This is a genomic window from Cytobacillus praedii (assembly GCF_001439605.1).
GTDB classification, from domain to species: Bacteria; Bacillota; Bacilli; order Bacillales; family Cytobacillaceae; genus Cytobacillus; species Cytobacillus praedii.
Genome location: NZ_LMBX01000010.1, coordinates 57672 through 154148 on the forward strand (window position 1 = coordinate 57672; position 96477 = coordinate 154148).

Here is a 96477-nt window from a genome sequence, read left to right on the forward strand (position 1 = left end):
AACAGGCAAATTTCTTACATACAACGAGGGAAGAACTAATTGGAATCGAGTCGGTTATTACCTTTGAGGAAGAGCACTCACATGCGACCTCACACCGCTGCTACGTAGATGAATCGATTTTAAATAATGATCGTGAAATCATTCTTGTTGATGATGAGATGACAACAGGAAAAACAAATATTAATATTATTCGTTCCATTCATGCTAAGTTCCCAAGAAAGATGTACACAGTTGTCTCGATTTTGGATTGGCGCACTGAAGAACATTTGCAACTGTATAAAAAGCTTGAGCAGGAGCTGGAAATTACCATTCATTCTGTTAGCTTGCTAAAAGGGAATATCCAAATATCAGGTTCTCCAGAGTTTGAAGGGAAATTAACTGATGAAACAGAACCTGTACGCCATACGTCCGCAGTATCTACAATTAATTTAAAAGATCAATTTTCTAAAGAGTTTCCTTCAATTTATTATTCCTCTATTTCTCAAGAGGGGGATGTAAGGAATATTCCTTTCTCAGCAGAAACTGGACGATTTGGTTTAAGTGCCGCATCAAATAGGGGGATCAACCAGTCGTTAAAGGAAATTGGACAATTTTTATCAACACTTCGAACGGGAAGAAACGTGCTTTGCCTTGGGACTGGTGAATTTATGTATGTCCCGATGAAACTGGCTTCCTATATGGGAGAAGGAGTCAGCTACCAATCAACTACACGAAGTCCGATATATATTAAAAATCATGAACAGTATGGGGCGAAATACGGCCTCACCTTTCCAAACCCCGAAGATGGGGGAATAAAACAGTTTGTCTATAATATTCCGCCAAATAAATACGATCAGTTGTTTATATTTTTTGAGAGATCCGTTTCAATGGATAAGCTGCAGCCAATGCTTCATGAGCTGATGAAAGCAAATATTCCTGAAATAAAAGTAGTTTTCTTTAATGGGAGTTGTATGTCAGATGAATGAAATGTTAGACAAAAAATGTCAGTTTGGTTCATATCATGAGAATGATGTTGTTTTTTTATTAAAGGACTTAAGCAGTTATGAGTTGGAGGGCCCCACTGAGCATCGAGAGAAAAATATTCAGTCAGGACAGCATTATAGTGAGTCGTTACCTATTGAGTACCAGCCGCCAGAACATTACATGCAGGTTTTCTGGGAAACGCTAGAAGAGTACAAGAAAAAGGTAGCTTTATGTACGGGGATCGTTGCTGAGCAACTTTTTCGCCAAAAAGGAAAAAATACAGTTCTAGTATCTTTAGCACGTGCAGGGACTCCGATAGGCATTCTTATTAAACGATATATTCTATCAAAATATCAAGCGGATCTTCCGCATTACAGCATCTCGATTATCCGGGATAAAGGAATTGATGAAAATGCAATTCATCATATTTTAAAAAAACATCCTGATAAACAAATACAATTTATCGATGGCTGGACTGGAAAAGGAGCAATATCAATTGAATTAACGAAAGCATGCAATGCATTTAAGGAGAAGTATGGGATTGTTCTTGATGATACACTCGCTGTGTTGGCTGACCCAGGACAATGCACTAGTCTATATGGGACAAGAGAGGATTTTCTTATCCCGAGTGCGTGCTTAAATTCTACTGTTTCGGGATTAGTCAGCAGAACAGTTTTAAATGATCAATTGATCGGACCAGAGGATTTTCATGGAGCAAAATATTATGGAAACTTGGTAGATGCAGATGTTTCCAATGAATATATTGATATTGTTTCAAAGGAGTTTCCATCGATTCAGCAAGAGGCATTTCAAGCGTTCGAAAGGTTAGAAAACGATCAAAATGGGGCTGCGTTTAAAGGAATGGATGAAGTGGTAGGAATGTCAAAAGAATTTGATATTGGTTCCACCCATTTTATCAAGCCGGGGGTTGGAGAAACTACAAGAGTGTTGCTCCGTAGAATCCCTTGGAAAATATTAATGAAAGATCCTGACAGTCCATATGTTCGGCACATTTTGCTGCTTGCTAAAGAGAGAAATGTAGAGGTCGTCCATTATCCAAACATGAGCTATACTTGCTGTGGACTAATAAAAAAGGTAAGTGATAGTCAATGATGATGTTTGCTTCTGATTTAGACCGTACCCTAATCTATTCCAATCGGGCACTTGCTGATTTTAAGCAGCATACGGTACGTGATCTGCTTGCTGTTGAGCTAAAAAGCTCACAAGAAGTAGCCTTTATGACAAGCAGAGCATACAGTTTATTAAAGGAACTAGCTTCTTCACTTTTATTTATTCCTGTTACAACGAGAACATATGAACAATATAAAAGGGTGTTTATTTTTTCCGAGTCTTTTCCCTTAAAATATGCAGTCACTTCAAATGGAGCAGCGATTTATTATAAGGGGCATCCTCTTCAGGAATGGAGAGATTCTGTTCAAAAGCGACTGGAAAATGAATGTATCCCTTTTCAAAAAATGAATGAAGAAATGAACGGTCTTGCGATAAATGGCACATTGAAAAAGGTAGAAAATCTTTTCTTTTATTATATTCTAGAGGAGCCATTAGCTTTTGAAACAAAGAATGATATTCAAAAAATAGCAGACACGAGCGGATGGAGAATTTCTATCCAGGGCAGAAAGCTCTATTTAATGCCGAAACCAGTTTGTAAAGGGGAAGCGGTTAAGTTTATTAAAGAAAGGGAAGGGATCCATACCGTTTTTGGAGCGGGTGATTCCATTCTAGATAATGATTTTTTGAAAATATGTGATTACGCTTTTGTTCCTTCCCATGGTGAATTAAAAAACGAGGAGATTCATCAATCCAATTATTTATTTACTGATTACCAAGGAATTATGGCAGGAGAAGAAATCTTACATAGAATTTCGACCACTGTAACAGAAAAAATTATTTAATTTTGTGGTTCTCTCATCCACCTTCTTAAAAAGAAATGCAGACTTGCTCCAAAAATGTAGGAACTTATAAAGATGATACATGCCCCAAGGAATGAGAAATGCAGGGATAATGTGAGTAGGGTTATTAACAATGACCAAAAAATCAAATCTATGAAAATAAAAATGTCAGAACTCAAAACATCCTCAACCAATTTTGTATCCAATTCATGTGCAGGGTATTTTGCCCTTCTGTAAAGAAACCTCATAGCTGCTCACCTTCTAATCATAGTACTCAACTATATGCATGGACAAGTTGAAAGGTGAAAGGATAAAACGAAAGATAATGTGCATATTTAGGTGAAGCTGCCGGAAATTGAATGATTTTTTATTATATTTGGAGGAATCGTTTTAGAATTCAATGGCACGTATGGTATCATGGTAATAAGTTTACAATTTATTGTTAACTCCATTCCTATTTGGAGTTAGATTTTAGTAGTCTTTATTATTCTTATTACAGTCTTTCGCTCATAGAGGGAAGGGATATAAAATGAACGAAACATATAGTCAAATGAAATCTCATTTATTGCCGATTTCTATAGAGAATTGGCTGCCTACGTTGAAAAAAGACACAAAGGAAAGGCCGCAATTTTCAATTGAACAAAAAACGATCCAATTTGGCCAAGTGGTTGCTCGTTTTTTGGGTGTTCCATTAGATGAGGATGAGTACTACAACAAGCTGTACGATTTCATTCATACGGAGCAGGCGGGACTTACTTTGCTTAGTGAGGATACCCTTGATAAAACGATTGATAATCAGCAATTTCAATCCATCCAAAAGGTATTGAATATTAATCGGGAACAGAATTTATCGATAAATCGATTTGTTGCTTTCCTTGATGGAGAACAGCTTTTACTTAAATCAGCCATTCCTTCTTTGCATAGAAAAACAAGAGAAGCGATGATTGCCGTTCTCGATCTATTTTCTTCACAAGAGCCAGATGGATTAAAGAATCATGAATTAAGGCGAGTCCTTGTTGATATCATTAAATGGACCATTAACCATCTTGGGGCGGATTGGGATAAGGTGAACCCTGAAAAGTCAATGCCAAAATTTTTATGGTATGGGAATTCGAATAAAAGCCAGCACTATTTTCTATACTATTTATTCCAAATGGGATGTGACATCATTGTGTTCTCTCCGTCTGGAGAGGACATCATAATTGGAGGTCATACAGAATTAGAGAATGCGTTTATTCACAACTATCCCGAGCAAAAACAGCCTGAGCCATTCCCAACTGAAAAAAGCAGGCGTTCATCTACCGTCGCTTATCGTGCATCAAGAGAAATTGAATCCATATTAAACCATGAGGGATCCGGGTTTTATAAGCCATGGCAGCTTCGTGAGTACACCCCGTTATCAGTAACTTTGAAAACGACCTATGATGAATTATTTCTTTTAATTAAGGAAAAAGCAATGGTACGGCCAAACTTTGAGGTAAAGAATGGGCAAGTGAAAATTCCTGCTATTTTTGCGAAGGTGCAGGGAGTTAGCAAGAACCGAAAAGAATATTGGGATCGATTACAGATGATAAGCCAAATGGAACATAGCCTGCTTATTCAAAGGTTTCCATTTACGAATAATGTTAACAATGATTTCCGATTTCATTATCGGAATGCACTCGGAAATGATGGCTTACTTGATACGAAAAAAATGGTGGCAGCTCATTATTGGAAGTATCGGCAATTGCCAACTGGTCTTCAGAACGGGATAGCAACGGCCATCCGTAATATATGTGCGAGACCATACATTAAACCGGTCTACCATGAGGATATAGAGGAGCTAAAAGCATTCCTTTTTACTCAAGGAATGCAAATCCCTGTCAGTATTCTGCAGCTTCTTCAAAAGTTTGATTATTCACAGGACGTACCAAAGCTAGTCTTATATAATAATGAGTTAAATGGCACAATGACGCGAACAGACGCTGCATTGCTGTTGTTACTTAATCAATTTGGCATTGATATTGTCTTGTATAATCCTCCTGGTCATAATGATTTAGAAAATTTTATTGAAGAAGGAATCTATGATGTTCATTGGCTAGAGGATGTAGTATTTGAACAGGAATTTAAAGAACCATCTTTAATAAATAGAGTAAAGGGCATTTTCAAAAATTTAAGAGGAGATTGAATCAATGAATCAAATGCAGCCAACAAATCTTGATCTTACATTAACGAAACCAACAGAAGATAAGTTGACGGAAACTACAGCTTCAGAAATCAAGCTGGCTCTGCGTCAAGATCCAGAAGTTCAAAACCTTGCACGTTCGATCGATGAACGAGATCAAATCCAAATTCTCGAATTTGGTAAAGAGCCGGCAACACAAATATCTCGTTTTTCCGATCAAATTTTAGGCAATATGCGTGCAACAAAGGTCGAAGATTCAGGTGAATTATTGAAGCAGCTTGGTCGTATTATGGATAAGTTTGATAAGAAGGATTTTGAAAAGAGCTCAGGCGGATTATTCGGAAAGCTGTTCAAAAAAGGTGAAAAGCTCATTGATAAGCTTTTTGGAAAATATCAAACGATGGGACATGAAATTGATAAGGTATATATAGAAATTTCTAAATATCAAAACGAGATGGTTGAATCAACAACCATGCTAGACCAAATGTATGAGCAAAACTACCAATATTATCTAGCACTTGAAAAATATGCAGTAGCGGGTCAGATGAAGGCAGATGACCTTAAAGCCAATCAGCTTCCCCAGCTGGAATCACGTGCAGCTGCTGGCGATCAGATGGCATCGATGCAGCTGGATACACTTAGAAATGGCATAGAATTACTAGAACAGCGTGTATATGATCTAGAAATGGCGAAAATGGTTTCCTTACAAACCGCACCACAAATACGCCTGTTACAAAGAGGAAACACGAAGCTTATTGGGAAAATTAATTCTGCTTTTGTAACGACGATTCCGATCTTCAAAAATGGAATTATTCAAGCGGTTGCAGCAAAAAGACAAAAGCTTGTTGCTGACTCGATGAATGAGCTTGACCGAAGAACGAATGAAATGCTGCTGCGCAATGCACAAAATATCTCTACCCAAAGTGCTGATATTGCAAGACTTGCAGGGAGTCCAAGCATCAAGATTGAAACCATTGAAGAGTCTTGGAACATCATTATTAAAGGAATGCAGGAAACAAAAGCAATTGAAGAAGAGAATAAGCGCATGCGTGAAGAGGGTACTAAAAGACTAGAGCAGCTTCAAGATAATTTCAAAAAAATTAAGCTGCAAGGGTAATAGGCAATTGGCTATTTGCCAATTGTTTACATAAAAACACAAAAAAATTATGAGGTGAAAATGATGGCAATTAACTTACAAAAAGGGCAGCGTGTTGATCTTACAAAAGGAAATCCAGGTCTTTCAAAAATTATGGTAGGTTTAGGCTGGGATCCAGTTCAAAACCGTGGCGGTGGCGGTCTTCTTGGCTCACTATTCGGCGGAGGCGGAGGCGGTGCCAATATCGATTGTGATGCGTCCGTTATTATGCTTGGTGAGAATGGGAAAATCAGAAGCAACAGTGATGTTATTTACTTCGGAAACTTAAAGAGCAGTGATGGCAGTGTCCAGCACACGGGAGATAATTTAACTGGAGATGGAGACGGGGACGATGAGCAAGTCTTAGTTGATTTAAGCCGTGTACCTTCACAAGTTCATAAGCTTGTGTTTGTAGTTAATATTTATGATTGTGTGAAAAGAAAGCAGCATTTCGGAATGATTCAAAATGCGTTCATCCGGATTGTGAATTCAGCTAACAATCAGGAAATTATCCATTTTAATTTAACAGATGATTACAGTGGACAAACTTGCCTAGTTGTAGGTGAAATTTACCGTCATGGAAATGAATGGAAGTTTGCGGCAGTGGGAACTGGAACGTCAGCACCAGGCTTGGGAGATGTTGTCCGTTCATTCGCTTAATCAATTGAATTATACTTTTGCAGGGACCAGACTATATTGTCTGTGTCCCTTTTTTTAGATATCATTGGGTTTCCTCCTATATTCTTCTAGCTAACAACTGCTCTATTAGATTATTTCACATGATATAATAATAGTATTCCTTTCAATAGGTATTGACCTCAAAGAATGATAGAAGGTGTACTCCCAATGCGAAAAATGTCCCTTTTTCTATTTATACTGATTATTTCTCTAACATTAATGGGCAGTTCTCAAGCAGCGATGGGCGGCATCCAGCTAAAAGATTATCCCAGTCACTCGACCTTAAAAAAGTCGATTGTGCTTAATTCCTCTTCCGTTCTAGGAAGTATCATTCTTTTGCCAACTGATCCTTTTGATGAGCGTGAAGCGGCGCAAATTATTTCGAGAATAGATAATTTGCCATTTTCCTTATTATCAAAAGTAGGGGAAGAAAATATTAAACTTAAATTATTTATTGGAAGATTAACAGATAATCCAACAGCTGCCCATCTCGATGGTATGATTCCAAGAGGGTATAAGGGCAGAACAACGTGGGACGACGTACCTGGTATTGGAGGGTCCAAAACAGTTTTAGTGAAAATTGGATTCAGTGACAAGGGCAGAGGACATAGCTCTGTAAATTTAGAGCTTCATGAGCTGGCTCATTCCATTGATCGCTACGTTTATGATGGAATGCGTAATAACCAGAAATTTCTAGCAGTTTGGAAGAAGGAAAAACCGTTACTATTTCCGGCGAAGGATTATTTTTTAACCTATCCTGAAGAATATTTTGCGGAAACCTTTGCGATGTATTACCTCGGAGGAGATTCCAGGAGCTTGCTGAAGGAGAAAGCACCTGAGACATATCGTTTTATGAAAAGTTTAAAATAGCGGAAAGTATTTTTTTACCCCACCTAATTTGATACAATTAAAAAAATGCGAAAATAAAAGGTTGTGTTGTAATGAAACAATATTTAGAGCTTTGCAAGCATGTTCTTGAAAATGGAGTAAAAAAGGAAGATCGAACAGGAACGGGGACGATTAGCACATTTGGTTATCAAATGCGATTCAATCTAGCAGAAGGGTTTCCGCTAATGACAACCAAAAAGCTGCATTTGCGATCAATCATTTATGAATTGCTTTGGTTTTTAAATGGGGATACAAATGTGAAATTTCTTCAAGATAATGGAGTAAGAATCTGGAATGAATGGGCAGATGAAAATGGAGAGCTCGGTCCTGTATATGGCCATCAGTGGCGTTCATGGACTGGGGCAGATGGGAATACCATTGATCAGATTAGCGAACTTATTCAGCAAATAAAAACGAATCCTGATTCTAGACGGATGATTGTTAATGCGTGGAATGTTGGAGATCTTGATAAAATGGCTTTGCCGCCATGCCACTGTATGTTTCAATTTTACGTAGCAGATGGGAAGCTATCGTGCCAGCTCTATCAGCGGTCAGCTGATGTTTTTCTTGGCGTGCCTTTTAATATTGCTTCTTATGCCTTGCTTACACTTATGATTGCACAGGTGTGTGATTTAGAGCCTGGAGAATTTATTCATACATTTGGTGATACACATATTTATTTAAACCATCTCGAACAAATTGAGCTGCAGTTAAGCCGTGAGCCGCGAGCTCTTCCAAAATTGAGACTCAATCCAGAAGTGAAGGATCTTTACGGATTTCAGTTTAATGACTTTGTTCTTGAGGAATATGATCCACATCCACATATTAAAGGAGTGGTAAGTGTATGATTTCACTCATGTGGGCAATGGACAATAATCATGTTATTGGTTATAATAATCAGCTTCCTTGGCATCTTCCAGAGGATTTAAAGTTTTTTAAGAGTACAACATTGGGGCATCCAATTGCGATGGGAAGAAAAACTTGGGATTCCATTGGACGCCCGCTGCCTGGAAGAGAAAACATCGTAATCACGCGCAATCCTGAATTCTTATGTGAAGGATGCACTGTTTTGAACTCGGTCGAAGCACTTCTTGAGTATAGCCGGCAAAAAGCCGATGAAATTTTTGTGATTGGCGGAGCGGAAATTTTTAAACTCATTTTACCAGATGCGGACAAGCTTTATTTAACTCGCATTTATGATGAGTTTAAAGGAGATACATTTTTTCCTGAGCTAAATATGGAGGAATGGTCTTTGCTTTCTCGTGAACAGGGCATAAAAGACGAGAAAAACCCTTATGATTATGAATTTATGATTTATAAAAGAAAATAATGTGTTGAAGCTGCTCGCATGTGAGCAGCTTTTTTTATTATATAAGTCTAGCATCTATCCCATTCCCTTCGAAGTCACAAGAAGAGTCTTATGCTTGCCAGATGTGAAAACAAAGGGAAGTACCTTGAGCCAACTTCGCAGGAACAATCCCTTTTTCATATTTCCAATGGTGCAGTCAATTTTCTTTTGATTCTAGTTAAAATAGCCTATCTATTATATAATGATAAAATGCAGATAGATTGGGAGGAACAGCATGATTCGATTAATCGCATTTGTAGTTTATATGGCCGGCTATTTAGTGTATAGCTTGCCGTCCCTAGCAAAAATGAAAAGGCTACATCCTGAAATGCCGGTTTCTGAAAGGGATCGACTCATTCATCAATTGCCTATGAAATGGTCAAGCACAATTATGAAAATTACAGGTTCAACGGTGGAGGTAAAGGGAAAGGAATTTTTGCCTAAAGGACCAGTTGTATTTGTTTGCAATCATGAAGGTGATTTTGACATACCAGTTTTACTGGCTTTTATTGATAAGCCATTTGGGTTTATTTCAAAGGTAGAAGTGAAAAAGGCACCAATTATCTCATCATGGATGGAAGTAATGAATTGTGTATTTATCGATCGCAAAGATCGTAGAAGCGCGGTACAATCTATTCGGGATGGGGTGGATAAATTAAAGAACGGGCATTCCATTGTTATTTTTCCTGAGGGTACAAGAAGCAAGGGCGGACCTATTGGAGAATTCAAAGCCGGGGGTTTACGATTGGCGAAGGATGCTGGGGTTCCGATTGTTCCAATTGGAATAAAGGGCACCGCCGATATTTTTGAGAAAAATAACAGGCTTGTTCGTCCGGCGAAAGTTCAAATTAATATTTGTCAGCCAATTGACCCACAATCTATTCGTGAAAAAGACATGAAGGAAATTGCTTCAGAAGTAAGAAATATAATTATTACTAGCTTCAGGAAAGATAATAAGGCTTCGTAACAATCAGGGTTATGAAAGTGCGAAAACTGTTTGCCATAGTTTTGAGGTCAGTCACTTATTATGTAAAAGGTAATAGTACTCTGATGCAGTTACTATTTCTGGAAATGTAAACACAAAATGAATTAGTTATTAAATCTTTTCCTAAATATCAACTTTATTTAATATGGTTTATAACAAAAAATGGGGTATGAAACTATTTCAGTTTCATACCCTTTTGCTGTTTTGCCTACATATAGGATAAAGTTATACGTTTATCTAATAATCTTAGTACGTAGGATTAATTAAATAGTCTGTTAATGCATTCACCATGACTTGAAACTCATTCGGATCACAAAATTCCTCAGGAGAAAAATTACTTTTTATCCAAAGGATTAATTCATGTGGAGTGTTGAAAAATTCCCCACTTGAATCACTTTTACGAACCATATACCGCCCATTATCCTCATCTAATGTCACTTCCACCGGCAGTGCACAGTCAAGACTGCATAATGAAAACTCCACTCTTCCACCTCCCGATAAATTTTAGGAATCTGTTTTTCTTAGCTTTCGATTAGTATATGTAAAAATCCTTCTTTTCTATTCGGTAAAATATCGGAAAAGTAAAAATTTTTAAATTATATGATTGAAATCAAAAACTCACATGGTATAATGAACAAATTAATATCGGAAGAGAAATGAGGGTGACAGATGAAACAGAAGGTGATGAAGAAAAAATGGGTGCAGTTAGAGGAGATTTTGATTGCATACCAGCAATTAAAGGATATTGTTGCCCATACCCCGCTTCAAAAAAATGAACGCCTTTCAGAAAAATATAGCTGTAATATTTATTTGAAAAGAGAAGATTTACAACATGTACGATCATTCAAGCTTAGAGGAGCATACTATTCAGTTAAATCATTGAAGGATGATGAGGTTAAGAATGGGGTCGTATGTGCAAGTGCAGGCAATCATGCTCAAGGAGTCGCCTACGCTTGCCGCCATTTAGGCGTCTACGGAAAAATCTTTATGCCAGCAACTACACCTAAACAAAAGGTATTTCAAGTTGAAATGTTTGGAAGGCAATATGTCGATATTATTCTTGTAGGAGATACGTTTGATGATTCCTATGAACAGGCAATGAAATGTGCAGAGGAAGAACAGCGTGCATTTATCCACCCATTTGACGATGAAAAAGTAATTGCGGGACAAGGAACAGTAGCTGTTGAGTTTCTAAATGATTGCGAGGAGCCTATTGACTATGTTTTTGCAAGCATTGGAGGCGGAGGACTAGTCGCAGGAATTAGTACATATATTAAAAGCATTTCCCCAAATACGAAAATTATTGGAGTTGAACCAGCTGGAGCACCATCTATGTTCACTTCTTTACAAAATAGGTCAGTCACTTCATTAGAAAAGATTGATAAATTTGTAGATGGGGCTGCAGTGAAGTGTGTAGGTTCAAAAACTTTTGATATCTGTTCTGACTTAGTGGATGATATTTTGCTTGTTCCTGAAGGAAAGGTTTGCACAACGATTTTAGAACTTTACAATGAGCATGCAATCGTTGCTGAACCAGCAGGGGCGCTGCCAATTTCCGCATTGGATTTGTATAAAGAGGCAATTAAAGGGAAAAATATAGTGTGTATCGTAAGCGGTGGGAATAATGATATTGAACGGATGCAGGAAATGAAGGAACGGTCTTTATTGCATGAAGGTTTGCTGCGCTATTTTATTGTGAATTTTCCTCAGCGGGCAGGGGCATTGAGAGAATTTCTTGATGAAGTGCTTGGGATATCAGATGATATCATTCGTTTTGAATATACGAAAAAAAATAATAAAGAGAATGGTCCTGCATTAGTGGGCATTGAACTGAAGAATAAGGAGGATTATAGCAGCTTAATTGAGCGAATGGATAAAAAGGGGTTTGCTTATAAGGAGATAAATAAAGACAGTAACCTTTTCCATTTGCTTATATAGGTGGATTAGGAGTAATATAGAACATGTAGGAATGTTGTCCATAAATGGCCAGTATAGGAATGGGTCTTGAAAAGAAATATAAAACGGTCAAGATAGAAATGAAAAAAGTCACATATTCAAAAATTAGGTTTTTAATGTGAACTAAATATGAACTTTTTTATACTTTTCCCACAAGCTGCGCTAAAACCACTATAATGATACTAGAATGACTAGTAAGCACTTTAAGGAGGATGTTTTATGTTATCAAACATCGGTATTCCTGGATTAATATTAATTCTTGTTTTAGCATTAATTATTTTTGGTCCAAAAAAATTACCCGAAATAGGTCGTGCATTTGGGCAGACATTAAGAGAATTTAAAAAGTCCACGCGTGAATTAACAAGTGATGTCATGGAAGAATTTGAAGAGGACGATAAGAAAAAAACGGTTAAATAAGGTGCGAGATTTAATATCTTGCCCTTTTTTTATCGTATTTTTCATCGTCTTATAAGATTTTCACTTCAAATTAGCAGGAGAAAAATATGTCAGATAAAGAATTGAATTTAGTTGATCATTTAGATGAATTAAGGAAAAGGCTCATAATTACAGTTGGTGCTTTTTTAGTTTTTTTTGTAGTTGGCTTCATGTATGTAAAAGATATATATCAATGGTTTGTTCGAGATCTAGATGTAAAATTAATTGTTCTGGGTCCAAGTGATATTGTTTGGGTTTATTTTATGATTGCATCTGTCATAGCAATTGCGGGGACCATTCCGATTTTAGCTTTGCAAATTTGGTTATTTGTCAAGCCAGCATTAAAACCGATTGAACGGAAAATTTCTTTATCATATGTTCCGGCTCTTTTTATTTTATTTATCATTGGACTTTGTTTCGGCTATTTTGTTATTTTTCCAACCGTCTTAGGTTTTCTAGTTGAATTAGGCGGTCAAATGCTAGAGACTAATTTTACAGCAGATAAATATTTCCGATTTATCATGCATATGACAATTCCATTTGGGATTCTTTTTGAATTGCCAGTAGTGATTATGTTTTTAACATCACTTGGTGTAATTAATCCATATGCGCTCCAAAAGATTAGAAAATATGCATATTTTATTTTAATTGTTATTTCAATAGTTATTTCTCCGCCAGATTTTATGTCAGATATTCTTGTTGCCATTCCATTGCTGTTCTTGTATGAAATTAGTATTAATTTATCAAAAATTGTTTATAAGCGTAAGCTGAAAAAAGAAAAGGAATGGGAAGAAAGCAGCGAATATGAAACGCTGGATGAGAACTAAAAAAAATTTTTGGCTCCCCATAAATAGACAGCTTTTGTAGGGAAGTTAGGGTATAATATAGTCAAACGGGTGAAAAAGAGGATTGATATTTTGCTATTCAAAAGCCTAGAGTTCAAAAATGCTGTTGGACAGAAGGTAAAGATCACAGAAATTCCTGTATTGAACAAAAATAGCCCTGATTATTTCATGATTCAAGTCCGTTTGCAAGCCTTTATACAATCAATAAATGGGGTTCAAAAAGAGGATGCGATATACTCTTATCGGGAGTATTTAAAGAGAGTCTTAAAGTGGCCTGATTATCAGAAATTATTTAATGCTCCAGAACTAAAAAATAATGCATAATTTTTCAGTATCGGCAGGTTTTGCCGATACTTTTTTTATCCGTAAATAAAAAGGTCTGAGCACATTGCTCAGACCCATTAACCTGGAAATGGAGTTGGTGTAGGTTCTGCGTAGCCTTCTTTGTAAGTATCATCTATATATTGGCGAATTTCTTTAATAGATTTACCTTCATTTAACATATTAATACTCTTTGCGGCTGTATCTAGGCAGGTTCCACACCGAGTCCCATGATCGTCCCATACAACTTCCCCATTTTCTTTGTTTTCATTAATAAAGCAATCATAATTATCTATATGGGCTGCTGAATCACCACATCCACAATAACAAGGAATATTCTCTAAAAGTTCTTGGTATTCACCAACAGCATTATAAACCATTTGAATTTGTTCATGCTGATTATCTAGAAATTTTGGCAGCTCTGAAAGGGAGGCTGTTTTTTCTCGTAAATCGCCATTTTCTGCATGATAAGAATGCTTGTCTTTATTCTTATCTGCTATTGCTTCTTCTTCTGTCGATGAACAGGCTGATAACAAAATGAATATGGCTGTAAAAGAAATAAAATATGCGAATATATTTTTTTTCATATAACTATCACCTATTTTCTCTTTATTATTCGCGTTAATTCAATCATAGCATAATCAAAGACACGGATTTTAAAAAAACAGCCCTATTCTCTCTTGAAAAACACAAGTGTGCTTAAATCGTAAAATTTTGTGTTTTTAGAGGATTTATGTAAAGGTCTGTCGAATGGAAGATTTATAAAGTGGAAAAAGGACTCGGTGAACGAATAATGAAGGAACAAATAAACAACTTGCCTTTATTCAGAAAAATTTTGTTATTCTCCTTTTTTGTAAGCTTAATTCTAGTAGTTGCAACAGCTGGAATTAGTTTATTGCTTCAAACGAAGCAAATGGAAAAGCAGCTCCGTTTTCGCGTTGTTGAAATGTCAGCTTTATGGGGAACGATTATTGATATCGAAGACATTAAAAAAGTAATTACGGAAAGAAACCGGGAGTATCCTTCTTTTCAATCCTTAATGCATAGCTTATCAATTGTGAATGAAAATGCCCCATATACAAACGCTGTTTTACTTGAGCCGAAGGTTTCTGCTAATGATGAGGTATTTGTACTAGTTAGCTCTGAAGACTTCGAAAAAAAAGGTGTGAAGTCACTTTCCTTCTTGAAGGTTGATGGAACATATGTAGAAACATTTAATGAAGCCATGCGTAAAGATAAGATTGTATCTAGTCCATTGTATCAAGATGAATTAGGTTTTTGGATTACTTCATTTGTCCCAATTTCAGATCATAATGGCAAACTTACTGCTATTTTAGCTATGGATATTAATGCTGCTATCTTAAGTGAATATCAAAAGAATATTACCCTTTACCTAATAGGAATTTTTGTTGTTATATTATTTCTTTATTATTTCGTATTGAAAAGAGGACTAAGAAAGTTCCTAAATCCTGTGAATGAAATCATCTCTGGGTTTAATGAAGTTAGTAAAGGAAACTTTGAGGTGAAATTAAAAACGTCTGACCAGTCAGATTTAGGGATATTGGTCGAACGTTTTAATGCAATGACAAACCAATTGTCACAACTTTTTGAGCGTTTATCGGCAACGACTGAACAATTTGGAACAGGAAATAAAAACATTGCTCCATTGCATAGGTTTGAAGAGGCCATTGATGAAATGGAACAAATTTTGCAAAGAACAAAAATTCAGCGTGAGCTTCAGCGAGCAGAAAAAATGAATGCGATAGGACAGCTTGCAGCATCTGTTGCCCATGAAATTAGAAATCCAATGACTGTTGTGAAAGGCTTTCTGCAAATATTCTTGGCGAAAGAGCAGATGAGTGATGAGGAACGCATGTATATAAGACTGATGATTGAAGAAATGCATCGAGCAGAAACAATTATCAATGACTATTTATCCTTAGCAAAGCCAGATATTGAACATATGGAGCTGGTGGATGCGGGTGAATTTGCTTCGAGGGTAATGGATTTAATGAACTCATATGCGATGATGTCGAAGAATATTTCGATTGAGATAAATTTAAACCATGGCGTATACATAAAGAGCAATCCAAGTGAATTAAGGCAAGTTCTCATAAATATTTTGAAAAATGGCATTGAAGCGATGAAAGATGGAGGAAATCTGAATCTTTCTGTTTATAAAGAAAATGGATATGGTGTATTTAAAATTAGTGACACCGGAATAGGGATGTCAAACATAGAATTAGAAAGATTAGGCACTCCCTTTTATTCATTAAAGGAAAAGGGTACAGGTATTGGCATGATGGTATGCTACCAGATTATTGACAGAATGAAAGGGAAGATAGAGGTAGAAAGTGAAGTTGGGATAGGGACCACATTTAACATATTTATCCCATTAGCTGAAGAATAAAGTATTGAAAATATTGCCATTTCTTCCTCCCTCCTGAATATGTTTATGTATAGGAGGTGGATGGGGTGAAAGCGAAAAATGTCCTTCTATTCAGTGATTTTGGGATAGATGATATTGTTGCGGTAATATTTACTCTGTTTTCTGAAGAAATAAACGTGGTTGGCATTGTAGCTGATTATGGGAATGTTTCAAGGAAAGATGCTTTAAGAAACGCGGCCTTTCTGCAGGATGTCACAGGAGTAACGACGATTCCAACGTTTGGTGGAGCAGTACTCCCTCTGACAGGAGAAAGACCAGTCTACTATCCAGAGGTGCATGGATTCGAAGGTCTTGGACCAATTAATCCTCAAATGGAAGTGAATCCAGATTTATTCGAGAACTTTAATGAAATTGTTCCATTGATTGAAGAGTATGAAAACAATTTGATAATTGTTAATATAGGCAGATTGTCTTCATTAGCCACTGCATTTATTTTGTACCCAAATCTAATGAAGAAAATTACTGATTTCTATATTATGGGAGGAGCATTTAACTTTCCGGGAAATGTAACTCCGGTAGCAGAGGCAAATTTTTATGGAGATCCTTATGCTGCGAAAATACTAATTAATGAGGCACCAAAAAAGCTTCATATCATCCCGTTGAATGTGACAATGTCTGCGATTATTACACCATCTATTATAAATACCCTTCATCAGCATTATGAAAAGACACAGAACAAAACGGGATTGATTGTAAAACCAATGGTAGATTATTATTATGAATTTTATCAAAAAACAAATCCAGGTATAAGCGGGAGCCCATTACATGATGTATTTACTTTATGGGCTTTATTTGATGAGTCAGATGTTGTCTATCAGGAAGCCCCTGTTCAAGTGGTAGTTGATCAAGGAATTGCTTTCGGGCAAAGCGTTGGCGATTTCAGAAAAGCTCCTGATTTAGAATCGAAAGATTATAAAATTCATAAGGTTGCTGTAAATTATAATTATCGTTCCTTTATTAAAGCATTCTTTGATATTATGAAAAATCATAATGGCAATTTGGCATAAAGTTAGTTCACAAGTTTGTCACCGATTTTTCTTTCTTCTTTCGTATACGTCTGCTAAAATAGGTTCGTATATGGATAGGAGCGGATACGAATAATGAAAATGCGATTATTGATAATTATAAGTGTACTAACTGTTATTCTTCTTTCGGCATGTAGCAATGGAGAATTAAAGGATGCTAGAAACTGGCCAGTTCCGGATTTTACTTTCACAGATCAAAACAATAAATCTTTTGGATTATCTGATCTAAAGGACAAGGTTTGGATTGCAGATTTTATTTATACTGCTTGTCCAGATATTTGTCAGCCAATGACTTTTAATATGAGTAAATTACAAGAAATGGCAAAGAAAGAGAAAATCGATAATATTGAATTTGTTTCCTTCAGTGTAGATCCTACTGTTGATAAACCAGAAGTATTAGCTGAGTATAGCAAATTATTTAATGCAGATTTAAAAAAATGGCATTTTCTAACTGGATATGAACAAAAAGAAATCGAAGCATTCGCGATGGAACATTTCAAAACAATCGTACAAAAGCCTGCAAATGATGACTATGTCATTCATCAATCATACTTTTATCTAGTAAATAAAGAAGGTAAAATTCAAAAGTTATATAGCGGGGATAAAGAAGTTCCATTTGAAGAAATTATTGATGATATCAAAACATTACAATAGACCTTATGGATAGGTCTATTTTTTTTGAAACGATCTAAGTTAATATTTTACATCCAGATGAAACAGGTTTGGAACGTTATGTAATTCATTTATCGTGTTATAATATCAATACTAAGTATCAAATAGCCCTTCAGCTAGATGCTTCATTTTCAATAAAAGCCGGGTGATAACATGAAAAAAATCGTTCCATTTATTCTTCTAAGCATACTGTTTTTAGCTTCATGCAATCCGCATTCAATTATAAAGGAAAAGTTAAATCAGCATAAAGAAGTAGGGTTAATGATCAAGGAGAAGGTACCAGAAGAGTTTATTCCTCAGGATGTTAAAATTGTTTCTGTTGGTGATTCATTAACACAAGGTGTTGGAGATAGTACGAAACGAGGCGGCTATGTGCCGTATCTTAAGGAGCTGCTTGAAAAAGATAAGTCGATAAATAATGCTTTATTTAATAATTTCGGCATTAAAGGAAATCGCTCGGATCAGCTCTTAAAAAAGCTTGCTTCAAACGAGGTAAGAGATGCTGTGAAAGATGCTGATTATGTCATTGTAACAATAGGGGGCAATGATGTAATGAAGGTTGTAAGGGAAAATTTCTCAAGTTTGAATCTTAAAGCGTTTACTCAGCAAAGAAAAGTATACGAAAAAAATTTGAAGGAAGTATTAACTGCAATTCGCAAGGATAATCCGAATAGCAAAGTGATATTAGTTGGTTTGTATAATCCATTCTTTAAATGGTTTGCGGATATACAGGAAATTAATGAAATTATTGGTGAATGGAATCAAGTAAGTCAAGATGTATTAATGAAATATCCGAATACTTATTTTGTTGAGATTGCAGATCTTTTTTATGATGAAGGAGAAAATCTTCTTCACACAGATTATTTCCACCCAAATGATCAAGGATATAAATTAATTGCCAATCGAATTTTTGAAAAAATAAATGAAGAAGTACTCGAAAAGGCTTCAACTGAAAACAAGGAGAATGGATATTGAAGGGTCAGAAATGGAAAATGCTATTTTTTCTTTTGCTAAGTATTATTGTTATATTTATACTGGTCATTTTCATATTACTGAAAACACCAGCAACAGAGGAAAAGTATATAGCAGAAAATTTAAACACGGACGATTATGTTCCTTTTAAAATTCAGACAGATAAACAAGATTTAAACAAAGTAATCAATCATTATCTCCAAAAAGAAGGATTGACAGGAGCAATTGATTATAAAGTGATATTAAATGATGAAGTTGAATTATATGGATTGATTCCGGTATTTAGTCAAGATATCCAGCTAAAGCTTACGTTTGAACCACAGGTTTTAGATAATGGAGACATTGTTCTGCAGCAGAAGTCTATATCTGTAGGCAAACTTCAATTACCGGTTTCGTATGTTTTAAAGTTTATTGGCGACAAATATAAACTTCCAAAAGGGGTAACCATTCACCCGAATGAAGAAAAAATATATGTTTCACTGCAAAAAATGAAACTAAAGAGTGATCTCAAAGTAAAGGTTGATGAATTCAATTTAAAGAATGATAATATACGGTTCACTTTATTAGTACCGGTAAAGGAGTAAAAAGGCGTGACAGCAGTCATGCCTTTTTTAACCTTCAAGCATTATGGCTTCAAGCTCAGGTCCGTCAGCAACTGACCCTAATAATAAGATAGAATATACTTTGTTCGGTTCTAAACGAACATGTGGAATGGGTAATACAACGTTTTTGGACCCAGCGATTCGTGCTTCAAGATCAACTGTCATTGGTGAAAGTCCTAGATAGCTAGTGAATTTCCGGTAGGCGATATTAGGAAAAATCACATCTCTGTCTTTAACCGCAATATCGAATGCAGGTGCATCATCTGCTAGATGGATGAACCTTACTTTTGTTTCCCCGTAAGGAACGTGAAGCTCGTCTTCCAATGCAAGCCACTTTAAATTTTTTCCATGCCCGCTGAATAAGAAAGAATAGTTTTTTCCTTGTCCCACGTTGATCTTTCTGCTTAATACGGTTGAAACCATATTTCCAGCTGGATAGATATCCACTTGATATTTTCCAGCTGGAAGAGTAAGGTAGGTACTTGCTTCTTTAAACGGGAAATCCTTTATGACCCTTGAACCATTTACATAAATATCAACATTTGATGCATCATTAGAGCCATGAATGAACCGTATCTTTGCAGGGAGAACTGGACCGTTTTGTGGTGGATTCATTTGTGTGCGCATGGATTGAACTGCCAATGTCATATATTTTAGGTGCTTTTGATAATAAGCGATGTGCCTTGCTGGGTCTATATATTTATAATAGTTGGCTAATAGATCGTATAGCCCTGCTTTTTGAAAGTGATTATTTTGATTTCTATTTAGAGACATACCCCTCGCTCCTATCTAGATCGTATACTTTAGTAACATATGCAAAACGATATAGGTTGGTGTCACGTGTTTGGACTTCATAATTAAAATATAGTTTTGTAAAATTTCTGCAAAATAACAAAAAATTAGCTTTACTTATGGATGTAAATTCCATATAATAAAGATAAATCAACGGAAGGTGGGTGAAGTGTAATGGAAAAATTATTAATTGTTTGTACGTTAATTGTAGTTGACACTTGCACAGCCCAAATCCATTCTGTTTGATAGTTGTAGAATTTTGTTTATCTTTCTATGCTTATTAAACCATGGGCTGTGTTGCCTATGGTTTTTTTGTTGTACGTAAATTAAATAGCATGGAGGAACATTCATTGAAATTACAAACATTTGGTTTTAACGATTATTTTGAAAATGAGTTTGAACAATATAAAGAAGCGGGCTATGAGGTAGGACGGGTCGCTCTTGAGCATAAAAGAATGTATCGTGTTTGGACAGAAGAAGAAGAGCTTTTATGTGAAGTGTCTGGTAAATTCTCCTTTGTAGCAGCATCAAGAGATGATTATCCTGCGGTGGGAGATTGGGTTGTTCTGAAAACGAGGGCAGGAGAAAATCGTGCAACGATTCATGCGGTTCTGCCTAGAAAAAGCAAGTTTTCAAGAAAAGCAGCTGGAATTAATACGGAAGAGCAAATTGTTGCTGCGAATGTGGATACAATCTTTCTAGTTAATTCACTAAATGATGACTTAAACTTAAGACGGATAGAAAGATATTTGCTGCTATCCTGGGAAAGCGGGGCTAACCCTGTAATTGTCTTAACGAAAGCTGATTTATGCAATGATTTAGAAGAAAAGCTTGCTGCAGTCGAAGCAATTGCAATGGGGGTTCCGGTCGTATCTGTCAGTGTGGTTGAAGAGAGAGGTCTTGAAGATATTCAGCCATATTTGATACCGGGAAAAACAATCGCACTCCTTGGTTCATCTGGTGTGGGAAAGTCTACTTTAACAAACTGCCTATTAGGCGATGAAAAACAAAAGGTACAAACGATTCGTGAAGGGGACGATAAGGGCAGACATACAACCACCCATAGAGAACTGATTTTGCTGCCACAGGGAACAGTATTGATTGATACGCCTGGGATGCGGGAGCTGCAGCTTTGGGACAGTGAGAACGGTTTGGCTGAAAGCTTTACAGATATTGAGTCTATGGCAGACGAATGTAAATTTCGAGATTGCACACATGAGAATGAACCAGGCTGTGCGGTCATTCACTCAATCGAAAATGGCCTATTGGATCAAAATCGCTTAACTAGTTATAAAAAGCTTCAAAAAGAATTAGCCTATCTTGAAAGAAAGCAGGATAAACGTGCGCAGTCTGAAGAGAAAAAACGCTGGAAAAGCATCAGCAGCGGCTTGAAGCAGAAGTATAAAAAAGTATAATGATAAACACAATGCCTCTTCCATAAGAAGAGGTTATTTTTATATTAAAAACTAGTGGTCTGCTCACTAGTATATAAACTTTTCCAGATTATTTGGGCAAATACCCGTACAGGTCAAGCACCTATAACATAATTTAATATGGAAAATGCCCTATAACTTATGAGGAGTGAATAGTATGCAATATGGATATGGTTGCGGTTATGATCCGTGTTTTTCAGGATACGGTTATCCAGTAGCTGGTGCTTATGGAGGGAATTGCTGCGGATTTTCAGGTGGCTTTGCATTGATTGTTGTGTTGTTTATTCTTTTAATTATCATCGGTGCAAGCTGCTTTGGTGCTTGGTAAATAAACATTTCGAACTGTCTCCTTATAAGAGACAGTTTTTTAAATTTTAGGAGCTGAATATTGATTATAGTATCCGCTGTACAGAAAAATGCGTGGGACTCTATTGAAAAGGGGTGTTTAGAGCGAAAATCAGCAACAAAAATTTAAACTTAGGATACATAATAAAATAGAATAATAGAATTTCATATTCTCTAAGAAAGAATTAGACAATCCTTTCATATACTTAATTAGCTGAAAAAAGTTAAGGACTTGCTTTAAGCTGGATGGAGGGAGATTATGACGCAAACAAATTTAATTAAGCCGATGCTGGAAACGATTTATCCCGTCATTGATTATGGAAAAGGGGTTTACTTGTACGACAAAACTGGAAAAGAATATTTGGATGCATCATCAGGAGCGATTACCGCAAATATTGGTCATGGAGTGGAGGAGATTATTGAGGCCATGCATGAACAAGCGAAGCGGGTTTCTTTTGTCTACCGCTCACAGTTTACGAGTGATGCTGCAGAAAATTTAGCAAGAAAGATTGCAGAGTTATCAGTTGGTGATTTAAATTGGAGCTTTTTTGTGAATAGTGGTTCAGAAGCGACAGAAACGGCAATGAAAATCGCGATTCAATATTGGCAGGAAAAAGGCATATACACAAAAAACAAAGTCCTTTCACGATGGATGAGTTATCACGGCATCACTCTTGGAGCTCTCTCGATGTCAGGACACACAGGAAGAAGAGCTAGATTCATCCCGCTTCTTGAAGACTTTCCTGTTATACATCCGCCTTACTGTTATAGATGCCCTTATAATCGTGAGGCTCCTGAATGCGGATATGTTTGTGCACAAGAGCTTGATACGGTGATAAAACGTATCGGTGCAGAACAAATCGCCGCATTTATTGCAGAACCAATTATTGGTGCTTCTGGCGGAGCAATCACACCTCCAAAAGATTACTATAAGGTGATCAAAGAAATTTGCGAGAAAAACAACATTCTTTTCATCGCTGATGAAGTGATGACTGGGTTTGGTCGGACTGGCCCAATGCTGGCATGTGAACACTGGGACATAAAGCCAGATATCGTCGCACTTGGAAAAGGAATGGGTGCCGGGTATGCGCCGATTGCTGCTGCATTAGTTAGCGATCGAATTATGGAGCCTATTTTACAAGGATCGAAGGTTGTTATGAGTGGCCACACATTAAGTGCAAATCCTCAAAGCTGTGCTGTATCCTTAGCAGTCTTGGAATATTTGGATAAAAACGAAATTATGAAAGAGATTGACGAAAAAAGCACATATATATTTAAAAAACTATATGAGCTTCAGAAGATGTTTCCAGTCATCGGGGATATTCGTGGAAAAGGATTGATGATTGGTCTGGAATTTGTGGAAAATCAAAAGGATAAAACGCCTTTTCCCCGCTCATTTCTTTTCACGCAAAAGCTTATTGGTCAAGCAGAAAAATGCGGGCTAATCGTCTATCCGGCAGGTTCGGGGATAGATGGAGTGAATGGGGATGCAGTCTTAATTGCCCCGCCTCTAACGATAACGATTCCCGAAATTGATGAATTAGTAAAACGCCTGCATGAAACACTCCGATTATTCACAGCAATCTATTTAATAATCGAGGATGATGCTTAATGGAAAACTCCTATAATAAAATCATCACAATTGAACGAGCAATGGAGAACTTTCAAGATGGAATGACCATTATTTTTGGCGGATTTGGAGGCATTGGATCCCCTCCAACGATTATTGATGGCATACTTGATAAAGAAGTAAAAGAATTAACGCTAATTGGAAATGACACAGGATTCCCTCACATCGGCATCGGCAAGATTGTAAGTGAAGGAAGAGCGGCAAAAATTATTGCTTCCCACATCGGTTCAAACCCTGTTGCTGGTCAGTTAATGACCGAAGGCAAACTGGAAGTTGAATTTTCACCACAAGGAATTTTAGCTGAAAGAATTCGTGCAGGTGGAGTAGGATTGGGAGCGATTTTATCAGATATCGGAATGGATAATGAAATGGTTGCTGATGGAAAACAAAGGGTGATAGTGGAAGGAAAGGAATACTTAGTTGAAACCGCATTAAAGGGTGACGTTTCCATAATTTATGCCAAAAAAGCAGATCCATACGGTAACTTAATTTATGACAAAAGCGCTCGAAATACAAATCCTTTAGTCGCAATGGCTGGGAATATCACGATTGCCGAGGTAGAGGAAATTGTACCGCTAGGAAGCTTAGAACCTCATGAAATTACAACCCCAGGTGTGTTTGTTGATTATATTGTTCCTTCAAAAGGGGTGAATTGGACATGGGCTTGGGAATAGATGTCCGAAATCGGATCGCCAAAAGAGCAGCCGAGGAAATCAAGAACGGGATGGTAGTGAATTTAGGGATTGGCATTCCTTCTCTTGTACCTAATCATTTACCGGATCATGTCAATGTTATGTTTCATGCGGAAAATGGTATCACGGGGATGGGACCAAGCCCGAAAAAGGGAGAAGAGGATGAAAATCTATGCAATGCTGGAGGATTTCCTGTAACAGTGGTGGCGGGAGCTTCTTATTGTGATAGTGCAATTTCCTTTGGGATGATTCGCAGAGGCAGAGTGGATATGACGATCCTTGGTTCTTTAGAAGTTAGCGAAAATGGTGATCTTGCCAATTGGATCGTTCCAGGAAAAAAAGTGCCGGGAATGGGCGGAGCTATGGAGCTTGCTCAAAAAGCAAAAAAAGTCATTGTGTTAATGAATCATGTAGATAAGCATGGGAAACCAAAGATTGTGAAAGAATGCTCTCTGCCACTAACCTCAGCGAGATGTGTGGATTTAATAATCACGGAAATGGGTGTATTTGTGGTAACGAATGATGGCTTACATTTAAAAGAAATATTTCCACCATATTCATTTCAAGAGATTAAAACAAATACAGGCTGTAGTTTTCAATGGTAGGCATGTTTCTAAAGGGTGAAAAAGGGAGTGTTGTCATGCAGGCAGAAAAGAAAATAAAAGAGTGGCTCGGTGTAAATCGCCCAAAAGGAATACGCTTTCTTCAGCGGCTTGTACAAGAAGGAAGTACAAGGGGAAATGAAAGCAAAGCACAGGCAATTATCATAGAAAAATGCCGAAAGCTGGGCCTTTCATTAGATATTTGGGAAATAGGAGAGGATGTGCTGCTAAAGCATCCTGTTTTTTGTACGGATCGAACAGATTTCACGGGAAATCCAAATGTTGTCGGGATATTAAAAGGAACTGGCGGCGGGCGCTCCATCCTATTAAATGGGCATATTGATGTTGTGCCAGAAGGGGATAGGAAGGATTGGCAGCATGATCCTTTCAGCGGCTTGCTGGAGGATGGAAAATTATATGGCAGAGGTTCAACAGATATGAAAGGAGGAACCGTTTCTCTTATTCTTGCAATGGAAGCGATCATTCAATCTGGGATTCAATTAAAAGGTGATGTTATCTTTCAAAGTGTTATAGAGGAAGAGAGCGGAGGGGCAGGGACCTTAGCAGCCGTATTAAGAGGCTATACAGCGGATGGGGCAATTATCCCCGAGCCGACAAATATGAAGCTCTTTCCAAAGCAGCAAGGCTCGATGTGGTTTCGAATTACAGTGAAAGGGCGCTCGGCACATGGCGGGACGCGTTACGAAGGAATCAATGCCATTGAAAAAGCGATGCTTGTAATAATGAAGCTGCAAGAGCTTGAAGAGAAGCGAAATATGAGGATCACCGAACCTCTGTATCAAAATACGCCAATTCCGGTTCCTATTAACATAGGGAAAATTTATAGCGGGGAATGGCCTTCATCTGTGCCTGATCTAGCAATTATCGAAGGAAGGATCGGGGTTGCACCGAACGAGGAAATGAAGGATGTAGAAAAAGAATTGGAAAACTGCCTGCTAGAACTAGCACAAACAGATGCATGGCTAAGTAAGAGTCTGCCGAAAGTTGAATGGTTTGGCGGAAGATGGCTGCCTGGAAATCTAGATTCAAATCATCCACTGATGGAAACATTAACAACTTGCTTTGAAAAAGTTAAAGATACAAGACCAATCATTGAAGCATCACCATGGGGAACTGATGGGGGAATACTATCACGGGTTGGTGATACTCCAGTTGTCGTATTCGGACCTGGTGTGACAGAGGTCGCCCATGATGCAAATGAATATATTTCAATTAATGATGTGTTTGAAGCAGCCGAAATCATCGCCTTAGCTATACTAGATTGGTGTGAAATAGATTCCTAGTTTATGGTAGTATAAAATTAGTTACCGTTAATGCAAACGTATCATAATGCCTGGCCAAACTTGGCTGGGCTTTTTGAAAATAAGGAGGAGGTAAGAGTGAATACACAATTAATATTCAATGAAGATTCCGCGGCAGAAATATATATAGATGTTTTTAATAAACGTCTCCGTGTGGACGACATAAGGGGAAATATTGATAAAGCAATTGAAAAAGCTGAAGAATTAGTACAAGCTTATCAAGCAGAAAAACTAATTGTTAAAGGAAGACAAGAGCAGTACGAAAAGCTAGTTGAGCACGGGTTTCAATGTGAGGCAGTGATTGATGGCTATTTTCTTGGTTCCAACTTGGTATTCTTTTGTAAATACTACACGATTAAGAGAAGGACAAGCCAACAATGGATCCAAGAGGATCAAATTATTAAACAAGTTCTTGCACTCGAAGGACAGAAGCAAACAACACCTCCAGCCGAATACAAAATTAAAAAATGCAGTTATGATGATGCAGATGCTCTCGCACTCCTCTACGGAAACGTGTTTCAAATCTACCCGACTCCGCTGTATGATCCGCAATATATAAGAAGAACGCTTGATGAAGGAACGATCTATTATAGCTTCCAAACTAATGGAGTAATAGTTAGTGCTGCCTCTGCTGAAGTAAACTCCTTTTACAAAAATGCTGAACTTACGGATTGTGCTACACTGCCTGAACATAGAAAACATGGATTAATGAAAATTTTATTAGAAAAGCTTGAAGAAGAGCTAAGGTTGGCTAACATTTATTGTGCATATTCAATCGCTAGGTCGCTTTCCTTCGGGATGAACGCAGCTCTGCATCAGTTAAGTTATTCCTATAGAGGTCGATTAATGAATAATTGCTATATCTTTGACAAGCTAGAGGACATGAATGTATGGGTGAAGGACCTTTCGAAAGGATAGGGGGAGATTGAAATCACTGAAATGAAAGTGAATTCAAGTGAAGTACTTTCAGCAATATTAAAGGCAATTGATGAAGGAATTCATGTTGTAGATTTACATGGGAATACCATTTACTATAATGAGATTGCAGCAAAACATGATGGAATGACAGTAAAAGAAGTATTGGGAAGGCCCTTATTATCCGTATTTCCATCCTTATCTGAACAAACGAGCACCTTATTAAAGGTCATGAGGACAAGTAAACCGATATATAATCAAACCCAAGTCTATGTCAATGTTCATGGGGAGCAGATTGAGACAATAAATACTACCCTGCCCATTCGGGTTGATGGAGAAATTGCAGGTGCAGTTGAAATTGCAAAAGATTACTCGCGAATAAAAAATCTTTCTGAGAGTTTACTAGATTTACAGAAAAAAATGAATGGGCAAACAAATAAAAGAAGGAAAAATCCGAGTGGAACACAGTATACACTGGATAGTTTGTTAACTGTAAATTCGGAACTAATGGAAGTAAAAAAAGAAGCAAAGAAGCTTGCAAAGTCCGATTCACCGATTATGGTTTTTGGGGAAAGCGGGTGCGGGAAGGAACTATTGGTTCAAGGGATCCATCATGCTTCATTACGGCCGAACGGTCCATTTATTGCACAAAATTGTGCGGCCATTCCAGAATCCTTATTAGAAAGTATTTTATTTGGGACTTCTAAAGGAAGCTACACAGGGGCCGTTGAACGCCCTGGCTTATTTGAACTTGCTGATGGAGGAACGCTTTTTCTTGATGAGATTCATATGATGCCAATTGAATTGCAGGCTAAGCTGCTTAGAGTGCTTGAAGATGGGCATGTCAGAAGGATTGGCAGCACAGAAAGCAGCTTCGTGAATGTCCGAATTATTGCAGCAATGAACATTCACCCGAAAAAGGCACTTGAAATGCAGCAAATTCGAGCGGATCTTTTTTATCGCCTGAATGTCCTTACTTTCAAACTTCTTCCGCTACGAGAAAGAAAGGAGGATCTGAGCTTTTTAACTAATCATTTTGTACAAGTATTTAATGGGGTATTTAAGAAAAGAATTAAGGGGGCAAACAGGGAACTAATATCCCTTTTTCATACTTACAGCTGGCCAGGAAATGTTAGAGAGCTCAAACATACAATTGAATATATGATGAATGTATGTGAACAAGAGTTTCTTACTGAAAACGATCTTCCTGTTATGTTAAAGCAGCATTTTCAATCAACAGCAGGGAAAACTAGCAGTTATAAGAGTTTATCCCTGAGAACAAATTTGCTGAAGCTTGAAATGGACCTTATTTCTGATGCGTTGAGACAAACGGACGGAAATATCAAACAAGCAGCTAAAATCCTCGATATTCCAAGGCAAACATTACAATATAAAATTCAGAAACTGCAAATTGAATAGGACACAAAGGGTGAGCCTTTCTGGAAAGGTTTCATCCTTTTTCTTTCCTTATCGCTCATGAACTTCAATCAATCTGCTTAGCTTTATTTTATGAATTAAAATATTTCCTTCAGCTGTAAATTTAATTACGCCTTGTTTCCTTAAATCATTTAAATACCGATTAATCGTTTCTCTAGTTGATCCAATTAGGCTTGCTAATTCACGATTGGAAAAATGGTTCTGAATCAAAATCCAATCATTATTAAGTTCGTGCCCGTATTGGTCACGGAGCCTTATTAATAATAATATGACTTGTTCGCAGAGCGGATAGAGCATTTTTTCTTCTAATCGCGATTGTAAATCAATCATTTTATCCTCCATTATATTTATTAATTTTTCGCTGATAATAGGATTTTTGTTAATGAATCGTTTAAATGGCTGTAAAGAAATGGCAAGAGCAGCTGTAGTTTTCATCGCTTCTGCATAGGCAGGATAAGTTTGCGGCCGGAAAAATCCAATATGCGGAAACATTTCCCCTTCACAAGCGATATTTACAATTTGTTCATTTCCTCTATGATCCATCCGATAAAGCTTAACCTGTCCCTCCAACAAAAAATAAATATGTTCAATTGGTTCAAACTGTGCAAATAATTGCGTTTTTCTTGTGAACGTTTTGCATTGTGTATCAATTGAAATTTCTTCGAGCTGATAGCTATGTAAGTCTTTGAAAATTTGAAATCCCTTTAATTGATTCAAGATATCTGCTGTGGCTGCCAACAAAATCACTCCTGTTTGAATTGGTAAAATATTAAAAATATGTGATTGCAATCACATGTAATGAGAAATATTATCAATTACAATTATACACATATTAGCTAATATTGATAATCATTTTCAATTAAAAAGGTGATGATAGAAATAAAAAGACAAAAATTAATAGATTTTAAGAAATTGAAGGAATTGTATGAAGGGATCATGTTATGAATCAGATAAATGAGCAAGTAGAAACAAACAGAAAACATGTTCTGCAAAAGAGAAGAATGCTCTACATTATTTGTTTTTTACTAGTTATTGCTTCCATTTTGTACGGTCTTGGAACAGGATCGGTTCAGCTTTCGATTAATGAGATTTGGGCTGGATTAACAGAGAAGAATCAAACGTTAGAACACCAAATCGTATGGAATTTACGTCTTCCAAGGATATTAACCGGGATGCTAGTAGGTATGTGCCTTGCTGTTGCTGGAGGTTTGCTGCAAGGAATTATGAGAAATCCTCTTGCAGATCCAGGAATTATTGGAATTTCCTCAGGTGCAGGACTAGTTGCTATTATTACCATGCTTATTTTTCCCCAGTATACAAGCTTATTGCCTTTTGGGGCATTTCTTGGTGCTTTCATTGCTGCGGCATTTGTATATTTGCTTGCTTGGGATGGGGGAGTTTCACCATTAAAGCTTATATTAGCGGGTGTTGCAATCAATACATTGTTGGGAGCTATTACATCTGCAATTATGATTATTTACAGTGATAAGGTTCAAGCTGTTCTCCCATGGCTAATGGGTGGATTAAGCGAAAGAAGCTGGCCTCATTTTTGGACGATATTCCCATATGCTTCAATCGGATTGATTCTCTCTTTATTTGCAGCCAGAACAGCAAATATTTTACGGCTTGGAGACGATACAGCCAAACTATTAGGTCATCATGTTGAAAAAAGCCGCTTCTTATTAATCCTCCTGAGTACTTTTCTTGCGGGTGCAGCTGTCAGTGTTGCGGGCTTGCTCGGCTTTGTAGGGCTTGTCGTTCCGCATATCATCCGAATCCTTATTGGCGATGATTATCGTTACCTACTGCCAATATCCGCATTATTTGGAGGAATGCTCGTTGTTTTTGCAGATACAGCTGCACGAAGCTGGTTTGATCCCATTGAATTGCCTGTAGGAATTTTATTAGCTAGTGTAGGCGGACCATTCTTTTTATATCTATTAAAAAAAGGAAGCATTATTGGAAAAAGATAAATGAGACTATGGAGAAAAGATGAGGGATATAGAAGATGTTAAATAGAAAAGGCTTTATTTTATTTGCAATACTGATAATTTTATTACTAACTGTTTCTGGATGCGGAAAGAACGAAGCATCATCAAAGGAAAAGTCCAATGAGGAACAGGTATCTGAAGAGAAGCAGGAGGTTTCAAAAGAGGAAAAAGCAGAACAATCAACTTCTATTACTGTTACGGATCTTGCAGACAATGAAGTGAAATTTGAAGAAGCTCCGAAGCGAATCATTGCATTTAGTTCAGGGGATATGGAAACGATTTATGCCTTGGGAGGAGAGGTTGTTGGCCGGCCAACTATTGAAGGAGATCTCCAAGTAGAGGAAGCAAAGGATGTGCCAGAAATCGGTTCCACAAACAGCATTAATATTGAAAAGGTCGCTGAGCTTAGCCCTGATTTAGTTATTGCACATAAACAATTAAATGCAAAGGATATTCCTGCACTAAAGCAACTAGGAATTAATGTCTTATTAACTGGTGCACAATCAATTGATGAAATTAATCAATCAATTGAAATGCTAGGAATGGTGATGGATAAAGAGGAAGAAGCAACGAAATTAATGACAGAAATCAATACGAAAATAGCAGAATTTAAAGATTTAAATGACGAAAAGCTTCGCTCAATGATCATATTTGGTGTTCCAGGCAACTGGATGGTGGCATTGCCAAATTCATTATCAGGCAATTTCCTAGAAGCCATTGGCGGCTATAACATTGCAAAGGATTATCCGAAATTAGAAAAATTCCCTCAATATGCACAGTTAAATATTGAACGGATTATTGAAGCCGATCCAGAAGCCATTTTCTTAATTACACCAGGCTCTGCTGAAGCAGCAAAGGTTAGCTTTATAAAGGAAATAGAAAAAAATCCATCATGGAAAAATGTGTATGCTGTTAAAAATGAACATTTTGTATTATTGCCAAATCACTTATTTGGATCGAATCCAGGGCCGCGTGTTATTGAATCATTGGATTACTTAAACAAAGAACTTCAGAAGATTTTGCAGGAAAAATAAAGGAGGATTTTGATGCCAATTTCATTTGCAGCAGAGCATGTCAGCTATAAGCAGTCATCAACTTTTTCCATTCATAATTTATCTTTACACGTTCAATCAGAAAAAATTACGAGCATTATCGGTCCGAATGGGTCAGGTAAATCAACATTGCTGCGAATAATGACGAATCTGATTCATCCAAACGAGGGCTATGTTTCAATTGATGGAAAAAAAGTTTCTATCATTCATTCACGTGAACTGGCGAAAACCATTACGATGCTTACGCAAACTCAGAATAATGAACTTGAATTAACCGTTAGGGATCTTGTTTCACACGGCAGGCTCCCACACCGTAAATGGTATGAAAATTTATCACAAAAAGATGAGGAAATGATTAATTGGGCCATTTATATTACTAATCTTACTCATTTACAGCATCAATCACTTAAAAGACTTTCTGGCGGTGAGCGGCAGCGTGCTTGGATTGCTATGGCTGTCGTTCAATCTCCAAAGATTCTCTTGCTCGATGAGCCAACAACCTATTTAGATATTGCACACCAGCTAGAAATTATGGACCTAGTAAAGTATTTAAATAAAGAATTGCATATGACAATTATGATGGTGCTTCATGATATTAATCAAGCATCTAAATATAGTGATCACATTGTTGTCATGAAAAATGGTGAAATTTATACATCAGGAAAACCAATAGAAGTAATTAATCAAAATCTATTTAGAACCGTTTTTTCAATAGATGCAAAAATAAGTGATGAAGACGGTGCTCCTTTTTTTACACCAAAAAGCCTAATAAATAGAAAGTAGTACATGGTTTACAAATTACAAGGAGGATAAAAATGGTTCAACATAAATTGTATCCTTTAACAGCAATTGTTGGTCAGGATAATATGAAGCTAGCATTAATCTTAAATGTAATTAATCCATCTCTTGGCGGAGTGTTAATTCGCGGGGAAAAAGGGACAGCGAAATCTACCGCGGTCAGGGCACTAGCAGAAATTATTCCTTCCTGGGCGATGAATGAAGAGTATGTATCTGCATCATTAAAGGTCATTGATTTGCCAATTAGTGCTACAGAGGATCGGGTAGTGGGAACAATAGATGTGGAATATGCCATTAAAACAGGTGAAAAGAAATTCGAACCTGGCATTCTAGCCGAAGCACATAATCAGATTTTGTACGTCGATGAAGTTAATCTTCTAGAGGATCACATTGTTGATGTCCTTTTAGATGCTGCAGCTATGGGAGTCAATGTGATTGAACGTGAAGGAATTTCACATTCCCACCCAGCCAAATTTATTTTGGTAGGAACAATGAATCCGGAGGAAGGTGATTTAAGACCACAGCTCCTTGACCGATTTGCCTTATCAGTAGAGGTTTATGGGGAGAAGGAACTGAGTAAGCGAATGGAGGTTATTCAGCGAAGATTACAATTTGAAGATAACCCTGATGTATTTATTGAACGGTTTAATGATGATCAGCACAACTTAAGAAATTCGATTTTATCTGCAAGAGACATACTTAAAGATGTAGTTGTTTCTGATCAGCTGATTGAAATGGCTGTGAAAATCGCAATTATGAATGAAGTGGAAGGGCATCGATGTGATATAACGATGATAAAGACGGCGATCACCATTGCTGCATTTGAAAATCGAACAAAAGTTAATGTTGAGGATATTTCAAGAGCAGCAACCCTTGTTGTGCCACATCGCTTAAAAAGAAAGCCTTTTGAAAAACGAACATTTGATACAGCTATTATTGAATCGGTAATAAATAGTTATCAAGTGCTGCAATAGAGGTGTCAAAAATGAATGGGAAATGGTCGTACCCCTTTACAGCAATATATGGACAGGAGAAAGCTAAAAAGGCCATTCTCCTTGCCTTAATAAACCCAAAAATAGGCGGTGTATTGCTTGCAGGTGATAAAGGGACTGCTAAATCTACTTTAGTCAGAGGAATTTTGCCCTTGCTAGAAGAGTCAGCCTCATTAATTGAGCTTCCGCTAAATGCAACGAAAGAGCAGATTCTCGGCGGAATAAATTTTGAACATGTATTAAAGACTGGAAAAAGAAAAGTCCAGCACGGGTTATTGGCTAGAGCCCATGGGAAAATCTTATACATAGATGAAGTCAACCTTTTATCTAATGGTGTGGCAAATATACTAATGAATGTGAAAGAAACGAAAAAAATCAAGATTGAAAGTGAAGGAATCTCATTTGATTATTATTCTGATTTCTTGTTAATTGGAACGATGAATCCAGAGGAAGGGATGCTTTCATCAAAATTCTTGGATCGGTTTGGTTTGTATGTACATGTTAAGGGAGAAACAGATATTCAGCTAAGAAAGAAAATTATTGAGAGCAGATTGGCATATGAACGTGATAAAGAAGGCTTTTGTAAGCAGCAACAGCGGCAGCTTGCTGATCTGCAAAACCACATCCAGCAGGCTAAGAGATTACTTGCGAAGCTCTCCGTGCAAGAAGAAATAGAGAGGTTTGCAGCTGAAATCACCTTACAAGCATGCTGTGAAGGGCATCGTGCCGACTTGCTTCTTATTGAAACAGCTAAGGCAATGGCCGCTCTCAATCAAGAAAAAACATTATCTATAGTGCATATACAGGAGGCAGCCGAATTTGTGCTTCCACACCGTATTCGTGATGTAAATAATCAGCAGCAAAAAGAATCAAGTAAAGATGAGTCTTTTCAAACTGAAATAGAGAATAATCAGACAGAGATGGAGAGTATAAAGGAACCGTTTCACGCAGAACAGATAAATAAGAATGGGGAATTTGAACAAGAAAGCATTATAAAGGAAAGTGTGGAAGCGCCACATGAATTAATTGATTTGTCTCTTATCGAGCCTTTTGTGCAAAAAAGCTCAATAAGAAAAGAAGGCAATGGAAAAAGGACACGTACAATAACGTCAAAAAAAATCGGCCGCTATATTAAAAGCAAGCTTCCAATAGGGAAGCCATCCGACATCGCTTTTGATGCCACAATAAGAGTAGCAGCAAGATATCAAAAAGTAAGGAAATCGAATGGCAATTTTATTGTCATTCATTCTTCAGATCTTCGGCAAAAGGTGAGGGAAAAGCGTACAGGAAATTTGATATTATTTTTAGTCGATGCAAGCGGTTCCATGGGTGTAAAAAAACGGATGAGCATCGTAAAATCAGCGATATTATCTTTACTGCAAGAGGCGTATCAAAAAAGAGACAAAGTTGGGTTAATTACCTTTTCAAATGATGAAAGCAAGGTTCTGCTTGAACCGACTAGAAGTATTGAGCTTGCAAATAAAGAATTAGCTGAAATTCCGACGGGCGGAAATACCCCTTTAGCATTAGGACTTGAAACGGCCTTGAATAAAATAAGGTTGATCAATTATAAAGAACCTGATTATGCACCGTTTCTAGTTTTAATCACTGATGGTCGTGCTAATTCAATGAAATCAGCTGATAATCAATGGAAGGCTGCAATAACAATATGTGATGAGATTCAGTCTCAAAAGATAAAAAGCATGGTTATTGATACAGAAACAGGATTTATCCAACTGGGACTTGCCAAAGAATTAGCAAAGGAATTAGGCGCATCGTATTGCAAAATGGAAGATATTCGTTCAGACAGTATTGTGAAAGCAATTACTTCTAGTTGAGGAGGAAGAATGATGCATATTACTTTCATCACATCGGCAACTGCTATATTGGCAGATTCTGCAACAGCCTATCGAAAATTTAATACGAACTATCCGAACGTTTTAACAATGAGTTTATTCGATGCAAAAGGCTCTGTTGAAAATCATGAGAAAAGTCGTATATTAATAGAGGCAATTAAGAAATCTGACTTGATTATTGTTGATTTACGACTCTGTCCAGAAGAGTGGGTAGCGGTTATTGCTGAATATCTGCAATATGCACGTCCTGATGCAGAAAAGATATACTTCTCGATTCAGGATGAACTGATGAAAAGTCAATTTAAATTAGGAGATTTAACTGGTGAGGACGTGTTCCAGGTACTTGTCAGCAATGGAAAGCCAGCATCTTTATTTGTCTTAGATAATGAGGATAAGATAAATGAATACACTTCAAAGTTGCCTGAAGAAAAGAGGGCCAATTTTCTTCAGCTTGCGACGATTGTAGAATATTGGATGTATGCAAATGAGGAATATGTAAATCAGCTGATTATATTTCTTGCTAGAGAATATGGAGAAGTGGATATACATTATTTACCAATTCCGTATAAACCACTTATTAAAGATGACCTTTATATTTATGATGATAAACGAAAAAAGGTATATGATTCATTAATTGAATATGAAAAAGAATTTCCATTTGATCAAGAAAAACCGTTTATAGGTGTTTTGTTTTTAGGCTATCATTTTCGTGCGAGCAATGTGAAATGTGTTCAGCAAATTATTGAGAGAATTAAGCCAATGGCAAATATCATCCCGATTCTAGCACCTGGTGTAGCTAGTATTGATGTTAATCGTTTTCGGAATTTGCTAGTCAATGAAAGCACTAAGGTGAATGTACTGCTGAATTTTGTGCCATTTCGTATTGGTGCTGGTCCTATGGGAGGGAATTCGAATGAGGTTGTCCCTTTTTTAGAGGAGTTAGATGTGCCGATTTTTCACCCATTTTTTATCACAAGAAGAACAGTTGAAAAATGGAAGAAATCCATTCAAGGAATAGATTCATCTGAATATTTAACATCTGTCATGCTGCCCGAATTAGATGGCTCTATTGGAACATTTCCGGTTGGGGCACTTGAGGATGTGAATGATGATCAAACCTTTGAATTTAATCGTCAAGAACTTGTCTTAATTGAAGAACGAGTCCAGAGTCTTTTAAAGCGGGTGGAGAAAACTTTAGCGTTACAGAAGAAAGAAAATCGGGACAAAAAGGTTGCGATTATTTGCTATAATTATCCTCCAGGTGAGGACAGTCTATTTTCTGCTTCCTATATTGATACATTTGCTTCTGTCATAAATATCCTAAAATTATTGCGAACAGAAGGATATTCAGTACCGGAAGTAACGAAAGAACAGCTGATGGATCAATTCTCTGCTGGAAAGCTAGTCAATTCAGGGAAATGGGGATCAGAGAAAACTTTCAGTGGTTTCCTGCGATATCAATCAGCTGCATATGAAAGCTATATGGGAGAGAAGAAAATTTATAAAGAGCTGACCCATGACTGGGGACATACTCCGGGGACGATCATGGCAGACGGATCAGATTTTCTTATACCTGGCATGATACTAGGCAATGTATTTATAGGATTACAACCTGCTAGAAGTTCTGATGACAAACTAGCAAATACGTATCATGACAAGTCATTAAATCCCCATCATCAATATGCTGCTTTCTATTGCTGGTTAAAGGATGTCTTTCAGGCAGATGCTATGGTCCATGTTGGAACGCACGGTACACTTGAATTCTTAAAGGGAAAGGAAGTTGCCGTATCCGGTGATTGTGTTCCTGATGAGTTAATTGGGGATGTCCCTCATGTATACATCTATTATATTGGAAATCCATCAGAGGCAATGATTGCTAAACGGCGTACACATGCTGTCTTAGTAAGCTATCAAACTCCCCCCTTTGTGACTAGTGATTTATATGGGGAATATGTAGAGCTTGAGGAGCTTCTAGCTAACTATTCTGAAGCAGAAAAGCTGGACCCGAAGCGATGTGCCAACTTAAATACGGAAATTATGAAGAAAATTCATGCTCTTCATTTCACAGCAACTACTATTCATGATATTGAAATCGAATTATATCACATGAAACGATCGCTCATCCCTAAAGGGCTGCATATCTTTGGCAAAGGCTATAATGATGAAGAGGCAAGAAATTATATGAAGCATGTTCTTCGGTATGACCGTGGATCGTTAAAATCAATCAAAAGAATTATTTCAGAGGATAATGGAAAGGATTACAGCAAGATACTAGAGGATTGTTTGCAAGAAGAAATGGAACAGCTAGATGAAGTGGAGAACCAAATTGTTAATCAATTTATTGAAACATGCTATTTTGATAATTGTTTACTTGCATCGGAGGAATCCCGCAAAAACTGCTATGAATCACTGAAATTTGGTTTTCATGCCTATGTGAATAGTATGAAAACATATGAGGAGAAAGGTTTGCTTCAAGCATTATCAGGGCGATACCTTCCAGTAAAATTAGCCGGGGATATCGTGAAAAATCCAGAGATTCTTCCATCTGGGCATAATCTATACCAATTCGATCCACGTCTAATCCCTGAAAAAACAGCTGCTGAAAGAGGGAAAATCATTGCAGAAAATACAATCGCTCAATATTACGAGGAATTCGGCAACTATCCAGCTTCAACAGGAATTGTTCTCTGGGGATTTGAAACCTCCCGCACACAAGGTGAAACCATTGGGCAAATTTTGCACTATTTAGGTGTCCGTGTACAGCCATCAAAGGGAAGCTTTAAACCAAACTATGAAATTATTCCGATTAAGGAGCTTGGAAGACCAAGAATAGATGTTGTCATTCATATGACTGGCTTTTTCCGAGACATTTTCCCAAATGTAATAGAGGACTTAAGCGACTTATTTTTAAAGATAGCTAGATTAGATGAATCTGAAAATGATAATTATTTAAAAGCAAATACGAATCGGATATTTGAACAGTTAAGTAATCAAGGTTATGAAGAAAAGGAAGTTTTTCATTTGGCAGTTGCTAGAATATTTGGCCCATCCGAAGGGGCTTATAGTACCAGGGTAACAAGCCTTATTGGGGAAAGAAATTGGCAAGAGGAAGCGGATTTGGCTAAAGGCTATGTAGAAGACGTTCAATATGTATATGGAATTGGCTCTCGCGGCAAACCATCCTCACAACTGTTAAAGCTTCATCTGCAAGCAGTTGATCTAGTGTCACAAATTAGAAGTAATTTAGAGCTTGAAGTAGTTGATCTTGACCATTACTATGAATATTTTGGCGGTTTTTCAAAGGCGATTGAGGTTGAAAGAGGAAGGAAGACACCAGTCTATATTTCTGATACAACAGGAGAATTGGTCCAAACTGAAGATGTGAAAAAATCCATTGAGCGGGGTGTACGAACAAGAGTATTAAATCCGAAATGGATTGATGGTTTACTTGCCCATGAACAGCACGGTACTCAACAAATCCTCGAAAGATTTGAAAACCTGATTGGATTAGCTGCGACAACGAATAAGGTGGATAGCTGGATTTTTAGTGAGTTGAATTCTACATATATTGCCGATGAGAAACGTAGAGAAGAGCTAATGAGGAATAATCGCTTTGCACTCCATAGCATGATGGAAAGATTGCTAGAAAGTCAGACACGAGGCTATTGGGAAGCAACTGAAGATGAGCTTCAGCAGCTGAAAGAAGCCTATTTACAGCTAGAGGGTTCGATAGAAGAAAAGGTGTAAATATTACTGCGCTTAATAACCGGCAGGGTAATGACAATTTTCTGGCATCTTTGTTTAAGCTATAAAAGAATATCTATAACGCTGTACTAAGGAAAGAGTGCCGATAAATCGGCACTCTTTCCTATTTTTTCCTTGATCTTTAATAAAATAAATGGTGGTGAAAAAATTTTATAACTATCACATAGAACGGCTGAAGCATACTTTATAATGATTATTCTGAATATTGGCACGGAAATTGCATGGTAGATATAAAGAGAATTTATAGGAGGAATTTAGATGAAATCATTCTTATACAAGCCTAGCCGTTATTGGAACGATATTGAATTATGGAAAGATGTGACTGAAGAACAATGGAATGATTGGCTATGGCAGCTGACGAATACCATTCGTACTATTGATGATTTAAAGAAAGTGATTAATCTTACACCTGAAGAAGAGGAAGGTGTGCGGATATCCACGAAAACAATTCCATTAAATATTACTCCGTATTATGCTTCACTTATGAATCCAGATGATCCGCGATGTCCGATCAGAATGCAGTCAGTCCCTATTTCAAAAGAAATATATAAGACAAAATATGATCTCGAAGATCCGCTTCATGAAGACGAAGATTCGCCTGTTCCTGGACTTACTCATCGTTACCCAGACCGCGTGTTATTTCTTGTTACTAACCAATGCTCCATGTACTGCCGTTATTGTACGAGAAGAAGATTTTCTGGCCAGATTGGCATGGGGGTTCCAAAGAAGCAGCTTGATGGAGCAATCGATTATATTAGAAATACTCCTGAAGTTAGAGATGTACTCATTTCCGGCGGAGATGGTCTATTAATCAATGACAATATATTAGAATATATCCTAAAAAATCTAAGAGAAATCGATCATGTTGAAATTATTCGCATTGGAACGAGAGCACCAGTTGTATTTCCGCAAAGAATTACGGATAACCTTTGCAGTATTTTAAAAAAATATCATCCCATTTGGCTGAACACACATTTCAACACTTCGATTGAAATTACCGAGGAATCGAAAAAAGCATGTGAGATGCTGGCAAATGCGGGCGTTCCAGTTGGAAACCAGTCAGTCATCCTTGCGGGCATTAATGACAGTGTTCCAATTATGAAAAGGCTCATGCATGACCTAGTGAAAATTAGAGTGCGCCCGTATTATATTTACCAATGTGATCTATCTGAAGGGATTGGCCATTTCCGTGCTCCTGTGTCAAAAGGGCTGGAAATTATTGAAGGACTCCGTGGGCATACATCAGGATATGCGGTGCCGACATTTGTTGTAGATGCTCCTGGAGGAGGAGGGAAAATTTCGCTTCAGCCAAATTATTTGATCTCCCAAAGTGCTAATAAAGTGGTTCTGCGAAACTTTGAAGGGGTCATTACCACCTATCCGGAGCCAGAAAACTATATTCCAGGAAGAGCTGAAGGGTATTTCAAGGAAGTATACCCTGATATGGATGAGAAGAAATCTAATGTCGGCATTGCAGCTTTAATGAATGATGAAAAATTCAATCTTGTGCCTGAAGACTTGGCACGACTTAATCGAAGAGAGCAATATGAGCATGACCCAACACATGCAACATTAAAAAATAAACGTGAAAAACGTGATGAACTAAAAGAAAAGAAATTCATCGCACAGCAGCAAAAGGATAAAAAACACGATCAAGAAGAAAAAGCTGTTACGAGCGAGTAGGGGGCAATAAACATGAGTGATCAATGTGCATGGTGTGAGAGTAGGAATATTACTAAGGGAACAGATAATGTTTATTGGGAGCTTCCTGACGGCACGAGAGCAATTAAAATAAGTGATGTCCCATCTACCATTTGTCATGATTGTCAAATGATTTATCAATCGGATTTACTAATAAGAGAAATTGAAGATCAATTATTTTTAATTAATACGAAGGAAATCGGACCGGAAACAAGCTTTACGAACTTAATGGCTCAGCCTAGGCTGCTAAAAAGAAACTATTTTGATTTCACGTCTTAAACTAGTCAAGGACATATTTCACAATTTATTCGATTTTTCCTGAAAAATCCAATCCTTCTCCCTTTATAATAAATTTTAGTACCAATTCCATTCATTGATAGCATGTTAGGAATATTCTTTTTTCAGAATTTGAATTTGGGGGATTTGGAATGAAAATTGTTTTAATGATTATGCTTGCTGCTGGGATGTTTGTATTGTTTTTCTGCGGCTATTTTACAGGTGTAATAAAAGAAAAACTCGGGAAAAATTGGCTGCTTGCTGTTCCCATTTCCATTTCATTATTAATGTTTAATATCATTTGGGCGATTACGGAATTAGCAAAAGCTGATCGCTGGCAATAGAAATAAAATAGAAGATTCAATGAAAAAGCAATCCAAATCTGGGTTGCTTTTTTCTATGATTATAAAATGACAAATCATATTAAACATAAATGTTCCTATATGCGTATCCTTAAAGACAGGACAAATGGTAGGGCAGTGGCGGCATAAACTGGCAATATTCGTTTTATATTGTCAGATAACAGGGAAAATGCAGAAATCATTTCTTTTTTCATCAATAATGTTGAATTAGAACAGAATGCAAAGAAAACGCTTACAAAGTATGCTAGTTATAAGCGTTACAACATGAAAAAGGGGGTGAATAAATAGCGATGCTAGTTACTTCAAAAAAGTTATTTGAAATTGCTTTAAATAAACGTTTTGCCATTCCCGCTACAAATTTCGTTGATCAGAACACATTGCGTGCATATATATCGGTTGCAGAAAATAAGGAGTTCCCACTCATTGTTTCATTTGCTCAAGCACATCATGAGGTTATGTGTTTAGAAGAAGCTGCTTTACTCGGAAAATTTTATGCAGATAAAGCGAAAGTTCCAATTGTTCTTCATTTAGATCATGGTCAGGAAATCGAATTTGTAAAACAAGCGGTAGATTTGGGATTTACTTCTGTCATGTTCGATGCATCAAAAGATACGCTAGAAGATAATATTGCGAAGACAAAAGAGATTATTGCATATGCCCGGCAAAAAGGAGTTGTTGTGGAAGCGGAGATTGGTCACGTTGGTTCTGGAGAAAACTATGAAAATTTAGAGCAGACGGAGTCACTATTAACAACTGTAAATGATGCAAGGGAGTTTTATAAAAAAACTTTAGTAGATTCATTAGCAATTTCAATTGGGACGGCTCATGGTAATTATGCAGGAACACCAAAAATTAATTTCGAAAGACTCCATGAAATTTCTCAAATAGTCCCTATTCCGCTTGTATTACACGGTGGATCTTCATCTGGGGATTCGAATCTTCGTCGATGTGCTTTAAGCAATATTGTAAAAATAAATGTGTTTACTGATTTAATGAATGCAGCTGTTCGTGATTTAAAGTGTGATCAAAACTACTTTGATATTCAACAACAGTTACGCTCCGGTATAGAAGCATGTCTTGCACATTACTATTCAGTATTTAATACGCAAACAATCCGCATCTAATCGAAAAAGGAGGTAGTTCCAGACGGTGAATAACGAGAACATACAAGCACCTTTTTTTGTTATTAATCCGAAGACTTTCTTAATTGGGAATGAGTTGCTAGATTTGGCAAGATATGCGAACAGTTTAGCAAAACAATATCATGTAACTCTCCTTTTTACTGCTCCGCATCCCGAATTAGGAAACATCGTAAGGGAGTGTCCGAACCTTATTGTTACTGCTCAACATATGGACAGTATCTTACCTGGTGATTCTATGGGACATATTTCAGCGCATTCATTAGTATATGTAGGAGTACAAGCTGTAGTATTAAATCACGCTGACCATCCTATGACCTTAACGGCCATTGCAAAAGCAATTGAACGAGCAAAAGAAGTAGGATTACTAACAATAGTTTGTGCAGATTCGGTACCTGAAGCACAAGCAATCGCCATGCTGGGCCCAAATGTTATCTTGGCAGAACCAACAGAACTCATAGGTCATAATCAAAAAAGTGATCGGCTCTATGTAACATCAACAATTGAAAAAATTAAAAAAGTGAATCCGGATATATTAGTCGAACAAGGAGCTGGAATCCGTTCTGAAAATGATGTAACAGAATTCCTGGAGCTAGGGGCTGATGGGGTAGGTGTGACAAGTGGAATTGTGAAAGCAAATAAACCAAAAGAAATGATGGAAAAAATGATCCAGGCAGTTGCTAGCTTTCAAGAAAAAAGGAAGTGATTAAATGTGGTTTATTCAGGAAAACTGACGCTTTCTTCATATGGAGGGCGGGTTACTTATCATGAAATAACTCAACAAGTACGAGATATGGTTGGAAAAAGTAGCATCAAAGATGGAATTTGTGTTGTCGCATCTCCTCACACAACCTGTTCCATTATTTTTGAAGAATTCTCTTATGATCAAAATTTTTATGGCTATGAATATTTGCAAGTAGATTTAAACAATCTTTTAGAAAAGTTCATACCAAGATGCACAACAGAAGGGCAATACTTTCATCCAGGTCCGAAACACATTCAAGTTGGATTAGAAGACTTTAAAGGAAAGATTAGTCCAGAAGCTTATACGATGTTAAATACTGATGCACATTTAAAGAGCACATTATTAGGAACAAGTGAAACATTTATTATTGAGAATGGGGAATTGCAATTAGGTCTTGTAGGCTACATCTATTTTATCGATTGGGATCAAATTCGACCTAGAGATCGAACTTGCCATATAAAAATCATTGGAGAGTAAGTTTATGTTCGGATCGTTCGGAAAATTTGACTTCAAAATCACAAAGTAATTCAGAAAGTTGAAATCGAAGACTTTTATGATACAAGGATGTGTCAATATTGTTTGATATTACATCGCGTCAAGCAAAATTACTCGATTTTCTTTCAAAAACAGAAGAGTATTTACCGGCGAAACAGTATGCAGATTATTTGAATGTTTCAGAGAGAACTATTTTTAATGATTTGGATAAATTAGAGATATTTTGTAAGAAATATAATCTAGTTATAGATAAAAAGCAGAATCAAGGAATTAAGCTGATTGGGGATACCTCCTCATCTAACGGATTTATTCAAAAAGTAATTACGAATCATAAGGCTAAGGAACGGGATGCTCTTTCATCTTTGGAACGACAAATTCTAATCGCTAAGTGGCTGTTAATTAATAGTCAAACTGTAACTTACCAATCTCTCTCATTGGATCTGTACATCAGTTCGAGTTCAATAATTAAAGACATCAACCGCATTCGCAGTTTTATGGATGAGGAGCTGCAGCTTGTTTCGAATGCAAAAGGTACTAGGGTAAATGGTAATGAGATTGCCATCCAAAGGACCATTAAACGATTTGCTTACTATTTGATTGAGAAAGAGCTGAATAATAATTCCCTATCAACATTTGCACATATTCTTGAACCTCTGTTTGATAAAAAGATCATAAAAGCTGTATATGACGCGGTTATTGAATTTCTATCTGTGATGGAGAATAGTATTTCAGAACAATATATAAAGTCTCTATTTATTTCTATATTGATATTAACCGAGCGCTCTTACCGTGGTTTTCATTTAACCAAACTTCCTGAAATACAGTTGGAGGGTGCAGAATATTTAACAAACTATCCATTAGCAATTGAAATGTGCAGTAAAATCTCTTCTGAACTGCAATTTGAATTTACTGAACTGGAGCATCACTTTCTCAGTAATCAATTATTTGCCCATCGGATTCAAGTGAAAATTAATAATAAGCAAGTTGAAAAGTTAATTTCAGAAGATATCAAGGACATGATTAGAGGTGTAAGTAGAGCAATTGAAATTGACTTAAAAGAAGATGATCGGTTATTTGATTCTCTCATCTATCATGTTTTTCCAATGATCTATCGATTAAAATCAGCTATTAACGTATATAATCCGTTGCTGAATGAAATAAAGAATAATTATGGTGTGCTTTTTCGAATTATTTGGTATTCGATGGAAAAACTTGAAAAGAAATATGATATCAAATTAACAGATGATGACGTCGCTTTTATTACGATTCATTTTCAAGTCGCAATTGAACGGAAAAATCAAATGTCGCAAATATTAGTTGTTTGTCAATCTGGTCTTGTAACCTCAGACTTAATTATTCACCGCATAAAAAATTTATTGCCATCTAATATTCAATTTAGACTAATCGCAAAACCTCTTCTAAAAAGCGAAGACTTATCTAAGGTTGATTTTATTATTTCATCTGTTCAACTGGAAGAACAAACATGTCCGGTTGTATATGTCTCACCTTTAGTGAGGGATTCTGACTTGAAAAAGATTTATGCTTATTATTTAAAATATTCCTCAAAAAATAGAAAACAAGAAGATGTTGTATTAACTCCTCATCTAATCTCCAAATATATTAATAGTCGCTATATGTTCATTAATGAAGAGGTAAAGTCGAAAGAAGACTGTTTAAACAAAATGATTCAAAGGCTTGAAGAAGATCAAATAGTGAAATCCTCATTTAAACAGTCGGTGTATGAACGAGAAAGATTAGGAAATACGATTGTTCAAGGATGGGCAGCCATTCCTCATGCAATGTCAACGATGGCAAATGAGACAAAGATTTCCATAATGACGACGAAGCAGCCGATTAACTGGAATAATGAAACTTACGTGTCATTTGTTATTTTACTTGCAGTAGCTGAGGAAGATCTTAATCAAGTTCGTTGTTTACTAACCCATCTATATAAAATAATTATTAATTCAGATCGACTTGAAAGTGGTCAGTCGTTTAAGGCCATGACTATACCTGAGGATTTAATAGCAATTTTACTATGTAAAGATAAAATTCAATAAATCTCTCTCGAATATTGGAGGAAGCAGCATGTATGTGGAAGAGAACTTAGTTTTCTATAATCAGCGATTCGAAACTCAGAGCCAGCTCTTTGATTTTATAGCTGATGAATTAGAAGAGAAAAATTATGTCACTGAACAGTTTAGGGAAGCAATTAAAATACGCGAACATAACTTTCCTACTGGTTTACAATTGCAGAATTTGAATGTAGCGCTTGTGCATACAGATGTCGAATATTCAAAAACAGAAAAGCTTGTCATTATTAAGCTTGAAAAACCGATAACGTTTAAAAATATTGAAACATTAAAACCATTGGAAGTGGATTTTATTATTGGTCTTATATTAAAAGATAGCCATAAGCACTTAGAGGTTTTACAAAGGGTTAGCCGTTTATTACAAAATGAGGATATTATTCAAGAAATTAGGCAGGCATCTTCACATGTTGAATTAACAATTCTTATGCAAGATTATTTTAATAAAAAGGAGAAGGAGATATGAAAAAGAGAATTGTTGTTGCTTGCGGAGCTGGGCTTGCTACTTCCACTATGATTTTACAGAAAGTAGAAGAGTTTGTTAAAGAACTTGGAGTGAGTTGTTCAATTACCCAGTCGCAAATTTATGAATTAGATTTTTATGATGGGGAAGCAGATTTATTTATTACTTCGATGAAATTAGATCAATCAAAATATAAGACACCAATCGTTGTCGGCACTCCGTTTTTAATAGGGTTAAATGAAGATGTGCTAAAAGAACAAATAAAGCAAATTCTATTAAATTAAGGAGGATTCATATGAGCATGATTGACTATTTTTTATCTCTTGGTTCAGCTGTTTTTGTACCTATCGTATTGATAATTATCGGTTTGATTTTAGGGCAAGGGATATTACGCTCAATTAGAAGCGGGATAATGGTTGGGATTGGCTTTATTGGTTTAGGATTGGCGATTTCATTAATCTCTGACCGATTAGAACCAGCAGTAAATCAAATTGTTGAACGATTTTCCTTTAATCTCACAGTTATTGATATTGGATCCGGTGCTGCAGCTGGAGTTGCGTTTTCCACATTGGTTGGTGCTCTAATTATTCCGGCGGTATTCCTTCTTAATATTCTTTTGTTACTAGTCGGATTTACGAAAACGATGAACATTGATATTTTTAACTATTCTCATTATGCGTTTACTGGAGCAGTTGTTCATTTAATGACAGGTAGCATTGTACTAGGAATTGGGGCTAGCTTAATCCAAGCGACTTGGTCATTATTATCAGCTGATTATTCGGCAAAAAAAGTACAAGAATCTCTAGGAGTAGAAGGTATATCCATCCCACAAGGATATGCTGCTAGTACTGTCCCTCTTTTTATGATACTAGATAAAATATATAATCGTATCCCTTTTTTACGTAATTCCAAACTTGATATTTCTTATTTACAAGGAAAAATCGGTATGTTTGGTGATCCAGTCATAATAGGTGCAGTTCTTGGCATAATTTTAGCTCTGTTAGCAGGTTACAATTTTGTAGAAGGTACAAATCTGCTAATGAGTGTAGTGGCTATAATGGTGCTTTTTCCAAGAATGGTAAAAATAATTGTAGAAGGCTTGCTTCCGATTTCTGAGGCAGCGAAAAGCTTCTTTAATAAGAGATTTAAAGGAAAGGAAGTTTTTATTGGATTGGACTCTGCGATAACGTTAGGTTTGCCAACTACACAAATCGTTGGAACTATGTTAATTCCAATTACGTTAGTATTGGCAGTTATTTTACCAGGAAATCAGGTCTTACCTTTAGGTGATTTAGCCTTTGTAGCTTTTTTTACCTGCATGGCAACGATTATTCATAATGGAAATATTTTGAAGACTATCATAAGTGGGATTATAAACATGATTGGAGTTCTTTATATTGCTAGCTGGTTCGCACCATATTTTAGTAAACTGGCTGCAAATAGTGGAGCTACCACGATAAAAGGTCAAACGACGGCACTTTGGAATGGAAATGTATTTGATTATATGATTGCTCAAATAGGCGGGTTTGGAATAATTGGCCTAATTGTGTTGATTGTCATAACAATTCCAGTCGGACTATATGTTAAGAAAGTGACGAATCCAAAACCTGCCAAGTAATAGAGAAAGAGAGTGGATTCCATGCTAGTTTCAACTTCGATTTTAAGTGCTGATTTACTTAATCTAGAAAGAGATATTCTGCAATTAGAAGCAGCTGGTGCAGACTTTATCCATATTGATATTATGGACGGTGTTTTTGTTTCCAATGTAACTTGGGGCTCATCCACTGTGAAAGCTATTCGTAAACTAACATCATTACCATTAGATGTTCATTTGATGATAGAAAAACCTGAACGTTTACTTGATTGCTATTTAGAAACAAAGGCAGATATCATTATCATTCATCCAGAAAGTACAAAGGCATTGAGAAAAACTTTGCTGAAAATTAAAAGTTTTGGTGCAAAGGCGGGGGTTGCATTAAAACTTGAAACATCAGTTGATTCAATTCAGCATTCTTTAGACTTACTCGATATTGTTCTATTTCTCACTTGTGATGAAGGATTCGGCGGGCAAGCATTTCGTCGTCTTGCCCTAGAGAAAATTGAACAAGTAGCAAAGTGGCGTATGGAAAAAGAGTTGAGTTTTCTGATTGAAGTTGATGGCGGCATCAATCCCAAGACTTGTCGGTTATGTAAAGCAGCTGGAGCAGATATTGCAGTTGCTGGCTCTTATGTGTTTAATAATGAGATGAAATCAGCAATTAAGGAATTGCAATGTATTTAAAACCTTTAATTTAACAAATAAATATTTCTTTTAAAATAACAGAATATTCGATTTTTATTTAAATATACACAATGATCTAACGGAGATGGAGGCAGCAAATATGAACCAATCCTATCAAGTTTCAACAAAAGTAACAGAGTTCTTAAAAGGGACAAAGAAACTATTTATTAATGGAAGTTTCATAGAATCTGAAAGTGGAAAGACATTTAAAACGTATAATCCTTGTAATGGAGAGGTTTTGGCGGATGTGAGCGAGGCTCAAACGGAAGATGTTGATAAAGCGGTACATGCAGCTAAAAATGCTTTTGAAGAAGGTCCTTGGTCTCGGATGAGTGCAGCTGAACGGGGAAAACTAATGTATAGACTTGCAGATTTAATAGAAAAAAACAAACAAGAATTAGCTGAAATAGACTCACTTGATAATGGAAAGCCTTTACGTGATTTGCTTGAAAATGATATTCCAAATGCAATAGGCCAATTTGAATATTATGCAGGATGGGCTACGAAAATTGTTGGGCAAACAATTCCCGTTTCAGGGCCTTATTTTAACTATACTCGCCATGAACCTGTGGGTGTAGTTGGGCAAATAATCCCTTGGAACTTCCCATTGATGATGGCGGCATGGAAAGTAGCACCGGCACTAGCTACAGGCTGTACAGTTATACTAAAGCCTGCTGAACAGACTCCATTATCCGCACTGTATCTTGCAGAGCTAGTAGCTGAAGCAGGTTTTCCAGATGGTGTAATCAATATTGTTCCCGGTTTTGGAGAGATTGCAGGAGATGCACTTGTCAGACATTCACATGTGAATAAAATCGCTTTTACAGGTTCAACAATAGTCGGCAAGCAAATTATGAAAGAAGCTGCAAACACTTTGAAACGTGTTACATTGGAGTTAGGAGGTAAATCTCCAAACATTATTTTACAAGATGCTGATTTAACGAAAGCAATTCCAGGGGTCTTTACTGGGATCATGGCGAATCAAGGAGAAGTCTGCAGTGCTGGATCGAGAGTGTATATTCAAAAAAATCATTTTGATCATGTTGTTGCTGACTTGGTATCTTACGCTAAAAATGTCAGGCTTGGAAGTGGATTATCTCCAGACACAGAGATGGGACCACTGGTTTCTAAAGAGCAGCAAAACCGTGTTGTCGACTATATTGATAAAGGTAAAAACGAAGGTGCAGAAATGTTATGTGGCGGCGGACACACTTCAAAAGGATATTTTGTAGAGCCAACAGTATTTGCAAGTGTTAATGAGACGATGTCAATTGCAAGAGAAGAAATCTTTGGACCTGTAGTGGTGGCGATGCCTTTTAATAGCCTAGATGAAATGATTAGTCGTGCAAATAATTCATCATTTGGTCTTGCTGCTGGTCTATGGACGGAAAATGTGAAAAATGCTCATTACTTAGCTAGTCGATTAAAAGCTGGTTCGGTGTGGGTGAATTGCTATAACGTGACAGACCCGGCATCCCCTTTTGGCGGGTTTAAAGAATCAGGTTTTGGGCGTGAGATGGGTTCCTATGCATTAGACAATTATACCGAAGTGAAAAGTGTGTGGATAAATTTGAACTAAATATTCTTAATTGATTTATAAAAAGGAAGGATGGTTTAGATGGTAGAAAAAGATTACAGAGTGATCGATTCTGCTGGTATTCATGCGCGCCCAGCATCTTTATTAGTACAGGTTGCAAACCAATATAATTGTGATCTAGATATTATGTTTAATAATAGAAAAGCAAACTTGAAATCGATTATTGGGGTAATGTCTTTATCAATTCCGCTGAATTCAGTAATTAAGATCAGTGCAACTGGTTCAGATGAAAAAGAAGCAATTAATGCACTTAGCGATGTAATTTTGCAGCAAGAGCTTGGTGTTTAAGATGGGGAAAAAAGGTGTAATTGAATTGGAAAGTAATGCAATCTTCGGTATCTAACGTTTAAAAACAAGGGTAAAAGAGTAAAAAATGATTTTGAAGAGGAAATGGACAGTATTAAAAATTTAATTGGATGGAACTATAATATTTCTTAACATGCTTTTCCTGCCCAAAATTTTATATCTTATATTAAGAGTCATTGGGATTTAGGAAAAGCTGATCGCTGGCAATAGAAATTAAATAGAAGATTCAATAAAAAAGCAATCCAAAGCGGGGTTGCTTTTTCGTATAGACGGAAAGGTACATTTTCGTTTATAGTAATCGATATAATATGGTTAGATTTATTCAGCAAACCCGAATTTTACAAAAGGCAGGTGATAAAATGGCAAAAACCTTCTACCATTATTTAATGAAATACCGACATCCCAATCCAAAAGACTCTATTAGTAAATTTGCTAATCATGCATATAAAGATCATAGCTTTCCGAAGACATCATCAGATTATCATGAGGTAAGCTTATACCTGGAGTTAAATGGGTCTTATATAGAGAACATGACTATATTTGATGAGGCGTGGGATTTATATTTAAATAGTGAATCTTAAGGAAAAGTGATCGCAAAACACTTCATTCAATGAATGAGGTGTTTTCGTTTCTATACGGTCCAAACTTCCCCTTTGCCGGAGCGATTTTTCGGTTTCATGCATATACTACAGGAAAGAGTTACTCACGACTGAATACTTGAGAGGATGGAGGAAATGGGTGATCGAAAAAAATCAAAATTCAATATCGGTGATACAGTCGTGATCACTATGTATGGCACAGTAGGGAAAATCACGGATGTAAAGTGGCTTGATGGAATGTATGTTTACGAAGTGAACAAAAGTGAAGGTCTTTATATGGAATCCAGTCTTCAATTATTATCGGATTATGAAGGGGAAGTACTGGAAAAGGAACATATTGATATAGAATATAAATATTTTTTCGGTGATTTAGTTCAAGTAAAGGGGTATGGTTCTGATTTATTCAAGATAATGGGGTTTCGAACGGAAATATGGCGTTATAAAGAGGACGCCTGGGAAGATATTATTTATGAGCTTTCGAGAATTAGTGATGGGGAATGGCTTGAAGCTGGGGAAGATGAATTAACACTTGTTGCCGATGCAGAAAGTGCGGATATCTTTATAAAAAAGTTAGGCCTTCTATATTTAATGAACAAAAAAGAAAAACTTCCCGAAATAAAAGATAAGCAAGGAAACACTTTTCGTAAAGCAGAAAGGGAATTGCTTGCCAATATCAAAGAAAAAAGAATTCTAATAGATGGATTGTTAGATATTTATAATGATTACAGAATCTTATATGAAATGTTTCAGGATGATGAATATTTGCATATCATGCGTGTAATTGTTAGAAAGCTGAAATTAATTGTCAATAATGATGGGAAAAGTACTGTTTAACGGAGGACACTAAACTCCATAATTAAATAGACTAGTAAAGGGATACCAATCCCTAAAGATAATTTAAATATGCCACTTAAAAATCGGCTAAACACCACAAGAATCTTACTCTCTTCTTTATTTAAATCTTCCTTTACTTCTGTTATTGCTTTAGAAAGACTAGTCATTTTCTTCCTCCATTATCTAAAATTTTTCTTATGATAAAATGTATGCTTGACCTTATAGAACATGTCAGAAAATCAGATATTTTTAAGTTGGAAGTTAAAGAATTCTTTTTTCAAGAGATGATTTGCATGAAAATGGAAAGGACATCATACATTCTCTACAAAGGGGGCGATGCTGTGAGGGAAATTGAAGTATTTATTGACACGGAAGAAATAGCAGAATTTTTCTTTCATGAGCTGACTAAAAGAGGTTATGTGCCTGCTGAAGGAGAAATAGAAGAGCTTGCTGATATTACTTTTGACTACTTATTACAAAAATGCATTATTGATGAAGAAATAGAAGAAGAATAAAAGAAACGAAATGGCGGGGGCATCTCGTCATTTTTTGCTTTTATGAAAAAATAAACTAATTTTTGAAACCATAAAGAGAAAACAGTCGTATAATTCATATAAGGATAAAAAGTGATCACTAGGAGGAGTATGAAAATGTCATTTTTTAATAAGATGTTAGCAAGTGTTGGAATCGGTTCGGCAAAGGTAGATACAAAGCTTGATAGCGATACGGTTGTACCAGGCGGAGAAATTCGAGGAGTCGTTGAAATTCAGGGGGGGAATGTAGAACAAAGAATTGATGATATTTATTTAACTTTAAACACGACGTATATTAAGGAAGCAGATGATAAGAAATATACAGTTCCTGCTCAAATTGATCGATTCCGTTTAACTGAATCGTTTGTGCTTATGGCAAACGAGAGAAAAGTCATTCCATTCTCATTCATTCTTGCTCCTGACACACCTTTATCAATTGGAAAGACGAAGGTATGGATTGCGACAGGCTTAGATATAAAGAATGCGGTGGATCCAACTGATAAAGATTATCTCCAAGTTGTACCTAATCAAATAATGGATTCCGTGCTGAAAGCAATTAATGGATTAGGTTTCAGATTAAGGGAAGCTGATTGTGAACAAGCACCACATCGTTTGCGCAGAAGACTTCCGTTCATCCAAGAATTTGAATTCGTTCCAGTCTCAGGTCCATTCCGTGGGAGATTAGATGAAGTAGAAATAACTTTTTTCCCTGTTTCTGCCTATGATATTGAAATTTTAATGCAGGTAGATCGAAAAGTGCGAGGATTAAGCAGTTTATTCTCAGAAGCGTTAAATATGGATGAATCCAATCTTCGTTTTACAGTGAACCAGGGCGATATTCCACATATGCAGCAAAAAATTCAATCTATCATTCAAAGCTATTCTTGATCAAAAAAATAAGCCTGAACAGGGCTTATTTTTTTTGTCATTATCATTGAAAGATAAATGTAAGGAGTGTGCCGTTTGTTTCTTGATATTCTTCATCTGAAATAACACCATTTACTCCCAATCTTTGCATCATTTGAAATTGATACTGCTTTTTTATTGTCCATGAAAAAATATCAAAGCCGTATTGTTTTGCCTGATGAATAATTGACTTAGAAAGGAGATGATGATTGACAGATAGGAAGGACGCAAACTGGCTATACGTTTGAAAGTGAAGGATATTAAGCGGTTTTTCTAATAGAATTCCAGATGAAATAGTTGGAGTTAATTCATGGAATTTTTTTATCTCATTTATATTGAAGGATTGGACTTTTAATGTGGAAGGTTTTATGCCGTTATCTATATATTTTATCAATGTATCTGATAATAACTTTGTCAATTGAGGCTGATTTTCCGAAGATTTCATTTCTATTAGCAATCCAATTTTTCCGCCAAATTGCTTCAAAACCTCCTCTAGTAATGGAATTCTTTCATTTGTATATTCAGAGGAATACCAGGATCCTGCATCTAGCATTTTAATTTCCTGAACAGTTAAATCTCTGATATAACCCATTCCATCCGTTGTCCTTTGCACATCAGCATCATGAATGACAACCAGATGGCCATCCTTGCTTAACCGAACATCAAACTCAATAAAGTCAAAGCCAAGATCAACAGCTTTTTGAAAAGCAGCCATTGTATTTTCTGGTGCATAGAACGATGCACCACGATGAGCAATCGATTGGAAAGGCTGTAGAGGGTGAAGAATATATGAAAGCATAGAAATAATTAACCATATTATAACTGATAAGAAGAAAGGTTTTTTAGTTGCTGTGGAAACCCACAAATTACATCCCCCCATAAGAAGCAAGTTATTATTTACTCAGTTTAGCTCCCCCTAGCATCGACGTGAGTGAAGCTTTCATAAAGACATCGTGTTTTTGTTGCTCTCGAGAATATGGGGCAGCAGGTTATAATACAACCATCCATCCAGCGTGTCTTTTGCATGATGGATGCTGAACAGACGCCTCCTTTTTCAATAGTATATGAAAGAAAACACAAAATGTAAGCGTTATCATACTGATAAAATGTACAATCGACAAAAATCGTATTTTTTCTTTGAAGGAAACGACACGAGTAAAGGCGAAAACGATATTTAAATAAAGACAGTTATTTTCATTAGTAGAATGAAGGGATGTAGGAGGGAAGACACATTGCTAAAAGAGCTTACCAGGGTGAAAACAAAGCTATTTGATGTGACCATTTTTCAAACGCCTGAATTTCGGCAAACAAAGGGATATAGACAAGTGTACAGGCTATCCATGGAGGGGGCCGATCATGAGGAATGCTTATATTCCGTATTTGCGACATTTAATGTCCCAGATCTGATTCCTAAAGATTTTTCAGGCCGTTTTATTGCGACAGGTGATATTTTATTTATTGATGAAGGACGCAGAGGGCAATTTTATTATCAATTGCAGCCTGGTGGCTGGAAGATAATTAATCGTATACAAATTAGATAAGGAGAGCATTTGCTCTCCTATTCCGTATTGGAACCAGGATTCCCCTTTCTTCCTCCGCTTGCGGAAAATTCCTTCCCGTGTGCTTCCTGCTCAGCGATGATGGCTTCTTTTGGAATATGGTTATTTTTTTTCGGTGAATTGATTCGGTTTCGATGTTTTTTTCCCATTAATGACGCTCCTTTATCTATTGCTTTTTGTCTTTACTGTTTTAGAGGTATTTGGTTCAGTATTTGCTCTTGATGTTGGATTTGTTTCATTGGCATGCTGAACAGCCTGTCTTAATTTCTTACTCATTTTTTCTTGTGACATGAATGCAACCTCCTTTGGAAAAGCTATTGTTAGCTTACCCGCATCCTTTAAATTAATGCTTAAATATAATGTGAAACCTCAGTCAGTGGAAGAACCACATATTGTTAAATCGTGTGTTTATAGGCTATTGACCCTGTACTCAGAAATTTTTGTTCACTTAACTTCTTGAAGCGAGGGATCTTACAGCCCATTTATCTGGGATAAACGTTTAAAGATAAGTGGAATATATGGTATAGTGGGAAATGGCAGATAAAGTTTTATTGATAAATGGAGGTTACATAATGAGTGTTCATATTGGTGCCAAGGAAAATGAAATTGCAGAAACGGTTCTATTACCAGGAGATCCGCTTCGTGCCAAATATATTGCCGAAACATTTCTAGAAAATGCAGCTTGCTATAATGAAGTTCGTAATATGTTCGGATATACGGGTACATATAAAGGGAAGCGAATCTCTGTACAGGGGACCGGAATGGGTGTCCCATCAATTTCAATTTATATAAATGAACTAATGAATAGTTATAATGTGCAAAATTTAATTAGGGTAGGTACTTGCGGTGCTATTCAAAAAGATGTAAAAGTAAGGGATGTTATTCTTGCAATGACCGCATCAACAGATTCACAAATGAATCGACTTACATTTGGCGGAGTTGATTTTGCGCCGACGGCCAATTTTGAGCTGTTAAAGAATGCATACGATGCAGGCATGCTGAAAGGTTTAAACTTGAAAGTCGGAAATGTATTTACTGCTGATATGTTTTATAACGACAACGCTGAATTAGAAAAATGGGCTAAGTACCAAATTTTAGCCATTGAAATGGAAACAGCCGCTCTTTATACACTAGCTGCAAAATTCAATAGAAAAGCACTTTCCGTTTTGACAGTCAGCGACCATATTTTAACGGGTGAAGAAACAACAGCTGAAGAAAGACAAACGACTTTTAACGAAATGATCGAGGTAGCACTCGAAGCAGCTATTAAAGAATAATGAGTGGTTTAGTGAACTGGTTCATACATTGAGCCAGTTTTATTATTTAAGTGGCTGTGATCAACAAATAAAGTTATTATAGCTGATTGAAAATAGGAATCACATTAGCTATTAAATAAAAAATCAGGTAGACATACCTATATAGCATGTTCCATTTTTGGGATATTATTTAACTCTGAAAATGTTATTTTTTCATGTTAAAATAAATAATGCTTACTAGTTTTATAGGGAATAGGTGGAAAAAATGAAAAAAATAGTTGCTTTAACAGCCATTTCTAGCTTGCTGCTCGCTGGATGCAGTCAATTAGATCCTATCTTGGAAAAAGTGCCGTTTTTGAAAAATGATAATGAAACAGAACGTACTGCAGATGTAATTGATAAAGAAGCAGAAAATAATAATGAAAAAGTAAAAAAACAAACAGAGGATCAAAATAAGTCTGAAGAAAATGTACCAACACTTGAAGCGGCATTTTTTAATGATGTGAAGGTAGTGAATGGTAGAAATATCATTCAAAATCCGACAAACTTTATGGTTCTAGTAAATAAGGAATTCAGTCTGCCAGACGGCTACACGCCAGAGGATTTAGTACGGCCAAATGTATTGTTCTCTTTCGGGGATCAAGATATAGAAAAAGCCTATATGCGACAAGATGCAGCTACAGCACTTGAAAAAATGTTTGAAGAAGCGAAAAAACTAGGGATTCATTTGTTTGCTGTTTCCGGATACCGGTCCTATAACAGGCAAATACAAGTATATAAGGCAGAGGTAAATAAATTCGGAGAAGAGAAAGCTGCATTAGCAGTGGCTGTTCCAGGGACAAGTGAACACCAGACAGGATTGACTATGGATTTATCTAGTCAAAGCGCGAAATTTGAACTCTCTGAACAATTCGGAGAAACGCCCGAAGGGAAATGGATTGCAGCAAATGCCCATCTCTATGGTTTTATCCTCCGCTATCCAAAAGGAAAAGAAGGAATTACTGGCTATAAATACGAACCATGGCATTTTAGATATGTAGGGAAAGAAGCTGCAACAATTATTTATAAAAAGGGTTGGACTTTAGAGGAATATTTCGGAACAGTAAAGAAAATATAAGTGATCAACCGTAATTAATACCTTAACTTTGTTTTTTCTATCAAAAAAATGGTATTCTATTCAATAAGGATTTGAGGAATTTTTACGGAATACGAAAGTGGTGAAGGTTTTGCAAACGGAGGATTTAAACCAGGATCAACCAGAAAAGCCATCTGGCATTATTCGAATGAAGAAATTTCAATTTGTCATTATGCTTTTATTAGCTGTAATCATTTCTGCTGGGATTACCGCTGCTGCATTTATAATTGGCGGACAAAAGGCAGTGAATAGCAGTGGTGAAGAGCGGAATGAGTTTCAAAAACTATATGCTGCCTTTGATTCGCTAAAAACCTCCTATTTTCAGGAAGTAGATGGCGATAAGTTAATTAATGGAGCAATTAATGGGATGGTCGATGCTTTAGAGGATCCATATTCTGATTATATGAGTGTAGATGAAGCAAAAAATTTTCATCAAAGCATCTCTTCTTCATTTGAGGGAATAGGAGCAGAAATCCAAGAAAAAGAAGGCTCGATTGTCATTGTTTCTCCAATTAAAGGTTCACCGGCAGAAAAGGCAGGACTAAAGCCAAATGATAAGGTAGTATCTGTTGATGGAAAAAGCCTGCAAGGCATGAGTTCGTCAGAGGCTGTACTATTAATCAGGGGAGAAAAAGGAACAAAAGTGGAGCTTTCAATTTTGCGTCCAGGAGTAGAAGATGCAATGACTGTTCCGATTGTCCGAGATACAATCCCTATTGAAACGGTATATGGAGAAATGCTTGAAGATGGCATCGCAAAGGTGCAAATTACTTCTTTTTCTGAGAATACTTCCAATGAGCTTGTAACTAAGTTAAATGAATTGCAGGACCAAGGGATGAAAGGGCTCATTCTTGACTTAAGACAAAACCCTGGTGGATTATTAGATCAAGCGGTTAAAATTTCAAGTTTATTTGTGCCAGAGGGAGAAATTATTTTCCAAGTAGAAGATCGCAATGGCAAAAGAGAGGAATATAAATCTACTGGCTCTAAAAATCCAAAGATTCCCCTCGTAGTTGTTATTGATAAAGGAAGTGCGAGTGCATCGGAGATTCTAGCAGGTGCGGTGAAGGAAGCGGCTAATATCACACTTGTTGGGGAAAAGTCATTTGGAAAGGGAACTGTACAAAGAGCACAAGATTTTTCTGACGGTTCTAATATGAAGTTTACAACTGAAAAATGGCTAACTCCAAAAGGCAACTGGATCCATAAGAAAGGAATTACACCTGATTATGAAGTAGCCTTGCCTGAGTATGCGACACTGCCTTTCATTAATCCCGATTTGGAATTAAAGCTTTCTATGTCTTCAAAAGAAGTGAAGGCTGCCCAGCAGATGTTAATTGCTCTTGGTTATAATCCTGGCAGAGAAGATGGTTTCTTCGATGATCAAACAAAATCGGCTGTTGAAAAGTTCCAATCAGCTGTAAAGCTGAAAGCGGATGGAGTGCTAACAGGTCAATCTACCCTCGTTCTCATGGAGAAGTTACGAGAAAAGCTTGATAAAGACGACACACAAATAAAAAAAGCGGCAGAGATTTTGAAGCAGGAAATGAGTTAATAGTCTCGCCCTTAGACTAACTGGCTGTTAGACTCCACATTAAGATCCAGTGGGAACTAGTATTCTTAGTGTGGATAAACAGCTCGTAAAGGCACCAGTGGTTTTTCTAACAATCAGTGGGTGATGAAAGAATTCCCCACTGATAGAAGTTTTACTTGCGAGAAAAGCGCTCTCCTAACTTTTGGTGAGTGCTTTCTTTATGCACGGAAAATAAATGGCTACATGAGCAAAAGCAAAGAGGTGTTACTTTGAAACAAATTTCACATCTTAATGAACAGATAAGACAGGAAATTATGGATATTGAATCGGAATGTGAATATTTAGGTCAAAAGATGGAAGATGTTTTTAAAGAGGATTTTCATGAATTAAAAGAACAAATTGTCATTGAGCTGATTCGTGAGGTCAAAGGTAGACCTGCGTCAAGGGAAGATATCTTTAATGAGAATTATGAGTCTTATCTTGAAGTTGGTGTCGAGAAGGATGATATATACTTTCCAAATGCGTATATTCCTGTTTGGAAATGTAAAAGAGAGATGTTTCATTCGATTGGATTATTAATGAGTGATAATTTAAACGTCCTTGAAAAAAAACTAAGCAATATTATTACTGAAATGCATGAAGATCATATGAAAGATAGGGATTCTTAATGAATAAAACTGAGATCTATATTTTATCAGGTTTTTTGGGGAGCGGAAAAACTACTTTATTGAAACAGCTGCTAACCGAAGAGAAGAAACAAAATCGGAAAATTGCTGTGATGATGAATGAACTTGGAAAAGTCTCGATTGATTCAGATGCAGTCGATGAGGACATTCCTCTAAAAGAATTGCTTGATGGCTGTATTTGCTGTACGATTCAAGATAAACTTGAGTCACAATTACAAGGGCTGCTTGTGATTGATAAACCAGATGCCATATACATTGAAGCTACAGGAGCTGCGCACCCAGTTGAAGTTTTGGATGCAGTTTTGTCCCCGCTATTCGCAGATCGAATAGAAGTTAAAGGAATCATCTCTGTTGTCGATGGAAAACGCTGGCTAGATCGATATACACTCAGTCCTCAGGTTCAGCAGCTGCTCATTGAACAAATTCGTCATGCAGATTTAATTTTACTAAATAAAACGGATGAGTTAACGGACGGAGAGCAATCGAAATTAACGATGGAAATCCAAGCCCTTAATTCTCATGCATTTTCTATTTTGACAACCTTTGCGAAAGTACCGATTCAGCAAATAAGAAAATTATCTACAAGTATAAAAACTGATAAGGCCCAAACACATGTAAGTACTGATTTAAAATTAAGTACATTCGTGTACCAGTTTAAATATTCCATTGATCAAATGGAGTTTGAATCCTTTTTAAGAAGGCTTCCAGACACGATATATCGAATAAAAGGTTATGTGAAATTTCATTCTTCGAGGTTTCCTAGTCTGTTTCAATATTCCTATGGCATGCCTATATATATGAAGGAAAATATGAATATGCCGCTTAATATGGTTTTTATCGGCGAAAATATTGACTGGATGAAAATAGAAGAGGAGCTGCGTTCATTAGAAACAAAAAAATCATAATCTCCAATAAAAAACGTGTTCAGTTTAAGTAGAACACGTTTTTTTTATTGAAGATTATTTAGTGCAGACGGACTACCGCCAAACAACTTCATGCTCCTCTTGGTTAGCAGAATGATTAAGGCACTTGTGCATTAATTATGAATACAAACTCTTTCATTTTGGAAAACTTTTTAAATAGAGGGTTTTCGAAAATAAATAATGAAATTGAGTGGGAAATATGATGTACCGTATTACAGTTATATTAATGATTGCTGTCCTATTTAATAGTTCAATCATATATGCAGACAAGGACAATGTGAGTATTCGGATTGAGATGCTTCCATGGGAAAAGGTAAATAACATCCTGCCAAAGTATAGTAAGTTCACTGTTTTGGATGTTGAGACTGGAAAGAAATTTCAAGTACAAAGACGTGCTGGAAGTAATCATGCAGATGTTCAGCCTTTAACTTCAAAAGATACAAAAATCATGAAAAAAGTATATGACGGGAAATGGAGCTGGAAGCGAAGAGCGATAATTGTTATTAATGGAAACCAATGGATAGCTGCCTCCATGCATGGAATGCCACATGGGGCAGGTGCATTAAAAAATAACTTCCCTGGGCATTTTTGCATCCATTTTTATGGGAGTACAACCCATCGAACAAATTTTATGGATCTTTCACATAAATTAATGATCTTAAAATCTGCGGGAAAGCTTCAAGAATATGTAAACAATAATGACCCATATGAAATTATTCGTGCATTTATTGCTGGGTTGAAACAGCAGGATGCTCAAATAGTCTCCGCAGTCTCCTTACAGAAAATTAAATGGAAAAGTTTGCTGGAAAATGTAGAAAACATAAATTTATCACGTATGCTTGTTATGCCGATAGAAGATCTTACAGAAGAGTTAAGTTTGGAAATTCCAATAGAGGTTGATATGGTTATAAAAGATTCCGGGGGAAGGTCTTTCAAAGGGAAAATTAATTTAGTCAGATTCTCTCCGTATAGTGCTTGGAAAATTGACAGCATCCAATTTTTAGAGGACAGTCAATTAGTATTAAAAAACAATAAAAAAGCTTGAGAGGATGATCTCTCAAGCTTTTAATTTTTTTCTCCGAATTTGATAAAGGTTCTTTCATCTTCCACTAATCCGCAGGCAGCGCATTGAACACGATAGTCTGGTCCCCTATATTCCATATGAAAAGGGCTTAAATTTTCACTGGTGTATTCTTCAAGAACAATACCGGAATGGGGATCCATTTTAACTGACTGAGGAACTTGCTTTATAATGTTAAAACGGCTCTTATTTGTTTTACAATTAGGACAGCGGTATGGTGAGCTCATGTAAAAACATTCTCCCTTCATAATTATTTATATCTATTTTTTGCACAATTGTTTTTATTTATGTAAAAATGGGAGAGATGCAAGTGGATGAATAGGAGGAAGCCACATTGAAAAAGAAAATGAATTTCAGTCAATTATTAAAAGAATATCGTACATTATGGAATAACCGTTTGCTTTCTGGAGATGAAGAAGCTGAATACATTCTAAAAACGGCGATAACAAGAGAATTAAAAGATGAAAATTCTCATCCCAGAGTGAGGAAGTCACCCCACGAGAAGTTTTATTTTGCTGTGAAAAGAGTGATGGAATCTCATTTAACAGAAAATGATAAACAACTGCTTATTCAAGTCCATCTTGAAATGATGGAGAATATAAAGTGATTCAATCAGTAGTTCGGTTCCTTCATCCCCGCTGATTGTTAGTTGACCTAATCATGCCAGAAATGCCAGGTCCTGCAGCCGAATCGGGTTTAACGTCTATCTTCAGGCTTATACGGGCTTGATTTCCAATTAGGTATTTCAGTGGGTTAACTAGCGATAAAATAACAATATCCACAAACCCATTTCACATTTTTATCACAAACTTTGTGTAAGATGAGGGGTAGTATATATGAAGGAGATTCCAGAAAATGATGCGGAGTTTAAAAAGAATTGTGATATTCCTGGTTGCCGTTTTTTTTCTATCATCCTGTTCGAATAAAGAATATCCGCCAGTCCAAGAGAATCTTTCGATCGCAGCAACTGTGAATATTAAAGATAAATCGCTTTCATTTATAGACCTCGACAAAATGGAGAAAATGCTAGATTGGGAAATGGACAAGCCATATACGGGAGCCATTATTTTTCCTGACGGAGACACCATTCTTTTGTATGGAAAGCAGGTGGAAACGGCTGATCTTTATTCACTTAAGAGAGGACAGAAGATCGATAGCTGGAAAACAGGCAAAGGGATTGTTAATGGCAAATTGCTGCAACAGGGATCAAAAATTGCACTGGTTGATCAGGATTTGAACAAAATCAGATTCTTTAATCTGAATGGGGAAGAACAATGGCAAGTAAAAACGGAAATGAATCCACTTACTATCTTAGAAGCGGAGAAAGAGAAAAAGCTTTTTGTGCTAAGCTTTAATAAGAAACAATTAACCGTTATTGACCTAGTGAAAAGAAAAAAAATAGAAGGTTATCCAATTCATCCATCTGCAGCGGGTGCGTGGTTAAATGATGCTAAGGGTGAAATTTGGATTGGCGGGCATGGATCGGGAGCGGAAATTGAAAAGGATATCCATGTGTACAACTCCGTTTCAGGCGAATTTATACGAAAAATTCCAGCCCCATCTATGCCCATTAACTTTATTGGCAATGACAATCATGTTTTTGTCCTAAGCCACGGGACGAGTAAGCTATATCAATTAAATGAGGATGGAAATGTGCTCGATTCGATAGTTGTTGGAGCAAATCCTTTTGAAATGCTTCTTATTGATAATCAACTGATCATAGCAGGTTATGATAGCAATGATCTTCACATCATTGACGCAGAGAATCTAAAAATAAATAAAACGATTTCCGTCGGAAATGGACCATTTCAAATTGTAGTGAGGGAGAGAAAATAATGGTGCAAACAAATATCTTAATAATCGATGATGAGGAAGATATGCGTCATCTTGCGGAAATGTATCTCGAAAACTCTGGCTTTCATTGCTATCTTGCTTCGAGTGGACAGGAAGGATATGAAGTATTAACTCATAAAAAAATCGATTTGATTATCCTTGATATCATGATGCCTGATGAAAATGGCTTTCAAGTTTGTGCGAGAATAAGGGAGAAGTACAATATTCCGATTATTTTTTTATCAGCAAAAGGCGAGGAATGGGATAAGGTGAAAGGATTCCAGCTAGGTGGGGACGATTATATTGTAAAACCATTTAGTCCAGGAGAAATGATTGCAAGGATACAGGCTGTTTTAAGAAGAGCTGGATTGACTGCTAATGAGACACAGTCGCGCGTACAATTAGGTGAAATAGTCATTGAGCGAATGGCCAGAACAGTAATGGTTGCTGATACGATGGTTGCCCTTACACTGAAAGAGTACGAGCTATTGCTTTTTTTTGCTGATCATTATGCCCAAGCCTTGAGCAGAGAGCAGCTGTTGGAGAATATTTGGGGAATGGATTACATAGGAAGTTTGCGTACTGTAGATACACATATTAAGACCCTCCGAATGAAGCTTGGGGTAGCTGATTATATTCAAACCGTTTGGGGAATTGGGTATAAATTTGAGGTACAGGCAAAATGATATTCAACATGGATAGCATTGCAAAAAAGCTTTGGCTGACAATCACGGCTGCCATCGTTGTTACGATTATTTACTCTTATTTTTTGTCTTATCTTTTTTATGAAAAGCTTTACGTTGAAAATGTCGAAGAAAATTTACTCGAAGAAGGACGCCGTCTTGCTGCTGAGTATGAAGGTGGTCCTTTATCGGATGAATTAAAGGATAGGATTGATTGGTATAGTTCAAAATCCGAAACAGAAATATTTATTGTTAGTAATCCAAGAGAATTAAGCGCATGTCTTCCTTTTGATATTGATTATGAAACATTAATCAGCGGAACGGAAAGAGAAAAACTGCTTAAAGGGAAACCAGTCAAGAAAATAGGCTACGAAGAGCGGTTTGATAGAAAAATAATGGCAGTTGTCATTCCTTTATTGGACGAAAATCGATTGGAAGGCATTATATATCTCTACATCCCTTTAGCAAAAATATCAGAGGTAACGACAGACTTTGCTTATTTGTGGATGATTGCAGGGATTTTATTTCTCGTCTTTGCCATTTTTACAGGGACGATGCTGGTGAGAAAACTGACAAAGCCGTTAATTGATATGAAGGATGCAGCAGGAAAAGTGTCACTGGGTGACTACTCAGTAAAAATTAAGAATGATTCTATGGATGAAATTGGCCAGCTTGCTCTAGCATTTAATCATATGGCTTCATCCATTCAAAAAGAGGACGAACGGAAGAAAGAGTTTCTTGCAAATGTATCTCATGAATTAAGAACCCCGATTAGCTACATTAAAGGGTATAGTGATGCTTTACATACTGGAATAATTAAAGAAGAAGATCAGAGCAAATATTTAAGCTTAATTCATAGGGAAGCAGGAAGAATGGAGAGACTTGTAGGAGATCTTCTTGATCTTTCAAAGCTCGATTCGAATGAATTCAAGATTGAAAAAACCCCACTTCCACTTGGTCAGTTAATAGAGGATGCTGTTCAGAAATACATTTTAAAGATGAGAGAAAAAGAAATCGAATTTAATTTCGAAGTAGATCCCGACGTTATCATTAATGGGGATGCTGGCAGAATAGAACAAGTCCTTCAAAATATTCTCGATAATTCTATTCGCTATACCGATAACGGCAGGATTACATTAAAGATGTATAAAATAAATGAAAGATGCTCAATTGAAATTTCGGATACTGGCGTGGGGATACCTGCTGAGGATATGCATAAAATCAAACAGCGTTTCTTTCGTGTAAATCGGGCGAGAACAAGAAAAGATGGCGGTACAGGCTTAGGGCTCGCAATTGCTGAGAAACTAATTTCACTTCATGGCGGTACATTAATCATTGATAGCAAGCTTGGAAAAGGAACAATGGTACAAATCAATCTACCTGTTCTAGATATTTAAATGTTTTTTCACATATACCACACAACTTAGAGTTAAGATGACAGTAAAGCAAGACTAATATAAAGGGGATTATACGAATGAAAAAAATATTATTACTGCTCGTTTTATTAGTAACTGCAGTTTTTACTGCAGCATGTTCATCAGAGAGTAAGGAAGAAGAGCCAGCCATTCTAGATGTGAAATTAACGATTAATCCGGAAAAAGCTGAAGTAAATGAACCAGTTGTTTTTGAGGCGAACGTTACATATGGAGAGGAAGAAGTGACAGACGCCGAGGAAGTTAAATTTGAAATTTGGCGGGCAAATGATGAAAACCATGAAAAAGTGGCAGTCGAGCACGCAGAAAATGGCATCTATCGTTTAGAAAAAAGCTTCACTGAGGAAGGAACTTATTATATTTATTCTCATGTTACGGCAAAGAATATGCACAGTATGCCTAAAAAAGAATTCGTCATCGGTCAGCCTAGTGAACCAGAGCAAGATGACTCCGAAATGAAGATGAATATGGAGGAGGAAGAAGCAGAACATAATGGTGATCATTAAAGAAAGCAGCCAAGCGGCTGCTTTTTTAGATTTTAGGTGCTGTTTCTCCTATTCCTTCCATTCTATCCATCATTGTATATTCACAAATGTAATATCCGCGTAATATAAGTAAAAGAAATACACCGTCAAAAAAACTGTCAATACTAATTTTCTAGTATTAAACTGGAAGTTTCCTAATTGGAGAGCCATATATGTAAATCCTATCCATGGGGAAATTAACCGTAAGTTTCATACTAAAAACTAGTAAAATAAAGGATTATCACCTATTCTAGTATTTTTTCAACCATTCAATTTTCTAATAATTGCTAGTAAATTAGTTAAATGTAAAATCCTTCCTAAAATATTACTAGAAACCGTGTGTTATGATGATTGTGCAAGTTACACAGCACTACAAAAAATAAACCAAACACATCAGGGAGGATTTATATAATGAATAAAAAAGTAATTTTTTCAGTAGCAGCTGCAGCAGCATTATTAGTATCTAATCCAGTAGTTAACAAGGCGGACGCGGCAGCAAATTGCCCAACTCCACAACAAGTTGTTAAAATAAATCAATCTACTATCCTTAATAAGGATCAAATCAATAGTGAGATTCAAAAATTAATGAAAGAATACAATATTACTTGGAATATGAATCAAGTAAATCAGCAAACAGCTGTTAAACAGCCAGTACAAAAGCCAGCACAGACACAAACTCAAAAGCCAGCACAGACACAAACTCAAAAGCCAGCACAGACACAAACTCAAAANTACAGACTCAAACTCAAAAGCCAGCGCAAACTCAAACTCAAAAGCCAGCGCAGACACAGCCTTCAACACCTGCATCTTCATCAGTAAGTGCGTATGAGCAAAAGGTGTTAGAATTAACAAACCAAGAACGTGCAAAAAATGGCGTTCCTGCATTAAAGCTTGATGTTGAATTAAGCAAGGTAGCACGTACGAAATCAGCTGACATGAAAGCTAAAGGATATTTTGATCATAACAGCCCAACTTACGGATCACCGTTCGATATGATGAAGCAATTCGGTATCACGTATAAGTCAGCTGGTGAAAACATTGCCATGGGACAACGTACACCTGAAGAAGTAGTGAACGCATGGATGAACAGTGAAGGACACCGTAAAAACATTTTAAATGCAAGCTTTACACATCTTGGAGTAGGCTATGTTGCAGATGGAAACTATTGGACACAAATGTTTATTGGAAAATAAGTAAATAACAACAAAGAGAGCAGTTCCATTTGGGACTGTTCTTTTTATTTTCTAGGAATTTATATAATCAAATATTGCAGATAACTTTGTGATGAGGTGATCCTACATTCAGCAAATCAAGAAACGCTCCAGCAGCAGTTACTTCACAAGAGCATAAGCAAAAGCAAAAGAGAGGTGCTCCTACCCCCTCTTAGGTCTAAATCCAACTTCCCAGAATGATACAGAACACCTTTCTGTGATGCTCATCTTATGCTTGTCGGATTGATCAATGCGCTTCCATATTTGATTTTATGAAATATCATCAGTAACATCTACTTCAGAGAACTGCATATCTACATTTTTGGGAATTTTCACTTCAAGTATACCGTCCTTGATATGTGCAGTTGTTCCCTTTTTTTTGACAAGTGCAGGAAGTGTAATAATATGCTTATCTTCATATTCTGGAATATGCTCAATAATCATTTGGTTTGATGTATGAAAAAGCCTCAATTTCTTCCGCCATTCCTCTTCTTTCAACGGGATTCTTACATAGACAAAATCGTGAGTTTCAAATACTGAAGAGGACAGTTTTGAAGCGCTGGAGGGCTGCTTTTGCTGTTTTGCAAATCCTTGCATGAAATCTTGTGGATTCATCATCCCCTGCATTTGTTCGGGGATCATTTGTCCCATCATGTTTTGGATATATTTATTAATATCTTCAGAGTTTATTTGCTGCATCGCCTTTTTAGCATCTTTATGAAATGGAAAGAGATTCCAAGGAAACATGGGGTATCATCCTTTCAAATACAGGAAAAGTCATTAAGGAAATATGGATTCTTTTCATATTATGCTAAGTATGACCTAATCGTTAAGGAAAGTTGTGAGAGAATAGGTAAATTCATTTCATTTGCATATCCGAATGGTTACGAATAATATATTAGTTAAAAAGCTATATTACTGTGGGGTATGCTTGTGAGAGAAAAAGCCGCATTAATAACTGGAGGGGCTACTGGAATCGGAAGACAAACAGCGTTTATACTTGCTCAAAACGGGATTCATTTAGTGATTAATTACCGAAACAGCAAGGAAAGGGCTGAATCGCTCGCGTGTGAATTGTCTGAAAGATTTGGAACAAGAAATATTGCTGTAAGCGGTGATATATGTGATGTAGCAGATTGCCAAAAGATTGCAGCGGCAGCGCTTTCAGCTTTTTCAACGATTAATATTCTTGTACATAATGCTGGCCCTTACATACATGAAAGAAAAACGATGACTGAGTACTCATTTGAAAACTGGCATTACATTATTAATGGGAACTTAAACGCTGTTTTTTATTTATCCAAATTATTACTTCCTAAAATGCGAGAAGAACAGTGGGGCAGAATTATAACAATTGGCTTTGATCGTGTAGAGACAGCCCCAGGCTGGATATACCGTTCAGCCTTTGCTGCGGCAAAAAGTGGAGCTGTTTCATTAACAAAAACAATGGCTCTTGAGGAAGCAGGAAACGGAATTACAGCTAATATGGTTTGTCCTGGTGATATAACAGGCGAATGGAAGGAAACAGGAATTCTTAATGCCCTTGAAGGCATGGATGGGAATTCACCCGTTGGCAGGTCAGGAACAGGGGAGGATATTGCCAGGGTTATTCAATTTCTAATTGATGAAAAATCCGATTTTATAACGGGAAGCGTGATATCTGTAACCGGTGGTAAAGATGTATTAGGTAAGGTATTCAGGGATTAGGATAAAAAAAGACAGGGAAGAAAGATTTTTCTTCCACTGTCTTTTTTATTCAGCAGATTTAATGTTCAATCTTTTTCTCTGTATGAAAATAAGTCTGCTTGATAAACAGATAGCACCCGCAGCCAGCCCAATAATTAATCCAATCCAGTAGCCGAACGCTCCCCAGCTTGTAAAGTTTGCCAGGCAATAGCCCACAGGCAAGCCGATAATCCAATAGGAAATCAGTGACATAATAAATGTGATGTTTACATCCTTATAGCCTCTTAAGGCTCCTTGTACAGAAGCTTGAATCGCATCTGATAGCTGGAAAAAGATTGCAAAAATTAAAAATTGGGCTGTTAGTTTAATAACAAGTGGATCTTTCGTATAAATACCCGCAACTTCTGAACGAAAGAACAGGAGAATCACGCCACAGACAAATGCCATGAAGACCGCGATAGAAACGCCTATCCAGCTATATTCTTTTGCATCCTTTAATCTATCTGCACCTACCTCAAATCCAACAACAATGGTCAATGCCATGGAAATGCTTAATGGAATCATGTAGAGAAAAGAGGAAAAGTTTAGTGCTGCCTGATGTGCTGCAATTGTTGCCGTGTTATATTCACTCATAAATAGTGTAACCGCCGCAAAAATACTTGTTTCAAAAAAGATAGAAAAGCCAATTGGTACGCCAATGATCAAAATTTCCTTCCACTTGGCAAGAGAGATTCGATAGAATGTTTGGAATATCCCAAATCCAGAAAACGGGATTTGCTTATGGATGATAAAAATTGAAATAATTGTAATTACCCAATATGTAATTGCCGTTGCATAGCCTGCTCCAACCCCTCCTAGTTCAGGAAAACCTAACTTACCATAAATGAGGAGATAGTTAAAGATCACATTGATTGGCAAGGTAAGTAGAGTGATCATCATAGTCACACGTGTTTTCCCAAGTGCATCAATAAAAGAACGAAGAACACTATAAATAAATAAAGGAATCATTCCGAAGCTTAAAGCAATCAAATAATCACGGGCTGTTTCGTAAACCTTGGATTCCAAACTCATTCCATTTAAGACTGGATTAAGCGCAAAACTGCCGGCAATGATGACAATGATAGCCATGGCGATCGCAAGGTAGATCCCTTGGATAACCGAATTTGCAACCTCATCCCGTTTTTTGCCACCGATTAACTGGGCAACAATCGGTGTAATGGAAAGGAGAATCCCGCTAAGACCAGTGAAGACTGGCATCCAAAGCGAAGAACCAATCGCTACCCCTGCTAAATCCTTTGAACTGTAATGACCAGACATAGTCGTGTCAAAGAAACTCATTGAATACATAGCAAGTTGAGTGATGAGAATGGGAATCAAGATTATAAGCAGCTGCTTGATCTTTCCTTTTTTGTTGAATGTTTGATTCATATAATTTATCCTCTTTCTATTTCAGTACAAAAAGAAATTATAGCATATTTTTTTCAGGACTGTTCAGTTTTCGGAAATTAGGATTGCGGGTTAGTATATTCTTTTTTTAGAAAAAAAACATAACAATTTTGCAATTATGTGAACTTTTAAAAATCATGAATGAAATGAAATTCATATGAGAAATATATGTAGTAAATGAAAAGGTCAATTTAATTGAAGGAACTGTTAATGAAGGAGAGAAGGTCATGAATTTTAATTTAAACAGAATTAATCCAAATCAGACCCAAGTGTTATTTCACGATGGCCGCTTTGAAACACTAACAAACGAAGAACTAGAGGAACTAATGTCACAGATGGGGATCAGCGAGAGGGCAAATGAATTGGAATCGAATGTAACGGATTAGGGGCTGCACCTATTTATGGGCAGCCCTTAATAATAAAAAGCCAATTTTAATTAAAAAATTGGCTTGAAATATGCAAATACTAAGCTTCCAATAGATGTGAGGACTCTTGAACATCGGCAGCGCCGTTTCGTAAAACATCCAGCGTGTATAGATCCTTTGGAATCTCATATAAATTATATATCGGTCCATTTACATTAAGCTGATCATAAATAGCTTTTCTTGTTTGATTGGCAGAAATGACATATGGAAGTTTTTCTGCAGCTTTTTGGGAACGAATATTTTCTTTTCTAATCCGCATGAAAATGGTTTCAATTCCCATATCATAGAATAATTCATTAAAAAATGTATCTTTTGCTACCTTATTATAGCCTTTTCCATGATACGGTTTTCCAAGCCAGGTGCCTAAAAAACCTGCATTCTCTTGAATATCAAAAAGATTAATCGTCCCAATTGGAGATCCCCATTCGTCAAGAATCGTGCGTGAAATAAGTTCTCCACGTTCTTCTGCTTCAATCGTTTGTTTTGTCATAAATACAAATTCATCATAGGAATAGGCTTTTTGGCGCACAAAAGGAAAGACATCAGGATGCGTCATTAAATCATACAGTTCATGGCATTCTTGGAAATCACGTTTCTTGAGCATAGGTTATCCCTCCATTATGAGGACGTTCCTACTCCATGCCAAATAGAGCATACGGTCCACCCTCGAAATTTTTTGTATGTTGCTAAAAAATTTCGGGGTGGGAATCGAACCCACTAGAACCAGTATACCTGGTGGCGCACCATTTGCCTTCCCTATTCTATCGTTACCGATATTATGTTTTTCATTTGCTAAAAAACGATTTCACTATCGTATAATACTAAAAAAATATAAAAAAGGAAATAGTTTTTTTACTTATTTTTATTGCGATTTTGTGGCAAAATTCTACAGCGAATTTCTACAAAATTCAGGCTTCTTCATATTCAAAAATACCGCTGATCATTGTCCATTTTGTTTTTGCAAGATAATGAAAGGGGTGGTGGCTCCAAAGAACTAAATCTGCATTTTTTCCTTCTTCAATACTTCCAAGCTTGTGATCAATCCGCAGGTTTTTGGCAGGAAGAATAGTAATTCCTTCTAATGCCTTTTGTTCAGATAATCCCTCACGTACAGCAATGGATGCGCACACATTCAAATACTGTATTGGTATATAAGGATGGTCGGTTGTTATTGATACTTCAACTCCATGATTTGTAAGCTCCTGATATGTTTTCCACGTTTTATTTTTCAGTTCAACCTTTGACCTTCTCGTTAAAGTCGGACCAACAGAAACTTTTAAATCCAGTCCAGCTAATTCCTCGGCAATAAGGTGGCCCTCCGTACAATGCTCGATCCGCAAATCTAAATCAAATTCCTCTGCGAATCGAAGTGCTGATATAATATCATCTGCACGATGAGCATGAATTCGCACAGGGATCTCTCTATTTAATGCCTGCATAATGGGTGCAGTTCTTAAGGAATCCGGGTGGTATAATTGACTAGCTTCATAGAACGCTTCCCTGAGCATGCCCATGATTCCCATTCGAGTGATAGAATCCTTATTTCCTTGGCTATGGATACGCTTCGGATTTTCACCAAGAGCAATTTTTAATCCAGCCGTTTCTTGAACAATCATTTTCTTAATATTCTTTCCAGCGGTTTTTATAACGGATGTAGTTCCACCGATCACATTGGCACTGCCAGGCATAATATGAACAGTTGTAATTCCATGCTTAACTGCATCGGAAAAGGCTGGATCTAGAGGGTAAACGCCATCCATTGCACGAACATGAGGACTCATAGCTTCTGCTGTTTCATTCGCATCATTGCCTGCCCAGCCTGTCCCTTCATCATACAAGCCTAAATGTGTATGAACATCAATGAAACCTGGGAATAAGTAACTGCGGTTACAGTCAATGATCTTTACATCCGAATCTGTCTTGATGAATTTCCCGATCTTTGATATTTTACCTGTATCTACTAATACATCTCCATGAAAAGCAGGAGACGTAATTGGATGAATGAAAGCATTTTTTAATAAGATTTTAGTCATGGATTTCCCTTTCTCGCTTAATAATCAATTGTTTTTACTATTTTAACAGGAGATAAGTTGATAGGAAATATAAATTTAGTTTACTTCTTTTGTTTATAAAGAAAATAAATGACGACTGATGTAAAAGCAAGAAAAATAATAGGGAGTAGAACTGGTTTGGCATATTCTTTAATTTCACGCCAATGATCACCAAGCTGAATACCCAATAATAGGAATAATACGGTCCATGGAATCATAGCTGCCAGGGTGTAAATACTGAAAGTGGATAGTGGCATTCTTGAGATTCCGGCTGGAATAGAGATGGCATGGCGGATGACTGGTACAAATCGAGCAGTGAAAATCACTCCGGTCCCATATTTTTGAAACCATTGCTCAGATGCGTCTAAATGAGACTTCTTGATTAATAAAAACTTCCCATATTTATCGAGAAAAGGCCTGCCGCCATATAATCCAATCCAATAAAGGAAAAGCTGGGCAATGGTTCCTCCAATTACACCAGCTGCGAGTGCCCCCCAAAAGTGAATGGTTCCCGTACTGACTAAATAGCCTCCATAGCTGAGGACAATTTCACTTGGTATGACTTCAATCATTAGTCCCAGGGCAATTCCTATGTAACCAAGCTGTGATAAAACTTCGAATATCGAATAGAAAAGCTCTTTCAACTTACTATCCCCTTTATCGTAAGATTTAGAATGTACCTGTCATCTGCAAAATGAGGATGGAAAAGCCTAAAATCCAAACGTACACAGCAAATATCTTCAAGGATTTTCTCTTGAGAAAATTTATCATGTATACAACGGCCATGTAACCAAATAGTGCAGAAGCTAACGTCGCAATGAATAGGCTTTCAAGCGAAATGGCTTCTACATGTCCGGCTGCCATCTCCGCAAATTGCAGAACAATTCCGCCAGCAATTGCAGGAATGGAAAGCAGAAAGGAGAAATATGCAGCGGTTTCTCTATCCAGCTTTCGAAATAATCCAGCCGCAATTGTAAGTCCAGATCTTGAAATAGCAGGAAAAATAGCTGCTGCCTGAAAGGTTCCAATAAATAATGCATCCCCATAACTAATGGATTCCATTTTCTTTCGGCCATTTTTAATGCTGTCTGCAAACCATAAAATGAGACCTGTTATTAAAAATTCCCACCCAATTGTAATGCCTGTCTTTGAAATGGAATCAAAAAGATCACTGAATAAAAAGCCAACAATAACAGCAGGTGTTGTTCCAATGATTAGGAGCATGGAAAGCTTCCCAAAGGGATTCTTCAAAATCTGAAAGATTTCGTTTTTATAAACGACAAGAACAGCTAGTAAAGTGCCAACATGAAGCATTGTATCTAGAAATATACCTGCATCATCTAGGCCGAATAAATGGCGGCCTAAATATAAATGACCCGTGCTTGAAATGGGCAGAAATTCAGTCAGTCCTTGAATAATCCCAAGGATAAAAGCTTCTAATTTAGACATCAAATTCCATCATCCTCTTCATATATGAATATAGGTTGTCTTTACCCATTTTATTCAAGTTGTCCCAAACAAGAACTGAAATTAGGTAAAGCACAGAGAGAAGGAATAGTTAGTCCCGCAAAAATGTATGAAACTTTTTTCAGATTAAAGCGTACATAATATCATAAGAGAACTCATCCTAGATTCATTTTTATTTTTGAAACTATTTAAGGAAGTTTTCAAAGGATAAAGGAGGGCTGAACAATGCCATCAAATGATGAAAGATTACTGGCAACAGCTATTTATGTGTCAAGTTTCTTTACAACTATTATCGGACCACTGGTGATCTGGCTGCTAAAGAAGGATGAGTCTGAGTATATTAACTATCATGGAAAAGAGTATTTCAACTTTATTATTTCTTATGGGGTATACTCCATCATTAGCGTATTTCTTATGTTTGTACTAATCGGTTTTATTACCATCTGGGCAGTTGGTGTGGCAGCTTTTGTTTTTACAATAATTGCTGCAGTTAAAGCATACGAAGGGAAGGAATATCGATTTCCTCTCGTCTTCAGACTTATTAGATAATTTTAAAAATCCTAGAGATCTCATCTCTGGGATTTTTTTTTTTTTTTTTTTTTAANNNTAGGTAATTAAGCAGGAAATGCAAAGGGGGATTTTTGAGATGGAACTATCACAAGTGAATTGGGAATTTATTATACCAATTGTAGCACCAATCATTTTGATACAACTGATACTTTTGGCCATTGCCATTATAGATTTAGTGCGGATTGAAAAAGTAAACGGACCAAAATGGGTGTGGATAATTGTTATCCTTTTCGTAAATATTGTCGGACCCATTCTTTATTTTGTAATTGGAAGGAGAAATAATTAATGTCAGTTGTACACGTAAAGAATCTCAAGAAAGATTATCAAAAGCATGAGGTCATTAAAGGGCTAGACTTCGAATTAATGGATAAGAAATGTATCGCATTGCTAGGAGCGAACGGAGCTGGTAAAACAACTACTTTACAAATGCTGTCAGGATTAATACGGCCAACAAGCGGGGAAATAACCTTCTCAGGTTCTCGGAATGGAGATGATTTTCGTCATTTAATCGGCTTTCTTCCACAACATCCGGTGTTTTATGACTGGATGACCGGCAGGGAATTTTTAGAATATGCTGGGAAGCTTTCTGGTTTATCAAAAAAAGATTCAAAAATAAGAGCTCAGGAGTTATTGAAATTAGTCGGCATTGAAGAAGCGAAAAATCGTCGAATTGGGAAGTATTCGGGGGGGATGAAGCAAAGATTGGGGATTGCCCAAGCAATTATTCACCGTCCCAAATTAGTAATCCTAGATGAACCAGTTTCTGCACTAGATCCATTTGGACGTAGGGAAGTACTGGAATTAATGGGAAGCTTGAAAAAGGAAACAGCCATTCTTTTTTCAACACATATCCTAAATGATGCAGAAGAGGTATGTGATGAAATTCTATTTCTTCATAATGGAAGATTAGTAGAGTCAGGTACAATGGAACAGCTTCGGGATAAGCATCAGCAGGCAAAAATAGATCTTGAGTTCAAAGAGGATGCTGCACAATATGCGGGACTATTTACTGATGTTGTAAAAGTTCAATCCCAAACTATTAAAAGTAATAAAATTAGCTTTTTTGTCGAAGATATTGAGCTTGCGAAAATTGGTCTTCTGAAGGTAATTGCAGAGAGAAACCTTCCGCTTGTGAAATTTGAGATTAGCCGTACAAGTTTAGAAGAAGTATTTATGAGGGTGGTAGAGAAATGAATCAGTGGTTAACTTTGTTAAATAAAGAGATTTTAGAGATGACTCGAAATTTTAAATGGATATGGGTTCCAATTGTTTTTATTCTAATAGCGGTAATGGAACCGATTACCGCCTATTATATGCCGCAAATAATTGATTCTCTTGGTAATTTGCCAGATGGTGCTGTCATTGAATTACCTATGCCATCTGCCGAAGAGGTATTAGTTGCTTCGTTAAGTCAATATAATACACTAGGCCTGCTTGTGATTATTTTAAGTTCTATGGGGATCATCGCAGGTGAAAGAAAAACTGGTGTGGCAGGTTTAATATTAGTAAAGCCTGTTTCTTATACGGCATTCGTAACTGCAAAATGGGCTGGGGATATGCTATTACTTTGGATATCTTATTTTATCGGGTATTTTGTATCCTGGTATTATGTTGGCATTCTTTTTGACACGATTCCTTTTATTGACTTTATCCAATCGTTTTTCATATACGGATTATGGCTTTCTTTTGTTCTAACGATTACGGTTTTCTTTAACTCGTTTCTTAAATCACCGGGTGCTGCAGGCTTTCTTTCGTTCGCTGCTGTTATCATATTAATCGTTATCAGCGGAACATTTTCGAAATGGGTTGAATGGAGTCCAGCACAATTATTGTCCTATGCAAGTACGTTTATAATGAGTGGCTCCAACTCTTCAGATGTTTGGTCGGCAATTATTCTATCCGTTTTCGGGATCATTATGTTATTAGGAGGAAGCATTGTCATTTTTCGCCGAAGAGAACTTGCTTAGATTTATGCTTTTCCTTAAAGCAAATTCTTATCCTCTTGACCAAAAGTTTTGGTAAGATATTAAGCGAAACTGATATACGAGAGGAAGACGAACGGTGATGAATGATATTGGACTTGTTTTGGAAGGAGGAGGGATGCGCGGAGTTTATACTGCTGGGGTTCTAGAATATTTCTTGGATCAGGAAATAAATTTTCCTTATGTGATTGGCGTTTCCGCTGGTGCAGGTGTTGCTGCCTCCTATCTATCTAAACAAAAAGGACGAAACAAAATTGTTAATATAGAGTATGTGTCAGATCCCCGCTATATTTCATGGCGAAACTTCATTAAGTCCCGGCAATTTTTTGGAATGGACTTCATTTTTGATGAGATTCCCAATAAATATGTTCCCTATCATTTTGATGAATTTTATGGCAATCATGCGGAATTTGTGATTGGAACGACTGATTGTCATACAGGGGAACCCATATACTTTGGGAAAAAGGATTATGGAGATGAGCTGCTCAAAATTGTTAGAGCATCAAGCTCTTTGCCATTTATTGCTCCTGAAGTGCAGTTTAATAATCGCACCTTGCTTGATGGTGGAATTAGTGACCCAATCCCAATAAAAAAAGCTCAGCTGGATGGCTTCAATCGATCGGTAGTTATCTTAACTAGAAACAAAGGATACAGAAAGAAGCCTTCAAAATTTCAATTTCTTGTCAAAAGGAAATACCCTCAATATAACGGTTTGCAGGCTGCACTGGCAAGTCGTTATCAAAAATACAATGATACAATCAGCTATCTTGAAGAAGAAGAGAAAAAAGGAAATGTATTAATCATTCAGCCGCAAGAAGCTTTAGAGGTGGGGAGAATGGAAAGAGATCCTAGAAAGCTTGAAAAGTTATATCTTCAAGGATTTGAAGATGCAAAAAGGTATAAAGACAGAATCCTTAATTGGTAAGCCATTATTTTTATTTTATAAGGAAAAGCTATCGTTTACGCGATAGCTTTTTCTATTTTATGAACCCAATATGATCATCTTAATAACAGCTGCGTATTCACGGATAAAAAGTGTTGCCTTCACTACCTTTGGAGTTTCAGCAGCTAAAGGGTAACCGGTGATGCCAACTTTATTTGCGAATGTGGTCGCCCGGTAGAGATGAAAGTCATTACTGACAATGACAGCTTCATCAATTTCGTAAAGTTCTTTAGTGAATTTTAAGTTTTCATATGTGGAGGTGGAGCGATCTTCCACGAGGATGCGGTTTTCATTAATATGATTCTCAATGAAAAATCGGCGAAGCGCTTCTGCCTCTGTAATATTTTCTCCTTTTCCTTTGCCGCCAGTAACAATGACAACAGTTTTAGGGTTGTCTTCTAAATAAGAAAGAGCCGTTTTTGCCCGATATTGGAGACTTAGAGACATTTCTTCCCCATTTACTTTAGCTCCGAGAACGATAAGATACGGAATATTTGAGGGAGGAGTCAGTTGCGCGGTTTTAACGATTTGAATATGGATAAGCGAAATAATGATTAGAGGGATTACCAGTAATCCGCTAAAATATATGAATTTTTTCATGTTTTTCCTCCTAAAAATCATGTTTGAGAAACTTTATTAATAGAATAAAAGAGATTCAATTAATTAATAGCATATTTTAAGTTTAGTAGGAAGGATTTTCCTTCTACCATAGTTAGGAGTTTTACTTATGAACATACAGCAATTCTATAGAAAAACTGCCTCTATATCATTAAGTGTCAGCCTTGCTGCTCTGATTCCTTCTTTTTTTCTCATCATTTATGGAATTATGCTTGCTGGGGATGGAAGATATGTTTTAGTTGTTCTTCCCTTTCTCATATATAGTTTTTTTTGTTATCAGCATTATTTAGTTTGTGACAGGCGTTCGAAATCATTTACTGAGAATCAGCAGGAAAATAAAAACATGAATCATACACTGACAAAGGCAGATGATATACTTCTTCATTTTTTACCAGCCCCCTCTTTAAGACTGCTATTTTTTAGTAACGAGGGGCATTTATTGGGGGAGCTTAGAGAAAGGAAGATACTATCCTTTAAATGGTTTTTACCACGTTTCTTGGACAAGCTTTTTGAAAGAAAGTATGGGCTTTATGATGGATCAAACAATTTGATTGCAAACTTTACATTATATAAAAGGCAGATAGCAATAATGGATAAAGATCGGAATTTAATAAATATCATCGAAGAATTGGACGAAAGGCGAATGAAATCTATTTTTGAAAGCAATGGGGAAGAAATCGTTGTATCACGTACACTTTTGTATATGGACTATCAATTTTTCCATCATCAAAAAATGATTTCTCGGCTTCAAAAGGGTTTAATGCCTTTTGAATGGGAGAATAAAATTAAAGATCCGAATACTCCCGTTCTATCCTTCGAAAAAAGTTTAAGTGATGAACAAAAAATAAATATATTTGCTATTCTCGCAAAAATCCTATATTGAATAACTGATGGAAGAAATTGTTTATATCTTTTCTAGGTTGAAAATTCGGAAGAAGAGTGCACGATAATAGTCATTAGATGAACGGTCATGTATGATAAAGTATATAGGATTCATCATAATGAGGTGTGTGCATGAAGAAATGGATTGGAGCAGCAGCAATAGTCATTATCCTGTTACTCATCGCTGATAGATTTATTTTTAACGACAACAATAAAGAAATGAAACCAATAGAAAAATATGAAAAATTAGAGAATGCCAGCGAGCTGCCAATGGGATTAAATGAGGGAACAAGAGCACCTGATTTTGTGCTCGTTGATTTAAATGGGAAGACAGTGAAGTTAAGTGATTATATTGGGAAACCTGTTCTCCTAAATTTCTGGGCGACATGGTGTCCGCCCTGCAAGGATGAAATGCCTCATATGGAAAAGCTCTATAAAAAATATAAGAAAGATGGGTTTGAAATACTGGCTGTCAATGTAACAACTTCAGAAAAAGACCCAAAGCATGTGGGGCAGTTTGTAGATGAATACAAACTGACGTTTCCAATTCCGCTAGATGAAAAAGGAGCAGTCTTTCATGATTATGCAATCATTGGCTATCCGACAAGCTTTTTCATTGACTCGGATGGAGTCATAAGAAGAAAAGTAATGGGTCCGGTAAAGGAAGATGAATTAGAAAAGGAAATCCTAAAACTGCTGTAAAATTGGAGTGAAACCGGATGAATTTTGTCCTTCATCAAGTGTTTATGAGGGACAAAACCTGGTTGAATACCTATTGAAAAGTCCTTCATTAAACGAATGAAAGACAAAACCTGGCTAAAAATCTATTGAAAAGTCCTTCATCCAGTGAATGAAGGACAAAACTAAGATAATAATATTTTAAATATCCTCCGCAATTCTTCTCCAGGGACATCGGGTATGTTTATAACTCGAAAGCGTATCAACTACATATTAATCAGCTAACCGCTCTCTAATTCTTCGCTTGCGATACAGCATCATACCTGCTTCAGCAATATCATTAACCGCAGAGCGGTTGATAAAAGCTCCAAATAGCAAACCAGCAATTGGAATCATCTGAAAAAGCTTCTTCCAGCCAACCTGATCTCGATAAGTAAATACGACTTCCCGCCATCCTTGCAGTTCAGAGATCACTTCTCTTTTTGCTTGTTCATCTTCTGGAGAGTCAATGAGAGAAAGCTGATTTAAAATTGCTTTCTTGCCAACAATATCGGAAGAGACAAACTGAAGGACTTTAACAATGTACATTCTTTCTTTCTTATCATTCGGATTATAGCCATAGCAAATCGCAATATCCTGAAGGGTTTTTAACTGCATCCCAAGCAGTAAAGGAATATCTATTGTTAGAGTGAAAATGCCTCCAAATCCCGTACTCGCACCTTGTACAGTGGCGAGTCTTTTGCGATTACCGGTTAACTTTGTTACTGCCTGATCCATTTCAAGAATTGGAATCACTGAAACATCGTCTAAATTTTCCACATCGTGATTCGGGTAATACGACTTAACGGAGGAAACGGAGCTTAAATAGCTTCCGCCGGATTGTACGTACTGACCTAATTCATCCAAGATAACACCGATTTTGTTTTGCAAAAAAGCAGGGGTGAATTTGTCCAATAATTTAAAGGGGAGACGCCCGATTTTCTCCCAAAACCATAAATCACTTTGATCCTTTTCCCAATCCTCACTCTTTTTCAGTTCATTTAGCAATTGTTCTTTCGTTTCTTTCACGGTCCATGTATCCTTCCATTCCTAAGATATCATTCTATACGTAACAGAGTATAAAAAAGTTTCATTACCTATTGGCAAAGTGAAAGATTTTTGTTAAAATAATGCCTTGTGGCTCACCTGAATTTTTCAGGGGGAGCGGGTAGGGAGAGGGCTAATTGAATAGTTAGGTCGTTTCATCATGAAGAAAAACTGGTTTACCCATTTCTTTCAGCTTGAGGAAAATCAGACTTCGATTAAACGTGAAGTTTCGGCAGGGATGATTGGCTTTTTTACAATCGTATACATTATTGCCGTTAACTCACTGATTTTATCGGAAGCTGGAATTCCACTTGAAGCAGCTATTTTTGCAACAATTATCACTTCTGTTGTTGGCTGCCTATTAATGGGCTTATGGGGAAATGTGCCAATTCTACTTGTACCAGGCATGGGGATTAATGCATTATTTTCCTACACCATTGTTCAATCAATGGGGATGTCTTGGCAGGAAGCGTTAGCCGTCGTCTTTGTTTCTGGTTTAATTTTTACTTTTGTTGCCTTTTCTCGTTTTTCGACTGTCTTAAGTGAATCCATTCCACAATCATTGAAGGAAGCAATTACTGTGGGACTTGGCTTATTTTTAATGCTGATCGGACTAGAAAAGGGCGGGATTGTCGAGAAAGGGACAAATTCAATCATTGCTCTTGGTGAGCTTGGAGAACCGCAAGTGCTTGCGACCATTCTTACTTTCCTGATAGCCATTATTCTTTTTATGCGCAATACACCGGGTAACTTTTTGATTACGGTTGTTGCGGGCTCAGTGATTGCATGGTTATTTGGCTTGATTGACTTTACGCAAACAGAGGAGAAGGCATTCACATTTTCGGATTATATGGACGTTTTTGGTGCCATGTCATTTGATAATATCTTATCAATTACTTTCTGGATTGCGGTCTTTTCATTAACGATGGTTCTCGTATTTGAAAATATCGGTTTGGTTCATGGCCATGTTTCATTTATTAATCGTTCCGATAGGTTTACTCGCGCTTTCCAGGCAAATTCGATATCAGCGATGCTATCTGGGGTATTTGGAACAAGTCCAACTGTGGCAACTGTTGAAAGCACGGCTGGTATGGCTGCAGGAGGCAGAACGGGATTAACGACAATCATTACTGGATTGCTCTTTTTACTCTCTGCATTTTTTATTCCTGTTATTAAGCTGATTCCAAATAGTGCCATTGCACCGATTTTAATGATTATTGGCGGGTTGATGCTGCAAAATATTCGTAATCTTGATTTGAAAGACTTAAGTGAAAGCTTTCCAGCGTTTTTTATTATTGCAATGATTCCTTTTACGTATAGCATTTCAGATGGAATCGCTGTTGGCTTTATCCTTTATCCGATTCTCAAAATTGCGATCGGTAAAGCAAAGGAAGTTTCCTTATCCTTATATGTTATTGCAGGACTCTTTCTTTTTAATTTTGTTTTTCATGTGATAGGATAATAGATTGTAAATAGATGAAAGAAGCACTTTTGGGTGCTTCTTTTTTTGAAACTAAAATGCTTTAAATTGTTTATTTTGTCTACACATGATAAAATGCAACTAATCGAATAGATATTCCTTCGGGGCAGGGTGAAATTCCCAACCGGCGGTGATGAGGGCGACCTCTTAGTCCGTGACCCGGTTTCAACTATTGAAAACGGTGGATTTGGTGAAATTCCAAAGCCGACAGTTAAAGTCTGGATGGGAGAAGGAATGACTAGTTTGCGTAAAAAATGTATTGTTTTACGCTTCTTTGGTTATGTATTTTTTGCCCCGTACATGTTTGTGCGGGGCTTTGTTTTTTCTGGAGAAATCAATAGATGAAAGGAGTATGTGAATCGTTGTATGCAAGATGAAGATTATATGAACTTGGCATTAAAGATGGCGCAATCAACGAAAGGGCAAACAAACCCAAATCCGGTAGTTGGGGCTGTTGTTGTTAAGCACGGCCAAATTATTGGAATGGGCGCTCATTTAAAGGCTGGAACCCCTCATGCGGAAGTACACGCCATTCGGATGGCTGGGTCTGAGGCGAAGGGAGCAGAACTGTACGTTACACTAGAGCCTTGCAGTCATTATGGAAGAACACCCCCCTGTGCAGAATTAATTTGTAAATCAGGCATTAAGCGAGTCGTTGTTGCGGTGCTTGATCCAAACCCTCTTGTTGCAGGTAAAGGGATTACTATACTTAAAAAAGCGGGTATAGAAGTAGAGGTGGGCATTGGAAAAGAACAAGCCTATGCAATGAATGAACCATTTTTTCATTTTATTCAAACAAACACCCCTTACGTTACAATCAAAGCGGCAGCATCTTTAGATGGAAAGACTGCTGCAAAAACTGGTGACAGCAAATGGATTACCTCTCCAGAATCCAGATTAGATGTTCATCAACTTAGACATGCAAATGATGCAATCCTAACAGGAGTGAATACGATTATTCACGATAATCCACATTTAACCACCAGACTGCCCCAAGGTGGAAAAAATCCCATTCGATTGATATTAGATACACATTTACGGACACCTGTTGAATCCAATGTTATACAAGATAGAGCCGCAAAAACAATCATCTTTACAGGAAAAAGTATAGATGAAAGGAAGGCAAAAGAAATCCAGACATATGGTGTAGAGGTTTTTCCTTTCTCAACACCCACTGTTCTGATTCCGGAAGTTTTAAATGAACTTGGAAAAAGGAACATCATGTCAGTTTTAGTAGAAGGCGGATCAGAAATTCATGCCACCTTCGTCGAAAATGATGCATTTCAGCAAATCATTATGTATGTTGCGCCATTAATTATTGGCGGAAAAGAGGCCATCCCTTTTATTGGGGGAACAGGCATTGAGCTCGTCCAACATGCAAAGAAGCTAATATTTGAATCCATTGAGAATATTGGACAAGACATAAAGCTAGTAGCCAAGCCTCTAAAGGAGGGGTAAGTTATTGTTTACAGGAATTATTGAAGAACTAGGCACAGTGAAGAGAGCTGTCAAAAATGGAAAGACGATAAAGTTAACAATTAAGGCATCAAAAATAATAGAAGATGTTCATTTAGGAGACAGTATTTCAGTCAACGGTGTCTGTTTAACTGTTACAGATTTGAATGGTGATGAGTTTTCCATGGACGTCATGCCTGAAACATTTAATGGGACCTCTTTATCATCTGTCAAAGAACAAACAAAGGTAAATTTAGAAAGAGCGATGGCGGCTAATGGGAGGTTTGGGGGACATTTTGTCACAGGACATGTAGATGGCACTGGTCAAATACTAAAAAAGTCAGTTAGAGAAAATGCTATATATATTGATATATCTATCCCGAATTCACTCAGTCATCTCCTTTTAATGAAAGGTTCAATAGCAATAGATGGCATCTCCTTAACGGTATTTGGAGTAACGGATGATTCGGTTACAGTTTCAATTATTCCGCATACAGCAAAAGAGACTGTTCTAGATTTAAAGCATCCGGGGGATTCTGTCAACATTGAGTTTGATATGTTAGCCAAGTATTTGTTTTCTTTTATGAATAGAGAACCAAAAGAAACGAGTCACAAACAAATTTTGTCAGAAAGCTTTCTGAAAGAACACGGCTTTCTTTCTTAAAAGAAGGACAATTGGAGGTAAATGAAATGCTTAGTGAAATTGAAGAAGCCATAGAAGATTTAAAGTCGGGAAAGGTCATTATTGTTTGTGATGATGAAGACCGGGAAAATGAGGGTGATTTTGTTTCAATTGCACAGTATGCAACGCCGGAAACAATCAATTTCATGGCTAAAGAAGGAAGGGGATTAATTTGTGTCCCTATTGCAGAATCATTGGCTAAAAAGCTGGATCTGCATCCAATGGTAACTAGTAATACAGATAGTCATAAAACGGCTTTTACAGTTTCAATCGATCATAAAGAAACATCAACTGGAATAAGTGCGTTTGAGCGGGCGTTAACCATTGAAAAAATGCTTGATAAAAATGCGTCCCCAACAGACTTTAACCGCCCTGGACATATTTTTCCTCTAGTTGGTAAGGAGGGTGGTGTCTTAAGACGTGCAGGTCATACAGAAGCAGCTATTGACCTTGCTTTACTAGCAGGAGCAGAACCAGCAGGAGTTATTTGCGAAATAATGAAAGACGATGGAACAATGGCCCGGATGAATGACCTTGAAGAGGTTGCAAAAATGTACGATTTAAAAATAATTACGATTAAACAATTAATTGAGTACCGGTACAAGCATGAAAACCATGTTAAAAGAGAAGTGGAAATTCAGTTGCCAACAGAGTTTGGATTATTTAAAGCAGTTGGCTATTCGAATTCGATAGATGGGAAGGATCATGTAGCCCTAGTCAAGGGAAAAATCACTGAGGATGAACCCGTTTTATTGAGGGTCCATTCGGAATGCTTAACAGGTGACGTGTTTGGCTCTAACCGCTGTGACTGCGGTCCTCAATTAGAAGCGGCACTAGCACAAATTGAGAAAGAGGGAAAAGGCATTCTTCTTTATATGAGGCAGGAGGGCAGAGGGATTGGCCTTCTTAATAAGTTAAAGGCTTATAAGCTTCAGGAAGAAGGGTATGACACCGTTGAAGCAAACCACAAACTAGGATTTGCAGATGATTTACGTGACTATGGGGTTGGTGCACAAATATTAGTTGATTTAGGCGTTAAAAAAATGAGGCTGTTGACTAATAATCCGCGTAAAATAGCTGGTCTGGGAGGATATGGTCTCGAAATAACAGAGCGTGTTCAATTGCAAATGCCAGCGAAGAAGGAAAATGAATCATACTTAAAAACAAAAAAGTCAAAGCTTGACCATTTATTAACTTTTTAATTAGGGAGAGATGTTAGATGAAAAAAGTAATTGAAGGATATTTAGTTGGTACAGGATTGAAAATGGCCATTGTTGTTTCCCGTTTTAATGAATTTATTACTGGAAAATTATTAAGTGGTGCAGAAGATGCTCTAAAACGCCATGGTGTCAAAGATGAGGATGTAACAATTGTTTGGGTGCCAGGGGCATTTGAAATTCCACTTGCGGCAAAGAAGCTCGCTCAAACAGGAGCGTATGATGCTATAATCACACTTGGAACAGTCATTCGTGGAGCAACACCTCACTTTGACTATGTAAGTAATGAGGTTGCCAAGGGAGTTGCATCCACTGGAATGGAAAGTGGTATTCCAGTTATCTTCGGTGTTCTAACAACAGATACAATTGAACAGGCGATTGAACGTGCTGGGACAAAAGCAGGTAATAAAGGCTGGGATTCTGCTGTTGGTGCAATAGAGATGGGGAACTTATACAGACAGCTGATGAATTAGACATTCAGATCGTTTAGATGTAATGGGGCACTGTTAAATTCAGTGCCCCATTTTAATGACAGAAGAATTAAAATATGAGAGAATATTTTTGTAATCAACATATTTCGACTTTTTAAATATCTATTTTTATATATAATGAAAAAAGTGTTATAATTTGTTAATTTTTTGTCGGAGGTTAAATAATGGAAGTTTTTGTTGCAAGGCAGCCGATTTTTAATCTAACAGAAGAAGTCTTTGGTTATGAACTTCTTTATCGAAAGGATAAAAAAGAGAATGCTTTCCCTAATGTAGATGGAGACCAGGCAACCACTGAACTTATAATAAATAGCTTTTTAAGTATTGGGATTGATAAGCTTTCTAACGGCAAACCTTGTTTCATTAATTTTACAGAGAATTTGCTTAAGTTAGGCCTTCCAACGTATTTTAGACCGCGTGAAATCATCGTAGAAATTCTAGAAACGGTTATCCCGAGTCCAGAATTAATTGAAATATGTATGGACCTGAAAGCTCAAGGCTATCGAATCGCACTAGACGACTTCGTTCTAAATGAATTAAATCCGTATACTCATGATCTATTGAAATTAGCAGATATCATTAAAGTCGATTTTTTATGTACTCCTGTTGAAATGAGAGAAAAAATAGAGGCGATTGCAAAAGATTTGAAAATAGAAATGGTTGCTGAAAAAGTCGAAACAAGAGAAGCATTTGAAGCGGCTAAGGAACGGGGTTATCACTACTTTCAGGGTTATTTCTTTGCGAAGCCGGTAATTATATCAACACATGATGTGCCGACTTATTTCCATTCTTATTATGAAATGATACAGAATTTGTCAATGACTGAACCGAATATTGACCGTATCACTGAGTTAATTGAACGAGATATTTCTTTATCATATAAGTTATTAAAATTAATCAACTCTCCTGCTTTTCGACCCAAACAAAAAATAAATTCGATCAGGCAGGCTGTTGTCCTACTTGGATTAATTGAGCTCCAAAAATGGATTTATGTTCTTGCGGTGCGGGAATCATCGGTTGGAAAAAGAGAAATCTCTCAAGAGAAGATCCATATCAGCCTTACGAGAGCAAGGATGTGCGAGGAAATAGAAAAAATCAGACAGAATCGGCCATCCTCTCCAAGTAATTTTATGACAGGAATGTTTTCAATGGTAGATTCCTTATTATGTATGCCTATGGATATAATTTTAAAGGATTTACCACTTGAAGAAGAAATTTGTGAAGCTTTAACTGGCAAAGAGAATCAGCTAAAAGATGTCCTCGATCTTGTACTTGCTGTTGAAAAGGCAGAATGGACGGTAATTAGTGAAAAATGTAAAGAGTTAACGATTGATGAAAAGGATTTATTTAAAATATATGCAGAATCTCTAAGCTGGGCGAATGAGCTTAGTTTTGGAGAGCAATTGATTTAATCAATAGAATGCCTGTCATAAGAAGTTATGGCAGGCATTCTTTATTTTTTTAAGAAATCTAGGACGGGTTGAAACTTTTGTTTTTCTTTCGCTGCGAAATATTGATGAAAAGGGTCCCCGAGATTATTAATTCTTTTTAAGGCTGTAGGAATTTGAAAATCCACAATCCGCAGATGTTCATTTACTTCTTCCCAATGTAGAGGAGTAGCAACTGTAGCTTCAGGTGTCCCTCTTGTAGAATAAGGTGCAATAATTGTTTTCCCTTCTGCATGCTGAATATAGTCAACGTAAAGCCGATCGCCGCGATTTTTTTTCATCCGTTCAATTGTAAAAGATTCTGGTTCTTTTGAGACTAAGTAATTGGCAATAAAGGCAGTGAATAATCGAGTCTCTTCAAATGTATATGTATTTTCTGGGAGAGGAAGATAAACTTGCAGTCCCTTATTCCCGGATGTTTTAACAAAGCCAATTAATTCGAGCTGATCGAGAACTTCTTTAATATATTGTGCTGCTTTAATTGCAAGACCAAATGCCTCTCTTGAAGGAGGGTCAAGATCAAATACAATTTCACTAGGTTTATGATTATTTATTGTTTGAAAAGGAATATGATATTCAAAGGCAAGCTGATTCCCTAGCCATAGCAATGTCTTTAAATTATTGCAAACGATGTAATTTATCCCATCAGACATTCTAGTTTCCACGAAATCAGGAGCATATTCTGGGCAGCTCTTTTGGTAGAAAGACTCTCCAAAAATTCCATGTGGATAGCGGATAACTGTTAATAATCGATCCTTTAGAAAAGGGAGCATATAAGGTGATATTTCCCTTAAATAATGGATGAAATCAATTTTTTGAATGGGAGGATCTTCCCATAAAGGTTTATTTGGATGAGTGATGCCTACATCTGGCGGCAAATTCTTCTGTCCTTGGATGAATTGATCATACGTACATGAATCCGGTTTTAAATCAAATTTGAATTGATGAAAATGTGGTTCGCGCATCTGTTCTTCATAAATTTCCAAATATTTTATTTCGACGCAAATAGCAGGTTCTACATAAATAAATTGATTATCTTCATCTGTTTTATTCTCTTTAATGATTTGGGCAAGTGCTTTTTTTTCATCAGGTTTTATACCAAAAATGAATTGGCCAATGGGGATGATTGTCTGATTCCTATAAACACCAACATAAAAATAGCCATTGGATTTCTCATAAGATGTTATAAAGCATGCTGCGTATTTCCAATTTTTGCATTTAATCCATGAAGGGGTTCGTTTTCCTTCTTCCCATTTATTACTTTTCTGCTTGGCAACAATTCCTTCCCCATCGTAAAGTGTAACCTTTTCCCAAATTTCATCTAATGTATTGTAAAAAGGGACCATTTGAACGAGCTTAGTACTTTTTTCATCGGGTTTTACTGGGAGATCACACTGTTCAAAAAATGAGAGTAATTGTGCTTTCCTTGCTAGATACATTTCATTCATTACTCTTTTTCCATTGATTTCAATTAAATCAAATATTAGTAATCGGCAAGGGGAAGATTTGGCTTTCTCAGCAATCCTTTTTTCGGAACGCATTCTTCCTCTTACTTGAATGGAGCCAAAATGTGCCTTATATGCATTTTTTAGAAAGACCAATTCGCCATCTAAAGTGAGCGGAAGAAAAGGAGCAACTTTTTTCTTATTCTTTTCAAGGAAAAATCGTATTTCTGGGAATAATTCCAAAAGTGATTTCCCATTTCTGCTCTCGAGCCTTATTTCATTTTTATCCCAGTACAAAATCGCTCTAAACCCATCATACTTAACTTCATAGAGCCATTCTTTTCCTTTAGGAATATCAAAGGAAAGGCTTGGCAGCATTGGCTTCATTCTTATCCATCCTTCTTTTTTAAGACAATTTTTTTTATTTTTGCCTTTTTGAAAAAAACTACTCATTTAAAAGGGAATAATTACTGATTTATAGAATGAATAAGGTAAATAAATATACCTTTGGAGGTCTATTATGGAGAGTTTACAATATGAAATTGTAAGATTACCAGCGTATAGGGCGATTGGGCTAAAGTGGGATGGCTCCTATTCAGAAGTGGGACAATTGAAAGAAGTAATAAAGGAAATGGCTGAGAGGGTGCATGAATTAGAAGATGTGATTTCTCCTGAGATTCAGTTGGGATTATCTTATCACCACAGACCAGATGGATTTACCCACTATTCTGTATTTAAAGCGGGGAATAACCAGTTTGTTCCCAAAGGAATGGCAGAAATTTTCGTTCCGGAGCTAACTTACCTAACGACACAGCATGTAAAAGGCCAGAATATAGGCCAAACATATATGAATATTCAGCAATGGTTGAAAGAAAGTGGGTATAGGATCTACAAAGAGGATGGTATAGATTATTACGATGATTTGCCAATAAAACATGAAAAATATCCAGTAAGCCGTGATTTAACAGATCCTCATTTTGAAATCCTAATTCCTATTGTAAAGTGAAAGAAATAGTTATTTCCAGCATTTTAAATGTATGCATTCTGAGCAGGAACGTAAATTAAGAACAAAAAGATGGGAGCTTCGTTATGCATACAATTTGGAAAGGCAGTATAAGCTTTGGACTTGTCAACATTCCTATAAAGCTCCATTCAGCTACTGAAGATAAGGATATTAAGCTTAGGAATCTTCATAAAGAATGTCACTCACCGATTAAATATGAAAAAGTATGTCCTGTTTGTGATATGGAGGTTAAAGCAGAAGAAATTGTTAAAGCATATGAGTATACGAAGGGGAAGTTTGTTGTCCTGGATGATGAGGATTTGGAAAAGCTAAAAAAAGAGAAAGAAGATAAGGCGGTCGAAATTATTGATTTTGTAAAAATGGAGCAAATTGATCCAATTTACTTTGATCGGACGTACTATATGTCACCTGGTGATGGTGGGGGGAAAGCATATTCCTTATTGCGGAAGGCATTGGAGGAGTCTGAAAAAGTAGGACTAGCGAAAATAATTATCCGTTCAAAAGAGCAATTAGCTGTTCTGCGTGTTTATGAAAATACACTCGTAATGGAAACTATTCATTATCCTGATGAGGTACGTAAAGCCGGTGATGTACCTAATGTCCCTGCAGAAGATAAAGTGACGAAGAAAGAAATTGATACAGCCATTCTGCTAATTGATCAATTAACTACAGACTTCGAACCTGAGAAATATACGGATGAATACCGTACAGCACTTCTTGAGCTGATTGAATCGAAACGAACAGGAAAGGAAATTGTTACACCAGTTGAAAAAGCACCTGCTACGAATGTGACGGATCTAATGGCAGCACTGCAAGCATCAATTGATAAAACGAAACCTAAAAAGACTCCAGCTGCGAAAAAGAAACGTGTACCTGCCAAAGCTAAAAAAGAAGCGTGATATGAAAAAAGCCGATTTTTGTTGGAGAAAATCGGCTTTTTTCAAATTTATTATTGAGTTATTTTACATTCCCTTCTAGTATAAGGATATATTCAGAAACTGGAGCTGGAAAAATGGAACAGAAAATATTGCCTGCATCTACAACAATGAAGGAATTCGAGCAATTTTTAAAAAGTCCTTATAAAATCGGTGTATTTTTGGATCTGCATATTGCGCAACTAAAAAACGTTAATCAAATGGCGAAAGCATATAATAAAAAAATGATTTATCATGTTGATATGATTCATGGCATAAAAAGTGATGATTATGCCACAGAATATATTTGTCAAGAGTATAAACCATTTGGTTTAATCTCTACGAAATCGAGTGTAATTTTAAAGGCAAAGCAAAAAGGAGTTATAGCAATTCAAAGGATTTTTCTTATAGATTCCCATGCTCTTGAAAAAAGCTATAAACTAATAGAGAAAACGAAGCCAGATTATATCGAAGTCATGCCAGGTGCGATGCCATGGATGATTGAAGAAGTTAACCAGCGGCTAAATACGCCAATTTTGGCTGGTGGTCTTATCCGTTCAAAGACAGAAGTGGAAAATGCATTAAAGGCTGGAGCCACAGCAATTACCACTTCAAAGATGGATTTATGGGAGATATTTAACGATTAATTCTAATTGACAACGTTTTCATAGAGTTGTATACTCAATTTACAAGTTAATTCTATGTGTCGGAGATTAGGAGATTCACACAGTTTTGCCTTTTTTAAGGTGTATTCTGTCGTGGGTCTCTTTTTTTTTTTTCGGAAGAAAGAGAGGGGATATGAGATGTCGGCTTTTATGGGGGAAGTTGTCGGTACGATGATTTTGATTTTATTTGGGGGAGGCGTCGTAGCCGGAGCAAATCTAAAGAAAACATTCTCTTTTAACGGGGGATGGATTGTCATTACAATTGCTTGGGGGTTAGCAGTTACAATGGGTGTTTTTGCGGTGGGATCGATTAGCGGTGCTCATTTAAATCCTGCTGTAACGATTGGTTTAGCATTGAATGGTGATTTTCCTTGGGGAGATGTGCCTGGATATATTGTTGCACAAATCATTGGCGGATTTTTAGGTGGTGTTCTCGTTTACCTTCATTATTTGCCTCATTGGAGGGCAACAGATGACGAAGGCGCAAAGTTGGCAGTATTTTCGACTAGCCCGGCTATTCCACATTCTTTTTCAAATCTATTAAGTGAAGTAATAGGAACGTTTATTCTTGTGCTTGGCTTACTTTTTATTGGCGCTAACAAGTTTACAGAAGGATTGAATCCGATTGCAGTTGGCTTGCTGATTGTTGTGATTGGGATGTCTCTAGGGGGGACAACTGGCTATGCGATCAATCCGGCTCGTGATCTTGGACCGAGAATTGCCCATTTTCTGCTGCCGATACATGGGAAAGGGAAATCAGGTTGGGACTATGCGTGGATTCCTATACTAGGTCCAATTATGGGAGGATCACTTGGTTCTATATTCTATCAAATTTTCTTTGCGGGAAAACTTTCGATTATGTTATGGATTGTTTTAGCTGTTAATATAATTATATTAATCATTGTGTATCTTTTAGGGAAAAAAGAGAAAATGAATATGGAATCTTCTAAAGCTGCTGCATAATCGAGAGATTTTTATGATTGAACGGGGGAAGGGAAAATGGAAAAATTTATATTATCACTGGATCAAGGGACTACGAGTTCAAGAGCGATTCTTTTTAATAAAAATGGTGAAATTACTCATTCTGCACAAAGAGAGTTTACGCAATATTTTCCGAAGCCAGGCTGGGTTGAGCATAATGCTAATGAGATCTGGGGTTCCATTCTTTCGGTTATTGCTGAAGTCCTCTCTGAATCTGGAGTCCATCCAGGGCAAATTGCTGGGATCGGGATTACAAACCAGCGCGAAACGGCTGTTGTCTGGGATAAAGAAACAGGGAAGCCTATCTACAATGCGATTGTTTGGCAATCAAGACAGACAAGTGAAATATGTGAAGAGTTGAAAGCAAAAGGATATAATGAAACATTCCGTGAAAAAACAGGCCTTTTAATTGATGCCTATTTTTCTGGAACAAAAGTGAAGTGGATTTTAGATCATGTGGAAGGGGCAAGAGAAAAAGCAGAGCAAGGGAAGTTATTGTTTGGAACGATCGATACTTGGCTGATTTGGAAGCTTTCCGGAGGTAAAGCCCATGTGACGGATTATTCGAATGCCTCACGAACATTAATGTTTAATATATATGAGTTAAAATGGGATGAAGAGCTTTTGGAAATTCTAGGTGTTCCCGCATCCATGCTTCCAGAAGTACGGCCATCTTCAGAAATATATGGGCATACAGTTGACTACCACTTCTTTGGCAAGGAAATTCCGATTGCTGGTGCTGCAGGGGATCAGCAGGCAGCTCTATTCGGACAAGCATGCTTTGAGGAAGGAATGGCAAAAAATACTTATGGTACAGGCTGCTTCATGCTAATGAATACAGGCGAAAAGGCAGTGCGCTCTGAAAATGGCCTGCTAACTACAATTGCATGGGGATTGAATGGAAAAGTGGAATATGCCCTTGAAGGAAGTATATTTGTTGCTGGATCTGCTATTCAGTGGCTTCGTGATGGAATGAGAATGCTGCAGAATGCAAAGGATAGTGAGCAATATGCGAAAAAAGTGGATACAACAGATGGTGTTTATGTGGTTCCCGCTTTTGTCGGGCTTGGGACACCCTACTGGGATAGTGAAGTAAGAGGTGCGGTATTTGGTTTAACTCGAGGAACTTCTAAGGAGCATTTTATCCGTGCGACGTTAGAATCGCTTGCCTATCAGACGAAAGATGTACTGTCTGCAATGGAAGCAGATTCAGGAATTGAATTAAAGACGCTGCGTGTAGATGGCGGTGCTGTAAAAAATGACTTCTTGATGGAATTTCAAAGTGATATCTTAAATGTACCAGTTGAAAGGCCAATAATTAATGAAACAACGGCTCTAGGTGCTGCATATTTAGCAGGACTAGCAGTTGGTTACTGGAAAAATGTGGATGAGATTTCGAATCAGTGGGCAATCGATAAATCCTTTAAACCAAGTATGGAAGAGGAAAGTCGCAAAAATCTTTATAACGGCTGGAAAAAAGCTGTGAAAGCAGCAATGGCATTTAAATAAGTGTTTTCAATAAATGGGAAAACATGATATAATAAATATAAGTTAATAGCTCGGCAGGAGAACTGGAGAGACCATAAAATCACTATCGTATATTGATAGTGCATTTTGTGGTCTCTTTTTCGTTCTTAAACTAGAGCATAACAAGGAAGGGCTTGTACTTTTAGTGTTGCGGGCTACAGTTAAAGGGAATAAGTTATACTAATTACCTTTTGAAAAAGGGAGGACAAAAAATGAAATTCTCAAATCATAATCGAAGTGAGATTATAAATAAACTTAAAAATGAAACGTTTGATGTATTAGTGATTGGCGGGGGGATTACAGGAGCTGGGATTGCATTGGATGCATCAACTAGAGGGATGAAAGTGGCACTTGTTGAGATGCAGGATTTTGCAGCGGGAACATCAAGTCGATCAACAAAACTAGTACATGGCGGACTTCGCTATTTAAAGCAGTTTGAAGTTCAGATGGTTGCAGAAGTGGGAAAAGAACGTGCAATCGTTTATGAAAATGGTCCCCATGTAACCACACCTGAGTGGATGCTTCTGCCAATGCATAAAGGGGGCACATTTGGTAAATTTAGTACCTCCATTGGCTTAAGAGTTTACGACTTTCTTGCAGGGGTTAAAAAGGCAGAGCGAAGAACAATGCTTAATGTTCAGGAAACAATTAATAAAGAGCCTTTAGTTAAAAAGAATGGCCTAAAAGGCGGTGGCTATTATGTTGAATATCGCACAGATGATGCACGTTTAACAATCGAAGTGATGAAAGCAGCAGCAGACAAAGGTGCCACTCCTTTAAACTATACAAAGGTTGACCAGTTATTTTATGACAATGGCAAGGTAATAGGTGTCCTTGTTGTTGATCAGCTAACAGGAGAAAAATTTGAAATAAAGGCTGAGAAGATTGTCAATGCAGCTGGTCCATGGGTTGATACGATTCGTGAAAAAGACGGCTCGAAAAAAGGGAAGACTTTACAGCTGACAAAAGGGGTTCACATAGTAATAGACCAATCTCGCTTCCCTTTAAAGCAAGCAGTATATTTTGACACACCAGATAAACGAATGGTCTTTGCCATACCTAGAGAGGGGAAAGCATATGTAGGGACAACTGATACCTTTTATGGAGACGACCCGGTGAACCCGCATATGACTGCTGAAGACCGTACGTATATTATTGAAGCGATTAATTATATGTTCCCAGATGTGGAAATTACCGAAAAAGACGTTGAGTCAAGCTGGGCAGGTGTTCGCCCGCTTATTTGGGAAGAAGGCAAAGATCCATCTGAAATATCCCGTAAGGATGAAATCTGGGAGTCTGAATCTGGCATGATCACAATCGCTGGAGGAAAACTAACAGGCTATCGAAAAATGGCGGAAACGATTGTTGATGTTCTAGCCAAGAAATTCAGCGAAGAACAACAAAGAAATTTTCCTAGCTGTCAAACAAAACATTTGCCAATTTCCGGTGGGGAAGTGGGCGGTTCAAGTAAATTTAAGGGATTTATTGGCGGACAAATCGAAACAGGTGTTGCTGCAGGCTTAACGAAAGAGGATGCAGCACACCTAGCAGCAATGTATGGTTCAAACGTTCCAGCTTTGTTTAAAATGGTAGAGGAACATGGCAACAAAGAGGCAGAAAACTATCAATTGCCAGTGAAATTATGGGTTAAATTAAAATATGCTCTCGAAAATGAAATGGCTGCAACACCAATCGATTTCTTTAACCGCAGAATAGGTGCCATCCTGTTTGATATTGAAACGGTAAGAACTTATCAAGAGCAAGTAATGAATTATATGACAGATTACTTTAAGTGGAATCAGGATGCAAGAGCAAAATTTGAACTTCAATTACAACAAGCCCTAAAGGATGCTACAGTTCCATCTGACTTGCAATAATCTGACTGGAGTAAAATGGGGATATTAGGAATAGTAACCAGACCTAAACGTTTTTCGATTAGGTCTGGTTTTTTTGAAGAAATGATGCCCGCAGAAACATGAAATGCAATGACGAGTAACTAAAAGGTGGTAATCGTGCCCATGAACGAGAAAAAGTGCAATGACGGTAACGAAAAGGTGGTAATCGTGCCCGCAAACGAGAAAAAAGAGTCAAGTCCGGATTATTGTGTAAAATCAAAAGCAATTGTTTTCAGCTTTACCTTTGAATATTCTCTATCCATACCC

The 96477-nt window shown here is 36.9% G+C and carries 101 protein-coding genes, 1 pseudogene and 1 riboswitch (1 of these 103 cut by a window edge); of the genes and pseudogenes, 84 read left to right on the forward strand and 18 right to left on the reverse strand.

Annotated features, from left to right (window positions below):
- From ASU02_RS12435 to ASU02_RS12485, 10 genes are all read left to right on the forward strand, one after another.
- Positions 1–965: the 3' portion of a phosphoribosyltransferase family protein gene (locus ASU02_RS12435; RefSeq protein WP_082631780.1), read on the forward strand. Its footprint begins 421 nt before the window's first position; 965 of the gene's 1386 nt are visible here — the last part of the coding sequence; its start codon lies off the left edge, out of view; it ends in the stop codon at positions 963–965.
- Positions 958–2076, forward strand: coding sequence for a cysteine protease StiP family protein (locus tag ASU02_RS12440; protein WP_057764027.1), 1119 nt, complete (start codon positions 958–960; stop codon positions 2074–2076). Before ASU02_RS12435 ends, ASU02_RS12440 begins: the two co-directional genes overlap by 8 nt.
- Entirely contained in the window at positions 2073–2876 is an 804-nt protein-coding gene (locus tag ASU02_RS12445; RefSeq protein WP_057764029.1) for a Cof-type HAD-IIB family hydrolase, read from the forward strand. Before ASU02_RS12440 ends, ASU02_RS12445 begins: the two co-directional genes overlap by 4 nt.
- A gap of 526 nt (positions 2877–3402) precedes the next feature.
- The gene (locus tag ASU02_RS12455; RefSeq protein ID WP_057764032.1) at positions 3403–5040 is read left to right on the forward strand and encodes a YceG family protein; all 1638 of its coding nucleotides are present in this window, start codon (positions 3403–3405) and stop codon (positions 5038–5040) included.
- A gap of 13 nt (positions 5041–5053) precedes the next feature.
- On the forward strand, positions 5054–6154 hold the full coding sequence (locus ASU02_RS12460) for a toxic anion resistance protein (protein WP_057764204.1): 1101 nt from the start codon (positions 5054–5056) through the stop codon (positions 6152–6154).
- Positions 6155–6217: 63 nt separating this feature from the next.
- Positions 6218–6832 carry a TerD family protein gene (locus ASU02_RS12465; RefSeq protein WP_057764034.1) on the forward strand — a complete coding sequence of 205 codons (615 nt, stop codon included), beginning with the start codon at positions 6218–6220 and terminating at the stop codon, positions 6830–6832.
- Between the two features lie 186 nt (positions 6833–7018).
- Positions 7019–7720: an anthrax toxin lethal factor-related metalloendopeptidase gene (locus tag ASU02_RS12470; protein WP_057764036.1), complete on the forward strand. Its 702-nt coding sequence runs from the start codon at positions 7019–7021 to the stop codon at positions 7718–7720.
- Between the two features lie 71 nt (positions 7721–7791).
- Positions 7792–8586, forward strand: a complete 795-nt coding sequence (locus ASU02_RS12475) for a thymidylate synthase (RefSeq protein ID WP_057764038.1) — start codon at positions 7792–7794, stop codon at positions 8584–8586.
- On the forward strand, positions 8583–9068 hold the full coding sequence (locus ASU02_RS12480) for a dihydrofolate reductase (RefSeq protein WP_057764040.1): 486 nt from the start codon (positions 8583–8585) through the stop codon (positions 9066–9068). The genes ASU02_RS12475 and ASU02_RS12480 overlap by 4 nt, the downstream gene beginning before the upstream one ends.
- A 253-nt stretch (positions 9069–9321) precedes the next feature.
- Positions 9322–10053 carry a lysophospholipid acyltransferase family protein gene (locus ASU02_RS12485; RefSeq protein ID WP_057764042.1) on the forward strand — a complete coding sequence of 244 codons (732 nt, stop codon included), beginning with the start codon at positions 9322–9324 and terminating at the stop codon, positions 10051–10053.
- Between the two features lie 264 nt (positions 10054–10317).
- Here the strand turns inward: ASU02_RS12485 and ASU02_RS12490 are convergent, their stop codons facing one another.
- Positions 10318–10554, reverse strand: coding sequence for a hypothetical protein (locus ASU02_RS12490; protein WP_057764044.1), 237 nt, complete (start codon positions 10552–10554; stop codon positions 10318–10320).
- Between the two features lie 186 nt (positions 10555–10740).
- Here ASU02_RS12490 and ilvA point away from each other — a divergent pair, with 186 nt between their 5' ends.
- From ilvA to ASU02_RS12510, 4 genes are all read left to right on the forward strand, one after another.
- A complete protein-coding gene (gene ilvA / locus ASU02_RS12495; RefSeq protein WP_057764046.1) occupies positions 10741–12009 on the forward strand; it encodes a threonine ammonia-lyase IlvA in 1269 nt (422 codons plus the stop codon).
- A 237-nt stretch (positions 12010–12246) separates the two neighbouring features.
- A complete protein-coding gene (locus ASU02_RS12500; protein WP_053476685.1) occupies positions 12247–12444 on the forward strand; it encodes a twin-arginine translocase TatA/TatE family subunit in 198 nt (65 codons plus the stop codon).
- Between the two features lie 86 nt (positions 12445–12530).
- Complete coding sequence (tatC, locus tag ASU02_RS12505) at positions 12531–13289, forward strand: twin-arginine translocase subunit TatC (RefSeq protein ID WP_057764048.1); 759 nt, start codon at positions 12531–12533, stop codon at positions 13287–13289.
- 90 nt (positions 13290–13379) lie between these two features.
- A complete protein-coding gene (locus ASU02_RS12510) occupies positions 13380–13631 on the forward strand; it encodes a DUF2535 family protein (RefSeq protein ID WP_057764049.1) in 252 nt (83 codons plus the stop codon).
- Between the two features lie 77 nt (positions 13632–13708).
- On the opposite strand, the gene ASU02_RS12515 is transcribed toward ASU02_RS12510, so the two are convergent.
- A complete protein-coding gene (locus ASU02_RS12515) occupies positions 13709–14215 on the reverse strand; it encodes a PCYCGC motif-containing (lipo)protein (RefSeq protein ID WP_057764050.1) in 507 nt (168 codons plus the stop codon).
- A 206-nt stretch (positions 14216–14421) separates the two neighbouring features.
- Here ASU02_RS12515 and ASU02_RS12520 point away from each other — a divergent pair, with 206 nt between their 5' ends.
- The 5 genes from ASU02_RS12520 (at position 14422) to ASU02_RS12540 (ending at position 19330) form a co-directional block, all read left to right on the forward strand.
- Positions 14422–16038, forward strand: a complete 1617-nt coding sequence (locus tag ASU02_RS12520) for a sensor histidine kinase (protein ID WP_057764206.1) — start codon at positions 14422–14424, stop codon at positions 16036–16038.
- Between the two features lie 65 nt (positions 16039–16103).
- Complete coding sequence (locus ASU02_RS12525) at positions 16104–17084, forward strand: nucleoside hydrolase (RefSeq protein ID WP_057764052.1); 981 nt, start codon at positions 16104–16106, stop codon at positions 17082–17084.
- Positions 17085–17177: 93 nt separating this feature from the next.
- The gene (locus ASU02_RS12530; protein ID WP_232426244.1) at positions 17178–17756 is read left to right on the forward strand and encodes an SCO family protein; all 579 of its coding nucleotides are present in this window, start codon (positions 17178–17180) and stop codon (positions 17754–17756) included.
- Between the two features lie 171 nt (positions 17757–17927).
- Positions 17928–18749 (forward strand): SGNH/GDSL hydrolase family protein, encoded by an 822-nt coding sequence (locus ASU02_RS12535; protein WP_057764054.1) that lies wholly within the window; start codon positions 17928–17930, stop codon positions 18747–18749.
- Positions 18746–19330 carry a YpmS family protein gene (locus tag ASU02_RS12540; protein ID WP_057764056.1) on the forward strand — a complete coding sequence of 195 codons (585 nt, stop codon included), beginning with the start codon at positions 18746–18748 and terminating at the stop codon, positions 19328–19330. The genes ASU02_RS12535 and ASU02_RS12540 overlap by 4 nt, the downstream gene beginning before the upstream one ends.
- Before the next feature lie 27 nt (positions 19331–19357).
- Here ASU02_RS12540 and ASU02_RS12545 read toward each other — a convergent pair whose 3' ends face one another.
- On the reverse strand, positions 19358–20122 hold the full coding sequence (locus ASU02_RS12545; RefSeq protein ID WP_057764058.1) for a DUF4397 domain-containing protein: 765 nt from the start codon (positions 20120–20122) through the stop codon (positions 19358–19360).
- A 353-nt stretch (positions 20123–20475) separates the two neighbouring features.
- Here ASU02_RS12545 and rsgA point away from each other — a divergent pair, with 353 nt between their 5' ends.
- The 8 genes from rsgA (at position 20476) to ASU02_RS12585 (ending at position 28498) form a co-directional block, all read left to right on the forward strand.
- Positions 20476–21555 (forward strand): ribosome small subunit-dependent GTPase A, encoded by a 1080-nt coding sequence (rsgA, locus tag ASU02_RS12550; protein ID WP_198317435.1) that lies wholly within the window; start codon positions 20476–20478, stop codon positions 21553–21555.
- Between the two features lie 175 nt (positions 21556–21730).
- Positions 21731–21901 (forward strand): YjcZ family sporulation protein, encoded by a 171-nt coding sequence (locus ASU02_RS12555; protein WP_057764061.1) that lies wholly within the window; start codon positions 21731–21733, stop codon positions 21899–21901.
- A 276-nt stretch (positions 21902–22177) separates the two neighbouring features.
- A complete protein-coding gene (locus ASU02_RS12560) occupies positions 22178–23530 on the forward strand; it encodes an aspartate aminotransferase family protein (RefSeq protein WP_057764063.1) in 1353 nt (450 codons plus the stop codon).
- A complete protein-coding gene (locus ASU02_RS12565) occupies positions 23530–24222 on the forward strand; it encodes a CoA transferase subunit A (protein ID WP_057764065.1) in 693 nt (230 codons plus the stop codon). The genes ASU02_RS12560 and ASU02_RS12565 overlap by 1 nt, the downstream gene beginning before the upstream one ends.
- Positions 24207–24845 carry a 3-oxoacid CoA-transferase subunit B gene (locus ASU02_RS12570; RefSeq protein WP_057764067.1) on the forward strand — a complete coding sequence of 213 codons (639 nt, stop codon included), beginning with the start codon at positions 24207–24209 and terminating at the stop codon, positions 24843–24845. Before ASU02_RS12565 ends, ASU02_RS12570 begins: the two co-directional genes overlap by 16 nt.
- Before the next feature lie 35 nt (positions 24846–24880).
- Positions 24881–26146 carry a peptidase gene (locus tag ASU02_RS12575; RefSeq protein ID WP_057764210.1) on the forward strand — a complete coding sequence of 422 codons (1266 nt, stop codon included), beginning with the start codon at positions 24881–24883 and terminating at the stop codon, positions 26144–26146.
- Between the two features lie 96 nt (positions 26147–26242).
- On the forward strand, positions 26243–27082 hold the full coding sequence (ablB, locus tag ASU02_RS12580; protein ID WP_232426246.1) for a putative beta-lysine N-acetyltransferase: 840 nt from the start codon (positions 26243–26245) through the stop codon (positions 27080–27082).
- A gap of 21 nt (positions 27083–27103) precedes the next feature.
- Positions 27104–28498 carry a sigma-54 interaction domain-containing protein gene (locus ASU02_RS12585; RefSeq protein WP_269745975.1) on the forward strand — a complete coding sequence of 465 codons (1395 nt, stop codon included), beginning with the start codon at positions 27104–27106 and terminating at the stop codon, positions 28496–28498.
- A 48-nt stretch (positions 28499–28546) separates the two neighbouring features.
- Here ASU02_RS12585 and ASU02_RS12590 read toward each other — a convergent pair whose 3' ends face one another.
- Positions 28547–29254 (reverse strand): Crp/Fnr family transcriptional regulator, encoded by a 708-nt coding sequence (locus tag ASU02_RS12590; protein WP_057764071.1) that lies wholly within the window; start codon positions 29252–29254, stop codon positions 28547–28549.
- Between the two features lie 203 nt (positions 29255–29457).
- On the opposite strand from ASU02_RS12590, the gene ASU02_RS12595 reads away from it, so the two are divergent.
- The 21 genes from ASU02_RS12595 to ASU02_RS12695 all read left to right on the forward strand — a co-directional run bounded on the left by ASU02_RS12595 (position 29458) and on the right by ASU02_RS12695 (position 51858).
- A complete protein-coding gene (locus ASU02_RS12595) occupies positions 29458–30489 on the forward strand; it encodes a FecCD family ABC transporter permease (protein ID WP_057764073.1) in 1032 nt (343 codons plus the stop codon).
- A 35-nt stretch (positions 30490–30524) separates the two neighbouring features.
- On the forward strand, positions 30525–31541 hold the full coding sequence (locus ASU02_RS12600) for an ABC transporter substrate-binding protein (protein ID WP_057764075.1): 1017 nt from the start codon (positions 30525–30527) through the stop codon (positions 31539–31541).
- Between the two features lie 12 nt (positions 31542–31553).
- Complete coding sequence (locus tag ASU02_RS12605; protein WP_057764077.1) at positions 31554–32342, forward strand: ABC transporter ATP-binding protein; 789 nt, start codon at positions 31554–31556, stop codon at positions 32340–32342.
- Positions 32343–32374: 32 nt separating this feature from the next.
- On the forward strand, positions 32375–33331 hold the full coding sequence (locus ASU02_RS12610) for an ATP-binding protein (protein WP_057764079.1): 957 nt from the start codon (positions 32375–32377) through the stop codon (positions 33329–33331).
- 11 nt (positions 33332–33342) lie between these two features.
- Positions 33343–35187, forward strand: a complete 1845-nt coding sequence (locus tag ASU02_RS12615) for an AAA family ATPase (protein ID WP_057764081.1) — start codon at positions 33343–33345, stop codon at positions 35185–35187.
- A 12-nt stretch (positions 35188–35199) separates the two neighbouring features.
- Positions 35200–38952 (forward strand): cobaltochelatase subunit CobN, encoded by a 3753-nt coding sequence (locus ASU02_RS12620; RefSeq protein WP_057764083.1) that lies wholly within the window; start codon positions 35200–35202, stop codon positions 38950–38952.
- A 276-nt stretch (positions 38953–39228) separates the two neighbouring features.
- Positions 39229–40653: a lysine 2,3-aminomutase gene (kamA, locus tag ASU02_RS12625; protein WP_057764085.1), complete on the forward strand. Its 1425-nt coding sequence runs from the start codon at positions 39229–39231 to the stop codon at positions 40651–40653.
- A gap of 12 nt (positions 40654–40665) precedes the next feature.
- Positions 40666–40950, forward strand: coding sequence for a YokU family protein (locus tag ASU02_RS12630; protein ID WP_057764087.1), 285 nt, complete (start codon positions 40666–40668; stop codon positions 40948–40950).
- Positions 40951–41099: 149 nt separating this feature from the next.
- Positions 41100–41291 carry a hypothetical protein gene (locus tag ASU02_RS12635; RefSeq protein ID WP_053476659.1) on the forward strand — a complete coding sequence of 64 codons (192 nt, stop codon included), beginning with the start codon at positions 41100–41102 and terminating at the stop codon, positions 41289–41291.
- 308 nt (positions 41292–41599) lie between these two features.
- Complete coding sequence (locus tag ASU02_RS12640) at positions 41600–42433, forward strand: class II fructose-bisphosphate aldolase (protein WP_057764088.1); 834 nt, start codon at positions 41600–41602, stop codon at positions 42431–42433.
- Between the two features lie 25 nt (positions 42434–42458).
- The gene (locus ASU02_RS12645) at positions 42459–43154 is read left to right on the forward strand and encodes a triose-phosphate isomerase (RefSeq protein WP_057764090.1); all 696 of its coding nucleotides are present in this window, start codon (positions 42459–42461) and stop codon (positions 43152–43154) included.
- 6 nt (positions 43155–43160) lie between these two features.
- A complete protein-coding gene (locus ASU02_RS12650) occupies positions 43161–43670 on the forward strand; it encodes a YjbQ family protein (protein WP_057764092.1) in 510 nt (169 codons plus the stop codon).
- A 98-nt stretch (positions 43671–43768) separates the two neighbouring features.
- A complete protein-coding gene (locus tag ASU02_RS12655) occupies positions 43769–45748 on the forward strand; it encodes a BglG family transcription antiterminator (RefSeq protein ID WP_057764094.1) in 1980 nt (659 codons plus the stop codon).
- Between the two features lie 28 nt (positions 45749–45776).
- On the forward strand, positions 45777–46244 hold the full coding sequence (locus ASU02_RS12660; protein WP_057764095.1) for a PTS sugar transporter subunit IIA: 468 nt from the start codon (positions 45777–45779) through the stop codon (positions 46242–46244).
- Positions 46241–46525, forward strand: coding sequence for a PTS sugar transporter subunit IIB (locus ASU02_RS12665; protein WP_057764097.1), 285 nt, complete (start codon positions 46241–46243; stop codon positions 46523–46525). Before ASU02_RS12660 ends, ASU02_RS12665 begins: the two co-directional genes overlap by 4 nt.
- Before the next feature lie 11 nt (positions 46526–46536).
- Positions 46537–47859 carry a PTS galactitol transporter subunit IIC gene (locus tag ASU02_RS12670; protein WP_095396713.1) on the forward strand — a complete coding sequence of 441 codons (1323 nt, stop codon included), beginning with the start codon at positions 46537–46539 and terminating at the stop codon, positions 47857–47859.
- 21 nt (positions 47860–47880) lie between these two features.
- Positions 47881–48522, forward strand: a complete 642-nt coding sequence (gene rpe / locus ASU02_RS12675; protein WP_057764099.1) for a ribulose-phosphate 3-epimerase — start codon at positions 47881–47883, stop codon at positions 48520–48522.
- A 100-nt stretch (positions 48523–48622) separates the two neighbouring features.
- Positions 48623–50101, forward strand: a complete 1479-nt coding sequence (locus ASU02_RS12680) for an aldehyde dehydrogenase family protein (protein WP_057764102.1) — start codon at positions 48623–48625, stop codon at positions 50099–50101.
- A gap of 39 nt (positions 50102–50140) precedes the next feature.
- Positions 50141–50407 (forward strand): HPr family phosphocarrier protein, encoded by a 267-nt coding sequence (locus tag ASU02_RS12685; RefSeq protein ID WP_057764104.1) that lies wholly within the window; start codon positions 50141–50143, stop codon positions 50405–50407.
- A 377-nt stretch (positions 50408–50784) separates the two neighbouring features.
- Positions 50785–51006, forward strand: a complete 222-nt coding sequence (locus ASU02_RS12690) for a YozE family protein (RefSeq protein WP_057764106.1) — start codon at positions 50785–50787, stop codon at positions 51004–51006.
- 153 nt (positions 51007–51159) lie between these two features.
- A complete protein-coding gene (locus tag ASU02_RS12695; RefSeq protein WP_057764108.1) occupies positions 51160–51858 on the forward strand; it encodes a hypothetical protein in 699 nt (232 codons plus the stop codon).
- Here ASU02_RS12695 and ASU02_RS26415 read toward each other — a convergent pair.
- Entirely contained in the window at positions 51855–52025 is a 171-nt protein-coding gene (locus ASU02_RS26415) for a hypothetical protein (RefSeq protein ID WP_157684512.1), read from the reverse strand. The two genes, ASU02_RS12695 and ASU02_RS26415, sit on opposite strands and share 4 nt — an antisense overlap.
- Positions 52026–52199: 174 nt before the next feature.
- Here ASU02_RS26415 and ASU02_RS25855 point away from each other — a divergent pair, with 174 nt between their 5' ends.
- Entirely contained in the window at positions 52200–52373 is a 174-nt protein-coding gene (locus tag ASU02_RS25855; protein WP_082631785.1) for a YozD family protein, read from the forward strand.
- Positions 52374–52508: 135 nt separating this feature from the next.
- Positions 52509–53279, forward strand: a complete 771-nt coding sequence (locus tag ASU02_RS12705) for a sporulation protein (RefSeq protein ID WP_057764112.1) — start codon at positions 52509–52511, stop codon at positions 53277–53279.
- Between the two features lie 43 nt (positions 53280–53322).
- Here ASU02_RS12705 and ASU02_RS12710 read toward each other — a convergent pair whose 3' ends face one another.
- Positions 53323–54162, reverse strand: coding sequence for a glycerophosphodiester phosphodiesterase (locus ASU02_RS12710; protein WP_057764114.1), 840 nt, complete (start codon positions 54160–54162; stop codon positions 53323–53325).
- A 367-nt stretch (positions 54163–54529) separates the two neighbouring features.
- Between ASU02_RS12710 and ASU02_RS12715 the strand changes: the two genes are divergently transcribed.
- Positions 54530–54838: a hypothetical protein gene (locus ASU02_RS12715; protein WP_057764116.1), complete on the forward strand. Its 309-nt coding sequence runs from the start codon at positions 54530–54532 to the stop codon at positions 54836–54838.
- 17 nt (positions 54839–54855) lie between these two features.
- Here the strand turns inward: ASU02_RS12715 and ASU02_RS26660 are convergent, their stop codons facing one another.
- Positions 54856–55005, reverse strand: a complete 150-nt coding sequence (locus ASU02_RS26660) for a hypothetical protein (protein WP_165571569.1) — start codon at positions 55003–55005, stop codon at positions 54856–54858.
- Between the two features lie 13 nt (positions 55006–55018).
- A complete protein-coding gene (locus tag ASU02_RS27215) occupies positions 55019–55147 on the reverse strand; it encodes a hypothetical protein (protein ID WP_269745976.1) in 129 nt (42 codons plus the stop codon).
- 281 nt (positions 55148–55428) lie between these two features.
- Here ASU02_RS27215 and deoD point away from each other — a divergent pair, with 281 nt between their 5' ends.
- The 6 genes from deoD (at position 55429) to ASU02_RS12745 (ending at position 61435) form a co-directional block, all read left to right on the forward strand.
- Entirely contained in the window at positions 55429–56133 is a 705-nt protein-coding gene (gene deoD, locus ASU02_RS12720; RefSeq protein WP_057764118.1) for a purine-nucleoside phosphorylase, read from the forward strand.
- A gap of 244 nt (positions 56134–56377) precedes the next feature.
- Positions 56378–57229, forward strand: coding sequence for a M15 family metallopeptidase (locus ASU02_RS12725; RefSeq protein WP_057764120.1), 852 nt, complete (start codon positions 56378–56380; stop codon positions 57227–57229).
- A gap of 166 nt (positions 57230–57395) precedes the next feature.
- Positions 57396–58802, forward strand: coding sequence for a lmo1851 family serine protease (locus ASU02_RS12730; protein WP_082631787.1), 1407 nt, complete (start codon positions 57396–57398; stop codon positions 58800–58802).
- A 248-nt stretch (positions 58803–59050) separates the two neighbouring features.
- Complete coding sequence (locus tag ASU02_RS12735; RefSeq protein ID WP_057764123.1) at positions 59051–59449, forward strand: hypothetical protein; 399 nt, start codon at positions 59051–59053, stop codon at positions 59447–59449.
- A complete protein-coding gene (locus ASU02_RS12740) occupies positions 59449–60372 on the forward strand; it encodes a CobW family GTP-binding protein (RefSeq protein WP_057764125.1) in 924 nt (307 codons plus the stop codon). The genes ASU02_RS12735 and ASU02_RS12740 overlap by 1 nt, the downstream gene beginning before the upstream one ends.
- A gap of 220 nt (positions 60373–60592) precedes the next feature.
- Positions 60593–61435 carry a hypothetical protein gene (locus ASU02_RS12745; protein WP_057764127.1) on the forward strand — a complete coding sequence of 281 codons (843 nt, stop codon included), beginning with the start codon at positions 60593–60595 and terminating at the stop codon, positions 61433–61435.
- A gap of 20 nt (positions 61436–61455) precedes the next feature.
- Here ASU02_RS12745 and ASU02_RS12750 read toward each other — a convergent pair whose 3' ends face one another.
- Positions 61456–61698, reverse strand: a complete 243-nt coding sequence (locus ASU02_RS12750) for a hypothetical protein (RefSeq protein ID WP_057764129.1) — start codon at positions 61696–61698, stop codon at positions 61456–61458.
- 107 nt (positions 61699–61805) lie between these two features.
- Here ASU02_RS12750 and ASU02_RS12755 point away from each other — a divergent pair, with 107 nt between their 5' ends.
- From ASU02_RS12755 to ASU02_RS26255, 6 genes and pseudogenes are all read left to right on the forward strand, one after another.
- The gene (locus ASU02_RS12755; RefSeq protein ID WP_232426247.1) at positions 61806–62078 is read left to right on the forward strand and encodes a hypothetical protein; all 273 of its coding nucleotides are present in this window, start codon (positions 61806–61808) and stop codon (positions 62076–62078) included.
- Positions 62079–62326: 248 nt separating this feature from the next.
- Positions 62327–63307, forward strand: coding sequence for a YncE family protein (locus ASU02_RS12760; RefSeq protein ID WP_057764132.1), 981 nt, complete (start codon positions 62327–62329; stop codon positions 63305–63307).
- The gene (locus tag ASU02_RS12765) at positions 63307–63990 is read left to right on the forward strand and encodes a response regulator transcription factor (protein WP_057764133.1); all 684 of its coding nucleotides are present in this window, start codon (positions 63307–63309) and stop codon (positions 63988–63990) included. Before ASU02_RS12760 ends, ASU02_RS12765 begins: the two co-directional genes overlap by 1 nt.
- Positions 63987–65384 (forward strand): sensor histidine kinase, encoded by a 1398-nt coding sequence (locus ASU02_RS12770; RefSeq protein ID WP_057764135.1) that lies wholly within the window; start codon positions 63987–63989, stop codon positions 65382–65384. The genes ASU02_RS12765 and ASU02_RS12770 overlap by 4 nt, the downstream gene beginning before the upstream one ends.
- Positions 65385–65461: 77 nt before the next feature.
- Positions 65462–65926, forward strand: coding sequence for a FixH family protein (locus ASU02_RS12775; protein WP_057764137.1), 465 nt, complete (start codon positions 65462–65464; stop codon positions 65924–65926).
- A 750-nt stretch (positions 65927–66676) separates the two neighbouring features.
- Positions 66677–67137, forward strand: a pseudogene (locus tag ASU02_RS26255) (CAP domain-containing protein); the annotation flags it as partial.
- A 288-nt stretch (positions 67138–67425) separates the two neighbouring features.
- On the opposite strand, the gene ASU02_RS12785 reads toward ASU02_RS26255, so the two are convergent.
- The gene (locus ASU02_RS12785) at positions 67426–67902 is read right to left on the reverse strand and encodes an Hsp20/alpha crystallin family protein (RefSeq protein WP_057764139.1); all 477 of its coding nucleotides are present in this window, start codon (positions 67900–67902) and stop codon (positions 67426–67428) included.
- Between the two features lie 186 nt (positions 67903–68088).
- On the opposite strand from ASU02_RS12785, the gene ASU02_RS12790 reads away from it, so the two are divergent.
- Entirely contained in the window at positions 68089–68862 is a 774-nt protein-coding gene (locus tag ASU02_RS12790) for an SDR family oxidoreductase (protein ID WP_057764141.1), read from the forward strand.
- Between the two features lie 45 nt (positions 68863–68907).
- On the opposite strand, the gene ASU02_RS12795 is transcribed toward ASU02_RS12790, so the two are convergent.
- Positions 68908–70269 (reverse strand): MATE family efflux transporter, encoded by a 1362-nt coding sequence (locus ASU02_RS12795; protein WP_057764143.1) that lies wholly within the window; start codon positions 70267–70269, stop codon positions 68908–68910.
- Between the two features lie 245 nt (positions 70270–70514).
- On the opposite strand from ASU02_RS12795, the gene ASU02_RS26670 reads away from it, so the two are divergent.
- Entirely contained in the window at positions 70515–70673 is a 159-nt protein-coding gene (locus tag ASU02_RS26670; protein WP_165571568.1) for a hypothetical protein, read from the forward strand.
- Positions 70674–70752: 79 nt separating this feature from the next.
- On the opposite strand, the gene ASU02_RS12800 is transcribed toward ASU02_RS26670, so the two are convergent.
- From ASU02_RS12800 to ASU02_RS12815, 4 genes are all read right to left on the reverse strand, one after another.
- Entirely contained in the window at positions 70753–71316 is a 564-nt protein-coding gene (locus ASU02_RS12800; protein ID WP_057764145.1) for a GNAT family N-acetyltransferase, read from the reverse strand.
- 304 nt (positions 71317–71620) lie between these two features.
- A complete protein-coding gene (locus tag ASU02_RS12805; protein WP_057764147.1) occupies positions 71621–72745 on the reverse strand; it encodes an amidohydrolase in 1125 nt (374 codons plus the stop codon).
- An 80-nt stretch (positions 72746–72825) separates the two neighbouring features.
- Positions 72826–73407 (reverse strand): DedA family protein, encoded by a 582-nt coding sequence (locus tag ASU02_RS12810; protein ID WP_057764149.1) that lies wholly within the window; start codon positions 73405–73407, stop codon positions 72826–72828.
- A 25-nt stretch (positions 73408–73432) separates the two neighbouring features.
- Positions 73433–74212 (reverse strand): undecaprenyl-diphosphate phosphatase, encoded by a 780-nt coding sequence (locus tag ASU02_RS12815; protein WP_057764151.1) that lies wholly within the window; start codon positions 74210–74212, stop codon positions 73433–73435.
- A 243-nt stretch (positions 74213–74455) separates the two neighbouring features.
- Here ASU02_RS12815 and ASU02_RS12820 point away from each other — a divergent pair, with 243 nt between their 5' ends.
- The 5 genes from ASU02_RS12820 to ASU02_RS12840 all read left to right on the forward strand — a co-directional run bounded on the left by ASU02_RS12820 (position 74456) and on the right by ASU02_RS12840 (position 77707).
- The gene (locus tag ASU02_RS12820) at positions 74456–74779 is read left to right on the forward strand and encodes a DUF4870 domain-containing protein (protein ID WP_057764154.1); all 324 of its coding nucleotides are present in this window, start codon (positions 74456–74458) and stop codon (positions 74777–74779) included.
- 97 nt (positions 74780–74876) lie between these two features.
- Complete coding sequence (locus ASU02_RS12825) at positions 74877–75086, forward strand: PLD nuclease N-terminal domain-containing protein (RefSeq protein ID WP_057764156.1); 210 nt, start codon at positions 74877–74879, stop codon at positions 75084–75086.
- On the forward strand, positions 75086–75994 hold the full coding sequence (locus ASU02_RS12830) for an ABC transporter ATP-binding protein (protein WP_057764158.1): 909 nt from the start codon (positions 75086–75088) through the stop codon (positions 75992–75994). Before ASU02_RS12825 ends, ASU02_RS12830 begins: the two co-directional genes overlap by 1 nt.
- Positions 75991–76767, forward strand: coding sequence for an ABC transporter permease (locus ASU02_RS12835; RefSeq protein WP_057764159.1), 777 nt, complete (start codon positions 75991–75993; stop codon positions 76765–76767). Before ASU02_RS12830 ends, ASU02_RS12835 begins: the two co-directional genes overlap by 4 nt.
- A 97-nt stretch (positions 76768–76864) precedes the next feature.
- Positions 76865–77707 carry a patatin-like phospholipase family protein gene (locus ASU02_RS12840; RefSeq protein ID WP_408607267.1) on the forward strand — a complete coding sequence of 281 codons (843 nt, stop codon included), beginning with the start codon at positions 76865–76867 and terminating at the stop codon, positions 77705–77707.
- A 57-nt stretch (positions 77708–77764) separates the two neighbouring features.
- On the opposite strand, the gene ASU02_RS12845 is transcribed toward ASU02_RS12840, so the two are convergent.
- A complete protein-coding gene (locus ASU02_RS12845; RefSeq protein WP_057764164.1) occupies positions 77765–78325 on the reverse strand; it encodes a YdcF family protein in 561 nt (186 codons plus the stop codon).
- 127 nt (positions 78326–78452) lie between these two features.
- On the opposite strand from ASU02_RS12845, the gene ASU02_RS12850 reads away from it, so the two are divergent.
- Both ASU02_RS12850 and ASU02_RS12855 read left to right on the forward strand, forming a co-directional pair.
- Entirely contained in the window at positions 78453–79226 is a 774-nt protein-coding gene (locus ASU02_RS12850) for a hypothetical protein (RefSeq protein WP_057764166.1), read from the forward strand.
- Positions 79227–79357: 131 nt separating this feature from the next.
- On the forward strand, positions 79358–79927 hold the full coding sequence (locus ASU02_RS12855; protein WP_057764168.1) for a TlpA disulfide reductase family protein: 570 nt from the start codon (positions 79358–79360) through the stop codon (positions 79925–79927).
- A gap of 249 nt (positions 79928–80176) precedes the next feature.
- Here ASU02_RS12855 and ASU02_RS12860 read toward each other — a convergent pair whose 3' ends face one another.
- Entirely contained in the window at positions 80177–80971 is a 795-nt protein-coding gene (locus ASU02_RS12860; RefSeq protein ID WP_057764170.1) for an EcsC family protein, read from the reverse strand.
- 178 nt (positions 80972–81149) lie between these two features.
- Here ASU02_RS12860 and ASU02_RS12865 point away from each other — a divergent pair, with 178 nt between their 5' ends.
- From ASU02_RS12865 to ASU02_RS12895, 6 genes are all read left to right on the forward strand, one after another.
- Entirely contained in the window at positions 81150–82451 is a 1302-nt protein-coding gene (locus tag ASU02_RS12865) for an NCS2 family permease (protein ID WP_057764172.1), read from the forward strand.
- Positions 82452–82562: 111 nt separating this feature from the next.
- Positions 82563–82707, forward strand: a riboswitch (FMN riboswitch).
- A 128-nt stretch (positions 82708–82835) separates the two neighbouring features.
- Entirely contained in the window at positions 82836–83927 is a 1092-nt protein-coding gene (ribD, locus tag ASU02_RS12875) for a bifunctional diaminohydroxyphosphoribosylaminopyrimidine deaminase/5-amino-6-(5-phosphoribosylamino)uracil reductase RibD (protein ID WP_057764176.1), read from the forward strand.
- 4 nt (positions 83928–83931) lie between these two features.
- Complete coding sequence (gene ribE / locus ASU02_RS12880) at positions 83932–84588, forward strand: riboflavin synthase (protein WP_057764178.1); 657 nt, start codon at positions 83932–83934, stop codon at positions 84586–84588.
- A gap of 26 nt (positions 84589–84614) precedes the next feature.
- A complete protein-coding gene (locus ASU02_RS12885; protein WP_057764180.1) occupies positions 84615–85808 on the forward strand; it encodes a bifunctional 3,4-dihydroxy-2-butanone-4-phosphate synthase/GTP cyclohydrolase II in 1194 nt (397 codons plus the stop codon).
- Between the two features lie 17 nt (positions 85809–85825).
- Entirely contained in the window at positions 85826–86296 is a 471-nt protein-coding gene (ribH, locus tag ASU02_RS12890; protein WP_057764182.1) for a 6,7-dimethyl-8-ribityllumazine synthase, read from the forward strand.
- A 182-nt stretch (positions 86297–86478) separates the two neighbouring features.
- A complete protein-coding gene (locus ASU02_RS12895) occupies positions 86479–87723 on the forward strand; it encodes an EAL and HDOD domain-containing protein (protein WP_057764184.1) in 1245 nt (414 codons plus the stop codon).
- Positions 87724–87764: 41 nt separating this feature from the next.
- Here the strand turns inward: ASU02_RS12895 and ASU02_RS12900 are convergent, their stop codons facing one another.
- A complete protein-coding gene (locus ASU02_RS12900) occupies positions 87765–89591 on the reverse strand; it encodes a DNA ligase D (RefSeq protein WP_057764186.1) in 1827 nt (608 codons plus the stop codon).
- A 133-nt stretch (positions 89592–89724) separates the two neighbouring features.
- Between ASU02_RS12900 and ASU02_RS12905 the strand changes: the two genes are divergently transcribed.
- From ASU02_RS12905 to ASU02_RS12930, 6 genes are all read left to right on the forward strand, one after another.
- A complete protein-coding gene (locus tag ASU02_RS12905; protein ID WP_057764189.1) occupies positions 89725–90210 on the forward strand; it encodes a GyrI-like domain-containing protein in 486 nt (161 codons plus the stop codon).
- An 83-nt stretch (positions 90211–90293) separates the two neighbouring features.
- Complete coding sequence (ku, locus tag ASU02_RS12910; protein ID WP_057764191.1) at positions 90294–91127, forward strand: non-homologous end joining protein Ku; 834 nt, start codon at positions 90294–90296, stop codon at positions 91125–91127.
- Between the two features lie 113 nt (positions 91128–91240).
- On the forward strand, positions 91241–91789 hold the full coding sequence (locus ASU02_RS12915) for a glycerol-3-phosphate responsive antiterminator (protein ID WP_057764193.1): 549 nt from the start codon (positions 91241–91243) through the stop codon (positions 91787–91789).
- 156 nt (positions 91790–91945) lie between these two features.
- Positions 91946–92770: an MIP/aquaporin family protein gene (locus ASU02_RS12920; RefSeq protein ID WP_057764195.1), complete on the forward strand. Its 825-nt coding sequence runs from the start codon at positions 91946–91948 to the stop codon at positions 92768–92770.
- A gap of 36 nt (positions 92771–92806) precedes the next feature.
- Positions 92807–94297 carry a glycerol kinase GlpK gene (gene glpK, locus ASU02_RS12925; protein WP_057764197.1) on the forward strand — a complete coding sequence of 497 codons (1491 nt, stop codon included), beginning with the start codon at positions 92807–92809 and terminating at the stop codon, positions 94295–94297.
- 230 nt (positions 94298–94527) lie between these two features.
- Positions 94528–96192, forward strand: a complete 1665-nt coding sequence (locus tag ASU02_RS12930) for a glycerol-3-phosphate dehydrogenase/oxidase (protein ID WP_057764199.1) — start codon at positions 94528–94530, stop codon at positions 96190–96192.
- The last annotated feature ends 285 nt before the right edge of the window (positions 96193–96477 follow it).

Excerpts from the sequence above, each read along its gene's own strand:
- ASU02_RS12615 (WP_057764081.1), top strand. The coding sequence starts at position 33,343 with ATGAATGGGAAATGGTCGTACCCCTTTACAGCAATATATGGACAGGAG.
- ASU02_RS12825 (WP_057764156.1), top strand. The coding sequence starts at position 74,877 with ATGGAACTATCACAAGTGAATTGGGAATTTATTATACCAATTGTAGCA.
- ASU02_RS12920 (WP_057764195.1), top strand. The coding sequence starts at position 91,946 with ATGTCGGCTTTTATGGGGGAAGTTGTCGGTACGATGATTTTGATTTTA.
- ASU02_RS12620 (WP_057764083.1), top strand. The coding sequence starts at position 35,200 with ATGCATATTACTTTCATCACATCGGCAACTGCTATATTGGCAGATTCT.
- ribD (WP_057764176.1), top strand. The coding sequence starts at position 82,836 with ATGCAAGATGAAGATTATATGAACTTGGCATTAAAGATGGCGCAATCA.
- ASU02_RS12640 (WP_057764088.1), top strand. The coding sequence starts at position 41,600 with ATGCTAGTTACTTCAAAAAAGTTATTTGAAATTGCTTTAAATAAACGT.
- ASU02_RS12565 (WP_057764065.1), top strand. The coding sequence starts at position 23,530 with ATGGAAAACTCCTATAATAAAATCATCACAATTGAACGAGCAATGGAG.
- ASU02_RS12635 (WP_053476659.1), top strand. The coding sequence starts at position 41,100 with ATGAAAATTGTTTTAATGATTATGCTTGCTGCTGGGATGTTTGTATTG.
- ASU02_RS12605 (WP_057764077.1), top strand. The coding sequence starts at position 31,554 with ATGCCAATTTCATTTGCAGCAGAGCATGTCAGCTATAAGCAGTCATCA.
- ASU02_RS12530 (WP_232426244.1), top strand. The coding sequence starts at position 17,178 with ATGAAAATGCGATTATTGATAATTATAAGTGTACTAACTGTTATTCTT.
- ASU02_RS12670 (WP_095396713.1), top strand. The coding sequence starts at position 46,537 with ATGAGCATGATTGACTATTTTTTATCTCTTGGTTCAGCTGTTTTTGTA.
- ASU02_RS12760 (WP_057764132.1), top strand. The coding sequence starts at position 62,327 with ATGATGCGGAGTTTAAAAAGAATTGTGATATTCCTGGTTGCCGTTTTT.
- ku (WP_057764191.1), top strand. The coding sequence starts at position 90,294 with ATGCATACAATTTGGAAAGGCAGTATAAGCTTTGGACTTGTCAACATT.
- ASU02_RS12610 (WP_057764079.1), top strand. The coding sequence starts at position 32,375 with ATGGTTCAACATAAATTGTATCCTTTAACAGCAATTGTTGGTCAGGAT.
- glpK (WP_057764197.1), top strand. The coding sequence starts at position 92,807 with ATGGAAAAATTTATATTATCACTGGATCAAGGGACTACGAGTTCAAGA.
- ASU02_RS12455 (WP_057764032.1), top strand. The coding sequence starts at position 3,403 with ATGAACGAAACATATAGTCAAATGAAATCTCATTTATTGCCGATTTCT.
- ribH (WP_057764182.1), top strand. The coding sequence starts at position 85,826 with ATGAAAAAAGTAATTGAAGGATATTTAGTTGGTACAGGATTGAAAATG.
- ASU02_RS12740 (WP_057764125.1), top strand. The coding sequence starts at position 59,449 with ATGAATAAAACTGAGATCTATATTTTATCAGGTTTTTTGGGGAGCGGA.
- ASU02_RS12535 (WP_057764054.1), top strand. The coding sequence starts at position 17,928 with ATGAAAAAAATCGTTCCATTTATTCTTCTAAGCATACTGTTTTTAGCT.
- ASU02_RS12440 (WP_057764027.1), top strand. The coding sequence starts at position 958 with ATGAATGAAATGTTAGACAAAAAATGTCAGTTTGGTTCATATCATGAG.
- ASU02_RS12460 (WP_057764204.1), top strand. The coding sequence starts at position 5,054 with ATGCAGCCAACAAATCTTGATCTTACATTAACGAAACCAACAGAAGAT.
- ASU02_RS12770 (WP_057764135.1), top strand. The coding sequence starts at position 63,987 with ATGATATTCAACATGGATAGCATTGCAAAAAAGCTTTGGCTGACAATC.
- ASU02_RS12480 (WP_057764040.1), top strand. The coding sequence starts at position 8,583 with ATGATTTCACTCATGTGGGCAATGGACAATAATCATGTTATTGGTTAT.
- ASU02_RS12570 (WP_057764067.1), top strand. The coding sequence starts at position 24,207 with ATGGGCTTGGGAATAGATGTCCGAAATCGGATCGCCAAAAGAGCAGCC.
- ASU02_RS27215 (WP_269745976.1), bottom strand. The coding sequence starts at position 55,147 with ATGTCACAAGAAAAAATGAGTAAGAAATTAAGACAGGCTGTTCAGCAT.
- deoD (WP_057764118.1), top strand. The coding sequence starts at position 55,429 with ATGAGTGTTCATATTGGTGCCAAGGAAAATGAAATTGCAGAAACGGTT.
- ASU02_RS12555 (WP_057764061.1), top strand. The coding sequence starts at position 21,731 with ATGCAATATGGATATGGTTGCGGTTATGATCCGTGTTTTTCAGGATAC.
- ASU02_RS12475 (WP_057764038.1), top strand. The coding sequence starts at position 7,792 with ATGAAACAATATTTAGAGCTTTGCAAGCATGTTCTTGAAAATGGAGTA.
- ASU02_RS12775 (WP_057764137.1), top strand. The coding sequence starts at position 65,462 with ATGAAAAAAATATTATTACTGCTCGTTTTATTAGTAACTGCAGTTTTT.
- ASU02_RS12850 (WP_057764166.1), top strand. The coding sequence starts at position 78,453 with ATGAACATACAGCAATTCTATAGAAAAACTGCCTCTATATCATTAAGT.
- ASU02_RS12445 (WP_057764029.1), top strand. The coding sequence starts at position 2,073 with ATGATGATGTTTGCTTCTGATTTAGACCGTACCCTAATCTATTCCAAT.
- ASU02_RS12895 (WP_057764184.1), top strand. The coding sequence starts at position 86,479 with ATGGAAGTTTTTGTTGCAAGGCAGCCGATTTTTAATCTAACAGAAGAA.
- ASU02_RS12800 (WP_057764145.1), bottom strand. The coding sequence starts at position 71,316 with ATGCTCAAGAAACGTGATTTCCAAGAATGCCATGAACTGTATGATTTA.
- ASU02_RS12725 (WP_057764120.1), top strand. The coding sequence starts at position 56,378 with ATGAAAAAAATAGTTGCTTTAACAGCCATTTCTAGCTTGCTGCTCGCT.
- rsgA (WP_198317435.1), top strand. The coding sequence starts at position 20,476 with ATGGAGGAACATTCATTGAAATTACAAACATTTGGTTTTAACGATTAT.
- ASU02_RS12680 (WP_057764102.1), top strand. The coding sequence starts at position 48,623 with ATGAACCAATCCTATCAAGTTTCAACAAAAGTAACAGAGTTCTTAAAA.
- ASU02_RS12900 (WP_057764186.1), bottom strand. The coding sequence starts at position 89,591 with ATGAAGCCAATGCTGCCAAGCCTTTCCTTTGATATTCCTAAAGGAAAA.
- ASU02_RS12470 (WP_057764036.1), top strand. The coding sequence starts at position 7,019 with ATGCGAAAAATGTCCCTTTTTCTATTTATACTGATTATTTCTCTAACA.
- ASU02_RS12915 (WP_057764193.1), top strand. The coding sequence starts at position 91,241 with ATGGAACAGAAAATATTGCCTGCATCTACAACAATGAAGGAATTCGAG.
- tatC (WP_057764048.1), top strand. The coding sequence starts at position 12,531 with ATGTCAGATAAAGAATTGAATTTAGTTGATCATTTAGATGAATTAAGG.
- ASU02_RS12690 (WP_057764106.1), top strand. The coding sequence starts at position 50,785 with ATGGCAAAAACCTTCTACCATTATTTAATGAAATACCGACATCCCAAT.
- ASU02_RS12630 (WP_057764087.1), top strand. The coding sequence starts at position 40,666 with ATGAGTGATCAATGTGCATGGTGTGAGAGTAGGAATATTACTAAGGGA.
- ASU02_RS12835 (WP_057764159.1), top strand. The coding sequence starts at position 75,991 with ATGAATCAGTGGTTAACTTTGTTAAATAAAGAGATTTTAGAGATGACT.
- ASU02_RS12830 (WP_057764158.1), top strand. The coding sequence starts at position 75,086 with ATGTCAGTTGTACACGTAAAGAATCTCAAGAAAGATTATCAAAAGCAT.
- ASU02_RS12765 (WP_057764133.1), top strand. The coding sequence starts at position 63,307 with ATGGTGCAAACAAATATCTTAATAATCGATGATGAGGAAGATATGCGT.
- kamA (WP_057764085.1), top strand. The coding sequence starts at position 39,229 with ATGAAATCATTCTTATACAAGCCTAGCCGTTATTGGAACGATATTGAA.
- ASU02_RS26670 (WP_165571568.1), top strand. The coding sequence starts at position 70,515 with ATGAATTTTAATTTAAACAGAATTAATCCAAATCAGACCCAAGTGTTA.
- ASU02_RS12585 (WP_269745975.1), top strand. The coding sequence starts at position 27,104 with ATGAAAGTGAATTCAAGTGAAGTACTTTCAGCAATATTAAAGGCAATT.
- ASU02_RS12560 (WP_057764063.1), top strand. The coding sequence starts at position 22,178 with ATGACGCAAACAAATTTAATTAAGCCGATGCTGGAAACGATTTATCCC.
- ASU02_RS12660 (WP_057764095.1), top strand. The coding sequence starts at position 45,777 with ATGTATGTGGAAGAGAACTTAGTTTTCTATAATCAGCGATTCGAAACT.
- ASU02_RS12745 (WP_057764127.1), top strand. The coding sequence starts at position 60,593 with ATGTACCGTATTACAGTTATATTAATGATTGCTGTCCTATTTAATAGT.
- ASU02_RS12600 (WP_057764075.1), top strand. The coding sequence starts at position 30,525 with ATGTTAAATAGAAAAGGCTTTATTTTATTTGCAATACTGATAATTTTA.
- ASU02_RS12785 (WP_057764139.1), bottom strand. The coding sequence starts at position 67,902 with ATGTTTCCTTGGAATCTCTTTCCATTTCATAAAGATGCTAAAAAGGCG.
- rpe (WP_057764099.1), top strand. The coding sequence starts at position 47,881 with ATGCTAGTTTCAACTTCGATTTTAAGTGCTGATTTACTTAATCTAGAA.
- ASU02_RS12695 (WP_057764108.1), top strand. The coding sequence starts at position 51,160 with ATGGGTGATCGAAAAAAATCAAAATTCAATATCGGTGATACAGTCGTG.
- ASU02_RS12575 (WP_057764210.1), top strand. The coding sequence starts at position 24,881 with ATGCAGGCAGAAAAGAAAATAAAAGAGTGGCTCGGTGTAAATCGCCCA.
- ASU02_RS12795 (WP_057764143.1), bottom strand. The coding sequence starts at position 70,269 with ATGAATCAAACATTCAACAAAAAAGGAAAGATCAAGCAGCTGCTTATA.
- ASU02_RS12515 (WP_057764050.1), bottom strand. The coding sequence starts at position 14,215 with ATGAAAAAAAATATATTCGCATATTTTATTTCTTTTACAGCCATATTC.
- ASU02_RS26415 (WP_157684512.1), bottom strand. The coding sequence starts at position 52,025 with ATGACTAGTCTTTCTAAAGCAATAACAGAAGTAAAGGAAGATTTAAAT.
- ilvA (WP_057764046.1), top strand. The coding sequence starts at position 10,741 with ATGAAACAGAAGGTGATGAAGAAAAAATGGGTGCAGTTAGAGGAGATT.
- ASU02_RS12595 (WP_057764073.1), top strand. The coding sequence starts at position 29,458 with ATGAATCAGATAAATGAGCAAGTAGAAACAAACAGAAAACATGTTCTG.
- ASU02_RS12930 (WP_057764199.1), top strand. The coding sequence starts at position 94,528 with ATGAAATTCTCAAATCATAATCGAAGTGAGATTATAAATAAACTTAAA.
- ASU02_RS12805 (WP_057764147.1), bottom strand. The coding sequence starts at position 72,745 with ATGACTAAAATCTTATTAAAAAATGCTTTCATTCATCCAATTACGTCT.
- ASU02_RS12845 (WP_057764164.1), bottom strand. The coding sequence starts at position 78,325 with ATGAAAAAATTCATATATTTTAGCGGATTACTGGTAATCCCTCTAATC.
- ASU02_RS12500 (WP_053476685.1), top strand. The coding sequence starts at position 12,247 with ATGTTATCAAACATCGGTATTCCTGGATTAATATTAATTCTTGTTTTA.
- ASU02_RS12685 (WP_057764104.1), top strand. The coding sequence starts at position 50,141 with ATGGTAGAAAAAGATTACAGAGTGATCGATTCTGCTGGTATTCATGCG.
- ASU02_RS26660 (WP_165571569.1), bottom strand. The coding sequence starts at position 55,005 with ATGGGAAAAAAACATCGAAACCGAATCAATTCACCGAAAAAAAATAAC.
- ASU02_RS12820 (WP_057764154.1), top strand. The coding sequence starts at position 74,456 with ATGCCATCAAATGATGAAAGATTACTGGCAACAGCTATTTATGTGTCA.
- ASU02_RS12705 (WP_057764112.1), top strand. The coding sequence starts at position 52,509 with ATGTCATTTTTTAATAAGATGTTAGCAAGTGTTGGAATCGGTTCGGCA.
- ASU02_RS12750 (WP_057764129.1), bottom strand. The coding sequence starts at position 61,698 with ATGAGCTCACCATACCGCTGTCCTAATTGTAAAACAAATAAGAGCCGT.
- ASU02_RS12855 (WP_057764168.1), top strand. The coding sequence starts at position 79,358 with ATGAAGAAATGGATTGGAGCAGCAGCAATAGTCATTATCCTGTTACTC.
- ASU02_RS12730 (WP_082631787.1), top strand. The coding sequence starts at position 57,396 with ATGAAGAAATTTCAATTTGTCATTATGCTTTTATTAGCTGTAATCATT.
- ASU02_RS12465 (WP_057764034.1), top strand. The coding sequence starts at position 6,218 with ATGGCAATTAACTTACAAAAAGGGCAGCGTGTTGATCTTACAAAAGGA.
- ASU02_RS12485 (WP_057764042.1), top strand. The coding sequence starts at position 9,322 with ATGATTCGATTAATCGCATTTGTAGTTTATATGGCCGGCTATTTAGTG.
- ASU02_RS12545 (WP_057764058.1), bottom strand. The coding sequence starts at position 20,122 with ATGTCTCTAAATAGAAATCAAAATAATCACTTTCAAAAAGCAGGGCTA.
- ASU02_RS12520 (WP_057764206.1), top strand. The coding sequence starts at position 14,422 with ATGAAGGAACAAATAAACAACTTGCCTTTATTCAGAAAAATTTTGTTA.
- ASU02_RS12840 (WP_408607267.1), top strand. The coding sequence starts at position 76,865 with ATGAATGATATTGGACTTGTTTTGGAAGGAGGAGGGATGCGCGGAGTT.
- ASU02_RS12865 (WP_057764172.1), top strand. The coding sequence starts at position 81,150 with ATGAAGAAAAACTGGTTTACCCATTTCTTTCAGCTTGAGGAAAATCAG.
- ASU02_RS12905 (WP_057764189.1), top strand. The coding sequence starts at position 89,725 with ATGGAGAGTTTACAATATGAAATTGTAAGATTACCAGCGTATAGGGCG.
- ASU02_RS12665 (WP_057764097.1), top strand. The coding sequence starts at position 46,241 with ATGAAAAAGAGAATTGTTGTTGCTTGCGGAGCTGGGCTTGCTACTTCC.
- ASU02_RS12885 (WP_057764180.1), top strand. The coding sequence starts at position 84,615 with ATGCTTAGTGAAATTGAAGAAGCCATAGAAGATTTAAAGTCGGGAAAG.
- ASU02_RS12815 (WP_057764151.1), bottom strand. The coding sequence starts at position 74,212 with ATGTCTAAATTAGAAGCTTTTATCCTTGGGATTATTCAAGGACTGACT.